Source organism: Desertimonas flava, from assembly GCF_003426815.1.
Lineage (GTDB): Bacteria > Actinomycetota > Acidimicrobiia > Acidimicrobiales > Ilumatobacteraceae > Desertimonas > Desertimonas flava.
Genome location: NZ_QKYK01000001.1, coordinates 397905 through 513247, shown reverse-complemented (window position 1 = coordinate 513247; position 115343 = coordinate 397905). Strand labels below are relative to the sequence as shown.

Annotated in this window: 101 protein-coding genes, 3 tRNA genes, 1 other RNA gene and 4 pseudogenes (1 of these 109 only partly in view); 64 read left to right on the top strand and 45 right to left on the bottom strand. The window is 70.4% G+C overall.

The window, feature by feature from the left end:
* Window positions 1-133 precede the first annotated feature (133 nt).
* Both DN771_RS02470 and DN771_RS02465 read right to left on the bottom strand, forming a co-directional pair.
* Window positions 134-3211, bottom strand: a complete 3078-nt coding sequence (locus DN771_RS02470; protein WP_116995699.1) for an alpha-mannosidase — start codon at window positions 3209-3211, stop codon at window positions 134-136.
* A gap of 47 nt (window positions 3212-3258) precedes the next feature.
* Entirely contained in the window at window positions 3259-4716 is a 1458-nt protein-coding gene (locus DN771_RS02465; protein ID WP_116995698.1) for an AMP-binding protein, read from the bottom strand.
* A 242-nt stretch (window positions 4717-4958) separates the two neighbouring features.
* Between DN771_RS02465 and DN771_RS02460 the strand changes: the two genes are divergently transcribed.
* The 4 genes from DN771_RS02460 to DN771_RS02445 all read left to right on the top strand — a co-directional run bounded on the left by DN771_RS02460 (window position 4959) and on the right by DN771_RS02445 (window position 9157).
* Window positions 4959-5351 carry a YciI family protein gene (locus DN771_RS02460; RefSeq protein ID WP_116995697.1) on the top strand — a complete coding sequence of 131 codons (393 nt, stop codon included), beginning with the start codon at window positions 4959-4961 and terminating at the stop codon, window positions 5349-5351.
* 6 nt (window positions 5352-5357) lie between these two features.
* Window positions 5358-6548: an RNA polymerase sigma factor gene (locus DN771_RS02455; RefSeq protein ID WP_116995696.1), complete on the top strand. Its 1191-nt coding sequence runs from the start codon at window positions 5358-5360 to the stop codon at window positions 6546-6548.
* Window positions 6549-6615: 67 nt separating this feature from the next.
* Window positions 6616-8736, top strand: coding sequence for a 3-hydroxyacyl-CoA dehydrogenase NAD-binding domain-containing protein (locus DN771_RS02450; protein WP_116995790.1), 2121 nt, complete (start codon window positions 6616-6618; stop codon window positions 8734-8736).
* 43 nt (window positions 8737-8779) lie between these two features.
* Window positions 8780-9157, top strand: coding sequence for an iron chaperone (locus DN771_RS02445; RefSeq protein ID WP_116995695.1), 378 nt, complete (start codon window positions 8780-8782; stop codon window positions 9155-9157).
* A gap of 43 nt (window positions 9158-9200) precedes the next feature.
* Here the strand turns inward: DN771_RS02445 and DN771_RS02440 are convergent, their stop codons facing one another.
* Both DN771_RS02440 and DN771_RS02435 read right to left on the bottom strand, forming a co-directional pair.
* Window positions 9201-9887, bottom strand: a complete 687-nt coding sequence (locus DN771_RS02440) for a TIGR00266 family protein (protein WP_116995694.1) — start codon at window positions 9885-9887, stop codon at window positions 9201-9203.
* Between the two features lie 52 nt (window positions 9888-9939).
* Complete coding sequence (locus DN771_RS02435) at window positions 9940-10587, bottom strand: fasciclin domain-containing protein (protein WP_162941450.1); 648 nt, start codon at window positions 10585-10587, stop codon at window positions 9940-9942.
* Between the two features lie 85 nt (window positions 10588-10672).
* On the opposite strand from DN771_RS02435, the gene DN771_RS02430 reads away from it, so the two are divergent.
* The 5 genes from DN771_RS02430 to DN771_RS02410 all read left to right on the top strand — a co-directional run bounded on the left by DN771_RS02430 (window position 10673) and on the right by DN771_RS02410 (window position 15536).
* Complete coding sequence (locus DN771_RS02430; protein WP_116995693.1) at window positions 10673-11842, top strand: aminotransferase class V-fold PLP-dependent enzyme; 1170 nt, start codon at window positions 10673-10675, stop codon at window positions 11840-11842.
* Window positions 11843-11923: 81 nt separating this feature from the next.
* The gene (locus DN771_RS02425; protein WP_116995788.1) at window positions 11924-12268 is read left to right on the top strand and encodes an antibiotic biosynthesis monooxygenase family protein; all 345 of its coding nucleotides are present in this window, start codon (window positions 11924-11926) and stop codon (window positions 12266-12268) included.
* 35 nt (window positions 12269-12303) lie between these two features.
* The gene (locus DN771_RS02420) at window positions 12304-13575 is read left to right on the top strand and encodes an aspartate kinase (protein WP_116995692.1); all 1272 of its coding nucleotides are present in this window, start codon (window positions 12304-12306) and stop codon (window positions 13573-13575) included.
* A 48-nt stretch (window positions 13576-13623) separates the two neighbouring features.
* Window positions 13624-14460, top strand: coding sequence for a class I SAM-dependent methyltransferase (locus DN771_RS02415; RefSeq protein WP_162941449.1), 837 nt, complete (start codon window positions 13624-13626; stop codon window positions 14458-14460).
* A gap of 56 nt (window positions 14461-14516) precedes the next feature.
* A complete protein-coding gene (locus DN771_RS02410) occupies window positions 14517-15536 on the top strand; it encodes an aspartate-semialdehyde dehydrogenase (protein WP_116995690.1) in 1020 nt (339 codons plus the stop codon).
* A gap of 83 nt (window positions 15537-15619) precedes the next feature.
* On the opposite strand, the gene DN771_RS29965 is transcribed toward DN771_RS02410, so the two are convergent.
* Window positions 15620-16708 carry a hypothetical protein gene (locus tag DN771_RS29965; protein WP_193615339.1) on the bottom strand — a complete coding sequence of 363 codons (1089 nt, stop codon included), beginning with the start codon at window positions 16706-16708 and terminating at the stop codon, window positions 15620-15622.
* 127 nt (window positions 16709-16835) lie between these two features.
* Here DN771_RS29965 and DN771_RS02400 point away from each other — a divergent pair, with 127 nt between their 5' ends.
* Both DN771_RS02400 and DN771_RS02395 read left to right on the top strand, forming a co-directional pair.
* Window positions 16836-17516: a response regulator transcription factor gene (locus DN771_RS02400; protein ID WP_116995689.1), complete on the top strand. Its 681-nt coding sequence runs from the start codon at window positions 16836-16838 to the stop codon at window positions 17514-17516.
* 11 nt (window positions 17517-17527) lie between these two features.
* Entirely contained in the window at window positions 17528-18742 is a 1215-nt protein-coding gene (locus DN771_RS02395; protein ID WP_116995688.1) for a sensor histidine kinase, read from the top strand.
* Here DN771_RS02395 and DN771_RS29960 read toward each other — a convergent pair.
* Both DN771_RS29960 and DN771_RS02385 read right to left on the bottom strand, forming a co-directional pair.
* A complete protein-coding gene (locus tag DN771_RS29960; RefSeq protein WP_193615338.1) occupies window positions 18739-20859 on the bottom strand; it encodes a hypothetical protein in 2121 nt (706 codons plus the stop codon). The two genes, DN771_RS02395 and DN771_RS29960, sit on opposite strands and share 4 nt — an antisense overlap.
* A gap of 122 nt (window positions 20860-20981) precedes the next feature.
* A complete protein-coding gene (locus DN771_RS02385) occupies window positions 20982-23594 on the bottom strand; it encodes a flavin-containing monooxygenase (protein ID WP_116995687.1) in 2613 nt (870 codons plus the stop codon).
* Window positions 23595-23830: 236 nt separating this feature from the next.
* Between DN771_RS02385 and DN771_RS02380 the strand changes: the two genes are divergently transcribed.
* Window positions 23831-25219: an HNH endonuclease signature motif containing protein gene (locus DN771_RS02380; protein ID WP_116995686.1), complete on the top strand. Its 1389-nt coding sequence runs from the start codon at window positions 23831-23833 to the stop codon at window positions 25217-25219.
* A gap of 514 nt (window positions 25220-25733) precedes the next feature.
* Here DN771_RS02380 and DN771_RS02375 read toward each other — a convergent pair.
* From DN771_RS02375 to DN771_RS02365, 3 genes are all read right to left on the bottom strand, one after another.
* Window positions 25734-26162 (bottom strand): pyridoxamine 5'-phosphate oxidase family protein, encoded by a 429-nt coding sequence (locus DN771_RS02375; RefSeq protein WP_116995685.1) that lies wholly within the window; start codon window positions 26160-26162, stop codon window positions 25734-25736.
* A 249-nt stretch (window positions 26163-26411) separates the two neighbouring features.
* Window positions 26412-28094 (bottom strand): hypothetical protein, encoded by a 1683-nt coding sequence (locus tag DN771_RS02370; protein WP_162941448.1) that lies wholly within the window; start codon window positions 28092-28094, stop codon window positions 26412-26414.
* A gap of 122 nt (window positions 28095-28216) precedes the next feature.
* Window positions 28217-28990 carry a thrombospondin type 3 repeat-containing protein gene (locus DN771_RS02365; RefSeq protein WP_116995683.1) on the bottom strand — a complete coding sequence of 258 codons (774 nt, stop codon included), beginning with the start codon at window positions 28988-28990 and terminating at the stop codon, window positions 28217-28219.
* Between the two features lie 49 nt (window positions 28991-29039).
* On the opposite strand from DN771_RS02365, the gene DN771_RS02360 reads away from it, so the two are divergent.
* Window positions 29040-29483 carry a hypothetical protein gene (locus tag DN771_RS02360; protein ID WP_116995682.1) on the top strand — a complete coding sequence of 148 codons (444 nt, stop codon included), beginning with the start codon at window positions 29040-29042 and terminating at the stop codon, window positions 29481-29483.
* 108 nt (window positions 29484-29591) lie between these two features.
* On the opposite strand, the gene DN771_RS02355 is transcribed toward DN771_RS02360, so the two are convergent.
* The 3 genes from DN771_RS02355 to DN771_RS02345 form a co-directional block, all read right to left on the bottom strand.
* The gene (locus DN771_RS02355) at window positions 29592-31220 is read right to left on the bottom strand and encodes an alkaline phosphatase D family protein (RefSeq protein ID WP_116995681.1); all 1629 of its coding nucleotides are present in this window, start codon (window positions 31218-31220) and stop codon (window positions 29592-29594) included.
* Between the two features lie 169 nt (window positions 31221-31389).
* Complete coding sequence (locus DN771_RS02350) at window positions 31390-31773, bottom strand: VOC family protein (RefSeq protein ID WP_116995787.1); 384 nt, start codon at window positions 31771-31773, stop codon at window positions 31390-31392.
* A gap of 84 nt (window positions 31774-31857) precedes the next feature.
* The gene (locus DN771_RS02345) at window positions 31858-32805 is read right to left on the bottom strand and encodes an AraC family transcriptional regulator (protein ID WP_116995680.1); all 948 of its coding nucleotides are present in this window, start codon (window positions 32803-32805) and stop codon (window positions 31858-31860) included.
* A gap of 80 nt (window positions 32806-32885) precedes the next feature.
* Here DN771_RS02345 and DN771_RS02340 point away from each other — a divergent pair, with 80 nt between their 5' ends.
* Window positions 32886-33740: an NmrA family NAD(P)-binding protein gene (locus tag DN771_RS02340; protein WP_116995679.1), complete on the top strand. Its 855-nt coding sequence runs from the start codon at window positions 32886-32888 to the stop codon at window positions 33738-33740.
* A 114-nt stretch (window positions 33741-33854) separates the two neighbouring features.
* Here the strand turns inward: DN771_RS02340 and DN771_RS02335 are convergent.
* The 4 genes from DN771_RS02335 to DN771_RS02320 form a co-directional block, all read right to left on the bottom strand.
* Window positions 33855-33932, bottom strand: a tRNA-Pro gene (locus DN771_RS02335).
* 171 nt (window positions 33933-34103) lie between these two features.
* Entirely contained in the window at window positions 34104-34619 is a 516-nt protein-coding gene (locus tag DN771_RS02330; protein ID WP_162941447.1) for a response regulator, read from the bottom strand.
* A gap of 46 nt (window positions 34620-34665) precedes the next feature.
* Window positions 34666-35817 carry an ArsA family ATPase gene (locus tag DN771_RS02325; RefSeq protein WP_116995677.1) on the bottom strand — a complete coding sequence of 384 codons (1152 nt, stop codon included), beginning with the start codon at window positions 35815-35817 and terminating at the stop codon, window positions 34666-34668.
* Window positions 35814-36686 carry an ArsA family ATPase gene (locus DN771_RS02320; protein ID WP_162941446.1) on the bottom strand — a complete coding sequence of 291 codons (873 nt, stop codon included), beginning with the start codon at window positions 36684-36686 and terminating at the stop codon, window positions 35814-35816. The genes DN771_RS02325 and DN771_RS02320 overlap by 4 nt, the downstream gene beginning before the upstream one ends.
* 26 nt (window positions 36687-36712) lie before the next feature.
* On the opposite strand from DN771_RS02320, the gene DN771_RS02315 reads away from it, so the two are divergent.
* The 7 genes from DN771_RS02315 to DN771_RS02285 all read left to right on the top strand — a co-directional run bounded on the left by DN771_RS02315 (window position 36713) and on the right by DN771_RS02285 (window position 43040).
* Window positions 36713-38137, top strand: coding sequence for an NfeD family protein (locus DN771_RS02315; protein ID WP_116995675.1), 1425 nt, complete (start codon window positions 36713-36715; stop codon window positions 38135-38137).
* Window positions 38138-38303: 166 nt separating this feature from the next.
* Complete coding sequence (locus DN771_RS30305) at window positions 38304-38687, top strand: WhiB family transcriptional regulator (RefSeq protein WP_227462246.1); 384 nt, start codon at window positions 38304-38306, stop codon at window positions 38685-38687.
* Between the two features lie 224 nt (window positions 38688-38911).
* Entirely contained in the window at window positions 38912-39976 is a 1065-nt protein-coding gene (locus tag DN771_RS02305; protein ID WP_205528377.1) for a zinc-binding dehydrogenase, read from the top strand.
* Window positions 39973-40989, top strand: a complete 1017-nt coding sequence (locus DN771_RS02300) for a class I SAM-dependent methyltransferase (protein WP_116995673.1) — start codon at window positions 39973-39975, stop codon at window positions 40987-40989. Before DN771_RS02305 ends, DN771_RS02300 begins: the two co-directional genes overlap by 4 nt.
* A 14-nt stretch (window positions 40990-41003) precedes the next feature.
* On the top strand, window positions 41004-42410 hold the full coding sequence (locus tag DN771_RS02295) for an amidohydrolase family protein (protein WP_116995672.1): 1407 nt from the start codon (window positions 41004-41006) through the stop codon (window positions 42408-42410).
* A gap of 1 nt (window position 42411) precedes the next feature.
* Entirely contained in the window at window positions 42412-42564 is a 153-nt protein-coding gene (locus DN771_RS29155) for a hypothetical protein (protein WP_162941445.1), read from the top strand.
* Window positions 42561-43040 (top strand): VOC family protein, encoded by a 480-nt coding sequence (locus tag DN771_RS02285; RefSeq protein ID WP_116995671.1) that lies wholly within the window; start codon window positions 42561-42563, stop codon window positions 43038-43040. Before DN771_RS29155 ends, DN771_RS02285 begins: the two co-directional genes overlap by 4 nt.
* A 71-nt stretch (window positions 43041-43111) precedes the next feature.
* On the opposite strand, the gene DN771_RS02280 is transcribed toward DN771_RS02285, so the two are convergent.
* Window positions 43112-43624 carry a winged helix-turn-helix transcriptional regulator gene (locus DN771_RS02280; RefSeq protein WP_116995670.1) on the bottom strand — a complete coding sequence of 171 codons (513 nt, stop codon included), beginning with the start codon at window positions 43622-43624 and terminating at the stop codon, window positions 43112-43114.
* A gap of 91 nt (window positions 43625-43715) precedes the next feature.
* Here DN771_RS02280 and DN771_RS02275 point away from each other — a divergent pair, with 91 nt between their 5' ends.
* Window positions 43716-44051, top strand: a complete 336-nt coding sequence (locus DN771_RS02275; RefSeq protein WP_116995669.1) for a nuclear transport factor 2-like protein — start codon at window positions 43716-43718, stop codon at window positions 44049-44051.
* 8 nt (window positions 44052-44059) lie between these two features.
* Here the strand turns inward: DN771_RS02275 and DN771_RS02270 are convergent, their stop codons facing one another.
* Window positions 44060-45037 carry a helix-turn-helix transcriptional regulator gene (locus tag DN771_RS02270; protein WP_116995668.1) on the bottom strand — a complete coding sequence of 326 codons (978 nt, stop codon included), beginning with the start codon at window positions 45035-45037 and terminating at the stop codon, window positions 44060-44062.
* A gap of 106 nt (window positions 45038-45143) precedes the next feature.
* Between DN771_RS02270 and DN771_RS02265 the strand changes: the two genes are divergently transcribed.
* Both DN771_RS02265 and DN771_RS02260 read left to right on the top strand, forming a co-directional pair.
* Window positions 45144-45545 carry a RidA family protein gene (locus DN771_RS02265; protein WP_116995785.1) on the top strand — a complete coding sequence of 134 codons (402 nt, stop codon included), beginning with the start codon at window positions 45144-45146 and terminating at the stop codon, window positions 45543-45545.
* A gap of 59 nt (window positions 45546-45604) precedes the next feature.
* A complete protein-coding gene (locus tag DN771_RS02260) occupies window positions 45605-45823 on the top strand; it encodes a hypothetical protein (protein ID WP_116995667.1) in 219 nt (72 codons plus the stop codon).
* A 286-nt stretch (window positions 45824-46109) separates the two neighbouring features.
* Here the strand turns inward: DN771_RS02260 and DN771_RS02255 are convergent, their stop codons facing one another.
* Together DN771_RS02255 and DN771_RS02250 are read right to left on the bottom strand one after the other, a co-directional pair.
* A complete protein-coding gene (locus DN771_RS02255; protein WP_227462245.1) occupies window positions 46110-47666 on the bottom strand; it encodes an acyl-CoA carboxylase subunit beta in 1557 nt (518 codons plus the stop codon).
* Window positions 47667-47808: 142 nt separating this feature from the next.
* Window positions 47809-48633, bottom strand: a complete 825-nt coding sequence (locus tag DN771_RS02250) for an SIMPL domain-containing protein (RefSeq protein WP_162941444.1) — start codon at window positions 48631-48633, stop codon at window positions 47809-47811.
* A 200-nt stretch (window positions 48634-48833) separates the two neighbouring features.
* Between DN771_RS02250 and DN771_RS02245 the strand changes: the two genes are divergently transcribed.
* The 6 genes from DN771_RS02245 (at window position 48834) to DN771_RS02220 (ending at window position 54932) form a co-directional block, all read left to right on the top strand.
* Window positions 48834-49763, top strand: a complete 930-nt coding sequence (locus DN771_RS02245; RefSeq protein ID WP_205528376.1) for a carbohydrate ABC transporter permease — start codon at window positions 48834-48836, stop codon at window positions 49761-49763.
* Window positions 49764-49818: 55 nt separating this feature from the next.
* Window positions 49819-50664 carry a carbohydrate ABC transporter permease gene (locus DN771_RS02240; protein WP_420810917.1) on the top strand — a complete coding sequence of 282 codons (846 nt, stop codon included), beginning with the start codon at window positions 49819-49821 and terminating at the stop codon, window positions 50662-50664.
* A gap of 79 nt (window positions 50665-50743) precedes the next feature.
* Window positions 50744-52093 carry an ABC transporter substrate-binding protein gene (locus DN771_RS02235; protein ID WP_116995663.1) on the top strand — a complete coding sequence of 450 codons (1350 nt, stop codon included), beginning with the start codon at window positions 50744-50746 and terminating at the stop codon, window positions 52091-52093.
* Between the two features lie 31 nt (window positions 52094-52124).
* Window positions 52125-53210, top strand: coding sequence for an ABC transporter ATP-binding protein (locus DN771_RS02230; protein ID WP_116995662.1), 1086 nt, complete (start codon window positions 52125-52127; stop codon window positions 53208-53210).
* 83 nt (window positions 53211-53293) lie between these two features.
* A complete protein-coding gene (locus DN771_RS02225; protein WP_116995661.1) occupies window positions 53294-53764 on the top strand; it encodes an SRPBCC family protein in 471 nt (156 codons plus the stop codon).
* Between the two features lie 46 nt (window positions 53765-53810).
* The gene (locus DN771_RS02220; RefSeq protein ID WP_116995660.1) at window positions 53811-54932 is read left to right on the top strand and encodes an ATP-dependent DNA ligase; all 1122 of its coding nucleotides are present in this window, start codon (window positions 53811-53813) and stop codon (window positions 54930-54932) included.
* Window positions 54933-54938: 6 nt separating this feature from the next.
* On the opposite strand, the gene DN771_RS02215 is transcribed toward DN771_RS02220, so the two are convergent.
* The gene (locus tag DN771_RS02215; protein WP_116995659.1) at window positions 54939-56834 is read right to left on the bottom strand and encodes a CopD family protein; all 1896 of its coding nucleotides are present in this window, start codon (window positions 56832-56834) and stop codon (window positions 54939-54941) included.
* A gap of 122 nt (window positions 56835-56956) precedes the next feature.
* Here DN771_RS02215 and dnaX point away from each other — a divergent pair, with 122 nt between their 5' ends.
* From dnaX to DN771_RS02200, 3 genes are read left to right on the top strand one after another with little or no spacing between them, the layout of a single operon-like run.
* On the top strand, window positions 56957-58852 hold the full coding sequence (dnaX, locus tag DN771_RS02210; protein WP_116995658.1) for a DNA polymerase III subunit gamma/tau: 1896 nt from the start codon (window positions 56957-56959) through the stop codon (window positions 58850-58852).
* Window positions 58849-59454, top strand: a complete 606-nt coding sequence (gene recR, locus DN771_RS02205) for a recombination mediator RecR (protein WP_116995657.1) — start codon at window positions 58849-58851, stop codon at window positions 59452-59454. The genes dnaX and recR overlap by 4 nt, the downstream gene beginning before the upstream one ends.
* Before the next feature lie 59 nt (window positions 59455-59513).
* Window positions 59514-61151 (top strand): DEAD/DEAH box helicase, encoded by a 1638-nt coding sequence (locus DN771_RS02200; protein ID WP_116995656.1) that lies wholly within the window; start codon window positions 59514-59516, stop codon window positions 61149-61151.
* An 82-nt stretch (window positions 61152-61233) separates the two neighbouring features.
* Here DN771_RS02200 and DN771_RS02195 read toward each other — a convergent pair whose 3' ends face one another.
* On the bottom strand, window positions 61234-61998 hold the full coding sequence (locus DN771_RS02195) for a DUF899 family protein (protein ID WP_116995655.1): 765 nt from the start codon (window positions 61996-61998) through the stop codon (window positions 61234-61236).
* Between the two features lie 114 nt (window positions 61999-62112).
* Here DN771_RS02195 and DN771_RS02190 point away from each other — a divergent pair, with 114 nt between their 5' ends.
* On the top strand, window positions 62113-63396 hold the full coding sequence (locus DN771_RS02190; RefSeq protein WP_205528374.1) for an MFS transporter: 1284 nt from the start codon (window positions 62113-62115) through the stop codon (window positions 63394-63396).
* Window positions 63397-63709: 313 nt separating this feature from the next.
* Here the strand turns inward: DN771_RS02190 and DN771_RS02185 are convergent, their stop codons facing one another.
* Window positions 63710-64891, bottom strand: coding sequence for an acetyl-CoA C-acetyltransferase (locus tag DN771_RS02185; RefSeq protein WP_116995654.1), 1182 nt, complete (start codon window positions 64889-64891; stop codon window positions 63710-63712).
* Window positions 64892-65093: 202 nt separating this feature from the next.
* On the opposite strand from DN771_RS02185, the gene DN771_RS02180 reads away from it, so the two are divergent.
* Window positions 65094-65648, top strand: a complete 555-nt coding sequence (locus DN771_RS02180) for a hypothetical protein (protein ID WP_162941443.1) — start codon at window positions 65094-65096, stop codon at window positions 65646-65648.
* Between the two features lie 115 nt (window positions 65649-65763).
* Entirely contained in the window at window positions 65764-67098 is a 1335-nt protein-coding gene (ccrA, locus tag DN771_RS02175; RefSeq protein ID WP_116995652.1) for a crotonyl-CoA carboxylase/reductase, read from the top strand.
* Window positions 67099-67149: 51 nt separating this feature from the next.
* Here the strand turns inward: ccrA and DN771_RS02170 are convergent, their stop codons facing one another.
* Complete coding sequence (locus tag DN771_RS02170; protein ID WP_116995651.1) at window positions 67150-68520, bottom strand: MFS transporter; 1371 nt, start codon at window positions 68518-68520, stop codon at window positions 67150-67152.
* A gap of 16 nt (window positions 68521-68536) precedes the next feature.
* Window positions 68537-69280: a GntR family transcriptional regulator gene (locus DN771_RS02165; RefSeq protein ID WP_116995650.1), complete on the bottom strand. Its 744-nt coding sequence runs from the start codon at window positions 69278-69280 to the stop codon at window positions 68537-68539.
* Between the two features lie 98 nt (window positions 69281-69378).
* Here DN771_RS02165 and mce point away from each other — a divergent pair, with 98 nt between their 5' ends.
* From mce to DN771_RS02145, 4 genes are all read left to right on the top strand, one after another.
* Window positions 69379-69780, top strand: coding sequence for a methylmalonyl-CoA epimerase (mce, locus tag DN771_RS02160; protein WP_116995649.1), 402 nt, complete (start codon window positions 69379-69381; stop codon window positions 69778-69780).
* 70 nt (window positions 69781-69850) lie between these two features.
* Entirely contained in the window at window positions 69851-71878 is a 2028-nt protein-coding gene (locus tag DN771_RS02155; protein ID WP_116995648.1) for an HAD-IA family hydrolase, read from the top strand.
* Between the two features lie 195 nt (window positions 71879-72073).
* Window positions 72074-72967, top strand: a complete 894-nt coding sequence (locus DN771_RS02150) for an SMP-30/gluconolactonase/LRE family protein (protein ID WP_116995647.1) — start codon at window positions 72074-72076, stop codon at window positions 72965-72967.
* A 171-nt stretch (window positions 72968-73138) separates the two neighbouring features.
* On the top strand, window positions 73139-74017 hold the full coding sequence (locus DN771_RS02145; protein WP_116995782.1) for a 5'-3' exonuclease: 879 nt from the start codon (window positions 73139-73141) through the stop codon (window positions 74015-74017).
* 78 nt (window positions 74018-74095) lie between these two features.
* On the opposite strand, the gene DN771_RS02140 is transcribed toward DN771_RS02145, so the two are convergent.
* Together DN771_RS02140 and ffs are read right to left on the bottom strand one after the other, a co-directional pair.
* On the bottom strand, window positions 74096-74911 hold the full coding sequence (locus DN771_RS02140; protein WP_116995646.1) for a methyltransferase domain-containing protein: 816 nt from the start codon (window positions 74909-74911) through the stop codon (window positions 74096-74098).
* 140 nt (window positions 74912-75051) lie between these two features.
* Window positions 75052-75150: signal recognition particle sRNA small type (gene ffs / locus DN771_RS02135), an RNA gene on the bottom strand.
* A gap of 132 nt (window positions 75151-75282) precedes the next feature.
* Here ffs and DN771_RS02130 point away from each other — a divergent pair.
* The 4 genes from DN771_RS02130 to DN771_RS02115 all read left to right on the top strand — a co-directional run bounded on the left by DN771_RS02130 (window position 75283) and on the right by DN771_RS02115 (window position 77104).
* Window positions 75283-75367, top strand: a tRNA-Ser gene (locus DN771_RS02130).
* A 50-nt stretch (window positions 75368-75417) separates the two neighbouring features.
* Window positions 75418-75894: a tRNA adenosine(34) deaminase TadA gene (gene tadA / locus DN771_RS02125; RefSeq protein WP_193615337.1), complete on the top strand. Its 477-nt coding sequence runs from the start codon at window positions 75418-75420 to the stop codon at window positions 75892-75894.
* Window positions 75895-76002: 108 nt separating this feature from the next.
* Window positions 76003-76956: an MMPL family transporter gene (locus DN771_RS02120; protein ID WP_162941442.1), complete on the top strand. Its 954-nt coding sequence runs from the start codon at window positions 76003-76005 to the stop codon at window positions 76954-76956.
* Window positions 76957-77016: 60 nt separating this feature from the next.
* Window positions 77017-77104: transfer RNA gene (locus tag DN771_RS02115), tRNA-Ser, on the top strand.
* A gap of 358 nt (window positions 77105-77462) precedes the next feature.
* Here the strand turns inward: DN771_RS02115 and DN771_RS30810 are convergent.
* From DN771_RS30810 to DN771_RS02095, 3 genes and pseudogenes are all read right to left on the bottom strand, one after another.
* A pseudogene (locus DN771_RS30810) lies at window positions 77463-77615 on the bottom strand (prolyl aminopeptidase); the annotation flags it as partial.
* Between the two features lie 323 nt (window positions 77616-77938).
* Entirely contained in the window at window positions 77939-78193 is a 255-nt protein-coding gene (locus tag DN771_RS02100) for a Txe/YoeB family addiction module toxin (protein WP_116995643.1), read from the bottom strand.
* Window positions 78190-78435, bottom strand: a complete 246-nt coding sequence (locus tag DN771_RS02095) for a type II toxin-antitoxin system Phd/YefM family antitoxin (RefSeq protein WP_116995642.1) — start codon at window positions 78433-78435, stop codon at window positions 78190-78192. The genes DN771_RS02100 and DN771_RS02095 overlap by 4 nt, the downstream gene beginning before the upstream one ends.
* A gap of 101 nt (window positions 78436-78536) precedes the next feature.
* Between DN771_RS02095 and DN771_RS02090 the strand changes: the two genes are divergently transcribed.
* Entirely contained in the window at window positions 78537-79160 is a 624-nt protein-coding gene (locus DN771_RS02090) for a LysR family transcriptional regulator (RefSeq protein WP_116995641.1), read from the top strand.
* Here DN771_RS02090 and DN771_RS29150 read toward each other — a convergent pair.
* Together DN771_RS29150 and DN771_RS02085 are read right to left on the bottom strand one after the other, a co-directional pair.
* Window positions 79084-79260 (bottom strand): hypothetical protein, encoded by a 177-nt coding sequence (locus tag DN771_RS29150; protein ID WP_162941441.1) that lies wholly within the window; start codon window positions 79258-79260, stop codon window positions 79084-79086. The two genes, DN771_RS02090 and DN771_RS29150, sit on opposite strands and share 77 nt — an antisense overlap.
* 157 nt (window positions 79261-79417) lie before the next feature.
* The gene (locus DN771_RS02085) at window positions 79418-80065 is read right to left on the bottom strand and encodes a response regulator (RefSeq protein WP_116995640.1); all 648 of its coding nucleotides are present in this window, start codon (window positions 80063-80065) and stop codon (window positions 79418-79420) included.
* A 54-nt stretch (window positions 80066-80119) separates the two neighbouring features.
* On the opposite strand from DN771_RS02085, the gene DN771_RS02080 reads away from it, so the two are divergent.
* The 7 genes and pseudogenes from DN771_RS02080 (at window position 80120) to DN771_RS02055 (ending at window position 86981) form a co-directional block, all read left to right on the top strand.
* The gene (locus DN771_RS02080; RefSeq protein ID WP_205528373.1) at window positions 80120-81253 is read left to right on the top strand and encodes a GAF domain-containing sensor histidine kinase; all 1134 of its coding nucleotides are present in this window, start codon (window positions 80120-80122) and stop codon (window positions 81251-81253) included.
* A 156-nt stretch (window positions 81254-81409) separates the two neighbouring features.
* Window positions 81410-81775: a carboxymuconolactone decarboxylase family protein gene (locus DN771_RS02075; protein ID WP_116995639.1), complete on the top strand. Its 366-nt coding sequence runs from the start codon at window positions 81410-81412 to the stop codon at window positions 81773-81775.
* A gap of 115 nt (window positions 81776-81890) precedes the next feature.
* A pseudogene (locus DN771_RS29955) lies at window positions 81891-82799 on the top strand (P-type ATPase actuator domain-containing protein); the annotation flags it as partial.
* A 98-nt stretch (window positions 82800-82897) separates the two neighbouring features.
* Window positions 82898-84508 carry an HAD-IC family P-type ATPase gene (locus DN771_RS29950; RefSeq protein ID WP_227462258.1) on the top strand — a complete coding sequence of 537 codons (1611 nt, stop codon included), beginning with the start codon at window positions 82898-82900 and terminating at the stop codon, window positions 84506-84508.
* Window positions 84505-85911 (top strand): multicopper oxidase domain-containing protein, encoded by a 1407-nt coding sequence (locus DN771_RS02065; RefSeq protein WP_116995638.1) that lies wholly within the window; start codon window positions 84505-84507, stop codon window positions 85909-85911. The genes DN771_RS29950 and DN771_RS02065 overlap by 4 nt, the downstream gene beginning before the upstream one ends.
* Window positions 85912-86021: 110 nt before the next feature.
* The gene (locus DN771_RS02060; RefSeq protein ID WP_162941440.1) at window positions 86022-86390 is read left to right on the top strand and encodes a hypothetical protein; all 369 of its coding nucleotides are present in this window, start codon (window positions 86022-86024) and stop codon (window positions 86388-86390) included.
* Between the two features lie 108 nt (window positions 86391-86498).
* Complete coding sequence (locus DN771_RS02055) at window positions 86499-86981, top strand: pyridoxamine 5'-phosphate oxidase family protein (RefSeq protein ID WP_116995636.1); 483 nt, start codon at window positions 86499-86501, stop codon at window positions 86979-86981.
* 81 nt (window positions 86982-87062) lie between these two features.
* On the opposite strand, the gene DN771_RS02050 is transcribed toward DN771_RS02055, so the two are convergent.
* Together DN771_RS02050 and ppsA are read right to left on the bottom strand one after the other, a co-directional pair.
* Window positions 87063-87893, bottom strand: a complete 831-nt coding sequence (locus DN771_RS02050; RefSeq protein WP_116995635.1) for a universal stress protein — start codon at window positions 87891-87893, stop codon at window positions 87063-87065.
* Window positions 87894-88013: 120 nt separating this feature from the next.
* Window positions 88014-90283: pseudogene (ppsA, locus tag DN771_RS02045) on the bottom strand (phosphoenolpyruvate synthase).
* A gap of 195 nt (window positions 90284-90478) precedes the next feature.
* On the opposite strand from ppsA, the pseudogene DN771_RS30805 reads away from it, so the two are divergent.
* Window positions 90479-91349, top strand: a pseudogene (locus tag DN771_RS30805) (universal stress protein).
* 86 nt (window positions 91350-91435) lie between these two features.
* Here DN771_RS30805 and DN771_RS02030 read toward each other — a convergent pair.
* From DN771_RS02030 to DN771_RS02010, 4 genes are all read right to left on the bottom strand, one after another.
* Window positions 91436-91855 (bottom strand): pyridoxamine 5'-phosphate oxidase family protein, encoded by a 420-nt coding sequence (locus DN771_RS02030; RefSeq protein ID WP_162941438.1) that lies wholly within the window; start codon window positions 91853-91855, stop codon window positions 91436-91438.
* 92 nt (window positions 91856-91947) lie between these two features.
* Window positions 91948-93264, bottom strand: coding sequence for a phosphoribosyltransferase family protein (locus DN771_RS02025; RefSeq protein ID WP_116995633.1), 1317 nt, complete (start codon window positions 93262-93264; stop codon window positions 91948-91950).
* Window positions 93265-93324: 60 nt separating this feature from the next.
* Entirely contained in the window at window positions 93325-94131 is an 807-nt protein-coding gene (locus tag DN771_RS29140; protein ID WP_162941369.1) for an AMIN-like domain-containing (lipo)protein, read from the bottom strand.
* 169 nt (window positions 94132-94300) lie between these two features.
* Window positions 94301-95446, bottom strand: coding sequence for a glycosyltransferase family 4 protein (locus DN771_RS02010; protein ID WP_116995631.1), 1146 nt, complete (start codon window positions 95444-95446; stop codon window positions 94301-94303).
* A 243-nt stretch (window positions 95447-95689) separates the two neighbouring features.
* Here DN771_RS02010 and acsA point away from each other — a divergent pair, with 243 nt between their 5' ends.
* From acsA to DN771_RS01985, 5 genes are read left to right on the top strand one after another with little or no spacing between them, the layout of a single operon-like run.
* Window positions 95690-97420 carry an acetate--CoA ligase gene (gene acsA, locus DN771_RS02005; RefSeq protein WP_116995630.1) on the top strand — a complete coding sequence of 577 codons (1731 nt, stop codon included), beginning with the start codon at window positions 95690-95692 and terminating at the stop codon, window positions 97418-97420.
* Between the two features lie 2 nt (window positions 97421-97422).
* The gene (pdhA, locus tag DN771_RS02000) at window positions 97423-98406 is read left to right on the top strand and encodes a pyruvate dehydrogenase (acetyl-transferring) E1 component subunit alpha (protein ID WP_205528366.1); all 984 of its coding nucleotides are present in this window, start codon (window positions 97423-97425) and stop codon (window positions 98404-98406) included.
* A complete protein-coding gene (locus tag DN771_RS01995) occupies window positions 98403-99422 on the top strand; it encodes an alpha-ketoacid dehydrogenase subunit beta (protein ID WP_116995629.1) in 1020 nt (339 codons plus the stop codon). The genes pdhA and DN771_RS01995 overlap by 4 nt, the downstream gene beginning before the upstream one ends.
* Before the next feature lies 1 nt (window position 99423).
* Complete coding sequence (locus tag DN771_RS01990) at window positions 99424-100761, top strand: dihydrolipoamide acetyltransferase family protein (RefSeq protein ID WP_116995777.1); 1338 nt, start codon at window positions 99424-99426, stop codon at window positions 100759-100761.
* Entirely contained in the window at window positions 100758-101000 is a 243-nt protein-coding gene (locus DN771_RS01985) for an acyl carrier protein (RefSeq protein ID WP_116995628.1), read from the top strand. Before DN771_RS01990 ends, DN771_RS01985 begins: the two co-directional genes overlap by 4 nt.
* Before the next feature lie 51 nt (window positions 101001-101051).
* Here the strand turns inward: DN771_RS01985 and DN771_RS01980 are convergent, their stop codons facing one another.
* From DN771_RS01980 to DN771_RS01965, 4 genes are read right to left on the bottom strand one after another with little or no spacing between them, the layout of a single operon-like run.
* Complete coding sequence (locus DN771_RS01980) at window positions 101052-101804, bottom strand: universal stress protein (RefSeq protein WP_116995627.1); 753 nt, start codon at window positions 101802-101804, stop codon at window positions 101052-101054.
* Window positions 101801-104221, bottom strand: coding sequence for a glycoside hydrolase family 65 protein (locus DN771_RS01975; RefSeq protein ID WP_205528365.1), 2421 nt, complete (start codon window positions 104219-104221; stop codon window positions 101801-101803). Before DN771_RS01975 ends, DN771_RS01980 begins: the two co-directional genes overlap by 4 nt.
* The gene (locus DN771_RS01970) at window positions 104218-106356 is read right to left on the bottom strand and encodes an amylo-alpha-1,6-glucosidase (protein ID WP_116995626.1); all 2139 of its coding nucleotides are present in this window, start codon (window positions 106354-106356) and stop codon (window positions 104218-104220) included. The genes DN771_RS01975 and DN771_RS01970 overlap by 4 nt, the downstream gene beginning before the upstream one ends.
* Window positions 106357-106366: 10 nt before the next feature.
* Window positions 106367-106774 carry a pyridoxamine 5'-phosphate oxidase family protein gene (locus DN771_RS01965; RefSeq protein ID WP_116995625.1) on the bottom strand — a complete coding sequence of 136 codons (408 nt, stop codon included), beginning with the start codon at window positions 106772-106774 and terminating at the stop codon, window positions 106367-106369.
* Between the two features lie 545 nt (window positions 106775-107319).
* Between DN771_RS01965 and DN771_RS01960 the strand changes: the two genes are divergently transcribed.
* The 6 genes from DN771_RS01960 to DN771_RS01935 all read left to right on the top strand — a co-directional run bounded on the left by DN771_RS01960 (window position 107320) and on the right by DN771_RS01935 (window position 113937).
* Complete coding sequence (locus DN771_RS01960) at window positions 107320-108099, top strand: ABC transporter ATP-binding protein (protein WP_116995624.1); 780 nt, start codon at window positions 107320-107322, stop codon at window positions 108097-108099.
* The gene (locus tag DN771_RS01955) at window positions 108096-110537 is read left to right on the top strand and encodes an ABC transporter permease (RefSeq protein ID WP_116995623.1); all 2442 of its coding nucleotides are present in this window, start codon (window positions 108096-108098) and stop codon (window positions 110535-110537) included. Before DN771_RS01960 ends, DN771_RS01955 begins: the two co-directional genes overlap by 4 nt.
* Before the next feature lie 167 nt (window positions 110538-110704).
* Entirely contained in the window at window positions 110705-111424 is a 720-nt protein-coding gene (locus DN771_RS01950; RefSeq protein WP_116995774.1) for a glucose 1-dehydrogenase, read from the top strand.
* Between the two features lie 351 nt (window positions 111425-111775).
* A complete protein-coding gene (locus DN771_RS01945; RefSeq protein ID WP_116995622.1) occupies window positions 111776-112195 on the top strand; it encodes a CBS domain-containing protein in 420 nt (139 codons plus the stop codon).
* 149 nt (window positions 112196-112344) lie between these two features.
* Entirely contained in the window at window positions 112345-113253 is a 909-nt protein-coding gene (locus tag DN771_RS01940) for a universal stress protein (RefSeq protein WP_116995621.1), read from the top strand.
* Between the two features lie 21 nt (window positions 113254-113274).
* Window positions 113275-113937: a CBS domain-containing protein gene (locus DN771_RS01935; protein WP_162941437.1), complete on the top strand. Its 663-nt coding sequence runs from the start codon at window positions 113275-113277 to the stop codon at window positions 113935-113937.
* On the opposite strand, the gene DN771_RS01930 is transcribed toward DN771_RS01935, so the two are convergent.
* Both DN771_RS01930 and DN771_RS01925 read right to left on the bottom strand, forming a co-directional pair.
* The gene (locus DN771_RS01930; protein ID WP_116995619.1) at window positions 113913-114557 is read right to left on the bottom strand and encodes a ferric reductase-like transmembrane domain-containing protein; all 645 of its coding nucleotides are present in this window, start codon (window positions 114555-114557) and stop codon (window positions 113913-113915) included. The genes DN771_RS01935 and DN771_RS01930 overlap by 25 nt on opposite strands.
* Window positions 114554-115343, bottom strand: partial view of an FAD:protein FMN transferase gene (locus DN771_RS01925; RefSeq protein ID WP_116995618.1) — the 3' portion only. It continues 158 nt past the right edge of the window; only the last 790 of its 948 coding nucleotides appear in the window; its start codon lies off the right edge, out of view; it ends in the stop codon at window positions 114554-114556. Before DN771_RS01925 ends, DN771_RS01930 begins: the two co-directional genes overlap by 4 nt.

Here is a 115343-nt window from a genome sequence, read left to right as displayed (position 1 = left end):
GCGGTGAGCGGAAAGGCCGTGCGAGGCGCAGGGCCGTCCGCTGGTCGCCGTCCCAACCGGAGGGTAGATACCGGACGCTTCGGTGGGGTATGTACCCTCCCGTTCGTACCTGAGGTGTGCCCGCGGCGAGGGCTCAAACCTCCGGCGCCAGCGTCAAACGGAGCGTCGCCAACTCGAACGGACGCAGCGTGAGGGCGACGATGCCGTCGGACACCTCGAAGTGCCGTTGCGGTTCCTCCAGCAGGTTGCAGGCCGCGGCGTCGACGACGCGTCGCACCGCAGCCACGGTCGTACGGACGCGATTTCCCGTCGCCTCGTGGAGACGCACGACGAGATCACCGCTGCCGTCGTCGGCCACCTTGACGGCGTCGACTTCCACCCCGTCGCCGGTCACGGCCACCACCCCGGTGCCGCCCGTGTCGCCGTCCCGAGGTGCCCGGGCCGAGGCGCCGGCAGCGGGACTCGGGACGACCTCGCGGAGCGGGAGATCGAGGCGTTCCGCTTCGGCGACGACGGCGGCGAGCCCGGGGCCGTGGGGCAGCAGCGCCAGCGTCACCCGGTGCCGGCCCTGGTCGGCGTCGGGATCGGGATAGCGGGCCGCGCGGGCGAGGCTCACGCGGACGCCGCCGGCGAGCAGCCCGTGGCCGTAGCGCCCGTCGTTGAGCACGGCCACCCCGAACGACGGCTCGGACACGTCGACCCAGCGGTGGGCGCACACCTCGAACTTGGCGGCATCCCACGACGTGGATGCGTGCGTGGGGCGGCGGACCGAACCGAACTGCACGCCACACGTCGCCGTGTCGCTGTGCACGTCGAGCGGGAAGGTCATCGACAGCAGGTGCTCGCTGTGGCGCCAGTCGAGATCGAGCTCGACATCGACGCGGGACGAGCCGGCACGCAGGACGTAGCGCACCACGGCCGCGGACGGCCCGAAGGAATAGTGGGCGGCGACGATGCCGACGAGCGGTCCGGAAGCCTCGACCTCGACACGATCCGCCGGGCCGATCGGGACGCCCTGGCCCACCGTCCACTCCTCGACGTCCCACGCGTCGTAGCGCACGGGGTGATCGGCCGCGAGCTCGAGGATGGCCGCCGAGCTGCCCGACGCGAACGCGTCGCGGGCCGACGCGATGTCGATGAGCGAGGTCAGGCGGCCGTCGGGGTCCCACGCCACGGCGACGTGGTCGTTGGCCATCGTGCGGTCGGTCACGACGACGGGTGCGTACCCACTGGCCGGCAACGGTGAGGCGACCACCGGCGCCACCCCGAGCGCCGGTGCCGTGGCGAGGTAGGCCACGCCACCATCGGCAAGGGACTGCACCGGACCGTCTCCGCTCGGCCTGCCCCGAGCCAGAACGATCTCGCAGCGCGGCCCCGTTGCCGAGTTGACGAGCACCGGCGCGTCCGGCGACAGCGTGGCGACCCACCCCGCCGCCTTCTCATCGAGCGCCCGGCCGACACGCTCGAACACCTCCTCGGCATCGTCGTGCACCCAGCCGATCGACGACCCGGGCAGGATGTCGTGAAACTGCTGCGTGAGCACCTCCCGCCACAGCGCGGTCAGCTCGCCGGGATCGACGGCGGCGCCGGCCGCCGCCGCCGTGGCCGCCAGCAGCTCGACCTCGCGCAACAGCTTCTCGCAGCGGCGGTTGCCGAGCTTGGTGCGGAGCTGGCTGGTGAGCGTGCCGCGGTGGGTCTCGAAATAGAGCTCGCCACGCCACACCGGCACGGGCGCCCCGCCGGCCGCCTCGGCCTCGACGTGGGAGAAGAACTCGGCCGCCGAACCGGTCTGGAGACGGGGCATGCCGTCGAGGTCGGCGAGCCGGCGGAGGCGCTCCATCATCAGCGGCGTCGGACCCCCGCCCCCGTCGCCGTGCCCGAACGGGACGAGCGACCAATCACTCCACGCATGCTCGGCGAAGTTCTCGACCGCGTGGGCGAGCTCGCCAGGCGTGAGCTCGGCGTTGTAGGTGTCGACCGGCGGGAAGTGGGTGAGCACCCTGGTGCCGTCGAGCCCTTCCCACCAGAACGTGTGGTGGGGGAAGCGGTTGGTGCGGTTCCACGAGAGCTTCTGCGTGACGAAGCGGCGCATCCCTCCCGCCGCGAACACCTGGGGCAAGCCGGCGGGATAGCCGAACACGTCGGGGATCCACATCTCGGTGCACCGCACGCCGAAGTGCTCCTCGAAGTAGCGCTGACCGTGGACGATCTGCCGGGCGATGCTCTCCCCCGACGGGAGGTTCATGTCGGACTCGACCCACATCCCGCCCACGGGCACCCACTGGCCGCCGGCGACGTGCTGCTTGATGCGTTCGAAGACGCCCGGTTCGGCCTCGCGTACCCACTCGTACTGCTGCGCCTGCGAGCAGGAGAAGACGTACTCGGGGTCGGCGTCCATCTGGGCGACGGCGGACGTGAACGTCCGCACGCATTTGCGCCTGGTCTCGCGAATCGGCCAGAGCCAGGCGCTGTCGATGTGGGCGTGACCGGTGGCCACGATGTGGTGCGTCGACTCGGCCGGCCGCGACGACAACGCCCGGCCGAGCACGGATCGGGCCGGGCGCACGCCGGCCGCACCATCGCGAGCGATCACGTCGAGGGCCTGCTCGATGGTGGCGAGGAGCCGTTGCCGGCGCCGGTCGCCGACCGGCAGCGTGCGCATCACCCCGTCGAGCACGTCGACGTCGAGCAGCAGCGCCTCGGCCTCCCGGTCGACGACGACGAGGTCGGCGCGGTGGAGCACGTACAGCGGCTGGTCGATCGCCGTGGCCAGGCGACCCTGCTGCGACGCCTGGAACTGCGGGAACGTCGGGTTCGACGCCGCCTCCAGCACGATCGACACCGGGTCGCCCGCAGCCACCGACACCGGGATGTTCGTGCGCCGCGGATGGACGCCGACCACCGGCGTCCCGTCGGCGAGGCGGACGAGACCTTCGCACTGGAAGCCGGGCATGTCGAGGTCGAAGCCGAGATCGACGACGGCCACCACCTCGCGGCCGGCCCACGCCGCCGGTACCTGGCCCGACAACCGGAACCACGTGGTCTGCCACGGCAGCCCCCATGGGCTGCCCGCGCGGAACGGTGCGAGGTCGTCGAGGCCCGGTCCGGCCTCGATCGTCAGCGGGGCGACCGACGGGTGGACGAGCGGGAGGATCCGCTCGAACACCTCACGGGTGATCCGTTCCTCGACGAGTTCGCGGCGGTCGTGCATCGGCCTCACCGTAGACCGAGCCCGCCGACCGACGGCCCCGCGCGAGATCAGACGCGTTCGGCGCGCAAGGCCGAACGGCGGACCTTGCCGGCGTCGTCGCGCAATGGGACGTCGACGAACTCGACGGTGCGCGGGAGCTTGTAGGTGACGAGGCGTTCGCCGACGAACGCGAGCAGCTCGGCCGCGGACACCTCGGTCGGGTCGGCCTCGACGATGGCGTGGACGACGTTGCCCTTGTCCTCGTCCGGGAGACCGATCACTGCCACCGAACGCACGGCGGGATGCTCCTGGATGGCCGCTTCCACCTCGGCCGGGTACACGTTCGACCCGCCGCACAGGATCATGTCCTGCATGCGGTCCCCGAGGTACAGGTAGCCGTCCTCGTCGAACCAGCCGTTGTCGCCGAGCGACTCCCAGCCGTCGCCGAGCGTCCGCGGTTCGGCCCCGACGTAGCGGTACGTGGGCGCCGCCGACGTCGAGCGGATCCAGATCTCTCCCTGCTGCCCGGGCGGGAGGAGGTTGCCGACCTCGTCGGTGACCATGAACTCACCGCTCGTCGGCCGCCCGACCGAACCGCGATGCTCGAGCCACTCGGTCCCGGTGATCACGGTAACGCCCTGGGCCTCGGTGCCGGCGTAGAGCTCGAAGATCCGCTCCGGTCCGAGCCAGTCGATCCACGCCTCCTTCAGCCACGCCGGGCACGGCTCGGCGAGATGCCACACGATCCGCAACGACGACAGGTCGTACGAGAGACGGACGTCGTCCGGGAGCCGGAGGATGCGCTTCATCATCGTCGGCACCAGGTACACGACATCGGCGCCGTGCTCGGCGATCGCGGCGAGCGTGGCCTCGGCGTCGAAACGGGGAAGCACGACCACGTGGTTGCCGTAGAGCAGGCCCTGGCAGGACCAGACACCCGGGCCGTTGTGGAACAGCGGACCGGGCATGACCAGGCAGCCGTTGGGCTCGAGCAGCACGATCGACGGCGCGTCCGTGTCGAACATCGACGGGTCGCCGGAGACGATGAGCTTGGGTCGCCCGGTCGAGCCGCCCGACGTCGGCGCCTTCCAGGCCGGCGACACCGCGTCCGGCAGCGGCTCGTCGCTGATCGATGCCGGCGGCTCGTACCCGAACGGGATGCACTCGACATGGGAGAGCTCGCGGCCGAGGGCGTCGGGCTCCACGCCCACGACCGCCTTGGAGCCGGCGAGCGTGACGATGTCGACGAGCTCACGCTGCGGCAGGCGCGCCGACACCTGTTGCGGCGTGGCGCCTATCTTCCAGCAGGCGACGTACGCGACGAACCACTCCACCGAGTTCGGGACGGCCACCGTGACGAAGTCACCCGTCCCGATCCCCCGCGCCTGCAGATCGCGGGCGAACCGGTTGCCGCGTCGCTCCAGCTCGGCGCGCGTCAACGTCGTCGGCCCACACGTCACCACCGGGCGGTCGGGCTCGGCCGCGGCGAGATCGGCCAAGCGCTTCGCGTACGACACCATCGCCATCTGTCTGCATCCCCTGTCGCTCGTGACGCCGTGACCGGCACCGCCCCGAACGTATCCGGCGACAGCGCCCGATCTCCTCCCCGCCGCACCCAACCCGCTCTGAACGGTTGGTGCCTGGCACCAACCGTCAGGTCGCCGCCACCGCTGCGAGATTTCTGCGCCGGGATGTCGAGAAGGGCCGATCGGCTCCGCTCCTACAGTGAGCCACGACGGACGTGGCCGATCGACGAAGGAGGACTTCCATGCCGAAGTACCTGTTGCTGAAGCACTACCGCGGCGGCCCCGACCCGTACCGCCCGGTTCCGCCCATGGACCAGTGGGCACCCGAGGACGTCGACGCCCACATGGCGTTCCTCCGCGGTGTGAGCAAGATGCTCGAGGAATCCGGCGAGTACGTCGGTGCCGAGGCCCTCGCGCCGAGCCGCACGTGGGTGCGCTACGGCGGACCGGATGCGGCACCGGTGATCACCGATGGGCCGCACCCGGAGACCAGCGACCTCGTCGCCGGTTGGTACATGATCGACGTCGACAGCCACGAGCGAGCCGTCGAGATCGCCGCCTACGTCTCGTCCGAGCCGGGGCCGGGCGGGGAGCCGCTGTACGAGTGGATCGACATCCGCGAGATCATGGCCTGAGGCATCGTGACGACGGACTGGGGACCGGGCGACGTCGACGACGCCGTCCGGTCCCTCGCCCCCGGCGTCCTCGCCCGACTCGTCCGGCGGGGTGAGGAGTTCGGCGCGGCCGAGGACGCCGTCCAGGAGGCGGTGATCGCGGCTGTCGAGGCCTGGCGGCAGCAACCGCCCCGGGACCCGGCGGCGTGGCTGACAGCCGTCGCGACGCGGCGATTGATCGACGTGCGCCGAAGCGAATCGGCACGACGCCGGCGCGAGCAGACCGTCGCCGCTCGTCCCGACCCCGGCGAGACCGAGCAGGGCGACGACACGCTGCTGCTGCTGTTCTGCTGCTGCCACCCCGACCTGTCACCGGCCTCCCAGATCGCCTTGACGCTCCGGGCGGTCGGAGGCCTCACCACCCGCGAGATCGCCGACGCCTTCTTCGTGCCCGAGGCGACGATGGCGCAGCGGATCAGCCGCGCCAAGGCCACCCTGCGCGGCCGCCGCTTCAATGAGCCGGGCGACCTGGCCGTGGTGCTGCGGGTCCTCGCCCTGGTGTACCAGGCCGGCCACGGCCGACCCAACGACCTGGCCGCCGAGGCCATCCGTCTCACCCGCCAGCTCACGCTCGCCACACCGGAGCCCGAGGCGCGTGGGCTGCTGGCGCTGTTGTTGCTCCAGCACGCCCGGCTGGAGGCCCGCACGGATGCCGACGGCCGGTTCGTGCCGCTCGACGAGCAGGACCGGTCACGGTGGGACACCGCGGCGATCGCCGAGGCCGTGGCGATCCTGCAGGGGGCACTGGCCGAGGGGCGACACGGCCGCTACCAGATCCTCGCCGCGATCGCCGCCCTCCACTCCGACGCGGCGTCGGCGGACGAGACCGACCGGCCACAGATTCTCGACTGGTACGACGAGCTCGTCGAGCTCACCGACGACCCAGCGGCCCAGGATCCAGCGGCCGTGCTCAACCGGGCGGTCGCCGTCGGCCACGTCGTCGGGCCGTCGGCCGGCCTCGCCGAGACCGATCGGGTGACCGCCGTGCTCGGCGACCAGCAGCAGTGGTTCGCGGTGCGCGCCTACCTCTTCGAACTGGCCGGCGAGTTCCACGCGGCCGGAGACGCCTACGCAGCGGCGGCCGATCGAGCACGTGTTGTCGCCGAACGTGACCATCTCGTCCGCCGGGCTGCCCGGGCCCGGTCCAGTCGCGACTGACCGGGGCGTCGAACCCGGCGCCGTCTGCGTGTCGGCCGGAGGGACGGCCCTTTGCTTGACTGGCGAGATGACCCAGCTGAGCGAGACCGTCCGAATCGACACCGAGCCGACCGAGGTCGGTGACGTTGCCGTCATCGTCGTCGACAACCCGCCGGTGAACGCTCTCAGCTCGCACGTTCGCCAGGGCCTCTACGACGGCCTGAAGAAGGCTGCGGACGACGGGGTGGCGGGCATCGTCATCATCTGCGAGGGTCGCACGTTCATCGCCGGTGCCGACATCACCGAGTTCGGCGGCGGGGCCCAGAAGGCGGCGGGCCTCAACGAAGTCCAGGCGCTGATGGAGGCCTCCCCGGTCCCGGTCGTGGCGGCGATCCACGGCACCGCGCTCGGTGGCGGTCTCGAGGTCGCCCTGTGCGCCCACTACCGGGTGTCGGTCCGCGGGGCGAAGTTCGGGCTCCCCGAGGTGAACCTCGGTCTGCTGCCGGGCGCCGGAGGTACCCAGCGTCTCCCCCGGGTCGTCGGTGTGCCCAAGGCCCTCGACATGATGACGTCGGGCCGCCACATCGGCGTCGACGAGGCACTCGAAGCGGGACTCGTCGACCAGGTGGTCGACAACGTCGTCGACGGCGATCTCGCTGCGCTGCGCAGCGCCGCCGTGGCCTTCGCCGCCAAGGTCGTCGAGGAGGGCCGGCCACTGCTCAAGATCAGCGACCGCGACGACAAGATCCTCGCCCACCGCGGTGACGAGAAGGTGTTCGCCGACTTCCGGGCGTCGATCGCCCGCAAGACCCGCGGGTTCCTCGCTCCGGAGTACAACATCCGCTGCATCGAGGCCGCCGCCAACCTGCCGTTCGACGAGGGCATGAAGGTCGAGGGCAAGCTGTTCCTCGAACTGATGACGGGTCCGCAGTCGGCGGCCCAGCGCTACGCGTTCTTCGCCGAGCGGGCGGCCAACAAGATCCCCGGCATCGACAAGGACACCCCGCTCATCGACGTGAAGCGGGCCGGAGTGCTCGGTGCCGGCACGATGGGCGGAGGCATCGCGATGAACTTCGCCAACGCCGGGATCCCGGTGACGATCGTCGATCGCGATCAGCCGTCACTCGACCGCGGCCTCGGCGTGGTCCGCAAGAACTACGAGCGATCGGCCGCACGCGGCTCGATCCCGGCCGACGCCGTGGAGCAGCGGATGGCGCTGATCACCGGGTCGACCGACAAGGCCGCGTTCGCCGACTGCGACGTCGTGATCGAGGCGGTGTTCGAGGACATGGAACTGAAGAAGTCCGTGTTCCGCGAGCTCGACGAGATCTGCAAGCCGGGCGCGCTGTTGGCCACCAACACGTCGGCGCTCGACGTCAACGAGATCGCAGCCGTCACGTCCCGGCCCGAGAGCGTGATCGGCATGCACTTCTTCTCGCCGGCGAACGTGATGAAGATGCTCGAGAACGTGCGCGGCGACCGGTCGTCCGACACCGTGGTCGCCAGCACGATGGCCATCGGCAAGAAGATCGGCAAAGTCCCGGTGATGGTCGGCGTGTGCCGCGGCTTCGTGGGCAACCGGATGCTCTTCGCCCGGGGGGCCGAGGCCGATCGCATGCTGCTGGAGGGAGCGACGCCGGCGCAGATCGACACGGTCCTGTACGACTTCGGATTCCCGATGGGCCCGTACTCGATGTCCGACCTCGCCGGTCTCGACATCGGCTGGAAGGCCGAGACATCCACCGGCTCGACGATTCGCGAGGTGCTGTGCGAGAGCGGGCGCCGCGGGCAGAAGAACGGCCGGGGCTACTACACGTACGACCCCGAGACGCGCGAGGCGACGCCCGATCCCGAGGTGGTCGAACTGATCAAGCAGTTCGCCGTCGGTCACGGTCACGAGCAGCGAGAGATCAGCGACCAGGAGGTGCTGGAGCGCCTGCTCTACCCGATGATCAACGAGGGTGCCAAGATCCTCGACGAGAAGATCGCCATCCGCGGCAGCGACGTCGACGTGGTGTGGGTGCACGGCTACGGCTGGCCCGTCTATCGCGGCGGGCCGATGTACTGGGCCGACTCGGTCGGACTGCCCGAGGTGGTCGCCAAGGTGCGCGAGTACGGCGAGCGGCTCGGCGGCCGGCACTGGGAGCTCTCGCCGCTGCTGGAGCGCGTGGCGTCCGAAGGCGGCGCGCTCCACCAGTACAGCAACTGACCGGTCGGAGAACCGGTCGCCGGCGCACGCCTAATCTGCAGCCATGCCGTCTCCCAAGCGTGCCGACCTCGACGACTTCTACGCGCAGCTCCCCGAGCGCGCCGCAGAGCACTTCGCCACGTTGCGCGAGCTGTGCCGCAAAGGGCTGCCCAAGGCCGTCGAGGCGCTGCAGTGGAACTCGCCGGCGTTCCTGCAGGACGGCACGCGGCTCGTGATGCTCCAGGCGTTCAAGGAGCACTGCTCGTTGCGTTTCCCGACGCGCCAGTTCGCGTCACAGCGCGAGGCGGTCGAGGCGGCGGGCTACGAAGCCGGCGAGGGCTTCATCAAGCTGCCGTACGACCGCAAGCTGCCGGTGCCCCTGCTGAAGAGGCTGATCAAGGCCCGCCGCGAGGAGTTCGAGGCCACCGGCGCCGGCTGGTAGCCGGCGTCACGGTTGGTGCCAGGCACCAACCGTGACGCTCGGGTCAGTTGCGGGCGCCGAGGCCGTTGGCGACGAGGTAGGAGATCAGACCCTGCGGGTTGCGGCTCTGGATCAGCACTTCGCCTGGCCCGGTGAACTCGAACACGAAACCCTCGCCCGACTTCGCCGACTGGATGAGGCCGCGTTCGGCCGCTCGCCGCAGGTTGTACTGCACGCTCATCTCGGCGGCGACGAAATGACCGCTGTCAACGACGACGCTGTGACCGGGCTCGAGCCGGAACCGGTCGATCGCGCCGTACGCGGACACGACCATCGTGCCCTGCCCGGACGCCTCCATCAGGAAGGCGCCTTCGCCGCCGGCGAACGACTTCATGCCCTGCAGCTTGGTGTCGAGCTGCACGGTCGTCGAGGCGCCGAGGAACGAGCCCTTCGACAGCAGCCACGGCTGGCCGTCGGCGACCTCGATCACCGAGAGGTCACCGGGCAGGTTGGCCGCCAGGTCGACCCAGCCACCCGACGAGCCGGCCGTCAGCGTGGTGACGAAGAACGACTCGCCACCGAGCGCGGCACGCTTCAGCGACTTGAACACGCCGCCCTCGGCCTTGGCCTCGATCTGCACGGTGGGGCTCATGGCCATCATCGCGCCCGACTCGGCGCGGATCGACTCGCCGCCGGCGAGCACGCACCGAGCGACGGAGAAGCTGGGTTGATGTCGAAGTTGCAGGTCCATCGACGCCCTGGCTAGCACGTCCGCCGGGCGCCGACGGCGCGCCTGCCGGCGGTCAGGGAGCGGGGATGCTGGACCCCGGGACGCTCGAACCGGGCACGCTCGAGCCGGGCACGCTCGAGCTCGAGCCGGGAGCGAGGTCGTCGGTCGCCGGCTGCAGCAGGCCGTCGATGACGTGGACCGTGGCGTTGGCCGTCTCGATGTCGGGGCAGGCGATGGTGGCCTGCCCGTTGACCACGACGATGCCGCCGTCGGACGTGAACGTCAGCGGGCCCGACAGGGTCTCGACGGTGCCCGCGGCGGCGAGGTCGGCGGCGCTCAGGCGCTCGCCCTCGACGACGTGGAACTCGATGATCGAGGCGAGCAGCTCGGGATCGTTGATCAGCGAGGCGAACACGGCCTCGGGCACGGCGTCGATCGCCGCGTTGGTGGCGGCGAACACGGTGAAGGGCCCCTCACCCCCGAGCAGCTCGGTGAGGCCGGCGGCGTCGACGGCGGTGTTGAACGTCTCCAGCTCACCCAGCACAGCGGTGGCCTCGACCACCGACACGTCGGCGACGGCACCGGCGTCCACCCAGTCGCAGTTCCCCGACGGCGCGGACGAGGCGTCGGCGACGCCAGTACTGGTACCGACGATCAACGGCGCGGACAGGGCGGCGAGCATGACGGCGACCCGGCGGCGGAGCAGACGATTCCCGTGCATGACGCAACGGTAGTCATCGACCGGTCGGCTGTCAGGGAGACCGGCGGTGACCGCCCGGTGCGGCGCGGCGTGAGACGATTCCGACGTGACCGACCGAGCGACCGCCGAGGAACTGGATCGAGACGACCGCCTGGCCGCGTGGCGGCTCCAGTTCGTCGACCCCGGCGTGGTGTACCTCGACGGCAACTCGCTCGGCATGGCGCCCGTCGCCACGATCGACCGCGTCGGCGAGGTGCTCAACGGCGAATGGGCGGACGGGCTGATCCGATCCTGGGACCACTGGCTCGATCTGCCCTCGCGGGTCGGTGACCGGCTGGCCCCGATCATCGGGGCGCCGGCTGGGACGGTGGTGGTGCACGACTCGACCACCGTCAACCTCTACCAGGCCATCCACGCGGCGCTCGGCCTGGCCGCATCACGACGAGAGGGTGGTTCGCGACCTCCGGTCTTCGCCGTCGACGGCTCCGACTTCCCCACGGACCGTTACGTCGTGGCCGGCATCGCGGCGTCGCTGTCCGGGCGGGTCGTCCCGTCCGTCGACGTGCTCGACGGCGTCGACGTCGCCGTGCGCTCGCTGGTCGACTACCGCACCGCCGAGCTCGCCGACCTGGCCGCCGAGACGGAGCGGGCCAGAGCGTCGGGGACCGTCGTCGTCTGGGACCTTAGCCATGCCGCCGGCGCGGTCGAGGTGGACGTCGCGGCGGCCGGCGTCGATCTGGCCGTCGGCTGCAGCTACAAATACCTCAACGGCGGCCCCGGCGCCCCCGGCTGGACGTACGTCGCGACGGCCGTGAGTGGCGAGATCGCCCAGCCGATCTGGGGATGGTTCGCCCAGCGCGACCAGTTCGAGATGGGCGACGCCTTCCAGCCCGAGCGCGACGCCCGCCGGTTCCTGATGGGGACGCCGGGCATCCTCGGCCTGGCCGCCGCCGAGGTCGGCATCGGGATCGTCGCCGATGCCGGCATCGCCGACATCGCGGCCAAGGGTCGCCTCCTCACCGAGTTCGCCCTCAGCGTGTGCGACGAGCACGGCCTCCAGTCACCGACGCCCCGCGACTCCGGGCGGCGCGGCGCCCACGTCGCCGTTCGCGTCGACGCCGACGACCTCGACGACGTCCACCGGGCGCTCACCGATCGCGACGTGATCGTCGACAAGCGCCGGCCCGATCTGCTGCGCGTCGGCTGCTCGCCGCTGACGACGCGCTTCGTCGACGTGTACCACGGCCTCACGGCCATCGCCGAGGAGCTGCGCTGACCGTCACGACACCGTCACAGCAGGAGTCGGCTTGAGATCAGACGGGGGGATCAGGCCCCGGCGCCACTACGTTGTGTGCGCGTGAGTGTCGTGAAGATCAACGCCATCTCCGTCCCCGAAGGCGGGGGCCCCGAGCTGGAGAAGCGATTCGCCGCCCGCGCCGGCGCGGTCGAGCAGCAGCCCGGATTCGAGGAGTTCCAGCTGCTCCGCCCCGTCGAGGGCGAGGACCGCTACTTCGTGTACACGCGCTGGGATTCCGAGGAGTCGTTCCAGGCCTGGGTCAACAGTCAGGCCTTCGCCCACGGGCACACCGGCGCCTCCAGCGAGGGCGGGCACCCGCACGGAGCTGACGCGCCCAAGCCGGTGTCAACCGGCGCCCATCTGCTCGCCTTCGAGGTCGTGCAGCAGGTCGTCAAGCCGCAGTAGCGCTCCATGCCGCTGCTCGTCCACGAGGCATCGCCATGCCGCTGATCGTTCAGAAGTACGGGGGCACGTCGGTCGCCGACCCCGACCGCATGCGTGCGGTCGCCGAGAACGTCGCCTTCACGCGCCGCCACGGCAACGACGTCGTCGTCGTCGTGTCGGCGATGGGCAAGGCCACCGACAACCTCATCCAGCTCGCCACCCAGGTCTCCGCCACCCGTCCCGGCCGCGAGATGGACATGCTCCTCACCACCGGTGAGCGGGTCTCGGCGGCACTGCTCACCATGGCCCTGCACGACCTCGGCATCGACGCGGTCAGCTTCACGGGGAGCCAGGTGGGCATCATCACCGACACCGCCCACGGCAAGGCCAAGATCGTCGAGGTCAAGGGCGACCGGGTGCGTCAGGCGCTCGCCGACGGCAAGGTGACCGTCATCGCCGGCTTCCAGGGTGTGAGCACCGCCAAGGAGATCACCACGATGGGTCGGGGGGCGTCCGACCTCACGGCGTCGGCCCTCGCCAACGCCCTGTCGGCCGATGCCTGCGAGATCTACACCGACGTCACGGGCGTCTTCTCCGCCGACCCGCGGATCGTGCCGCAGGCCCGCAAGCTCAAGCGCGTGAGCTTCGACGAGATGCTCGAGATGGCCGGCGCCGGCTCGAAGGTGTTGGCTCTGCGGTCGGTCGAGTTCGCCCGCAACCACGGCGTCGCCCTCCACGTGCGGTCGAGCTTCACGTGGGAGCCCGGCACGTGGGTGATGAACCTCGACGAGACCGATGAACCTGGGAGTGCAGCAGTGGAAGATCCGATCATCTCCGGCGTCGTCACCGACACCACCGAATCGAAGGTGACGGTCCTCGGGGTCCCCGACCAGCCCGGCGTCTCGGCGGCGCTCTTCGAGCCGCTGGCGGCGGCCAACGTCAACGTCGACATGATCGTGCAGAACACGTCGACGGACGGCACCACCGACATCAGCTTCACGATGCCGTCGGCCGACATGGCCGTGGCCGAGGAGATCGTCCGCCGCGTCGCCGGCGAGATCGGGGCCACGGGAGTCACCCATGACGACGACATCGCCAAGGTGTCCCTCGTGGGTGCCGGGATGAAGTCGTCACCCGGCATCGCCGCCAAGATGTTCCGCACGCTGGCCGACAAGGGCGTCAACATCGAGATGATCTCCACCTCGACGATCCGCATCTCGGTCGTCATGGCCCGTGACGATCTCGAGCTGGCCGCCCGCTCGCTGCACACCGCCTTCGGGCTCGACAGCGGCGCCGATTACGCCGCCCCACTGCCCGAGCGGCGCTGACCCGGAGCCGACGGCTTCAGGCGGCCCTCCAGACGCCATACTCTCTGGGTGCCGCGCGGCTCACAGTTCATTCCCTGGAGGGTTGCTGGTCGACTGACCGACCAGCAGCGCTCCGCGGACGACGTCGTCCAGACGACGGGCTGGGTGTTCAACAACGAGACCGGGGAGGGCGTCACGCTCGCCGCCTTCGTCGAGTCGGGCGACGAGGAGGCCCCGCGCTACCTCGAGCTGTTCGGCCTCGATCGTGACGACGACGCCCAACGCACGCTGGTCGAGATCGGCTCCGGCATCGGCCGGATGACCTGCGCCTTCACCCGTCGCTACGGCACGGTCTACGCCTGCGACCTCGACGCCGGGTTCCTCGAGCGCTGCCGGGAGGTCGTCTCGCGCTTCGGCCGGATCGACCGTCTGCGCACGGTGCCGGTGCCCGACGGCCGCACCCTCGACCTGCCCGACGACGTGGCCGACGTGGCGTTCAGCTACATCACGCTGCAGCACTGCGACCGACGCGACGCCATCAGCCTCGTCCGGGAGGCGCTGCGCGTCGTTCGACCGGGCGGCATGGTCGCCTTGAACTTCCGCTCGCGCTCGTTCAGCGACATCGTGCTGCTCCCGCTCGGGGCGATGATGCGCCTGCTGTTCAACGTCCCGGCGATCGGCTCGTGGTTGTCGCGACGCCGGTTGCCGACGCGACTCGCGTGGCAGGTCAACCGCATGGACCCGCACCACGTGCTGCAGCCGATCGCCGACGACGTGGTGGACGTGACGATCTGGCGCAACACCAAGCGGACAGCGCCCGTCTGGGGCGCCGGCAGCGCAGAGTTGCGCAACGTGGGCGTCGTCAACCGGGCCCACTGGTGGTTCGTTGCGACCAAATCCTCATAGCTCTGGAGCAAAATCCCCCAGTCCGGGCTGCGCCACCGGCTCGTAGCATTGCATCCATGCGAGTCGGAGTTGTCGGAGCAACGGGTCAAGTCGGCGGCGTCATGCGACGCATCCTCGCCGAGCGAAAGTTCCCGGTGGACGAGATCCGCTACTTCGCGTCGGCCCGCTCTGCCGGCACCACGCTGCCGTGGGGTGACCAGGAGGTCACCGTCGAGGACGCCGCCATGGCCGATCCCAGCGGGCTCGACATCGCCCTCTTCTCTGCCGGGGCCACCGGTTCCCGGGCCCTCGCGCCGCGGTTCGTCGAGGCCGGCGCCATCGTCATCGACAACTCGTCGGCGTTCCGCATGGATCCCGACGTGCCCCTCGTCGTGTCCGAGGTGAACGGCCACCTGGTCCGGTCGGCGCCCAAGGGCATCATCGCCAATCCCAACTGCACCACGATGGCCGCGATGGCGCCGCTGAAGGCCCTGCACGACGTCGCCGGTCTCGTCCGCCTCGTGGCCACCACGTTCCAGGCGGTGTCGGGTGCCGGGCTCGTCGGTGTCGACGAGCTCGACAAGCAGGTCCGCCAGGTGGTCGATCGCGCCGCCGAGCTCACCCACGACGGTGCGGCCGTCGAGTTCCCCGTCGCCGAGAAGTTCGCCCGGCCGATCGCCTTCAACGTCCTCCCGCTGGCCGGCAAGGTGGTCGACGACGGGTCGTTCGAGACCGACGAGGAGCAGAAGCTCCGCAACGAGAGCCGCAAGATCCTCGACCTCCCCGACCTGCCTGTGGTCGGCACGTGCGTCCGTGTCCCGGTGTTCACCGGCCACTCGCTGTCGCTCAACGTCGAGTTCGCCCGGCCGATCTCGGTCGCCGAGGCCACCGAGGCGCTGGCCGCCGCGCCCGGCGTGGTGCTCAGCGACATCCCGACGCCGCTCCAGGCGGCGGGTCAGGACCCGAGCTACGTCGGCCGGATCCGCCAGGACCCCACGGTGCCCGACGGCCGCGGCCTGGCGCTGTTCGTCAGCAACGACAACCTGCGCAAGGGTGCGGCGTTGAACGCCGTGCAGATCGCCGAACTACTCGTCTGACACGGGGGTCCCGGTCTGCCTTCTCGATTGGCGATGAGCGATGAGGCCGGGGACCGGCCCCATCGCTCATCATGGCCGGCCGATCAGCGGGTCGGCGGCAAGGTGAGCGGTGGCGCACACGGGCCGGCCTGACCGACGCTCCGTGCAGCGGCGAAGCCCGCCGGCACCGGAACCGGCGTCGACGTGGACGTCGTGCGGGCGACGAACACCGGGAACGTGGTCGTCGTCGTGGTCGATGTCGTCGTCGTGGTCGATGTCGTCGTCGATGTCGTGGTGGTCGAGGTCGTCGTCTCCGGCACGGTGGTCGTCGGCGGGTCGGTGACCGTGGTGGCCGGCTCGCACGGCGGCAGCGTCGTGGTGGTCGGCTGGGCCGGCGTCACGTCGATCTGCAGGCTGTCGGTCGCCGTCGCCTCCACCCCCGACACCGAACCGATCGCGGCCCACGTGCCGGTGTGCAGCGCTGGTTCCTCGATGACGAAGACCTCGGTGTGCACGACCGACTCACCGGGTCCCGCCTCGTCGTCGAGGTCCGCCAGCAGCACCCCGAGGTGGTCGTCGTCGAGGTCGTGGACGTTGACCGCCTCGTCGCCGATCACGGTCATCGTGTAGCAGTAGCGCAGCGCGGCGCCGGCGGGAACCAGGAGGGCGGTGTCGGTTCCGCAGGTCTCGGTGCCGTCGTCCATCATCACCGTCATCTCGAGGGAGATCTCCGGTTCCTCCACCTCGATCGTCGCCGTGTCGCCCGCGATCACACCGAGATCGGACTCTTCGCCCACGGCTTCCCACACGACGTCGTGAACGGTCGTGGCGTTCCACGTGGCCGAGTGCGTGAAGCGAACGGAGTTGCCGGCGTCGAGCGTGAACACGTCGTCGGGACCCATCACCACCCCGAGCGCGCTGTCGGTCACGGTGTGGAGTGACAGGGTCTCGTCGCCGGTGTTGATGGCCGTGTAACAGACCAGAACCGGCGTCCCGGGAGCGACGAGTACCGAGTCGTCGGTCTCACTGCAGAGGCCCGAGCCGTCGTCCTGCCGAAGGGTCACCTTGATGCTGATCCCGGGACCGGGGTTGGCCATGGTGCTCGCGACCGTCGCCGGCAGGACGCCGGCGGTCAGGACGATCACCGCGGCGAGCGCTGAACGGCGGAGGGAGGTCGGGGCGGAGCTGAACATCTTCCGATCGTCGGCCCTGGCGACGACCGACGGAACCCGGCTGGCCACCGGTCGGAGGTAGGGCCAGCCAACCAGAACACCGTTATTCCGGGGCTCGGAGAGGGTCGTGCCGGTATGGTCCGCGTCGATGGCTCCGGTCCGAGTCGTGATCGCCGAGGACAGCCTCATCGTCCGGGAGGGCGTCGTCCAGCTGCTCCGTTCGAGCGACGACATCGAGCTCCTCGCCGCGTGCGCGTCGCTCGACGAGCTGTACGACGCGGTCGACTCCCACGGTCCCGACGTCGTGGTCACCGACATCCGGATGCCGCCGGATCATCGCGACGAGGGCATCAGGGCGGCCCGGCGCTTCCGACTCACCCACCCCCACATGGGCGTCGTGGTGCTCTCGCACTTCGTCTCGCAGTCCTACGCCCTCGCCTTCTTCGACGACGGCACCCACGGGCGCGGCTACGTCCTCAAGGACAACATCGACGACCAGGACCGACTCGCCATGGCGATCCGCACCGTGGCCGTCGGAGGCTCGTTCATCGACGACATGGTCGTCGAGGCCCTGGTCCGGGCCCGCACCCGCCTCGTCGACTCGCCGATCGAGTCGCTGTCGGCACGCGAGCTCGAGGTACTCAGCGCGATGGCCACCGGCGCCAACAACGAGGCGATCGCTCAACGCCTCGGCATCTCGGCCCACTCGGTCGAGAAGCACACGACCGTGATCTTCGCCAAGCTCAGCCTCGACGCGGCATCCGACGTCAATCGGCGCGTGAAGGCGGTGCTCGTCTTCCTCGCCGGCCACGCGACGGCGGGCGTGTAGGACACGATGCGATGGACGGCTCCAGCGCGCTCGCCGGGCGGCTGCGACGCCTGATCCTCGCCGACGTCTCGATCACCCTCGGCGCCGCGACCCTGTCGTTCGCCATCAACGTGGCGATCGTCCACTCGCCCTACCTCTACCTCCTGGCGTCGCTCGTCGTCGGCACCGCCGGCCTGATGGCCATCGGCCTGCGGCCGCTGCGGTACGGCGACTGCCGGCGCTCCCTGGCCTGGGTCGCCGTCGCCAACTGGGGCATCGCGATCGTCGCCTCGACGATCGCCACGTTCACCTGGCCGCTGATGATGCAGACCGCGCTGCTGCCTGCCGTGCTGGCGATCTCGGTGCTGTCGGGCAGAGAGCTCGGCGCCGCCCTCGCGACGTCGACCGTCGTCGCCATGGGCGTCGTCATCCTCGGGCTGCTCCAGGACGTCACGGGCTTCTCGCCGTCCGTCGACGAGTGGGTCCGCGACCTCGTGCTCATCCTCACCGCGCCGGGCCTCGTGGGGCTCGTGGCGATGCTCGCCTGGCAGAACAGCTCGTCGCTCCAGCAGGCGCTGGCATCGATGTCGGCGTCGCGGGAGGCGCTGGCCAAACAGGCCGAGGAGCTCCGCCGTTCGCGTGCCCGGGTCGTGGCCGCCGGCGACCGCGAGCGGCGACGCATCGAGCGCGATCTCCACGACGGCGCGCAGCAGTGGCTGGTCGGGATCGATCTCGGTCTGGCCCGCGCCGGCCGGCATCCGGCGGTCGGCCACGACCCCGAACTCGCCGCGCTCGTTGCCGACCTCCGCCGCAGCGCTCACCTGGCGCACCAGGAGATCCGCCGCCTGGCCCACGGCGTGTACCCGCCGGCGCTGACCGAGCACGGGCTGGAGGCCGCCCTCGCCGAAGCGGCCGACCGCTGCCCCATCCCCGTGAGGGTTCGGTTCGCCGGCGTCGGGCGGTGCGTGCCGGACGTCGAGTCGGCGCTCTACTTCTCGTGCGTCGAAGCGATGCAGAACGCCGCCAAGCACGCCGCGGCCTCGTCGGTGACACTGTCGTCAGGCGTGGCCGGGCGGGAGGTCTGGGTCGCCGTGGGCGATGACGGCATCGGCTTCGATCCGACCCTGGCCGACCCCGACGGCGGTCTGATGACGCTGCGCGACCGGCTCGGGGCCATCGGCGGGTGTCTCGCCGTGGAGTCGGCGCCCGGCGTCGGCACGGTCGTGGAGGTGCGGGGCCCCGTCTAGTGCGAGCCGTGGGCCTCGTCGCAGAAGTGCTCCTCGCCCTCCTGCACCTGGCCGGCCCCGACGCCCTCGAGGGCGGCGAACGGGCCGCACGGGTTCGGGGTGAGCCAGACGTGGATCATCGGCGCCTCGGGCAGTTTCTCGAGGGGGGCCGTGCACTCGCCCTGGGCATCGGTGAGCCCGGCCACCCGCGGCGCGTCGCCCGCCATGTTGAAGCACAGATCGGAGTGGATGTGCCACTGCATGAGCGCCCCGCCCCAGTCCGGCACCTCGTCCAGGGGTGTGTCGTCGGGCAACATGTACATCGCCGAGACGAGCTGGCGCGAGCCGTCGGGTTGCGGCTCGTACACCAGGCTCTCGGGGAAGTCGGGGTCGAGGTAGACGTCGTCGTTGATCCAGTCCCAGTTGATGAAGTGCTCGTGCCCGGTCGCTCCGTCGCCGATGGAACGGAACCCGGCCGCTTCGGCCACAGCCGGGTCGGACCACTGCGGCAGATCGGTGAGGTTCGACGCGACCAGGTTCTCGGCGAACGCCTGCTGCTCGGGCGTGACGCCCTCGATCCCCGACAGGTCGATGGGCTGCGTCGGGTCCCAGGGCCGGGGCGTGGCGAGCGCCTCGACCGCGTCGTCGCCAGCGACGTCGCCGGCCGTGCCCTGGTCCTCGGCGGCCACCCCGCCCGCCGTGGCCGACCCGCCGCCATCGTCGTGACCGTGCGCGCACTGGTCGGTGCGCACGCCGTCGGCCGAGCCGGTCTGGCCGGCACCGTGACCCTCGAGGGCGGCGAACGGGCCGCATTCGTGGGGGGTGATCCACACGTGCACCATCGGGTTGCCGCCACCGGTGAGCACCGACCCCGCCGGGCAGTCCTCCTGCACGTCGGCCACGCCGGCGACCCGCGGGCTGCCGTCCTCTCCGAGCGTCCAGCAGAGGTTCTCGTGCGTGTGCCACTGCATCAGCGGGCCGCCGTAGTCGACGAGGCGCGGGTCGTCGACGGGCGTGTCGGCGATGATGAACATCGCCGACACCAGCGTCCGCTCGGCGCCGTCGACCCGGAAGACGAGCGACTCGGGCGCCGTCGGGTCGAGCTCGCGGTCGTCGGCGATGTAGTCGTAGTTGATGTAGTGCTCGAACCCGGTGGCGGCGTCGCCGATGGACGAGTAGCCGAGATCGCCCAGGGTGCTGACGTCGGCGAAGGCCGGCAGGTCGCGCAGCGTGGCGTTGACGAGGGCGGCGGCCCGGAGCTGCTGCTCGCGGGTGACGCCGGGGACCCCCGAGAAGTCGAGGCCGACGGCCGGGTCCCACGGCCGAGGCCACGCCGTGGCCTCGACGGCGACCTCGGTGGCCGCGCCGGACGGCGCCTCGACGGCATGATCGTGACCGTCCGCCGCCTCGTCGGCGGGGTGCGGATGATCGTCGACCGCGGCCGTCGCCAGGGCGCTCGCCCCGCCCGCCACCACCGCTGGGTCGGTGGCGGCGACGGCCGCCTCGTCGCCGTGGGCGTGGTCGCCGCCGGCGTGACTGTGGTTGGCGCCCACGAGCATGGCGACCACGGCGATGACACCGACCGACAGGCCGGGAACCCCGATCCGGGCCCGGCTCACCGCCGTACGGCGACCGGCCAGGGCGATCACCGCGGCGAGCACGGCGACGCTGCCGAGGGCGGCGGCCGCGGCGTCCATGAACTGTGGATCCTCACGCTGTTCGAGGCCGGCGACCCAGTTGATGTCCCACAAGCGGGTGGCCGCCCATGCACCGACGGCGACGGCGTTGACGGCCGCGGCGAGCGACGCGGCGAGCTTGCCGCCGCGGACCAGGGCGAGCAGGCCGACGGCGAGCTGGGCCGCGGCGACGGCGACGAAGAGGCGGGCGAGCGACGTGACCTCGCCGTGCTGGCCGGCGGCGGCGGCGTGAATGGCGCCGGCGCCAATCGACGTCAACCCGGCGAGTTGCATCACGCCGACCGCGACGGGGATCGTCCACTCTCCCGCTACGGGCGATTGGTCGGGTCCGCCCGTCCGGTCGGGTGTCGCCAGTGCGACGTCGGCCGTGGCCGCGTCGGCGGACGAGCCGATCCCGTCCGTCGACACCTGGTGGATCTCGTTCTGGTCGCTGTCGGACATCTCGTCGCACTCTCCCCCGGCCGCCCCGGCCGCCCCGGCCTTCGCGGACCATGGAGAGGTTACCCGGCGTCACACCTCATGGCGAGGGCGCTTCCGTCGCCACGAGGCGGGCGACGCCCCCGTCAGGCGAAGAACCCGGCGAGGGCCTCGGCCATCTGACGGCGCGGCTCGGCGCCGGAGATGACGACGTCGACCATCGTCATGGACGTGTGGGTGTGGCCGCGGGCGCGGAGCTCGTCGGTGGGTACGCCCGCCGCGCGCAGCGCCTCGGCGTAGGCCTGGCCCTCGTCCCGCAGCGGGTCGAACTCGGCCGTGACGATGAATGCCGGCGGCAAGGCGTCGAGCCGCTCGGCGAGCAACGGCGACGCCTTGGGGTCGGGCCGCTGGTCGGGATCGGCGTAGTGATCCCAGAACCACTCCATCAGCGCCTTGGTCAGCACGTAGCCGTCGGCGTTCTCGCGGTACGAGCCGGTGTCGAGGCTGCAGTCGGTGACCGGCGTCAGCAGCAGCTGGCCGGCGATCTGCGGCCCACCGGCGTCGCGGGCCAGCTGGCAAGCGACGGCGGCGATGTTGGCCCCCGCACTCCAGCCGGCGACGGCGAGTCGACCGGGGATGCCACCCAGCTCCTCGGCGTGCTCGGCGACCCACTGCACGGCGGCGAAGCCGTCGTCGACCGCGGCCGGGAACCGAGCTTCGGGCGCGTGCCGGTAGTTGACCGACACGATGGCCACCCCGCTGCGCGCGCACAGGTCGCGGCACATCGGGTCGTCGGAGTCGTGGGCGCCGAGCACCCAACCGCCGCCGTGGAAGTACACGACGAGCGGATGCGGACCGGGCGTGGCCGGCCGGTAGAGCCGGTAGTCGAGCTCGCCTCCATCGGCGCCGGGGAAGGTGCCGTCGACGATCTCTCCCACCTCGGGCCCGGGCGGACTCATCGCCGCCGACTGGACCACGAAGGCCCGGGCGTCGTCGACCGACAGCGACTCGAGCGGCGGCAGGCCGAGCTCGTCCATCATCTGCAGCACCATGCGCACGTCGGGCTGCAGGCGCACGACGACACCGTCATTGGTCGCCGAGGTGCCGTCCTCGGCGGTGAGCGTGAAGCCGAGGAGGTCGCGTTCGACCACCTCGTCGCAGATCGCCCGGTAGGCGTCGACACCACCGATGTAGGGCAGGAAGACCTGCGGCTTGCCCGGCACGTTGGCGCCCATGTACCACGAGTTCGCCACTGGGTGCAGCGTGATGGAGGCGCAATCGTTGTTGTGCTGCACCCACCCGTCCTGAGCCACCTTCGTCGGCTCGATCGTTCGCACGCCGCGCTCGCGCAGCTCGGCGATCCGGTCCGAGACCCAGTCGACGTGCTGTTCGATCGACACCGCCATGTTCGACAGCACCGACGGGCTCCCCGGGCCGGTGACCATGAACAGGTTCGGGAAGCCGACCGACATCAACCCGAGGTACGTGAGCGGTCCGTGCTCCCACTCGTCCTTCAGGGTCACGCCGTCGCGCCCTGTGATGTCGACGGCGACGATCGCTCCGGTCATCGCGTCGAAGCCGGTCGCGTAGACGATGGCGTCGAACTCGAACGTCTCGGCGGACGTGCGGAGGCCCGTCTCGGTGATCGTCTCGATGGGGGTCGACCGCAGGTCGACGAGCCGGACGTGCGGCAGGTTGTAGGTGGCGTAGTAGTTGGTGTCGAGACAGGGCCGCTTCGTGCCGAACGGATGGTCCTTGGGGCAGAGCAGCTCGGCCGTCTCGGGGTCCTTGACGATCGAGCGAATGCGCTCGCGGATCATCTCGGAGATGATCTCGTTGGACTCGGCGTTGACACCCTGGTCGGCGAAGACGTTGAGGATGCTGAACAGCTCTCCCTCCTGCCACGCCTGCTCGAAGCGCTCGCGGCGCTGCTCGTCGGTCAGCTGCCAGGCGGCGAGCATCGTCGGTTCGATGGGCACGCCACCGCGCGACCACTTCGCCGCCTCGCGGTACGCGGCACGATCGGCTTCGAGCGGCTGGCGGCGCTCCTCGCGCACCGGACCGTTGTGCGCCGGCACGGAGAAGTTCGGCGTGCGCTGGAACACCGTGAGCTGTGAGGCCTGCTCGGCGATGATCGGGATCGACTGGATGCCTGAGCTGCCGGTGCCGATGACGGCGACCCGTTTGCCGGTGAAGTCGACCCCCTCGTGGGGCCACCGGCTGGTGAAGTAGACCTCGCCGCCGAAGTTCTCGGTGCCCTCGATGTCGAGCTCCTTGGGCACGGAGAGGCAGCCGGTGGCCATCACGTAGTACTGCGAGCGAAGGGTGTCGCCCGAGTCGGTGGTGATCTGCCACTCCTTGGCCTGGTCGTCCCAGGCCGCCGCAGTCACCTTGGTCTCGAAGCGGATCTCGCGGCGCAGGTCGTAGCGGTCGGCGACGAACTGCAGGTAGCGGAGGATCTCGGGTTGGCGGGCGTACTTCTCCGACCACGTCCACTCCGACTCCAGCTCGGGGTCGAAGCTGTACGTGTAGTCGACGGTGGCGATGTCGCACCGGGCACCGGGATAGCGATTCCAGTACCACGTACCGCCGACGTCGTCCGCCGACTCCAGGGCCACCGCCGACAGGCCGAGACCGCGGAGGCGGTGCAGCAGGTACAACCCGGCGAACCCCGCCCCGACCACGACGACGTCGAACACACCGGCCTCGGCACCCGTCGCCGCCGCGGCCTCTTCCCGTGTTTCCGTGACTACCGACATCCCCAATGTCCTCCATCTCGAGCCGCGCCCCTGCGCGCAGGCCACCACCGTGCCACGCCGGAGACCCCCGTGTCGTCGCGGAGCGACGATTCGCTCCGGAGCGAGCGAGTGCCCGCGGCGTTCGGCTGTCCGCGCTGATCGTAACGATCGTGCCGATCTACGCGGACAGACAGATCTTTCTCCGAAATATACGAACAACTGTTGCACCGTAACGCTCACTCGGCTAGCGTTTCGACATGGCAACCACCCGCCCCGACATCGACCGGCTCATCGCCGCCGTCGACGCGCTCGGGACCGCGTTCGGCGACCTCGCGATCGAGACGTTCACGGCCGACTCTCTGCGCCAGGCCAGCATCCAGGCGACACGCGCGGCCAACATGATCGACGGAGTGCGAGCCGACCTCGCCCGCAAGGCGCGCGACCTGCAGCCGGCCGGCGCTCCCGCCGCGGTCACCTCGGGCCGCACGCTCGATCCCCATGGGCAGCGGTCGAACAAGGCCACCGAGCAAGATTCTTCCCGCTCCGAACTGTTCGACTCACTCCCCTCACTGGGCGATGCGACCCGGCGCGGGGACCTGTCAGGCGGCTACGCCGACGCCGTGAACCAAGCAACCACACGGCTGTCCAGCGATGAACGGGCCGCCTTCCTCCACCAACACCGCGACCGCCTCTCAGCCGCCGCACTGACGATGGGCCTGCACGAATACCGGGTCCACGTCCGCGGCCTGGTCGACGACCACGACCGGGCCCGTGAGCTCGAACGCTTCCACCAGCAACGAGCCGACCGCACCGCCAACCTGTGGACCGACCACGCCACCGGCATGACGAAACTGTTCGCCCAGTTCGACCCCGAAACCGGCGCCCGCGTCCGCAAAGCCGTCGACGAAGAGATCGACCGACTCCACCGCGCCGCACGCGACAACCCCAATGATCAGCGGACCCACCAGCAACTCGTCGCCGACGCCATCGCCAACCTCATCCTCGGCGCCCGCAGCAGCGGCCGATCACGCACCGAACTCGTCGTCCTCGTCGACCTACAGACGCTCCTCGACGACATGAAGCCTGGCGCCGACCCCGTCGACACCACAGCCGTCGACACGACCGCCAACCCGCCGGGAGATCCGCTGGTCAACGAGCCGGCGGGTCCCGAAACCCAGCCCGGCCGTTGCTGCGAGACGTCCGACGGCACCCGGCTGCCCGTGGAGACCGTGCGACACCTCGCCTGCCAAGCCGACATCATCCCCGCAGTCCTCAACGGCGACGGCGTCGTCGTCGACCTCGGACGAGCCCACCGACTCGCCAACAACGACCAACGCCGACAACTCCGCATCATGTACCCCACCTGCGCATTCAACGACTGCAACACCACCTTCGACCGCTGCGAAATCCACCACATCACCCCCTTCGGGCCCCCGTCGAACGGCACCACCGACATCGACAAACTCATCCCCACCTGCCAGCGCCACCACCACCTCATCCACGACCACCACCTCCACCTCACCCTCGACCCCAACACCCGCACCCTCACCGTCACCCACCCCGACGGCCACCAACAACACCACCCCCACCTCGACCGACGACGACGAACCACCGCCAACCCCGGCCCCCTCCCCCACACCGCCTGAACCCCGCCACCGCCCGCAACCCCCACGCGACCGCACCCGTCGACCGATCGCCGACACAACGACGCGACGGCGTGACCGCATCACCAACCCCGGCGTGAACCGCGACAACCGTCACCGGCCAGTACGCGATGCCGCCGTACCCCCGCGATCAAGGCCAACCACCGGAACCCCGAGCCCGGCCGCACCCGTCGAAGCGCGCAGACACCACCGACTCAGCGGTGCCCGCCGCAACGGCCAGCAGGCCAGAACCGCCCAACGCCATAACCCCGCCATCAAGGCAACCACCCCCACTTACCACGCGGCCAAACCCGTCGAAGCGCGCAGACACCACCGACTCAGCGGTGCCCGCCGCAACGGCCAGCAGGCCAGAACGGCCCAGCGCCATACCCCACCATCAAGGCCAACCACCGAAACCCAGAGCCCGGCCACTTTCGTCGACCCGCGCCGTCGGAAGCGCTTCAACTCCCGCTCAGCCGATCGTCGCCGACGATGGAGCCGCCGGAGCCGCCCGGCGTCACTGCTCGAGCTTGCCGTAGTCCACCGAGAACCAGCGCTCCGGGGTGATCCGCACCACCACGTCGTCCACGACGGGGCTCTGCTCGACGTACTGGCGACCACCCGCGTCACCGAGGTAGCGCACCGCCATGTCGGTCCGGTCCTCGAGCGTGGCCTCGGCGATCTCGACGGGCCCCTCCACCGTCACGTAGGCGTATGGCAGGCTCTCCCGCTGCGCACAGATCGACGCCCGGCCGGCCGCGTCGAGCAGGCGGCCCTTGATCGAGGTGCGCTCGGTGAGGATCTCGACGACCCCACCCGGCGAGTAGCGGTACCAGACGGGGGCCGCGAGTGGCGGGCCGTCGGCACGCTCGACGGCGATCACGCCCACGTGCAGGTCGGCCAGGAAGGTCTCACGCTCTTCGCGTGACATGTTCAGTTCGCCCATGGGGTCAGTCTCGCACTCTCCCGGCGGGAATCAGGGCGCGCTGAAGCAACGGGATGGCGGTGGCCGCAGCAGAATCCCGTCGAGATCAGGTGTGGTAGGTGGCGATCGGAGCCGACCTACGTTTGGGCGCGGTCAGATGCCGCCGGAGCGAGGCCCAGTTGTCATGGACGACAGTTTCGCGCCGCCGAGCAACGATCCGTCACGCCGGCGGTCGGTCGACCGCGCTGCGAGTCCCGGGTCGTCGGGTCGTCAGGCGATGAGACGGGCCCACTGGGCGGTGCTCGGGTCGTCGCCGAGCCCGGCCGCATGGCCCGCGAGCAGTTCGATCGACGGCCGGAACACCGCTTCGACCTCGGCGCGGACGTCGCCCGCCCAGCGGGCGGCGAACTCGGCGAGCAGCGGACCGTTCGCCGCAACGACCGCTGCGAACGCCGAGTGGGTGGCCATGTCGCGATCCCATCGGGCCAGGCCCGCAGCCTGCTCCGCACTCTCGACGGCCTCGTGGAGATCGCACTCGACACCGGGACTGAACCGACCGTTCCGGAGCTCGACGAGGCCGGCGAACACCTCACGAACCCGCTTGGCCACGGTCCGCACGCGACGCATACCGACGGCGGGAGACTCGTCCGGATAGAGCGCCGAGGCCACCTGGGACGGTGTGGCCCCGGGACGAGCGGCGACGAACGCCACGAACGCGCGCTGCGTCGGCCCGTCGAGGCGCACCTCATGACCGTCGCCGTCGAGGACGATCATGCGCTCGCCGTACAGCCGGACGTAGCCGCGACCACCGCGTGACGGCTCGACCGCCGGTTCGGCGGGCGCGCCACCGGCCGCCAGCTCGTCGGCCGCGAACCGCGCCAGTTCATCGGCCTCGTCGGTCGCTCCGGCGCGTGACGCGGCCGACGCGGCGACGGCGAGCGTTCGCCCCCAGAGACCGGGCGGGATCGATTCGAGGACGGCATCGACGTCGCCGAGACGCCCGGAACGTGCGTCGAGGACGAACTCGGCGTGGCGGACCGAGGCGTCGTCGGGGTCGAGATCCCGCGCTCGCTGGAGGTAGGAGTCCGCAAGGTCGAGATCACCGAGCGCGCCGAACTCGATCGACAGGTCGCACCACAGGGGCAACGCCCACGAGTGCCCGGCGCCGACCGCCGAACGCTCGGCCCGGTCGGCGAGACGGCGGGCGCCGGTCCGATCGCCGCGGCGACACGCGATGAGGGCCCGACCCCATGCCACCGTCGCCAGGCGCAGCGGGTGCAGCGGCGTGCGGGCAAGCACCTCGGCGCTGTCCAGATCGCCGCCCGACGCATCGAGGTCGCCGGCATCGAGGGCGGCGAACGCGCGCAGGAGGCGGAGGCGACCCGCTTCGTTCGTCGTGTCCGACGACGCCAGCAGACCATCGAACTCGGCAAGGGCCTCGTCGTACCGACCGAGCGGGACCAGCACGTCGGTCACCCGGTTGGCGCGCACGGCGCGGGCGTTACCTCCGAGTCTCAGTCGCTCCCAGATCTCGATCGCCTGTCGGGCGTCGCGATCGGCCTGGTGGAGGCGGCTCCTGGTGGGCTTGGCGGCAAGGATCTGCGAGCGCACCTCGTGCGCCTTGGCCAACGCCGCGTCGACCGCCGACAGGGCGCCATCGACCAGCGTGGAGGTCAGGGTCCACGCTGACGTGTCGTCGCCGTCGAGGTTGAACGTGAAGTCGGCGCGCAGCGCGCACGCCCACCTGCGCAGCGCGTGTGCCGCCGGGAGTTGTTCCGCCGCGGCGAGGTCGGCCGCGGCGTCAGCTCCGTGCCCGAGGACCCGGAAGGCGAGCGCCCGGCGCAGCAGCGACTCGGCGTCGAGCGGCGCGACGGCCGTGTCGAGCGCAGCCACGACCCGACCCGGGTCGCCCGGTAGCGCCCACGCCGGTTCTGGTTGCTGCGAGCCCGTCACGACGGCCCTCCCCTGCCGATCCACTGATGGCAGGGATCGTACACGCGGCGGCCGCCGGGCACGGCCACGCCGCAGACTGCGTCCTCAGCCCCGCTGACCGAGTGGGTCTGAGCACGCCGACGTCACGGATGATCGGCGGGATCGAGGGCGTCGGTCCCGGCCTGCTCCTCGGCGAGGTCGGTCGCGCCGTCGCCGTCGGTGTCGGCGTCCGTCGGCGAGGTGCCGAGGAACACCTCCTCGCCGTCGATCAGCCCGTCGTCGTCGGTGTCCGGGTCGTGGGGGTCGGTGCCGATCCTCATCTCCTGATCGGTATCGAGGCCGTCGCCGTCGGGGTCGGTGGGAGACCACGTGGTGGTCGGCCCCGCCGTCGTCGGCGTCACCACGTCGTCGATCGCCGGGGCGTCGGCGGCGGTCGGGGCGGCGAGCACGGCCGGCCCAGTCGCCGAGGCCGACGACTCGACGGCGGTGCACGGTGTGGTGAACGAGCCGTAGCCGACACGGGTGTTGCCGTCGGCGTCTTCCACCCACGCCCACGCCGGGTAGGTGGCACACGAGCCGTACACCCCGACCGTGCGCCCCCACACGGTCTCGAACTCGTTCTGGTACTGCGTGAAGACCCCGTCGTCGTCCTCCACCGAGATCGCCCCGATCGCCGGGCGGTTCGTCGTCACCTCGAGGTACAGCCGCCATCCCCACGCCCCCGGGAAGATCTCCTCCCAGCCGATCAGGTAGGCGACGCCGCTGACGATCTCGAGGCAGTCCACGCACGATGCCAGGTCGTCGAGCGAGCCGTCGCCGCCGGCGGATGCCGTGCCGAGGTCGAACCCAGCGGCCAGAAGCCGATCGAGCACGTCGACGGGCCAGTCGTGGGGGCCGGCCGACAGCCGGCCGACCACGATCGGGCCATCGACCGTCGTGACTGACCCCTGAACGACGGGAGCTCCGGTGCCCGTCGCAGGACCGGCAGGCGACGTCAGGTCAGGTGTCGACGACCACACCGTCGTCGTGGTCGTGGTCGTGCCGGCGGTTGGGGGCGGCCCCGGCGCCACGATCGTCGGCAGTGTGGTGGTCGTCGTCGTTGGAGGCGGCGGCTGCACGATCACCGGACCGCTGGTGCTCGGAACGGTCGTCGGCCGATGGGCACTGTCGGGGATCGTCGTCGTCGTGGTCGGCAGGGCGATCCCGGCCGACGTCATGGCGCCAGCGGCGATCACCACGACGGCGACGACGCAACCGAACGACAGGCCGGCGGCGCCGACGGACCGCCACCCCCCAGAACGAGCCAGGCCCCTTCCGGGCCGGACCGTGTTGCTGCGCTTCATCGCACTCCCCGCCACCGCACTGCGCGTGGCCTTCGCCGGATCCCTCCCGACCGGTGCGATCGGGTGACTTCGATCATCGGAGTTCGATCATCGATCCTCTCGCACGGGCGCACCACCCGGCTGGCCGGGCCTTCCCGCTACGGCTGGCCCTACCCCGATCCCGACGGACGAGCGGTCAGCGTCGCCACCCTCGCCCGACCGCGTAGACGGCGAGGGAGACCAGCGCGCCGAGCCCCGACCACGCGAGGGCCCGGCGGTGGCGCCCCCGCCGCAGCGCAGGGAGATCGCTGGGACGTGGCGGCACGGGATTGCGGGGCACCGGCGGGCGGTCGGAGCCGGCCGTGTCGGTCGCGGCGTGAAGGGTCGGTGGCCACGCGTCGGCGTTCACCGCGAGCACGGCGCCGACAGCACGGTCGACGATCGGGTCGTCGGCGTACGGGTCGACGTGCCACCACGTCATCGTCGCTCGTTCGGGGGTGAGCGTGAGCACGCCGTAGCCATGGTGCACGAGGTCGGCGTGACGGACGTGGGGAAGCTGTTGCACGGCTCGGCGCACGACCCGTCCGAGCCCGCGTGCGCGAGGCACGACCGTCTGTTCCATCGTCGGTGACGAGACGGCGGGAACGGTGAACTCGACAGCGGTCGCATCATCGCCGTCGGGATCCATCGGGCCCTCGAACGCCCACGAGGCATGGACGTCGCCGGACAGGAGCAACGCCGATCGGCCCGCCTCGTGGCGTGTCCGCAACCGACGCGCCAGGTTGTCGCGCTCGGCCGGATAGCCGTCCCACTGGTCGTCGTGCATCACCTTGCCGTCGAGGTAGGCGTAGCCCGGCGGCAGCCTGGAGTTGACGCCGGAGGGGGCGGGAAGTGGCAGCACGATCTCGTTGACCACCACGGAGCTGACCGGGATCGCCCACTGCACCGAGCGGGACGCCAACCGGTCGTTCAACCACCGACGCTGCTCGTCACCGAGCAGCGAGCGCGCCGGGTCGTGCAGCTCACGCGTCCCCGGCTCGCCGGCTTGCCGGTCGCGGCCGGCGACGCGGGTGTCCAAGAGCAGCAGTTCGGCGAGGTCGTCGACGACGACCGATCCCCAGGTCGGGCTCGGTCGCTCCGGGTCGAACCAGCGGGAGGGCAGCCACCGGGCCCGAGCCGTCAGCGCGGCGCGCACACGGGCGTCCCACGGCCCGTGCTTCGCCGGATCGTGGCCCGGCGCGCCCCCGGTCGCTGCGAGGTCTGCGAGGTCGCCATCGTCCCAGACGGCGACGACCGGGTGACGCTGATGAAGGGCCATGCAGTCGGGATCGGAGCGCACGGTCGCGTAACGCCGGTCGTACTCCTCCAGGCTGACCGCTGTGGTCGCTTCGTCAGCGTGGCCGCGCGGCGCGTCGGTGTCGTAGACGTAGTCACCGAGATGGACGACGAGGTCGACGTCGTCGTCGGCGATGGCCCGGTACACCCCGAGCGGCGTGTCGGCGTACTTCGCGCAGCAGGCAGCAGCCAGGCGGAACTGTCCGACGGGGCCGTCGGGCAGCGTGCGCGTCCGGCCGACCGGCGACCGGACCCCGCCGGTCGCGAATGCGTAGAAGTACGTCGTCGCAGCCTTCAGGCCACCGACGTCCACCACGACGGTGCCGACGTCGTCGCGGGGATCCACGTCACCGGACGCGACCACGTCGGCATCTCCCATGCCCACGTCGGTCGCGACCGTCCACGACACGGGGCCACTGACAGCGGTCCGCGTCCACAGCAACACGCCGTCCGCGGTCGGGTCGAACGAGGCGACACCGTGATCGAACATCACGCCAGCCTGGCAGCTGCCGGACCGAGGTCAACCAAGGTGCTGATGTCGCGGCGCCGGCAGCGACCATGGTGCCCGTGCTCGTGGACGTGCCGACGCGGCGCCACACGGCGGGTCGACTCCCACCTCCGCCCGCGCCACCCCCACGGTCAACCTCCCCGGGCTCCAGCTAGGCGACGCAGAACTCGTTGCCTTCGGGATCGCGCATCACGACGTGGCCGAGGTGCGCTCCGTAGCGCTCCTCGCGAACCTCCACGGCCCCCGCAGACGACAGGTCGCTGACCGTGGCCCGGATGAGGCGTTCGCGCTCGACCATGTCCCACGGCGGCTCGCCGGCGACACGGATGTCGATGTGCACGCGATTCTTCGCCGTCTTTCCCTCCGGCACGCGGAGGAACCCGATCGCCGGCTGACGCTGATCGGGATCGATGATCGACGCCGCATCGTCGTCGTCGTAGCCGGGTTCGCTGACGTACCCGAGGGCATCCGCCCAGAAGCTGGCCAGTCGCTGCGGGTCGCTCGCGTCATACCCGAGTGTCCAGTGCACGCCCATGGAGCGACGGTACCTCTCCCATCGCTCGGCGTCGCCGATGCGGCGCGAGCCGGTGCGGCGTTGCGGCCACACTTGGCGTCGCCGTCAGGCCGAGCGGGCAGGCCTCCGACGGGCCTGCGACGGCGACACCCCTCGGACTCGCCGGTACGCGTTGCTGAACGAGAACGCGTCGGAGTATCCGACGGCCGCGGCGACCTCTGCGAGACCGAGGTGCGGCTCAGCGCGCATGAGATCGGTGGCCAGCGCCATCCTCCATCGCACCAGGTGGGCGAGCGGCGCCACACCGACGCGGGCACGGAAGCGGCGGGCGAACGCGGAACGCGAGACGGCGGCGAGCGCGGCGAGTTCGGCAACCGTCCACGACCGCGCCGGTTCGGCGTGCATCGCCCGGAGTGCGGGGCCGGCGACCGGGTCGTCGAGCGAGGCCGCCCAGGAGGGGATCTCGGCCGGTGCGGCGCGTAGCCAGGTCCTGATGGAGGCCAAGGCGAGCAGTTCCATCAGGCGATCGACGGCGACCTGCTGGCCAGGTCGGTTGGACTCGGTCTCGACCGCGACGATGTCGAGGATCGCCGACACATCGGCGTGCGACGGCACGATGAGCATCGCCGGCAGGTCCGCAGCCAGCAGGTCGTAGGTCGCACCCGTGGTGGCGAAGGCGGCGACGAGGACCGAGACGGAACCGTCGCGGCTGCCGAAGGTGCGCCCACCGATCAGGCAACGTTCGCTGAGGTCGGCACCGGTCGAGGGGTCGTAGCACGCGTCCCTGCCGGCGATCACCACGTCGACGTCGCTGTCGGGACGGTCGCCGAGCCGGAGCGTGGCGCCACCGCAGGACACCACGACGTCTCCCGATCCCAGATGCACGGGCGGGCTCCCGGCACGAGTCGCCCACATCTCGCCCTGCGTCACGGCGGCGAGCATGCACGTGTCGTCGGAGTCGACGGCGATTCCCCAGGGCGGCTCGACCAGTGACCGTCCGACCATCGAGTCGACGACGCGGAGGTCGCGCAGCGCGAGATCGGTTGCATCCACAGCGCCACCGTAGACGATCGCGTATGAATCAGCGCTTCGTAGCCATGGAAACGATCACCTGATCCCGTCAACGTGAGCTGATGACAACGTTTGAACCACTCCGCGCAACCGCCCGACCGTCCGACGACGGCCCCATCCTGATCATCGGGGCGACAGGCAAAACCGGGCGGCGCGTGCTGGCGGCACTCACCGATGCCGGGGCCGACGTGCGGCCGACGAGCCGGTCGTCACCCACATACTTCGACTGGACCGAGCCCGACTCGTGGGCGCCGGCGCTCGCCGGTGCCCGCTCCGCCTACGTCGTGCCGCCCGACGTCCCGTCGGACATCGAGCGCTTCGTCGCCGAGGCAGAGGCGGCGGGACTCGAACGCCTCGTGCTCTTGTCGGCGCGGCAGCCCGAGCAGGGCGGCGACGGTGTGCTCCTGGAGGTCGAAGCGGCGGTACGCCAGGGCGCCCTCCCCACCACGGTGCTGCGCCCGTCGTGGTTCTCCCAGAACTTCACCGAGGGCTTGTTCGTCGACGAGCTCGCCGAGGGCGTGCTCCGGTTGCCCGTCGGTGACGGTCGCGAGCCGTTCGTCGACACGGCGGACATCGCGGCGGTCGCCGTCAGCGCACTCATCGGCGACGGCCCGCACGACGCCACCTACGACCTGTCGGGCCCCGAACTGCTCACGTTCGACGACGCCGTGGCGCGTCTGGCCCGAGTGACCGGCCGCGAGCTCCGTTTCGAGCCGGTCGAAGTCGACGTGTGGGCCGATGCCGCGTCGGCGTACCTGCCGGCGCCTGTCGTCGAGCTGCTCATGAACCTGTTCACGGCGATCCGCGAGGGTGCCAACGAGTACCTCTCACCGGGTGTGCAACAGGTCCTCGGGCGACCGGCCCGATCCTTCGACGACGCCTTGTCGGGCGCCGGGCTCAGCGAAACGACGGCGTGAATTCCCGCGCACGACAACGGCGACCCGACACACCGATGACCAACACCCGAACCCAGAACCTTCACAGTCCGACCCCGGAGGATCGGACCGTCGCCGATGTCCCGAGACATCAGATGGTCGGGGTGAGAGGATTTGAACCTCCGGCCTCCACGTCCCGAACGTGGCGCGCTAACCAAGCTGCGCTACACCCCGTAGCGGCTGCACACGCTACCGGCCGCGGGTCGGTTCCGATCACTCCGTTCGGCGATTCGGCGACGGACGTCCATCCGAGTGTGGGACGCCCACCTGTGGGGCATTCCACACTCGGGCGCGCTTCAACACTCGGGTGGGTCGGGGGGTGACGGTCGAGCGTGGACGCCGGCGTCAGGTGGCGGCGGGGACGGCGTCGGCACCCTCGGCGGTGTCGACGGTCTCGGCACCCTCGTCGGCGGGGGCGGCTGCGGCCTCGGAGGTGTCGACGGCGGTGCCGGTGGCCTCGTCGATGCCCTCGGTGTAGGTGCCGCCGGTGGCGACGGTGCGCACGGCCCGGCGCAGGCGCAGCGGGTCGAGCGGCTTCACCATCCAGCCCTCGGCGCCACTGCGGCGGGCGAGGTGGATGTCGGCCTCGCGGTCGAGCAGCATCAGCACCGGGATCGCCGGCGCCCGCCCCGCCGAGGCGTCGAGGCGGAGGGCCATCGTCACGGCCATGCCACCCATCGAGCCGATCTGCAGGTCGAAGATGCCGATGTCGAACGAGTGGTCCTGCTTCATCGCCTTGGTGACCTGCCGGGCGACCTCGCGACCGTCCGAGCACACCGTGAACGACGTGTTCTCGTCACCGAGCACGGCGACGACGTCGTCGACCAGCCACTTGGCATCCGTTGCGAGCAGAACGTGCACGGCTCGCAGAGTATCCGACGGGCCGCCCGTCACCCCAGGGCGCCGCTCAGAACAGCGCCTTGCGGACGTGGTCGATGCCGTCGCGGTCGTGGACGTCGCCCGACAGCAGCGGCACCTCCACCAGCACCCCGTCGTCGAAGAGCTTGGCGAACTCGGCCACCTGGGACAGCTCGGCCTCACGCAACGCCCGTAGCTCGGCGAGGTTCCTCCACAGCCCGGCTGCTGGGTCATCGACGGCCTCGAGCCGATCGGCCTCGGCGGCGGCGTCGGCCGCCGAGCCGTCACCGAACGCGGGATGGATGCGATTGACGACACCGGCGATGCCCTCGATCCCCTGATCGGCGAGCTGGTCGACGAACCACGTCGACTCGATGACCGCCTCGTGGCGGGGGGACGTGACCACGACGAACCGGGTGACGTCGGACCGGAGCAGGCCGATCACCTCGTCGGCGCGACGGCGAAAGCCCTGTTCCATGCCGGCGAATCCCTGGAAGAAGGCCACGGCGTCGGCAAGGACGTCGGACCCCACCACCTTGCCGATGGCGCGCAGGAACGGTTGCGTGGCGACGCCGACGATCCGCATGCCGCGCTGGGCCGGCAGCATCATCAGCCGGAACAGGCGGTGGTCGAGGAACCGGGCCAGGACGCCCGGCGCCTCGAGGAAGTCGAGGGCGTTCCTGGTCGGCGGGGTGTCGACCACGACCAGGTCGAAGCGCTCGTCATGGTGCAGCAGGTGCAGCGTCTCGGCCGCCATGTACTCCTGGGTGCCGCTGAGCGAGACCGCCATGTTGCGGAAGAACGGGTTGGCCAGGATCCGCTCGGCCTGTTCCGGCGACTCGGCATTGCGGCGCACGACGTCGACGAACGCCGCCTCGGTGTCGAGCATCATCGCCCACAGCTCGCCACCGTCGCTGCTGGAGTCGCCGCCGGAGTCGCTGTCGGTTGCGAGACCGGCCTCGTCCAGGGAGACGCGCGTCGGCTCGGGCCCGAGGCCGTCGGCGAGCCCGAGGGCGTCGGCCAGTCGCCGGGCCGGGTCGATCGTGACGACCACGGCCCGCCGGCCCCGCCGGGCCCCCTCCACGCCGATCGCCGCGGCTGCCGTCGTCTTGCCCACGCCACCAGGACCGCAGCACACCACCACGCCGGCGCCGTCGACCACGGGTCCGAGGCCGGCGTCCCGGCGCTCCCGGCCGCTCATCGAACGCTTCCCGGGGTCACCGCGGCCGCCAGCTTGGTGACCACGTCGGGACCGAGCTCGGACGCCGCGGCCAGCGGGACGTGCAGCTGCGGCAGGGGCAGGGCCTCGGCCAGCCGGGTGATCGCCGCCGTCTGCATCTCCCGTCGCTGGCGCCGGAACTCGGCGGCCTGCACGAGCGCCGCCCAGTCGTCGCCGAAGCGGTCCCCGTCACCCGGTGCGTGGACGGCGGGCCCGACGTCGACGGCGTTGACGATCACCGGCCCGAGCGTCACGCCGACCCGGTCCTCGAGGGCAAAGGCTGTCTCGATCGTCTCGTTCACCGGCGTCGTCTCGGGCAACGTGACAAGAACCACATTGCATCGGGCCGGGTCGTGGAGCAGCTCCAGCACGTCGTCGGCCTGCGACCGCACCGGCCCGCCGCGAACGGCGTCATGCATGCCCGCCGGCGACGTGAGCATCGTGACGGCGTGCCCGGCAGCCGGGCCGTCGACGACGATGAGATCCCACTCGCCGGTGCGCGCGAGCTGCTTGATCTTGCCCAGGACCACGATGTCGTCGATCCCCGGCGCCGCCGTCGACACCACGTCGATCACGCCGGAGGCGGTGAGACGCTTGGCGATCCGCCCGAATCCGTGGTCACGCAGATAGTCCTCGAGGGCGGCCGGAGCCGACAGCTCGAGCAGCGGGATGTCACCGACGAGGCGGGACAGGACCGGCTTGCCGTCGAGCTCGACGGCGAGGACGCGGTGACCTGCGGCGGCGGCCGCTGACGCCAGAACTGCCGTTACCGTTGTCTTGCCGACTCCGCCCTTGCCCGCCACCACCAGCACCCGGGCAGCCGAGAGCACCGGCACCAGACTCCCGTTCACCGGGTTCACGCACTCCGGAGGCATCTTTGCGCAGACTAGCGATCGGCTTCGTCACGGCCGCGGCGGCGGTGTCGTTCGCCGGCAGCCTGATCGGCAGCCCCGCCAGCGCGTCGACGGCGAGCACCGGCACCGACGAGGTCCCGGCTGCCACCGAACCGGCCGCCGACGGGGGTTCCGCCGACGACAGCCGGATCACCGCCCCGCCGGTCCACGTGCTCCAGGTGAGCGGCCTCTTCGACGAGATCGTCGTCGACTCGATCACCAACGCCATCGACGACGCCGAGTCCGAGGGCGCCCAGGCGCTGATCCTCCAGGTCAACACGCGCGGATCGGTCGTCGGCGACGACACGATGGAACAGCTGATGGAGGACATCGACGCGGCGCCGATCCCGATCGGCCTGTGGGTGGGTCCGTCCAGCGCCAAGCTCTACGGGCGTCCGGCGCAGCTCCTCGCCGTGGCCGACGTGAGCGGCATGGCCCCCGGCGCCCGTGTCGGGTACACAGGCACACCGCTGCACCCCGAGGGCGTCACGGTCGAGTTCGGCGACGCCTCCGACCGCCTCCGCCGCGGGTCGATGGGACTGAGCGACGCCCGGGAGTTCGGCGTCTTCAACCAGCGCATCACCGACGAGGGCATCCCCACCCTCAAGTCGATGCTCTACGCCCTCGACGGCTACGAGGAGAACGGTGTCGTCCTCCACACGGTCGAGAACAGCGTGGCCGACGACGGCACCCCGCAGCAGGAACCGGTGGCCACGGTCATCATGACCAAGCTCTCGCTCACCGACCAGATCTTCCACACCGTCGCCAGTCCGTCGATCTCCTACCTCCTGCTGCTCGTGGGCCTGGCGCTGCTGATCTTCGAGTTCTTCACCGCGGGTGTGGGCATCGCCGGCGTGGTCGGCGCAGGGTCGCTCGTCCTCGCCTGCACCGGCCTCGCCGCCCTGCCCATCCGCGGCTGGGCGCTCGCCATGATCGTCCTGTCGATGATCGCCTTCGCCGTCGACGTGCAGGTCGGCATCCCGCGGTTCTGGACCGGGGTCGGCATCGTCGGCACCATCATCGGCAGCTTCTGGCTCTTCGAGTCGCTGCCCGGCGCCACGCTCCGGCCGTCGTGGATCACGCTGCTCACCGGCGTCGGCGGCATCACGATCACGTTCGTCACCGGCATGCCGTCGATGGTCCGCACCCGCTTCGCCACGCCGACCATCGGGCGTGAGTGGATGATCGGTGAGATCGGCCACGCCGACGGCGCCATCGACCCCGACGGCATCGTCACCGTGGGCAACGGCCAGTGGCGGGCCCGCACCAACCGGGCCACACCGATCGCCGCCGGCGACCAGGTGCGCGTCGCCGCCATCGACGGCGTCACACTGGAGGTCGAGCCACTCGAAGGAGCGGCCAAGGACTACCGCGAGCGCCGCTCGGCCAAGCACTCCACCGCCGAATAGACCAGCGAATCGGGCCAGCCGGAGGGCAGGCCGTCTGCTCGTCGCGAGCGAGGAGCTCCCCGCGGCCCGGGCGGTTCATGAGCGCCATGTTCCCAGGTGGTAAACCCTGCGTGAACACGGTCGCGGACCCTTGTGGAGGCCGCCGGGCGTTCCTACCGTTTGCTCCGTGGCGACCAACCTGCGCACCAATCCCCCGGCCGGGACGCACCTCGACCCCCTGACCCGACGCACCGTGTCGGTCACGTCGGTGTCCAGCACCACAGGCGTCCGTCGCACCGCCGACCGGCGCGATCGGCGCCGTGACGCCGAACCCGGTGCGTGGCGCCGACAGGCCATGTGCCAGGGCGACGCGGCCACCGACTTCTATCCGCCGTTCGGCGGCGAACGCAAGCGCGACCGGGTGGCTCGCGAGCAGCGGGCCAAGGCGATCTGCGCGACCTGCTCGGTGAGCAGCCAGTGCCTCGAGCAGGCCGTGGCCACCGGCGAGCGCTACGGCGTGTGGGGTGGACTCAACTTCGAGGAACGCCTCTCCTTCCGCCGCTCGGCCTAGTGGTCTAGTCCCGCGCCCGCGGGGCGGCGCCCCGATTGACGTCGCCGACGTCGTCCCGCTACCGTCGCTGTCGGCGCGAGTGGGCAACAAACTCTCGCTACTCACGAGTCGGCCCGACCCCACGCACGATGCGGGGCGAGGTCGGATCGGGGTTCGCCGTTGCATGCCGATTGGCGTGCAACGCCGGTCGGTGACCGACATCCGAACCGACCAGCGGAGCCTCGATGACCTCCACGTCCCCATCCGATTCGATGCGCGCCGTGCGCCACCACGCCCACGGCGGGACCGACGTCCTGCAGCTCGACGAGATCGCCGTTCCGACACCGCGTGCCGGTGAGGTGCTGATCCGTGTCGAGGCGTGTGCGCTCAACCACCTCGACGTGCTGCAGCGGCGCGGGCCGGCCCTGATCCCCGGCTTCGCTCTCCCGCACACGGCAGGCATGGACGTGGCCGGCATCGTCGAAGCGCTCGGCCCCGACACGTCCGGCGGCGCCGTGGCGACCGGGTCCCGCGTGGTCGTCAACCCCGCCGTGCCGTGCGGCGACTGCGCCCCGTGCCGCGCCGGCTTCGACGGACGCTGCCCGTCCACCGGCGTCATCGGCGCCACGTTGCCCGGTGGGTACGCCGAGTACGTCGTCGCCCCGCTGGCCAACGTCCACATCGTTCCCGACGACGCCGACCTGGTGGAGGCGGCGACCGTGCCGACGATCTGGATGACCGCCCACCACGCCCTCCACGTCACCGGCCGCGCCGCCCCCGGCGAGACGGCGTTGATCCACGCCGGCGCCAGCGGTGTGAGCACGGCAGCCATCCAGCTCGCCCGCGCCGCCGGCCTGCGGGTGATCTCGACGGTCAGCTCGCCGGAGAAGGTCGCCTACGTCGACAAGCTCGGGGCCGACGTGGTGATCGACACGTCGAGTGCCGACGTGGTCGGCACCGTCAAGGACGTCACCGCCGGACGCGGCGTCGACCTCGTGATTGATCACGTCGGACCCGCCACGTTCCCGGCCGGCCTGTTCAGCCTGGCCCCGCGCGGCCGGCTCGTCTTCCTCGGCAACACGACCGGCAACCAGGTGCAGTTCGACCTCGCCTACGCCTACCACTTCGGCCTTCAGCTGCTCGGCTCCGACCCCTACGACATGGCCGAGTTCGGCCCGATGCTCGACCTGTACTGGGCATCAGGCTTCGTGACGCCGATCGACCGCGAGTACCCCCTCGCCGACGCCGCGGCCGCCCACGAGCACCTCGAGTCCCGCCGGGCGATGGGCAAGGTGGTGCTGCGACCATGAGCTCGCCGGCGCCGGTGTGGGATGCGATCAACGGCTTCGCCGCGTACTGGGCATTGCACACCGCCGTCGAGCTCGGACTCTTCGACGCCCTCGCCGACCAGCAGCTCCCGACGGGGCAGCTGGCCGCGGCCACCGGTGTCGCCGACGCGGCCGATCTCGACGCCCTGGCCGCGCTCCTCGCGGCCCTCGACCTGCTCGACACCCACGGCGGGACGTGGGCACTCACCGACACGTCCCGGCGCTTCCTCGTCTCCACCTCGCCGGCGGCGATGACCGACCTCGTTCGCCTGTCGCCGGGCTCACCTGCCGCGTGGCCACGACTCGCCGGCACGCTGCGTGCCGGTGGTCCCGACGCGGCGACGTTGGCGGACACCGGTGACCTGATGCCCGACCTCGTGCGGGCCACGGCGGCGACCCAGCGCGCCGTCGCCGCCGGAGTCGGCGCCGAGCTGACCTGGCCCGACGGCGCCGTGATCGTCGACCTCGGCTGTGGGTCTGGCGCCTGGCTCTCGGCGCTGCTCGACGCCGCCGGTCCGCGCGCCAGAGGGATCGGCGTGGACGTGCCCCACGTGATCGACTCGGTGGCCTCCCGGCTGACGGCGACGACGCCCGGCATCGAGCTGCACGCCGGCGACTACCTCACGGCGCCGCTCCCGGTCGACCGGGCCGACGTCGTGGTCCTCGCCCACGTGCTGCGCGCCGAACCCGAAGCCCGCGCCGCGGCGCTGACGGCCCGGGCGATCGAATTGCTGGCACCGGGCGGGACACTGCTCGTCGCCGACTACTTCGTGCCCGGCGCCGGCCACACCGCCGACGTCTATCGGGCGGCCCGCCACGACCTCACGCTCGCCCTCACGATGCGCGCCGGCACGGCCGGGCGCGGCGTCACCGAAGCGCAGCTGGCCGCCTGGTGCGCCGACCACGACGCCGTCACCACGGCGGTGATCGAGCCCGTCCCCCGCCAGCGAGTCCACCTCATCCAACGAACCACCACCGCTCGGCAACGAGCATGAACCGGAGACCCTCAATGACCGACACGTCCCTCGCCCCAGGCGTCGCCGACACGATCATCACCGACACCATCGCCGTGACGATGGACGACGACCGGCGAGTCATCACCGACGCTGCGATCGCCATCGCCGGCGGCCGGATCGCCGCCATCGGCAAGGCCGCCGACATCACCCGCGACTGGCGCAGTGACGACGTGGTCGACGGTCGGCGCTTCGTCGTCACCCCGGGACTCGTCAACACGCACATCCACATCACCGGCGAGCCGCTGACCCGCGGCTTCGTCCCCGACGACACCCCGTTCCTCGAGAACGTGTTCGAGTGGCTGACGCCGATCCACACGTACTACACGCCCGAGGACGAACACATCTCGGCCCAGATGGCGGCCCTCGAGATGCTCAAGTCGGGCACCACGGCCTTCCTCGAGGCCGGCACCATCCGCTTCATCGACCCGGTGGTCGACGCGCTCGGCGAGATCGGCATCCGCGCCAGGGTCGGCCCGTGGGCGTGGGACCTCGTGCCCCACTACGACGCCCTCAAGATGGACACCGCGGCTGCGATCGCCACGCTCGAGGACGCGATGAGCCGCTACGGCTCGGTGCACGACGGGCGCATCCAGGCCTGGCCGATCGTCATCGGCCACACGTGCTGCAGCGACGAGCTGTGGACCGCCGCCAAACAGCTGTCGGTGGACCACGGCACCGGCTTCAGCTTCCACATGTCACCGGCCCAGATGGACGTCGACGGATTCATGGAGAGCTTCGGTCAGCGGCCGATGGTGCACCTGAACGAGATCGGCGTGCTCGGCCCCAACGTGATCCTCACGCACGCGGTGTACGTCGACGACGAGGAGGTGCAGATCCTCGCCGACACCGGGACGAGCGTGTCGCACTGCCCGACCACGGCGCTCAAGGTGTCGTACGGCGTCACCCAGATCGGCAAGTTCCCGGAGATGGCAGCAGCGGGCGTGAACGTGGCGATCGGCACCGACGGCAACAACGCGTCGAACTACCACGACCTGATGCGGGCCACGTATCTGGTCGCCGGGCTGTACAAGGACGCCCGGCGCGACGCGACGATGTTCCCCGCCGAGGAGGCCTTCGCCATGGCGACGCGCAACGGCGCCAAGGGTCTCCAGGCGTTCGACGAGTTCGGCTCACTCGAGGTCGGCAAGCAGGCCGACCTCGTGCTGCACGACACCAACCGTCCGGAGTGGCGTCCATTGCACAATGTGGCCAATCAGCTCGTATGGTCAGCGGATGGACGCGGTGTCCACACGGTGTTCGTCGGTGGCCGGCGAGTCGTCGAGGACTACCGCTGCACGACGATCGACGAGGACGACCTGCTCCGCAGGGCGCAGGTCGCCGGAGAAGGCATCCGCCAGCGCTCCGGTCTCCCGGACCGGGCCAAGTGGCCGACGATCTGACATGAGCACTCCCACGAACCCATCCGGACCGAACGACACCATCCCGATCGACACCATCCCGATCGACACCATCCCGATCGACACCATCTCGACCGACACCATCCCGACCGACACCAATCGACTCACCAACCGACCTGACGAGGACCTGACATGACCGAGAACGCCAACAAGCTCACCCAGCCCCGCTGGACCCACATCGCCCTGCCGGTGTCGGATCTCGAGCGGTCGATCGAGTTCTACACCACCATCACGCCGCTCGTCGTCGTCGCCCGCAACACCGACGTCAACGGCAAGGGCGCCTGGCTGTCCAACGAGGGCCAGGTCGAGAATCCGTTCGTGCTCGTCATCGCCGAGTTCATCCCCGAGGTCGGCGAGCGCTTCGGCGTGAAGCCGGGCGAGCCGGCCACCACGCTGGCGCCGTTCGCCCACATCGGCATCGAGATGCCCAACCGCGAGGACGTCGACGCCATCGCCGACCGGGCCCGCGAGCTCGGCGCCCTGCAATGGGAGCCCATGGACATGGCCGAGCACATCGGCTACATCTGCGCCGTGCGGGACCCCGACGGCAACGTCATCGAGTTCTCCCACAACCAGAAGGTGTACTCCACCATCCGCGAGCTCTGGGGCTGACCCCCACCCCTGACGATCTGGGGCTCGATCGTGCCATTCCCGCATCTGGGCGCGGATCGTGACGCTGGCCGTCACGATCCGCGCCCAGTTCTGTGTCTGGAGAGGGTGTCGGCGTAGCGCCGGCGGAACGGTTCGCTCGCTGCTGGCCCCGCGGTGAACACGAAGTCGGGACCATCGACGCGACGACCGGTCCGGGCGTCGACCAGTACCGGTTCGGCCTCGTCACCCGTCGCCGCGTCGACCAGGATCATGCTCCGCTCACTCGGGTCGAGCCGGCTGTTGCCCCATGCCGCCAGGGCCACGATGACGGGCCGGAGCGACTGGCCGAGCGGCGTGAGCACGTACTCGTGGCGCGGCGGGTTGGACTGGTACTGGCGGCGATCCAGCACGCCGCCGTCGACGAGGCGCTTGAGACGGCCGGTGAGCAAGCTGGAGGAGATCCCGAGGTTCTCCTGGAACTCGTCGAACCGGCGATATCCGTCGAACGCGTCGTGGAGGATCAGCAGGGTCCACCACTCGCCGACCAGCCCCAGCGTCGACGACAGCGGACATTCGCGATCTTGGAGGCGGATCCTGCTCGACATCGTTGCTTCTCCAGGAGTGACTGCTAATCTCGAAGCGACTGACTTCGAATTCAGCAGTCACTGTACAGCACAGGTTCGAGAGGAGCCGCAGATGAGCGGTGCGACACTTCCATCCGTCATCGAGACGTACCAGAGGGCCCACGACCGCCACGACGCCGATGCGGCCATCACCGCGTTCGGCGCCGATGCCACCGTCGTCGACGAGGGCGCCACATACACCGGAGCAGAGCGGATCCGATGGTGGCTCGAGCGCACCGCCAGTGAGTACACCTACACCCGAACGCTCACAGGCGTCGACGACCTCGGCGGTGGCGTCGTCGTCGTGCACAACCACTTGTCGGGCGACTTCCCCGGCGGCGAGGTCGACCTGCGCTACCGGTTCGAGCTGCGCGGCGACCTCATCCACCGCCTGGAGATCGCACCGTGACCCACCGCTCAGATCGACGCCGGTCCGTAACGGGCCGCGATCGTCGCGGCACGGTCGCGGAGTGCTTCGCGTAACGACACCGGCTCCAGCACCTCGGCGTCGGTGGCGAGCTGCCACAGCGCCCACACGGCGTGTCGCGTGTCCTGGAACGCCATCTCGAGACGCAGCCATCCGTCGGTGTCGGTCGTCTCGGTGAGGATGGCCAACGCAGTGCCCACGAGTTCGTCTCGACGCGCCGGATCGACGCGGGCGAGCACGGCCACCTGGTCGCCGCCGGTGCGGAACCGCCGGCTGCGTTCCTTCCAGATCTCGTCCAGATCGACCCGCTCGGGGCGTTGCGCCGGCTCGTCGAGCTCCTCAGCGGCCAGCACTCGCGACAGCCGGTACGTGCGGTCCTCACCCGAGACCGTCGCCAGCAGGTAGCCGTGGCCGCGCACCGTGACGAGCCCGATCGGGTCGACGGTTCGCCACGTCGGCGCACGGTCGGCAGCGGCGTAGTGGAGACGCAGTTTGTGACCGGCGAGCACCGCGCTCCGGATCTCGCCGACGATCGTGGCGGGAGCCTCGTCGGCGACGACTCGACGGGCGAGCAGATCGGTGTCGGGATCGACGAGGAGGCGTTGGCTGGCGCCGGCCGCCCTGGCGCGATGCGTGTCGGGCAAGGCGTCGACCACCTTGAGCATCGCCGATGTGAGGGCCGAGCCGAGGCCGAAGCTCTGCGCACCGCGGCGCGAGCCGGCTACCAACAGGGCCAGCGCCTCGTCGTCGTTCAATCCGGTCAGCTCGGTGCGCAGGCCGGGCAGCAGGGCAAAGCCGCCGCGACGTCCGCGCTCGGAGTACACGGGAACGCCCGCCGCCGACAGCGCCTCGATGTCGCGCAGGACGGTGCGGGTGGACACCTCCAGCTCGGCGGCGAGCGTGGTCGCCGACAACCGTCCGCGCTGCCGCAACAGCAGGACGATCGAGACCAACCGATCGGCGCGCATGTCGTCAACGATGCCAGAGATATGCGACACAAGATGTCGTGTATTGGTTGAGACGCTCACGTGTGTCGACGTCACCGATGGCGCCGACGAAGCGAATGGAGACGATGTGACAGTGGAACGAACGGCGGTCAATCCGTGGGCGTGGTCGGTCGAGCTGGGCTACAACCAGGGCGAGATCGTGTCCGGGCCGACCCGGACGCTGTACTGCTCGGGGCAGGCGGCGATGAGCGGCGACGGCCGGCCGATGCACGGCGGCGACCTCGCGGCGCAGCTGGCGCTGAGCATCGACAACCTCGAGGCGGTTCTCGGCGAGGCGGGAATGTGCTTGGCGAACCTCGTGCGTCTCAACGTGTACACCACCGACGTCGACGGGCTCATCCCGCACTACGGCGTGCTGGCCGCCCGGCTGGGCGCGGCCGGGGTGGCTCCGACCACCACGATGCTGGGTGTCGGTCGCCTCGCGGTGCCCGACCTGCTGGTCGAGTTGGAGGGCACAGCTGTCGCCTGACACCGCCGGTCGAAACGCGACCGTGACCGATCGGGGCTCCTGCGACAGCATGGAGGTCCATGCCTCCGCCGAACGGGTTCGAGTACCAGCGGCGCGGTGACGGCACGATCGTCATCACCCACCACGGACGTCACGCGACGACGCTGCGTGGCCGGCGGGCGGCCGAGTTCCTCGACGATGTCGATGCCGACCCGCAGGAGGTGATGGCCCGCTGGACGGGCAACTACCGCCGCGGCAACGAGCGCATGTCCCGGGATCACCCCCGCAACCACCGCTGACACGGCGCGAGCCGATCAACGCGAGCGCGAGGAGGGCAGTGGGGATAGAGCCGGCGCGAGCCGGTCAACGCGAGCGCGAGGAGGGCAGTGGGGATAGAGCCGGCGCGAGCCGATCAACGCGAGCGCGAGGAGGGCAGTGGGGATGGAACGCCCCGAGAGGGCCGAGAGTCGAGATGACGCCACAGCAACTCTTCAGCGCCCCCGGCGCCCGGGCTTTGCCGGGCGCCGGGGGCCACAGATCAACTCGCCGCAGGCGAGCGAGCGAAGCGAAGCGAGCCGAGGACGACTACAACGGCATGTTGCCGTGCTTGCGGCGGGGCAGTTCCTCGCGCTTGGTGCGCAGGAGGCGCAGGCCGGCGACGATCTTCTGCCGGGTCTCGGCGGGGTCGATCACGTCGTCGACGATGCCGCGTTCGGCCGCCGCGTAGGGGTTGGCGTAGCGCTCGGTGTACTCGCCGATCAGCTCGGCCCGCCGGGTGGCCGGGTCGGCCGCCTGCTGCAGCTCGCGGCGGTAGACGATCTCCACGGCACCCTGCGGGCCCATGACGGCCAGCTCGGCGGTCGGCCAGGCGAAGGCCAGGTCGGCGCCGATCGACTTCGAGTTCATCACCACGTACGCGCCGCCGTAGGCCTTGCGGGTGATGACCTGGATGCGCGGCACGGTCGCTTCGCAGTAGGCGTAGAGCAGCTTGGCGCCGTGCCGGATGATGCCGCCGTACTCCTGGTCGACACCGGGCAGGAAGCCGGGCACGTCGACGAACGTGACGAGCGGGATGTTGAAGGCGTCGCACGAGCGGACGAACCGGGCGGCCTTCTCGGAGGACTCGATGTCGAGCACGCCGGCGAGCACCATCGGCTGGTTACCGACGATGCCGACCGTGCGCCCGTCGATGCGGGCGAAGCCGCAGAGGATCGAGCGCGCCCAGTGCGGGAAGTACTCGAAGAACTCGCCGTCGTCGACCACGGCCGAGATCACCTTGTGCATGTCGTAGGGCATGTTCGGGCTGGCCGGCAGCAGGTCGGTGAGCTCGGGGCAGAGCCGGTCGGGGTCGTCGCCCGAGTCCAGCTCCGGCGGCTCCTCCATGTTGTTCTGAGGCAGGAAGCCGAGCAGGAAGCGCACATCGTCGAGGCAGGCCTTCTCGTCGGCCGACACGAACGTGGCCACGCCCGACTTCGAGGCGTGGCTCATCGCGCCGCCCAACTCCTCGAGCGTGACGTCCTCGCCGGTCACCGTCTTCACCACGTCGGGGCCGGTGATGAACATGTGCGACGTCTCGCGCACCATGAAGATGAAGTCGGTCATCGCCGGCGAGTACACGGCGCCGCCGGCGCACGGGCCGAGGATCACCGAGATCTGCGGCACGACGCCCGACGACAGGACGTTGCGGTAGAAGATGCCGCCGTAGCTGGCGAGCGACACGACACCCTCTTGGATGCGGGCGCCGGCGCCATCGTTGAGACCCACGACCGGGGCTCCGACCTTGAGGGCGAGGTCCATCAGCTTGTGGATCTTCTCGGCGAACACCTCGCCGAGGGCACCGCCGTACACCGTGAAGTCCTGGGAGAAGACGAAGACCTTACGTCCGTCCACGGTGCCCCAGCCGGTGATCACACCGTCGGTGTAGGGCCGCTCCTCGAGCCCCGCCGCATGAGCACGGTGGCGGGCGAGCAGGTCGAGCTCATTGAAAGATCCAGGATCAAGGAGATAGTCGATCCGCTCGCGGGCGAGCATCTTGCCCTTGCTGTGCTGGCGCTCGACGGCACGGGGCGAGCCGGCGTGGTACGCCTCCTCGCGGCGGCGGCGCAGGTCGTCGATCTTGTCCTGCATCGGGTTCGCGGTCATCGCCGATCGAAACTACTCGCCGGACCCTTCCGGAACGCAGGCCGCAGACGCCACCCGGCGGCGTCCACGACCTGCGTCACCGCTTCCTGTGCTGCTGTGGTTGCATTCGTGCAACCACAGACGGCTGAGAATCGTGGCTTGGTCAGGCGATGGTGAACGTGACGGTGACCTGGACCTGGAGGTCCAGGGTGCCGGGCGAGATCGGCACGCCGGCGGCGGCGTCCTCCATCGCCCCGACCCGGCCGAAGTTGACCGGGATGCCGAGCGGCGTGTCGACGATCGACTCCACCGAGCCGAGATTCACGCCGGCCGCCGCGGCGTACTGCCCGGCGATCGTCTGGGCGTTGGCGAAGGCCTCGACCCGGGCCTCCTCGAGCACGGTCTCGGGATCGGCGAACGAGAACGTCACACCGCCGACGGTGAAGCCGGGACCGGCGGCCTGTTGGGCGGTGTCGATGGCGGAGCCGACGGCGTCGATGTCGCGGACCGTGACGTCGACGTTGATGGACGCCTGGTAGCCGGTGACGGTGGCGCCGTCGTCGCCGAACGTCGACCACAGGCTGAGCCCGGAGGTCTGGATGTCCTCCTCGGCGATGCCTGCAGCGACGAGGGCCGCGGTGAGATCGGTGACGCCGCTGGACACCTGCTCCATCGCCGCCTCGCCGGTCTCGGCGGTCACCTGCACCCCGAGGTTGACCACCGCGGTGTCCGGATCGACGGTGACCGATCCGGTGCCCGACACGGTGATCGTGCCGGAAGCCGGGGCCCCCGGTTCGACCGGCAGCACCGTCGTGTCGGCCGGCGGGACGACCGGTGCGGCGGTGTCGGCGGCGGTGCCGGCGGTGGTGTCGGCGGGGGGATCGACGGGCGTTGAGGCCGAGGCCGTGGCGGCGCCGGTGAGGCCGACGACGCCCGCCGAGGCGGCGACGGCGAGAGCGGCAACGGTCTTCTTCGACAGGCGGTGCATGGGGATTCCTTGCTGTTGTTGGTGGATCGCTGTGGTGGATCGGTACTGAATTGAGCTTGGACGGCGGGCGTGGAGTGTCGGAACGGAAAGGACCATAGGACGCTCGCCGAACCGCGATGGTTCCCGTTCACTCGGGGTTCGCAGAGCATTCCGATGCGGTCGGTCCGGGGGTCATTTTTGCCGGAGTAAGGTCGCCCGCCGTGACGGCTCCGGACCGGACGCTGCCGTTCTCTGGGAGTCGGCGGCAGCTTCGCAACCACCCGTGGCGGGACTACGCGCTGTTCTTCGTGCTGGTCGGGCCCAACCTCGCGCTGCTCATCCTGTTCGTCCACCGGCCACTGATCGACAACATCCGCCTGTCCTTCTACGACTGGAACTTCGCCAGCCCGTCGCGGGTCTGGCGGGGGTTCGGCAACTATCGCGAGTGGTGGCACCGGGACGACAGCTGGGAGGTCGTGCGCAACACGGTCACGTTCACCGTGTTCGCCGTGGCCGGCTCGATGGTGCTCGGCCTCGCCCTGGCGATGCTCCTCGACCAGCAGCTGCGCGGCCGCAACCTCGCCCGTGCCGTGATCTTCGCCCCGTTCGTCCTGTCGGGCGCGGCCGTCGGCCTCGCCGCCCAGTTCGTGTTCGATCCCCGCTTCGGCTTCGTCCAGGACCTGCTGCGTCGCGTCGGTGTCACCTCACCGAACTTCTACCAGGACCCGGAATGGGCACTGTTCATGGTGACGGTGACCTACATCTGGAAGAACCTCGGGTACACGTTCGTCATCTATCTGGCGGCGCTGCAGGGGGTCCGCCGCGACCTGATGGAGGCGGCGCAGATCGACGGCGCCAGTCCGTGGCGCACGTTCCGGCGCGTCCTGCTGCCGCAGCTGCGGCCCACCACGTTCTTCCTGTCGATCACCGTGATCCTCAACTCGCTCCAGGTGTTCGACCTCATCAACGTGATGACGCGCGGCGGGCCGTTGCAGAACGGCACGACGACGATGGTGTACCAGGTGTACGTCGAGTCGTTCCGCAACCTGCGCCCGGGATACGGCTCGGCGGTGGCGACGATCATGTTCGCCGCCCTGCTCATCATCACCGTGATCCAGGTGAGGGTCATGGATCGGGCGGATGCCCGATGAGCAGCACGGATCGGGCGGATGCCCGATGAAGCAGCACGGATCGGGCGGACGCCCGATGAGGGAGATGGATGCCGTCCAGCAGCGCCGCATGGCGAGGGCGTTCGGGTACGTCGCCATGGCGCTGGTGATCCTGCTCATCTCGTTGCCGCTCGTGTGGGTGTTCTTCACGGCGTTCAAGGAGAAGGGCGACATCTACAGCCGTCCCACCACGTGGTGGCCGCCGCGGTGGAACCCGAGCAACTTCTCCGAGGGCACCAGCCGTGTGCCGTTCTGGCGGGCCCTGCGCAACTCGGCGATCATCACCTTCTCCGTTGCCGGCGCCAAGTTCGTGCTCGGCACGCTCGCCGCTTTCGGCCTGGTGTTCCTGCGCTTCCCAGGCAAGACGTTCGTCTTCCTCACGATCATCGCCGCGCTGATGGTGCCCAACCAGATCACGCTGATCTCCAACTACGTGCTCGTGTCGGAGTGGAACTGGCGCAACACGTTCCCCGGCATCATCGTGCCGCTCGCCGGCGTCGCCTTCGGCACGTTCCTCATGCGCAACCACTTCCTGTCCTTGCCGACGGAGGTGATCGAGGCCGCCCGCATGGACGGCGCCGGCCCGTTCCGCCTGCTGTTCCGCGTGGTCCTGCCGATGTCGGGACCGACGATGGTGGCGTTCGGCGTCATCGCCGTGGTCGACGCGTGGAACGAGTACGTCTGGCCCTACGTGATGAGCGACGGCGACGAGGTGGCGCCGATCCCCATCACGCTCACCTACCTCCAGAACAACGACGGCGTCACCAACTGGGGTCCGGTCATGGCGGTGGTGCTGCTCGCCATGATCCCGATGCTCGTCATCTTCCTCGTCCTGCAGCGAAACATGATCAAGGGCCTCACGTCCGGAGCGGTCAAGGGGTGACCGCCATCCACGTCGCCAAGGGCTGATTGCCGCGTTCTCCCATCCGTTCCCGTTCAACCAATTCAGGAGATTCATCACCATGTCCAGGATCAATCGCCGCAACTTCCTCGGCTACTCCGGCGCACTCGCCGCCGGTGCCGCGCTGTGGACGCCGGGCAGTTCCGTGCTCGCCGGCGGCCGCGCCGCGTCGACCGGCGCCGCGCCGCGCCGACGCACGTCATCGGCGACCGGGGAGATCAGCTTCTGGTCGAACCACCCGGGTGGCTCGATCGACGTCGAGAAGGAACTGATCTCACGCTTCGAGGCCGAGAACCCCGACGTCAAGGTCAACCTCGTCGACGGTGGCGCCAACTACGAGGAGGTGGCGCAGAAGTTCAACGCCGCGCTGTCCGGCGGCGACCTGCCCGACGTCGTCGTCCTGTCCGACGTGTGGTGGTTCAACTTCGCCCTGCTGGGCGCGATCACCCCGCTCGACGACCTCTTCGCCGAGGCCTCGGTGGACACGTCCGACTACGTGGACGCCCTGCTCGCCGACTACCTCTTCAACGAGCAGCACTTCGCCCTGCCGTACGCCCGCTCGACGCCGCTCTTCTACTACAACCAGGATCTGTGGGCGGAGGTCGGCCTCGAGGACCGCGGGCCGGCCACCTGGGACGAGTGGGACGAGTGGGCGCCGGAGATCCAGGCCGTGGTCGGCGACGGCAACTACGCCCACGGTTGGGGCAACGGGGCGAGCTACCTCGGTTGGACGTTCCAGGGTCCGAACTGGACCAAGGGGGGCAGCTACTCGGAGGAGTGGACGCTCAACTTCACGAGCGAGGAGACCATCGCCGCGGCCCAGTGGCTGAGCGACATGATCAACTCCGCCAAGGTGGCGACCGTCGCCAACGAGCTCGCCAACGAGTTCAGCACCGGGTTCTACGGCTCGGTCATCGCCTCGACCGGTGACCTCAAGGGCATCACCGACAACGCGATCTTCGAGTTCAACACGGCGCCCCTTCCGCAGGGCCCCAACGGCGAGATCGGCTGCTGCACGGGCGGTGCCGGTCTGGCCATCCCCTCGGGGATCGACGACGATCGCAAGCTCAACGCCCTGCGCTTCATCGACTTCGTCACCAACCCGGCCAACACGGCGTACTTCACGCAGAACACGGGCTACATGCCGGTGCGGAAGTCGGCGGTCGAGGATCCCGCCGAGGTCGAGTTCCTCGATGCCAACCCGCGGGCGAGGACGGCGATCGACCAGCTCGCCAACACGCAGTCCCAGGACTACGCCCGGGTGTTCATCCCCGGCGCCGATCAGATCATCGGCGCCAAGTTCGAGGAGATCGGCCTCCAGGGGGCGGATGTGGCGACGACGCTCGAGGACATCCAGAGCCAGCTGCAGACGATCCTCGACCGCGACATCACGCCGAAGCTCCCGTCCTGAGCTCGGCCGACGATCCCACCGTCTCTCACACATGGCGACCGTCGTCTACACCGGAGTCACCCACCGCTATCCCGGCACTGAGCGCCCCGCCGTCGATGATCTGAACCTCGACATCGGCGACGGGGAGTTCCTCGTCCTGGTCGGCCCGTCGGGCTGCGGGAAGTCGACCAGCTTGCGAATGCTCGCCGGTCTCGAGGCGGTGGAGAAGGGCCGGATCCTGATCGACGGCACCGACGTCACGCGCGCCTCTCCGAGGGCGCGTGACGTCGCCATGGTGTTCCAGAGCTACGCGCTCTATCCGAACATGACAGTGGCCGAGAACATGGGCTTCGCCCTGCGCAACGCACGGGTGTCGAAGGCCGAGACCAGGGAGCGGGTCCTCGAGGCGGCGCGCATGCTCGAGCTCGAGGACCTGCTCGGTCGCAAGCCGGGCAAGCTCTCTGGTGGGCAACGCCAGCGCGTGGCGATGGGCCGGGCGATCGTGCGCCGACCCAAGGTGTTCTGCATGGACGAGCCATTGTCCAACCTCGACGCCAAGCTCCGCGTCAGCACCCGTTCGCAGATCTCCAGTCTCCAGCGCCGCCTGGGCGTGACCACCGTGTACGTCACCCATGACCAGGTGGAGGCGATGACGATGGGCGACCGCGTCGCCGTGCTGAAGGACGGCGTGCTCCAGCAGGTGGACGATCCCGAGACACTCTACGACAACCCCGTCAACACGTTCGTCGCCGAGTTCATCGGCGCCCCGGCGATGAACCTGTTGACCGTCGGGGTGGCGAACGGCGCGGCCGCGTTCGACGGCGTGCGCCTCGACGTGCCGACGTCGAACGACAGCGAGTCCGTCGTCATCGGCATCCGCCCCGAGTCGTGGGACGTCGTGGGCGACGACGAACCGTCCGCCATCGAGGTGCCGGTCGAGCTCGTCGAGGTGGTCGGCGCCGAGTCGTTCGTCTATGCCACGCCGCCGGGCGAGGGCGGCGCGTGGCGGACACGCGCCGAACAGTTGGTGGTCCGCGTCGACCGGCGGGTCCGCATGCAGCCGGGCGAGCGTCTTCGTCTCGTGCCCCGTCCGAACGAGGTGCTGTTCTTCTCGGCGGTCACCGGCGAACGGCTCTGAGCTGACGTGGCTCTCAGGCAGACAACCATGACGCCCTCGTTCCGTGATCGAAGACGGGACGCGGCACGGAAGGCCAACCGACGATGAGCGCATCCGACCAGAGCACCCAGCCCGACCAGGACACCCATGACCGAATTCGGCTCAGCCGCATCGTGCCGGCGCCGATCGACACCGTCTGGGCCGCCTTCACGACCCTCCCCGACATCGAATCGTGGTGGTGGTCGACGCTCGACGCCACGCACGAGCTCGACCCGCGCCCGGGCGGCCGCTACCGATTCGCCGTTCCCTCCGCCGGGTTCGCCGTCCGGGGCACGGTGCTCGAGCTGGACGATCGCCGCCACGTCGCGTGGTCGTGGATCTGGCAGGACGGCGACTCGGACGGCCCGCTCGAGCGTGTCGACATCGGGTTCACGACCGTCGGCGAAGGGACCCAGGTCGACATCGAGCACCAGGGCCCGTGGACCGACCCCGAGACGGGCCCGAACTACACCATCGGCTGGATGTCCACGTTGGACGTCCTCGTGCGCCTCCACGCCGGCGAGTCCACCACGTGACGGTGCCGTCGCCGGTCGTGGTCGCGCTCGATACGGTGGCCGGTCGATGAGCTTTCCCGTGGATCTGCCCGTCAAGCCGATGCTGGCCAAGCTGGCGACGGCGATACCCACCGGTGAGGCTCCCGGCGGCGCCGGCTGGCTCTACGAGCCGAAGTGGGACGGGTTCCGCTGCATCGTCGCCCGCGACGGTGACGCGATCGAGCTGGCGAGCCGCAAGGAGCGGCCCTTCACCCGCTACTTCCCCGAACTGCTCGACCCCCTGCGGGACGCGCTGCCGCCCAAGGCCATCGTCGACGGCGAGATCGTCATCCCCGACTCTGACGGCCACGGCCTCGACTTCGACGCCCTGCTCCAGCGCATCCACCCCGCCGAGTCACGCGTTCGTCGCCTCGCCGCCGAGACGCCCGCCGTGTTCGTGGCGTTCGACCTGCTCGCCCTCGGCGACGAGTCGTGGCTCGAGCGGCCGCTCAACGACCGCCGGGCCGAGCTGCAGCGGATCCTCGCGACCAACGCCGCCGTGTTCATGACCCCGGCGAGCAGCGACCCCGACGTCGCCGCCCAGTGGTTCTCCCGGTTCGAGGGCGCCGGCCTCGACGGCATCGTCGCCAAGCCGGCCGGCGAGGCCTACCAGCCCGACAAGCGGGCGCTCGTGAAGGTCAAGCACCAGCGCACCGCCGAGTGCGTGCTCGCCGGCTTCCGGGTGCACAAGGACCGTCAGGGGGTCGGGTCGATGCTCCTCGGCCTCTACGACGACGACGGCCGACTCCACCACGTCGGCGTCGCCGCGTCGTTCACCGCCAAGTACCGCCGCGAGCTGCTCGAGGAACTGACACCGTTGACCGAGGGGGCCAACGACGACCATCCCTGGGGCGAGTGGGCGTCGATGCAGCAGCCGCTCGCCAACGCCCTCGATCCCGACGCGGCGCCGCCGCAGCGCATGCCCGGTGCCACCAGCCGGTGGAACGCCGGCAAGGACCTGTCGTGGGTGCCGGTGCGCGCCGAGCGGGTCGTCGAGGTGACGTTCGGCCAGCTCGAGAACGGCCGGTTCCGCCACGGTGTGTCGTTCGTGCGGTGGCGGCCCGATCGCGAGCCGTCGAGCTGCCGCTACGACCAGCTCGACGTCGCCGACCCAGTGTCCTTCTACGAACTCGTCGGCGCCGCGGGATAGCCAGGCTCAGCCGGCGGTGGTGACCACGGTCTCGGCTGCCGGCGGATCGGTGAGTACGAACCCGCCCGGCTCGGTGGTGGTGGCGGCGGGGAGCGGCGCCGGAGTGGCCGTGGGGACCGAGCCATCGGGGTTGGCGATGGAGATCCGGAACTCGCCGCCCGGGAACGTGCCGGCCGACGTGGCCGCACTGACGGTCATCGTCCAGATGCCGGCGACACCGAGCGGGATGCCGTTGCCGTCGGACGTGCCCGCGGCGCCGCGGCCGGTCAGCTCGGGGATCGCCTGCGTGACCCCGAACACCTCGGCCGGCGCGTCGCTCGGCGGCGTGAACGTGATCGACAGCCCGGTGAGCCCCGTCTCGGGCTCGTTCACCCGCACCACGAGGCGGTTCTGACCCACGACACCAGGCTCGAGGTAGATGTCGAGGTCGAGGCCGGTCGCCTCGTCGAACACCTCCTCGTGGATGGCGAAGTTGCCGCCGCCCCCGCCGTCGGGTACCTTGCCCGGCGTCATCGTGAGCAGCCAGCCGGTCAGCAGGATCACGACCAGCCCGATCGCCGCCTCGGTGCCGAACGCCCGCCGCATGCGGTCGGCCGTGCGCACGGACAGCTCGCTCGCCCGCGCCAGCTTGGCGTTGGCGACCTGCCGGGCGGTCATGCCGACGAACAGCATCGCCGCCACCGCCACCGTCTTCAGCAGGAGCACACGCCCGTGGCCGGTGCTGAACAGCTCGCCGCCGACCTGGCGGTAGAGCTGAACGAGTCCGCTGACGACGGTGACCACGATGGCCGGATTGGAGACCCGGCCGAACCCGTGCACCGCGTGGACGAGGTCCTCCTCGCCGGGTCCGGCGAGCACGACGCGGGCCAGCAGGACGACGCCGCCGAACCACACCGAGATGGCGAGGACGTGGGCGATCGACGCCAGCACACCGAGGGCCGCCATCGATCCGCCGGTGCGGGAGAGGCCCAGCGTGATCACGGCCAGGGCCGGGATCCCGAGGGCGAGCATGTTGGTGGTCGGATCGATGACGCGCTCGGGGCGCGCCACCACCCAGAACGAGGCGGCGACGAAGACGATGCGCATCACGGCCGCCCGTCCGCCCCAGCCGGCGTCGAACAGATCGAACCACGCGCCGGGGTTGAGCCCGTTGCCGAACGACTCGCCTTTCACCGCGGCGCTGAGGGCGATGACGTAGATGAGCGTGCCGGCAGCTCCGACGATCCACGCCGTGCGGAGGAAGCGCAGGGCCAGGACGTACTCGGGCCCCTCGGGCCAGGCGGCGACGATGAGGACGAGTGACCCGAACAGCACGGAGATGCCGATGATCGACAGGATCCGGCCCAGCCAGATGCCACCGTTGGACACCGACGCGGCGGAGCGCACGCTGCTCGAACTGCTCCCGGTGTCGGCGGCTGCGGTGTCGGTGGCCGCTCCGGCGTCGGCCGCCTGATCTGCGCCTGCGGCTGCGGCGCCGGCGGCCACCTCGAACGAGAGGCGGCCCTGGCCGTCGGATTCGTTGTCCGCCGTGAACACCTCCCACGTGAGGTTGCACTCACCCTCGGGAAGCACACCGGCCAGCGCCACCGTGATGGTCTTGGCGTCGGGTCCGAGCGTGGTGGAGCCGGGCAGCACCGGATTGTTGTCACAGACCAGGCTGACCTGCGGCTGGCCGGTGACCTCGTTGGCCATGACCAGGACGATCTGGGTGAGCTGCGGCGGCACGGTGGCCCCGTTCTCCGGGCTCGACTCGGCGAGTTCGTTGGCGGCGTGGACCACCGACGAGCCCGACGCCGTGATCAGCAGCCCGACGAAGGCGCCCAGCAGGGCGGCCAGCACGGCGAACGGCGCGAGGGCGCGACGGGTGGAGCACCGTTCGGGTGGAGGGGCTGATGTGGACACCAGCGACCTACGGTAGTCAGCGGAGCGCCTGGTGAGGGGCCACGCGCAGGTCCCGGACGTTCCGGCCCGGCGGCTGCGCCGTGGCCGGAAACCCTGTAGCAGGGTGTCGGTAGGCTCGCCGCGTGGCCTCGCAATCGCTGTACCGCCGCTATCGGCCCCGCCGCTTCGGTGACATCAAGGGCCAGGAACACGTGGTCCGCGCCTTGCGCGACGCCGTCGCCCAGGGCCGCGAGGGTCAGGCGTATCTGTTCTCCGGGCCGCGTGGGACCGGCAAGACCACCTCGGCCCGCATCCTCGCCAAGGTGCTCAACTGCGAGCGGCCGGTCGACGGTGAGCCGTGTTGCGAGTGCGACTCCTGCGTCGATGTCGAGCGGGGGACCAGCTACGACGTGCACGAGCTCGACGCGGCGAGCAACAACAAGGTCGAGGACATCGAGCGCATCATCAGCAGCGTCAACCTCGGGTCGCCGGGCCGCCACAAGGTGTACATCCTCGACGAGGTGCACATGCTCAGCCCGGCGGCGTCGGCGAAACTGCTGAAGACGCTGGAAGAGCCACCGAGCCACGTCGTGTTCGTGCTGGCCACGACCAACCCCGAGAAGGTCATCGACACGATCCGCAGCCGGACCCAGCACATCCGGTTCCACCTGCTCTCGCCCGACACCCTGGCCGAGCACGTGCGCTGGGTCGCGTCCGACGCCGGCCTCGACATCGACGACGATGCCGTCGCCGCGGCCGTCAGCCAGGGTGCCGGGTCGGCCCGCGACACGTTGTCGGCGCTCGAACTGATCGCCAACTCGGGCGGGCAGGTCGGCGACCTGCTGAGCTTCGACGAGTTCGTCGAGGCGCTGATCGAGCGCGACACCGGCCAGGCCCTCACGGCGATGGCTCACCTCGTCAATGCCGGCCACGACCCGCGCACCGTGGCCGAGGAGATGGTGAAGCACCTCCGCAACGGGTTCCTCGCCCTGATGGCGCCCGATCTCGTGCAACTCCCCGCCGACGCCGTCGATGCCCTCGCCGCCCAGGCTCAGCGTCTCGGCGCCCCGGCGCTCGTGTCGGCCATCGAGAAGCTCGGCCAGATCCTCGTCGAGCTGCGACATGCTCCCGACCCCCGAGTCCTGGTCGAGGTCGTCCTCGTGCAGCTCACCCGTCCGAGCGACGCCGGTTCGGGGGCCGCTGGTGCCGGGGGTGCCGACATCGCCGCGCTCGCCGCCCGCGTCGCCAAGCTCGAAGCGGCACAGGCCGCGGTCCCAGCGGCGCGCCCGGCGCCTGTCGACCCGGCCACCGGTCGGGCCACGCTCGGCGGTCGGGCCAAGCGCGCCGCAGCGACCGCCGCTTCCGCCGAACCGGCCCCGGCGGGCGCTGAGTCCGAGCCGGCCGCCGAACCCACCACCCACGGGGTGGCCGCGCAGGACGCCGGCGCACCCGCGTCTGCCGTACCGCCCACGCCCGCTGCCGCGACACCGGATCGTGTCTCGCCCGTCGCGCCCGTTGCGGCTGCTGCGCCGTCACAACCGGCCGCTCCTCCCCCGACCTCGGCTGCGGCTCCCGCCCAGGTCTCGCTCACCGACATCCGATCCGAGTGGGACGACCGGGTCCGCCCGGCGCTCCGCGGCCTCGCCAAGCCGCTGTTCGCCGCCGTGGAGTTCGTCGGCCACGCCGACGGCATCGTCACGTTCGCCGCGCCCAACCCCACCCACCAGCAGAAGTGCGCCGCCGAGGCCGCAGCCGTGCAGAAGGCGTGGCGCGAGACCACCGGGCGTGACGTCACGATCGCCTGGGGGGGCCACGGGGCCGACTCGCCGGCGTCGTCGCCGGCCCGGCCCGCTGGTCGGCCGAGCGCCGCGGCGCCCGACGACGCCCCCGTGCCAGAGCCATCGCCCGAACCCGACTTCGACGCGTTCGACGAGATCGACGAGTCGCGCCCGGCCATCACCGGCAACGAATCGGCGTTCGACCGCATCGCCGAGGCCTTCCCCGGTGCGCAGCGCATCGAGCCGCAAGGACGAGAATGAGCAATTACTCCCCTCCCGTCCAGACGCTCATCGACGAGCTCGGGCGCCTGCCGGGCATCGGTCCCCGATCCGCCCAGCGCATCGCCTTCCATCTCCTCAAGATCCCCACCGACGACGTCCTGCGCCTGTCCACGGCCATTCGCGAGGCCAAGGAGAAGGTGCGCTTCTGCACCCGCTGCTTCAACGTCACCGACCAGGAGCTGTGCGGGTTCTGCCGGGACGACCGCCGCGACAGCCGGGTCGTCTGCGTCGTCGAGGAGTCCCGCGACATCGTCGCCGTCGAGCGCACGGGCGAGTTCAAGGGCCGGTACCACGTCCTCCTCGGCGCGATGAGCCCGCTCGAGGGCATCGGGCCCGAGCAGCTGAAGATCCGCGAGCTCCTCGCCCGCATCGAGCCCGAGGGCATCGACGAGATCATCCTGTGCACGAACCCCAACACCGAGGGCGAGGTGACCGCGATGTACCTCGCCCGTCAGCTCAAGCCCCTCGGCCTCAAGGTCACCCGGCCGGCCAGCGGGCTGCCCGTCGGCGGCGACCTCGAGTACGCCGACGAGCTCACGCTGGGCCGGGCGCTCGAAGGGCGGCGGGAACTCAGCGAGTAGCGAGCGAGCGGCGCCGATTCCCGCCAGACTCGCAGTCCCCCCCTTCCCATCCCCCCTGCATGACCCGAGCCATCCGTCTTCGCCCGTGGCAGAAGGCCGCCTTCGACGCCTTCACCGCCTCCGAATCCCCCGACTTCCTCGCCGTCGCCACCCCGGGCGCCGGCAAGACGACGTTCGCCCTCACCACGGCGCGCTATGCGCTCGGGCGCACGCCGGGCCGGCTCGTCGTCGTCGCTCCGACGGCCCACCTGAAGGTGCAGTGGGCGGCAGCCGCCCACCGGATGGCGTTGCACCTCGACCCGGCATGGTCGCCGTCGAGCGGCCGCCTCGCGCCAGACCTCCACGGGATCGTCACGACGTATCAGCAGGTCGCATCGTCGGCCGAGGTGTTGCGTGGGCTGGCGAACGACGCCTTCGTGATCCTCGACGAGATCCACCACGCCGCCGACGACCGGGCGTGGGGCGACTCCATCCGCATCGCCTTCGGCAACGCCCGCAGTCGCCTCGCCCTGTCGGGTACGCCCTTCCGATCGGACACGTCGGCGATCCCCTTCGTCAACTACGTGCTCGACGAGGCACGCGCGGACTACACGTACGGCTACGCCGACGCCCTTCGAGACGGCCGCGTGGTCCGGCCGGTGTACTTCCCGCGAACCGGCGGCCACATGGAATGGATCGCGCCGGACGGCAGCGAGATGTCGGCGAGCTTCGACGACGCCCTCGACGCCAACCGCGCGGCCCAGCGGCTCCGCACGGCGCTGTCGCTCGAGGGGCAATGGCTGCCGACGGTGCTCAAGAGCGCCCACGAGCGCCTGACCGCGCTGCGGGCGGCCGACCCGGACACCGGTGGACTCGTGATCGCCACCGACCAGGACCACGCCAGGGGCATCGCCCAGCTGATGCGGTGGCGTCTCGGGGTCGACCCGGTCGTGGTCACCAGCGACGACCCGATGGCGTCGGCCCGCATCGCCCGCTTCGCGGCGAGCAGCGACCCGTGGCTGATCGCCGTCAGGATGGTCAGTGAAGGTGTCGACATCCCCCGTCTCGGTGTCGGCGTGTACGCCACGACGACCACCACCGAGCTCTTCTTCCGGCAGGCGGTCGGCCGTCTCGTGCGTTGGCGGCGGGGCGCCAAACGACATCAGGCGTTCCTGTTCCTTCCCGACGATCCCCGGCTGCGCGCCCGGGCGTTCCAGATCGCCGACGAACGCCGGCACAGCCTGCGGCGCAAGGACGAGGACGATCCGGCGCCGGAGGTCGATCCCACCGCCCTCGACGAGCAGAAGCCCGACGAGCCCGAGCAGCTCAGCCTCTTCGCCGTGATCTCGGCGGTGGCGACCGACCACGACGAGCCCGACGCCCCGTGGGACGACGACCTGTCGTCGATGTCCGACGGCGAGGGCGGCGAGGACGAGCCCGGCGTGGTGATCGAGTTCGGCGACCCGCCGCCACTCGCCTCCGCGCCGGGCGGAAGCAACGGCGGCGATCCGACGATGACACGCGTCGAGTACAAGCGCCGGCTGCGCGACTTCAACGCCGAGGCGGCCCGCGAGCTGGCGATGATCACCGGCTGGCAGCACTCGAAGGTGAACGCCGAGCTGAATCGGCTGGCCGGCGTGGAGAAGGTGGCCCAGGCCACCGTGGAGCAGCTCGAGCGTCGGCTCCGCCACGCCGAGTCGTGGCTCCGCCGCGCCTGACCCAACGCTGCCCTATGTTCCTGTACTGGTCTTGGCCCGTCCGCGGGACAGATCCAGTACACGAACGCGGGGCGTGGTGGCCTCAGCGCCCGTCGGAGCCGGCAGGCGCGTCGGTGACCTGCCACTGCACGGTGGGACGACCGTCGACCCGCCATTGCTGTCCGCCGACGTCGGCGATCGAGCCGTCGCTGACGTCGAGCGTGGGCCAGCCCGGCGGCGAGTCCTGCCACGCCTCCTGGCGGCCGTAGGCGGTGCGATCGAGCAGCGCGTACGACCACAGAGCCAGCTCCGTGCCCCTGCCCGTGGTCCAGTACGTCTCGAAGACGTTGTCGTCGTCGTCCCGCAGAAAGAAGGCGAAGAACCCGAACCCACGTCCCGCGACCACGCTGGACTCGCGAGCCGACCACCAGGGTGTGCGGTAGCCGAGGAACTCGGCATACGGGGCACTCTCGGCGTAGGTGCCCTCGCAGAAGATCGCCAGCGTCACGTCACGCTGGTGCAGGTACGCCAAGGGGGTCTGGATGTGCGACGCGATCACGGTGCACCCCTCGCACTGCCCTTCCCACGCCTTGCCGTCGTGCCACATGTGGAAGTAGCCGGCGAGCATGCGCCGCCCGTCGAACGCTTCTACGAACGGCACCTCACCGGCGGCCCCGACGACGGTCGCGTCGGGTGCAACGGGGGTCATCGGCAGGCGGCGTCGGAGCGCGGCGATCGCGTCGCTCTCCCTCGTGTGCGCCTTCTCACGAGTCAGCAGCCGATCGAGCTCGGCCTGCCACTCGGTGCGGGACGCCACGGACGGTTGCGGCGCCGGGGCGAGGGGTGTCGTCGGTAGGTGACGCGGCATGGGTGCCTCCTCAAGTGGTCAGTCGTCGCGAAGACGCCGCCCGACCCGCGAACTCATCGCCCACGGGGAAACTCGTTCGATGCCGCCGAACCGACCACGTAGCGTCGTCTGACCGTGAGTCGTGTGCTGGACGCCGTCGCTCCGCCGCGCATGGGCCGGAGCTTCCGCTGGCTGCTGGCGTCGTCGTGGGTGACGAACATCGGCGACGGCCTGGCGCTGGCGGCCGGTCCCCTGCTGGTGGCCGACCAGACCGACAGCGCCTTCCTCGTCGCCCTGGCCGCCCTCCTGCAGCGCCTGCCGTGGCTCCTCTTCGGCCTGTGGGCGGGGGCCATTGCCGACCGGCACGACCGCCGTCTCCTCGTGCGGCTCGCCAACGCCGTCCGCGCCGGAGTGCTGGTGATGCTGGCGCTCGCCATCGTCGGCGACGTCGTGTCGATCGCCGTCGTGCTGCCGGTGATGTTCCTCCTGGGGACGGCCGAGACGTTCGCCGACACGGCCACGAGCACGCTCGTGCCGATGCTCGTGCCACGCGACGACCTCGTCGTGGCCAACTCGCGCATCCAGGCCGGACTGGTGACCGCCAACCAGCTCGTCGGCCCTCCCCTCGGCGCCGTGCTCTACGCCGCCGGGACGGCCGTTCCGTTCGTGAGCCAGTCGGTGCTCGTGCTCCTCGGCGTCGTGCTCGTCGGCCGCATCGCCGCCACCCCACGGGTCCGCGAGGGATCGGGTCACCTGCGGCGGGATGTGGCCGAAGGGTTCCGCTGGCTGCTCGCCCATCCGCCGATCCGCACGCTCACGCTGGTGATCGTCACGTTCAACGTCACGTGGGGCGCGGCCTGGTCGGTGCTCGTGCTGTACGCCCGCGACCACCTCGGGATGGGCGAGGTCGGCTACGGCCTGTTGACGACCGCGATGGCGATCGGCGGCGTGATCGCCACGCTGGGCTTCGACGCGCTGCATCGGCGGGTCCCGATGGCGCTGCTGATGCGCGTGTGCCTCACCCTCGAGGTGCTCACGCATCTGGCGTTCGCGGTGACGACCTCGGGCGCGGTCGCGCTGGTCATCATGTTCGTGTTCGGCTCGTACGCGTTCGTGTGGGGGGCGGTGTCACAGGCGATCCGGCAACGAGCGGTGCCGATCGAGCTGCAGGGTCGTATCGCCAGCGTGTACATGGTCGGCGTGTTCCTCGGCATCGTGATCGGCCAGGCGATCGGTGGCTGGATCGCCGAGGTCTGGGGCCTCACCGCCCCCTTCTGGTTCGCCTTCGCCGGCTCCGGCCTCACCCTGGCCCTCGTCTGGTCCCGCCTCACCAACATCGCCCACCTCGACGCCCACGCGGCGCCGAGCGCCTCTACCGCGCCCGACGTGGCCACCGAGCCAACCGCCGATCGAGCGTGACCGAGGCCCGAAGGGCCCGATCAACGCGCGGACGACGCTGCCGCCAGCCATCACCCCTGAGCCACGCGATCAACGCGCGGATCGGAGAGCCGACGCGCAGCGACCAACGAGCGGAGCGAGGCGGGCAGTGGGGATGGAAGACCCCGAGAGGGCCGAGAGTTGCAGTGACGCCAGAGAGCTCTTCAGCCGCCCCGCTGCCCCGGCTTTGCGGGGCGGCGGGGGCGTGCAAGAACCTCGGCCGCTGCAGCGAGCGAGGAACGAGCGAGCGAAAGCGGACGAACCCCTCGGCCGCAGCGTCTGCGAGCGAAGCGAGCTAGACGCTGCGGACGATGAGAGCGTCGCCCTGACCACCGCCGCCGCACAGGGCGACGGCGCCGGTGCCGCCACCGCGACGCTTGAGCTCGTGCAGCACGGTGAGGGCGAGACGGTTGCCGCTCATGCCGATCGGGTGGCCGAGGGCGATGGCGCCGCCGTTGACGTTGACGATCTCGTTCGTGACACCGAGGTCGGCCATCGACGCGATGCCGACGGCGGCGAAGGCCTCGTTGATCTCGATCAGGTCGAGATCGCCGACGGAGAGACCGGCGCGTCCGAGGGCGGCGTTGATGGCCTGGCTCGGCTGGTGGAGCAGCGACACGGAGTCGGGGCCGGCCACCATGCCGTATGACACGAACTCGCCGAGCGGCGTGACGCCGCGGCGCTCGGCCTCGGCGCGGGACATCACCACGACGGCGCTGGCACCGTCGGAGAGCTGGCTGGCGTTGCCGGCGGTGATCGTGCCGTCCTTGTCGAATGCCGGACGGAGGCCGGCGAGGCTCTCGGCGGTGGTGCCGGGCCGCACGCCCTCGTCGGTCTCGATGACGATCGGATCGCCCTTGCGCTGGGCGATCGACACCGGCGCGATCTCGTCGGCGAGGCGGCCTTCCTTGATGGCGGCCGCCGCACGCTCGTGCGACAGTGCGGCGGCCTCGTCCTGGGCCCCGCGGCTGATGTTGCCGGCGGCGTAGCGCTCAGTGCCGAGGCCCATCAGCACGTTGTCGAACGCACACCACAGTCCATCGGCGATGATCGCGTCGCGCAGCTCGGTGTTGCCATATCGGAACCCGCCGCGGGCGCCGTCGGCGATGTAGGGAGCGTTCGTCATCGACTCCATGCCACCGGCCACGACGATGTCGGCCTCGCCGGCGGCGATCATCTGGTTGGCGAGGTAAATCGAGTTGAGGCCGGACAGGCAGACCTTGTTGACGTTGACCGCGGGGACGCTGAGCGGGATGCCGGCCTTGGCAGCAGCCTGGCGCGACGGCACCTGGCCCTGGCCGGCCATCAACACCTGCCCGACGATCACGTGGTCGACCTCGGTGGGAGCGACTCCGGCTCGCTCGAGGGCGGCGGCGATGGCGTGACCGCCGAGCTCGGCGGCCGACTGCGAGGCGAGCGCGCCGGACATCTTTCCGATCGGGGTACGGGCGCCAGCGACGATGTATGAACCAGCCATGGCTCAAACCGTATCGGGTGGCCCGTCGCCGACCCCCAGCCAGCTACCCGCCGGTAACCCGCCACCAACCCTTCTGGTGGAGCCGAAAGCCTCGACGACGACCTTCTCGCTCCACCAGAACCACCGCAACGTTCTGGTGGAGCCGAAAGGCCCAACCACGGCGTTCTGGCGCCAGCAGAAGACGGTGCGTACGGTGCCGGTGATGAGCATGCGCACGGTCCGAGCCGCCGTCCCCGCCGTGGCGGCGGCCGTGGTGCTGCTCGCGGCCTGCGATGAGCAGTCCGGCGCGCCGCCCTCGACCACCACCGCCAGCACCGTCGCGACCCCGACCACGGCGACCGCGGCATCCACGGCAACCACGGTGGCGGGGATGGCGACCACCACGGCGCCGATGGCCGAGGCGTCGTCGACCACGACCGCCGAGCTCGGCCCCGAGGGACTCGCCGACTGCGAGGTGGTGCTCGGCGCGATCGCCGAGGTGGTGCAGCATCCCGACACGGCCGAAGCGGTCAATGCCGACCCCGCACTCGCCGACGAGCCCGCCTCCCGGGAGGCCTTCGACGCCGTGGCCGTGCGATTCGGGGCGCTGGAGCTGCGCGATCCAACGGTGGCCGCGGCCGCGGCCCTGGTTGGCGAGCGTGCGCTCGACGTGGCCCTCGCCGAAGGCACCGCCACGGGATTGGTCGAGCCCTACGCCGAGTCGTTCGTCGCCCTCAGCGACCTCTGCGCCGCCGCTGCCGATCTGCCGGCGGACTGACCGGCCGACTCGCCGCCGACCGACCGGCCGACTCACCGCCGCCTCCCGGGCCGAGCGATCGAGGGACTGACCGGCCGCCTCGTTGAGCGTGATTACCCGCGGGTAACATCCGGCGATGCAGCAGATTCTCGAAGCCGTCGAGGCCGGCGCATCCGGCGACGACATCGCCAACCTGCCTCTGCCCGACCACTACCGCGCGGCCTACGTCCAGCGGTCGGACGTGGAGATGTTCGCCGGCATGCCGTCGGCCGAGAAGGACCCCACCAAGAGCCTCCACATCGGTGACGTCCCGACGCCGGAGCTGGCACCCGACGAGGTGTTCGTCGCCGTGATGGCCTCGAGCATCAACTTCAACACCGTGTGGACGTCGATCTTCGAACCACTGCCCACGTTCGGCTTCCTCGACCGGCTCGGCAAGGAGAGCGAGTGGGGTGCCCGCCATGCGCGCGACTTCCACGTCGTCGGCTCCGACGCCGCCGGCGTCGTCGTTCGCGTCGGCTCGGCGGTGCGCAACTGGAAGCCCGGCGACCGGGTCACGGTGCACTGCAACTCGGTCGACGACCAGGATCCGTCGGCCCACGACGATTCGATGCTCGCCGCCAACCAGCGCATCTGGGGCTTCGAGACCAACTACGGCGGCCTCGCCGATCTGGCTCTGGTCAAGGCCAACCAGCTGATGCCCAAGCCCACCCACCTCACGTGGGAGGAGGCCGCCGTCAACGCACTGTGCCACTCGACGAGCTACCGCATGTTGGTCGGCCGGCACGGCGCCCAGATGAAGCAGGGTGATTCGGTGCTGATCTGGGGCGCCACCGGCGGCATCGGGGGCTACGCCGTCCAGCTCGTCCAGAACGGCGGCGGCACGCCGATCGGTGTCGTGTCGTCGCCCGACAAGGTCGAGCTGCTCAACCGCATCGGCGTCGAGGCGGTCATCGACCGCAAGGCCGAGGGTTACCGGTTTTGGAGCGACGAGCACACCCAGGACGAGGGTGAGTGGCGGCGGTTCGGCAAGCGCGTGCGCGAGCTCAACGGCGGCGAGGACCCCGACATCGTGTTCGAGCACCCGGGCCGCCAGACGATGGGCGCCTCGATCTTCGCCTGCAAGCGCGGCGGCACGGTCGTCACGTGCGCGGCGACGTCGGGCTACATGGTCGAGTTCGACAACCGCCACTTCTGGATGAAGCTCAAGCGGCTGATCTCCAGCCACTTCGCCAACTACGCCGAGGCCTACGCCGCCAACCGCCTCATCGACCAGGGTCGCATCCAGCCGGTCATGTCGGCCGTGCATCCCCTGACCGCCGTCGGCGAGGCCGCCCGATCGGTACACCGCAACGAGCACGAGGGCAAGATCGGCGTGCTGTGCCTCGCTCCCCGCGAAGGCCTCGGCATCGACGATCCCGAGAAGCGCGCCCGCATCGGCGAGGACAAGATCACCGCGTTCCGCGGCTGATCGGGCACCGCGCAGACACCGACCCAACGCAACGTCGATCGGCGGCGCCGGTCAGGCGGCGTGGTCCCAGCGCCGGCGCGTCGCCGGGACGGGGACGACCTCGCCGCGCTCCTGGGCGACGAGCACCTGCGAGCGGAGCCGCCGGTACCAACGCACCGCCTGAACGGCGCCGAACGCCTGCACCACGAGCGCCGCGGCGAACGCCAGGCGGAAGGCGCCGGGATCTTCAGCACCGGCGAGGTCGAGCACCTGGCCGACGGCGACCGTCGCCATGATGCTGGCCGAGAAGCCACCGACGTTGACGACCCCCGACGACGTGCCGACGAGGTGCACCGGGTTGTAGTCACGGGCGAGCGAGAAGCCGATGCCCGAGGCCGGCCCGCCGACGGCGGTGACGGCGACGGCCACGGCGAGCAGCCACTGGGGCGGCCGACCGCCGAAGCCGAGCAGGAGGGCGGACCACCCGGCGACGGTGATGGCGGCGATCCCCAGGGCGAACGGAACGCGCGCGGCCCGGTAGCGCCCGAACACGGCGCCGACGGTGACGCTGGCGGCGGCGCCCGCGGCGACGCTGAGCGTGAGCATGGCGCTCGCCTGGCTGCGGCTGAAGCCCTGGGCGACGAGGTACGGCACGCCCCACAGCACGCCGAACATCGTCGTGAACGTCATCGTCGAGAAGTGGACCCAGAAGCCGGCGCGGGTGCCGGGCGTCGACCACGCGGCGCGCACGTTGGAGGCGACTCGGACGAGCGATGCCCGGACGTCGACCGGCGACCGTTCCCGACGCGGCAGGACGACGTCGGCGCCGGACGAGGCGTCGGGAACGAAGCGGAAGACGGCTGCCGCGGCGAGCACCGAGGTCAGGGCGGCGACGGCGAACGTCGGGGTCCAGCCGACCGAATGGAGCGCGGCGTCGAGGGGGATCGTCGCCGCCACCGCACCGAGCGAGCCGATCGTGCCCGTCACGGCGACGATGAGCGTGAAGCGGCGGGCCGAGAAGTGCTGGGAGGCGAATCGCAGCACGCTGACGAACGTCAGCGCGTCGCCCGCGCCGAGCAGGGCCCGGGCGCCGAGGGCGCCGGCATAGGACGGAGCGACGGCGAACCACAGCTGAGCGAGCGCCGACGTGGAAGCGGCCACGAGGAGCAACCGACGCGGTCCGAAGCGATCGACCAGGACACCCGTCGGGATCTGCATCCCCGCGTACACGCCGAGTTGCAGGAGGACGAACACACTGAGCGCGCCGGCGGAGATGCCGAAGCGGTCGGCGGCGTCGAGACCGGCGACGCCGAGCGACGAGCGATGGAAGACGGCGGTGGCGTACACGGCGATCGCCGCGGCGAGGCCGCGGACGCGTGTGGACGCGGCCGCTGATCGGGCGACGGAAGCGACCGCGGACGGGGACGAGAGGGCGAACGTCATCGGTGGGCTCGCAGGCTCAGCGGCGGCGGCTGAGGAGACGGCCGGCGTCGTCGAGGTGGGCGTCGACTGCTGCGTCGACCGCGCGAACGGACCGGGAGGCGATCGCCTGGGTGATCTGCTCGTGCTCATCGGCGGATCGGCGCATCCGGGCCGGGTCGACGTCACCGTCGGCGAGGAGGTTGACGACGCCCATGCGGAGCTGGCGATCGCGCAACGAGCGGTACAGCGTGGTGAGGATCTCGTTGCCGGCGGCGGCGACGATCTCGAGATGGAACGCTCGGTCCGCTTCGACGTAGGCGACGGTGTCACGACGCTTGGCGGCGTCCCGCATGTCGTCGATGTGGGCCTGCAGTGCGGCGACCAATTGGGTGGGCGAGCCGTCGGTGACCGCCCGGCGGGCGGCGAACGTCTCGACCAGCCGCCGGGTCTCGAGCACGTCGGCCATCTCCTCGGCGGTGACGGGCAGGACGAGCGCACCCCGCTTGGGGAGCAGGCGCACCATGCCGTCGGCCTGCAGGCGGAGCAGGGCTTCGCGGACCGGGGTGCGCGACACGCCGACGGCGTCGGCGATCTGGCCCTCGGTGATCAGGTCGTTGCCGGCGATGCGGCGGCACAGCACCTCGCCCCGGACGTAGGCGTACGCCCGGTCGGCAGCGCTGGCCTCGGAGACCGCGGCGGGACCGCCGGCGACCGCGTTCGTCTGCCCGGTGACGAGGTCGGCGAGCGACTCGGGGTCGAGCGTGGCGGCGGTCGTATCCATGTTGTATCTATGCTAGGCCGCGCTTGACCTGGTGGCCTGGCGGCGTTCGTCACACACCCTGCTGTCCGGCTGGCGGGGCGTTCTGCGAGAATGCTCGGATGCTGCTGACCGAGATCGACCATGTCGCCATTGCGGTGCGCGACCTGGAGGCTGCCATCGACTACTACCAGCGCGCCTTCGGTGCCACGGTCGACCATCGGGAAGTCGTCGAGTCCGACGGCGTCGAGGAAGCCCTGCTCAAGGTGGCCGAGAGCTACGTGCAGCTGCTCACGCCGACGCGTGACGACTCGCCCGTCGCCAAGGCCATCGAGAAGCGCGGCGAGGGCCTCCATCACGTCGGCTACCGCGTGGCCGACTGCGGGGCCGCCCTCGAGTCGATGAAGGCGGCGGGCGCCATCGCCATCGACGCCGCCCCCCGGCCGGGCAGCCGTGGCACGACCGTGGCGTTCATCCATCCCAAGGGCAGCTTCGGCACGCTCATCGAGCTCGTCCAGGAGTGACGCGGACACGCCGAGGGCGCGGCGTGACGCCACCGATCTCCTCTCTCCAACTCTCCTCTCTTCAACCCTGATGACCTCCCTCCCGGCCGCCGTCCTCTGGGACCTCGACGGCACGCTCATCGACACCGAGCCGTACTGGATCGCGTGCGAGTACGAGCTGGTCGCCCAGTTCGGCGGCACGTGGACCGACGACGACGCCCACTCGATCGTCGGGTTCGACCTGCTCGACGCGGCCGAGATCATCCGCGACCGCGGTGGCGTACGCCTCGAGCCGCAGGAGATCGTGGAGCGCCTCCTCGCCGGCGTGCGGGAACGGATCCGGGCCCACATGCCGTGGCGCCCGGGAGCCGCCGAACTGCTGGCTGCCCTCAACCGGACGGGCGTGCCCACGGCGCTCGTGACGATGTCGTGGCGGGCGATCACCGAAGAGGTCCTCCGGCAGCTGCCCGCCGGCTCGTTCCAGGCCGTCATCACCGGCGACATGGTCGAGAACGGCAAGCCGCACCCCGAGCCCTATCAGCGGGCGGCCCAAGAGCTCGGGGTCGATCCGCTGTCCTGCGTGGCCATCGAGGACTCCCCCACCGGGGTCCGCTCCGCCGAGGCCGCCGGGTGCGTCGTCGTCGGCGTGCCCAACGTCGTCGCCATCCCGGCCGCCCCGGGACGGACGCTGCTCGACTCGCTCGTCGGCGTCACGCCCGAGCAGCTGGGCGACATCGTCGAGAGCACGCCACCTCCGCTCCAGGATCCCACCCGCCCACCGCGGCCGCCGCGGCCGATCGCCCCGTCACGCGACGGCCGCCCGCCCCGCGTTGCTCGTGAACGGTCGCGGGAGCGCGAGCAGGACGCCGCCGCCGGCAGCAGCCGGGGTGTCGACGTCCGGGCCTGGATGCGCGGCAACGGGTTCTTCGCCGACCGCATGCGTGTCCTGATCGCCGCCGCCGTCGCCCTCGTGCTCGTCCTCGCCGGCGTCTGGTGGTTCCTCCTTCGGGGCGACGACGACAAGATCAGCTACGAGCCCGGACCGTTCAACGTCCACACCTGGGTATTCCCCAGCCAGCTCGACCGGACGATCCCGGGCATCAACACGCGCGCCAGCGCTTTCCACCAGGTGTCTCCATTCTGGTTCGAGACGACGGGCGCGACGTCGATCGGCGAGATCGACGACCCCGGCTACGACCCCGAGGAGGGCCGCCAGTTCATCGCCAACGCCAAGGCCGCCGGCGTGCCTCTCGTTGCGTCGATCCTCGACAGCAGCGGCAAGGGGACGATGGCGGCCATCCTCGCCGACGCCACCCAGCGCCAAGCGCACATCGACACGATCGTCACGTTCGCCACGAGCAACGGTTTCGAGGGCATCGATCTCGATTACGAGAACTTCGCCTTCACCGACGGGTCGGACACGTGGGAGACGACCCGGCCGAACTGGGTGACGTTCATCCAGGAGCTGAGCGAGCGGTTCGACGCAGAGGGGCTGATCCTCACCGTGAGCGTGCCGCCGAACTTCGGCGATGCAGCCGTCGATGGCGACCACGACTACTGGGTGTACGACTACGAGAGCATCGCCCCGTATGTCGACGCGATCCGCGTGATGGCCTACGACTATTCCATCCTCAGCGGCGAACCCGGTCCGATCGCCCCGATCGACTGGGTCGAGCGGGTCATCGATGGCGCCACCGAGCTGGTCGGCAGCCCGGAGAAGCTGGTGCTCGGGATCCCGCTGTACGCGTACAACTGGGTCACGGCAACCACCGGCACGTGCCCCGAGAACGCCGAAGGCCCGATCAGCCAGACGAGCTGGCGCGTCGCCGAACTGCTGACGCAGCGCAACCCGACACCGCCCGTCTTCGACCCGACCACGGGCGAGACATCGTTCACCTACCAGCTCGAGCAGACCGACGGCACCACCACGTGCACCCAGACCCGGCACGTGCAGTACCTCGACGACCAAGGCATCAGGCTGCGCATGCAGATGTCGGTCGACAAGGGCATGCTCGGCGTCGCCCTGTTCGCCTACGGCTACGAGCCGAACTCGATCTGGCAGCAGATCGACACCATCAACGCCGCGCTGACGCCTCCGTCCACCACCACGCCCGGCTGACCCGCGCCGCCGTTGGTGAACACAACCCGCAGATGCTGCGGGTTCCGCTCACCGGCCCGACGCAAGCCCCGCCGAATGTGAACACGACCCGCAGGTGCTACGGGTGGTGAACACAACCCGCAGCGGCGGAGCTCGGGCCCGCTGCCGGACGGGTGACGGTGGCATGATCGGGCGGAACCGTTCCGAGGGGGATTCATGGACCGCGAGATCACGACGATCGTGCCCGACCTGCACTTCAGCGAGTGTCCGCGCTGGCACGACGGGAGGCTGTGGTTCTCCGACTTCTACCAGCACCGCGTGCTGTCGGTCCTCGCCGACGGCAGCGACCTGCGCACCGAGGCCGAGGTGCCCGGGCAGCCGTCGGGCCTCGGCTGGATGCCGGACGGCACGTTGCTCATCGTGTCGATGACCGACCGCAAGCTGCTGCAGCGCGCCGACGACGGCACGCTGTCGGTCCACGCCGACCTGGCGCCGTTCGTGAGCGGCCACCCCAACGACATGGTGGTGGACGAGTCGGGCCGGGCGTACCTCGGCAACTTCGGGTTCGACCTGATGGCCGGCGAGTCGCCGGCCCCGGCCAACCTGGTCCGCGTCGACCCCGACGGCACGGCGAGCGTGGCGGCGGCGGGGCTGTTGTTCCCCAACGGTTCGGTGATCACCGACGACGGCGAGCTGATCGTCAACGAGACGCTCGGCAACCGCGTGAGCGTCTTCACCATCGCCGACGACGGCTCACTCGGCGAGCGGCGCGACTGGGCGACGTTCGGCGAGCAGCCGCCGGTCGGGGCGGACGTCGACACCGTGCTGGGCAGCCTCGCCGTCGGGCCGGACGGCGGATGCCTCGACGCCGACGGCGCGATGTGGATCGCCGACGCCCTCGGCAGCCACGTGATCCGGGTGCTCGGCGGCGAGATCGTCGACGAGATCACGACCCCGATGCCTGCCTACGCGTGCATGCTCGGCGGTGACGACGGGCGCACGCTGTTCATCTGCACGGCGCCCGACTTCTTCGAGCACGCCCGCCGCGAGGCCCGCGAGGGCGCCATCGTGGCCACCACCGTCGACGTCCCCCACGCCGGCCGCCCCTAGTAGTTCCGCGACCCGACCCATCCGAGTGTTGAACCGCGCCCGAGTGCCGGGCGTCCCGACGGTGGGCGCCCCACACTCGGGTGCCCGGTCACGCGCCGCCCGACGCCCGCCGGACCCCGGCGGACGTCTGCGGGGCGGTCGCCGGCCGGAGCCAGCAGTACGGTGGCCGCCGTGAAGGTCCACCTCGTCGACGGCACGTACGAACTGTTCCGCCAGAACTTCGGGCGATCGGGCCGGGAGGACTCCCGAGAGAACGCGGCGACGATCGGCGTCCTGGCATCCACGCTGTCACTGATCGCCGACGGGGCGACGCACGTCGGCGTGGCGAGCGACCACGTGATCGAGAGCTTCCGCAACGACCTCTGGCCGGGCTACAAGACGAGCGAGGGCATGCCGCCCGAACTGCTCCGCCAGCTGCCCGTCTTCGAGGACGCATTGACGGCGATGGGCGTCACGGTGTGGGCGATGGTCGAGTACGAGGCCGACGACGCCCTCGGTGTGGCGGCGGCCGTCGCCGATGCCGACGAGCGGGTGGAACAGGTGCTGATCGTGACGCCCGACAAAGACCTCGGGCAGTGCGTGCGTGACGATCGCGTCGTTCAGTTCGACCGCCGCAAGCGCGAGATCATCGACGAAGCGGGCGTCGTGACCAAGTTCGGCGTCGGGCCGGCGTCGATCCCCGACTACCTCGGCCTCGTCGGCGACACCGCCGACGGGTTCCCCGGGCTCGCCGGATGGGGTGCGAAGAGCGCGTCGGCGGTCCTCGCCCGCTACGGCAAGCTCGAGCACATCCCCTTGCAGGCCGGCCAGTGGGACGTGCCTGGTCTCCGCGGCGCCGAGAAGCTGGCCACGACGTTGCGCGAGAACCTCGAGCTCGCCGTGCTCTTCCGCCACATCGCCACCGTCGTGAGCGATCCGGCACTGATCGACGTCGGCACGGTCGACTCGTGGCGCTGGACGGGCCCCACCGCCGAGTTCGCCGACGTCGCCCGCCGTCTCGAAGCGCCCGAGCTCATCGACCGCGCCACCCGTCTCGCCGCCAAGATCTGATTCTCAGCCGTCTCCGGTCGCGAAATCGCGACGATCGAAGCACACGAATCGGCGGGCTGCGTCGCCAGCTGCGCGCGGTCAGGCACCCGGAGCGCGGGCGAGGACCTCGACGTGGACGACGACGAACACGCCGGCCGGCTCGGCCGCCCACGCCTCGAACGCCGCCGCCAACTCGGCCAGCTCGGCCTCGTCGCTCAACCCGTACTCCACCGCCTGCTCCCCGTAGGACGAGGCACGGATGCGGTCGGCCCACAGCAGCCCCCACCACGTGCGGTCCTCCGTGGTGGCGAACGTCCACGTCGAGCTCGACGTCTGCACGTCCTCGAAACCGGCAGCGTGGACCCAGGTGGGGAGCCAGCGGCCGGCATCGGCCTGGGCGCCGTTGCGCTGCGTGATCTGGTGGTACAGCTGCATCCAGCGGTCGAGTCGCGGATCCGACGGCGCCCAGCAGAAGGCGCCGTAGTCGCTGTCGCGGACGGCGATCAGCCCGCCGGGCCGCAGGACGCGCCGTGCCTCGCGCAGCGCGGCGATCGGGTCGCTCAGGTGTTGCAGCACCTGATGGGCGTGAACCACGTCGAAATCACCGTCGGCCGCGTCGAGGTCGTAGGCATTGGCCACGTCGAACTCGACGTTGCCGGCGCCAGCGGCCGCGGCAGCGGACTGCGCCTCCGCCACGACAGTGTCGGCGACATCGACACCGCGCACCGGGCCGGGAGCCACCCGGGATGCCAGGTCGAGCGTGATGGTGCCCGGCCCGCAGCCGAGGTCGAGCAGCCGATCGCCCGGATGGAGGTGCGGGAGCAGGTAGGCGGCGGAGTTCTCTGCGGTGCGCCAACGGTGGCTGCGGAGCACCGCCTCGTGATGACCGTGGCTGTAGACGTCGACATCGGGCATGACTCCACAGTCGCGCCAGACGGCACGTCTTGTCCAGCGGGATTCGTGTCCCAGTTATTGAGACAGCGAAGCTTCGCGACACCACAGGCGAACACGGCGAACCCTTCCGGACGCGGCACGGCTCCGACGGGCACTGAAGTGACGGCCAGGCGATCTGCGGCACACAGGTGGTATCGCTGAAGGCTGCTACCTCCCGGTCCTGACCTGGTTCGCGAGCACCCGTTGCACAGGACCCGACCGTCACCTCACTACCCGCCGGAGCCGGCACGAGGACGACGCCGATCGTCGAAACGCGACGATCAACGTGGTGGCGTCACGATAGCCGCCCGCTACCCTTCGTCCACCCGAGGTCGCAAGCCCCGGGCAACCCAGGAGGGGTGCGAGAGCGGCCGAATCGGCACGCTTGGAAAGCGTGTGTGGGGAAACTCACCGTGGGTTCGAATCCCACTCCCTCCGCTGATGGCCGCCGGCACGAACGTCGCCGCTGCGCCCAACGACCACCGTCTATGACCACACCGCCGACGACCGACCCGGCCGGCTGGCACGTCGAGATGCACGCGGCGATCGCCGAGGCCGCGGCCGCCGTCGCCCATGGCGATGTCCCCGTCGGTGCCGTGGTGGTGCGCGACGGCGCGATCATCGCCGCCCGCCACAACGAACGCGAGCTCACCGGCGACCCCACCGCCCACGCCGAGCTGCTCGCCGTCCGCGATGCGGCCGCGGTGATCGGGCACTGGCGACTCGACGACTGCACGCTCGTCGTCACGCTCGAGCCCTGCCCGATGTGCGCCGGCGCCCTCGTCAACGCCCGGCTCGGTCGCCTCGTGTACGGCGCGACCGATCCCAAAGCCGGCGCCGCCGGCAGCCTGATGAACCTGGTGACCGACCCTCGTCTGAACCACCGGATCCCCGTGGAGTCGGGCCTCGAGGCGGAGCGCTGCGGCCAGCTGCTCAAGCAGTTCTTCGCCGAGCGGCGCCGCTGACACACAGCCGCCGGCGCGTTCTCAGCGAGTTCCCGGCTGATCCTGCCGAAAGGTTCAACCGCCGTCGTCATCGTCGTGATCACCCCTCGACCACGAACGGAGATCATGATGAGAACACGCAGAGCCGCCGTCGTCGCCGCCAGCCTCGGGCTGCTCGGTGGAGGCGCCGCCTGGACGATGAGTCCAGCGCTCGCCGCCTCGCCGGCGACCATCGACGACACGGTGCCCGACGACGAGTCGACCACTGGCGGGGACGAGACGACCACCGCCACCGAGGCCGAGCCGTCGAGCGACGAGACATCTGACGACGCGACGGCCGATGACCAGACCGGCGCGGACGGCGACCTCGGCGACGACCAGATGTCGACGACGGGCGACTCCTGGATCGACGATCTGCTCGCCGATCTCGTCGCCGACGGAACACTGACCCAGAGCCAGGCTGATGCGGTGGCCGCCGCCTTCGAGGACGCCATGCCTGTACTCGGCGGTCGTGGCGACGTGGCCCGCCCCGGCCGCGTCGGTGGGATCGCGATCGGCCTCGACGTGGCGGCCGACGCGCTCGGCATCTCCACCGAGGAACTGGTGACTGCGCTCGGCGAGGACCAGAGCATCGCCGACGTCGCCGTGTCGCAAGGCGTCGAGGTTCAGACGGTGATCGACGCTCTCGTCGAGACCGCGTCGGAGCGCATCGACGAAGCGGTGGCTGCGGGTGAGCTCACCGAAGAGCAAGGCGCTGAGCGTTTGGCCATCGCGATCGAGCGTGTCAATGAGCTGGTGAACCGGCCCGGCGGTCTCCCCCGTCCCGGCCGACCCGGCCGTCCCGGGACGAACTGGCCTGGTGGTTTCCCAGGCGACGAGTTCCCCGGATTCCCCGGCGGCGGCTTCCCCGGACAGCCGAATGACGACGGAGCATTCCCGTCGCTGGGCGGACCGGGACACGAGTACGGACACGACGAGTGGGACGGCGGCGACGGTCCCGCCCCGACCGACGGACCCTCATCGACGGACAGCTCGGCGGCCGACGCCGGCGACTCCACGGACCTCGACACGGCCGACGCCTGATCGGCGCCACCCCAGCGGAGTGGTTCGGGATCGGCCGATGGGCCGATAGCCTCCCGCAGCGGAAGGATACCCAAGCGGACGAAGGGACACGCCTCGAAAGCGTGCGAGGGTCAAACCTCCGTGGGTTCGAATCCCACTCCTTCCGCCAATCGAGCCACCAGGGCGTTTGTGCCCGGTTCGATTCAAACCCTGTACGGCGAGTGCTACGTCGTTCAGTGCAGCTCCTCCGACGCCAACCGGAACACTTGGGACCAAGGACCCTTCCGGCTCCACGGACAAATTCGGACAATCGCGCGAACGGCGGGCGGACAGCGGGGAGAGGCACCGAACACTACGGCGGCCGACGCTCACAGCACTCCCCGCTGCGCCGCCGCAGCCTCTCGTGGTGGCGAGGAGATCGAATTCCTCGGCGACACGACGTAGCGAGCCCGATCAGTCCGGGTGACTACGGGTCATGGCCGCCACCAGTGATCGCGTGGCGCTGCTCGAACTCCTCGAAATCCAAAGCGAGCACCGAGGCCGGCGCCGGAGCCCGGGCCGCCGTGTACATGCAGCATCGGCTTGCCGGCGTTGCTGCCGACCGTCTCCCAGTAGACGTGGTTGCCGTCACCGACATCGATCATCCCCGACTCGTGAGGCTCGCGCGGCGCAACAGACATGACCCGAATGTGGCCCGGCCGTGCCGCCGTCCGCTCCTTCGGCTTTACGAGCGAGCACCTTCAGCCGAAGCGGGTTCTCGGCCAGCCATCGCGGCGCGAAGCAGCCGTTGTCGTTGCTCGAGGATCTCGGGCCGGCCGCCCGAGAGCGACGGCGAGGTCGTGTGCGAGGTGATCGTGAACACCACGCTGTGAGCGTTCAAGTCGCAGTGACTGCCCACGACGTCGGCGAGGCCCACTGTTGCGGCGATCTGCTCGGACTGCTCGATCTGCTCCAAGTGATCGACGATCGGCCGGTTCAGTCGGCACCACTATCGCGAGGTCTGTCAGTAGTGGTAGCGAGCCTGGAGGATCACGATGTCGTCACCGTCGACGAGATACACGAGCCGATGCTCCTCGTCGATTCGTCGAGACCACGCACCGGCGAGGGCGTGACGAAGCTGTTCTGGTTTGCCGATGCCAGCGAAGGGATCGCGGGTGACGTCGTCGAGGAGGCGGTTGATGCGCTTGAGCGTGGCACGATCGGTGCTCTGCCAGTGCCGATAGTCGTCCCACCCGTTGGGGGTGAAGACGAGCCTCACCGGTCGAGTTCGTGCTCCTCGGAGCTGCCGGCGCGTGCTTGGTCGAGGCTCTCGAGCAAGCGGCGGACGTTGGCTGGCGACCGCAGCAAGTAGGCAGTTTCCTCGAGGGCGCGATAGTCGTCGATGGAAAGCAGCACGGCGTCGCCTCGCTTTGAGGTGATTTCGATCGGGGTGCGGTCCTCGTTGACCTTCTCGAGCAGCGGGAACAGGTTCTTGCGGGCTTCGCTCGCGGTGATCGCCATGGCGTCCTCCCGGAAGTGGTACCGGATAGTGTACCACTGTGTGTTGGCGGGTGGCAGCCGCAACGGACGCAGCCAGCCGTGTCTGAGAATCGCGTTCCACAATCCTTCGGCTCGGGCTGACGCCCTCTCGGGTCAGCCAGACCATCCGCACCCTTGAACGCCGAGTCGGTGGTCGCTTGTTCGAGCGCACCAGCCGCGCCGTATCGCTGACGGCGCTCGGGGCGCAGATGCGCCAGAGCATGCTCCCCGCGTACCAGCAGATGGAACAGGCGTTCAACAATGCCCGTGCCGCTGCGACTGGGCTCACCGGCACCGTGCGGATCGGCATGTACTCGCCGGCCAACGGCGGTCCGTACCCTTTGGAGATCATCGCCGGTTCAAGCAGGAGCACTCGAACTACGACGTCGAGCTCGTGGAGACCGGATTCGAGCACAGCCAGTTCGACTGCTGCGGCGCGACCGCGTCGACATGCTCGCCGTGCGCCTTCCCATCTCCGAGCCCGGCGTCGTCGTCGGGCCGGCGCGTGGCCCGGGCGCGCGCTCGACCACGACCGGCCAGGGAACCGACGTCGTGCCACTCGGAGGTTGCTCGCCGGAGGCACGCAGCCGAGCGTCAAGGCGGACCCATCCGCCCGGCTGCGCGACCGCCTCACTCGATCGCCCGGCGGAAGGCGAGAGCGACCATGGCCCCGAACGAGCGCGAACCTCGTGCGATGTGCAGGATGAATCGGGGGATCGGCGAGGGTCCGCTCGTGGCCGGCGGGGCGACCGCATCGGAGCCGACCGGGTCGACGTCGCCACGCCAGATGTACCTCCCGCCTCCCATCCCGCCTCCTTGCCCGATCGAAACGCGCTGTCTCTCTGACCGGAAGTCGCAACGGGCCATGCGATGACGCGATCGCTCCGAAACTCTCCCTCAGACCGTCCGCGTGTCAACGTCGGCGTCCGCGGCCAGGGGACCGCGGCCGAGGCCGATCGAGCGATCAGATCTCCGGGTGGTGACGCTGACTGAGACGGGCGGCGTAGACGGCCGCCTCGGTCCGGCGGTGCATACCGAGCTTCATGAGGAGGTTGGACACGTAGTTCTTGATCGTCTTCTCCGCCAGGTACATCTCGGCGGCGATCTGCCGGTTGGTGAGGCCGTCGGCGAGGAGGGCGAGGATCTTCTGCTCCTGCGCACTCAACGACGCCAACCGCTGATCCTGAGGCGGTGGATTGCGCAACCGATCGATGACGCGGGCGGTGGCGAGCGGGTCGAGCAACGACTCCCCTCGAGCGACTCGTCGCACCCCCTCGACGAGGTCGCCGCCGCGCACCTCCTTCAGCAGATACCCGGCTGCACCGGCCATGATGGCGTCCACGAGCGCTTCGTCGTCGTTGAACGACGTCAGCATCACGCAACGCAGCTCAGGGTGATCGGAGCGGATCTGGCGGCACACCTCGATGCCATTGCCGTCGGGCAGCCGAACGTCGAGGACAGCGACGTCGGGCTTGGCGACCGGGACCCGGAGCAGCGCCTCCTCGGCCGTCGATGCCTCTCCGACGACGGTGATGTCGCCGGACGCCTCCAACAGGTCGCGGACCCCGCGTCGAACCACCTCGTGATCGTCGAGGAGGAAGACCCGGATCATCGGCGACTACAGCTCCTTGCGGCGGGACACGTCTGACGAATCTATCATCGACTCGTGGCCCACTACGAGTACGCGGGCGTCAAGCAGTTGAGGAGGCTGCTCGACGCCGTGATGGCCGTCGGATCAGAACTCAGCCTGCCGACGATCCTCCGGCGGATCATCGAGACCGCCACGGAACTGGTGGACGCCCGGTACGGAGCCTTGGGGGTACTCGACGAGTCGAGGACCCGCTTGTCGGAGTTCATCACCGTCGGGATCGACGACGACACGATCCGACGGATCGGGGATCTGCCAGAGGGCCACGGCATCCTGGGCCTGCTGATCGTCGACCCGAAGCCCTTGCGGCTGCCCGACCTCTCTGCGCATCCCGACAGCTTCGGATTCCCGCCCAACCATCCACCGATGACGTCGTTCCTCGGTGTGCCGATCTTGCTGCGCAACGAGGTGTTCGGCAACCTGTACCTCACCGACAAGGCCGATGGTGATGTCTTCACCGACGTCGACGAGGAGTTGGTGGTCGGTCTCGCAGCGGCGGCTGGGCTGGCAATCGAGAACGCCCGCCTCTACCAGCTCGAGCAGATGCGATCGTTGTTCGACGAACGCGAGCGAATCGCTCGAGACCTCCACGACGACGTCATCCAACGAGTCTTCGCAGCCGGACTGTCGTTGCAGTCCGCCGCACAGATGTCGAGGCAGCCCGAGCTCACCCAACGGCTCGCTCAGGTGATCGACGACTTGGACAGGACGATCCGCCAGGTTCGCAATGCCATCTTCCGTCTCGGTCAGCCCGCCGACGAGACGGTGAGTGTTCGGGCCGACATCATCACCGTCTGCACCGACGCCACGAGTGCGTTGGGATTCGACCCGCTCTGCCAGATCGCCGGGCCGGTCGACACATCGGTCTCGGCGTCCGTCTCCGATCATCTCGTCTTGACGTTGCGCGAGGCACTGTCGAACGTCGCCCGTCACGCCAAGGCGACAAAGGTGGAGGTGCACGTCGCGGTCGAGGGTGGCACGGTCCGGCTGGACGTGATCGACGACGGCATCGGAATCGACGACGGATCGATCGGCAAGGGCAACGGGTTGCGCAACCTACAGGGTCGCGCTGCCGCGGTGGGGGGCAACCTGTCGGTCTCCACATCGACCTCCGGTGGCACGCATCTCATCTGGCAGGCGCCGTTGAACTGAGCCGCTCGACCGACGGACGGTCGTGCGTCGATCCGGGGCGGCGAAGAACCCGGACTCCGACGGGTCGGCGTGGTGACCATCGGCCCTAGCGAGCACATGACGGCCGGCAGACAGTGAAGGCATGGCAACGTCCCATGTCGAGTCGGAGGCTCGCTGATGTCCCCCACCGGGCCGGCGCCGAGCTCCGCCCACCTGATCGACGAGCTCAAGGGACCGACGCGCTCACTCCGCGGAGCGATCCCGAACACGTGGAACGCATTCGGGAGCATGCACGAGGCGGCCGTCGCCGACGGCGCGCTCGCCAGTTCGACCAAGGAGCTCATCGCCTTGGCGATCGCCGTCGTCAAGCAGTGCGACGGCTGCATCGCTTACCACGCCAAGGCGGCGGCCCGCCGCGGCGCGACCGCCGACGAAGTCGCCGAGGCGCTCGGCGTCGCGCTGCTCATGGACGGCGGCACCGCATCCGTGTACGGGCCACGCGCCTGGGCCGCCTTCCAGGAGTTCGCCGGACCACCGACCTGACGCACGCGCGCGACACGACGGCCCGGATGCGGCGCGTCACAAGGGCCCTCACCCGAGGCTGCGCCGATGACCTTGGGCCCTGTCGTCGGAGCAGCGCGCGTGGTGTGCTCGAGGTGTGACGCCCACGCCGGCCGACCACCCGTTCTGGGTGCCTCCTGAAGACGACGTGCTCGCTGCTGCCGGCACCACGCCGCTCGGTCTGACGACCGAACAAGCGCGCTCTCGTTCGGTCGGTCGACGCGAGGACAGTGCCGCGGCGAACCAGTGGCGACTGCTGTGGCGCCAGTTCAACAACCCGATCATCCTGCTGCTCCTCGTCGCCGCGATCTTGTCGATCGTGCTGGGCGACCTGGTCGACGGGCTGATCATCGTCATCATCACTCTCACCAGCGCCCTGCTCGGCTACCGCCAAGAGAGCGGCGCCGTGCGGACCGTCGACGATCTGCTCGGCGCCGTGCGGGTGCAGGTCGAGGTGCGACGGGACGGTGCCGTTGTGCCCGTCTTGATCGACGATGTTGTCGTCGGTGACGTGGTCGAGCTCCACGCGGGCGACGTCGTCCCCGGCGACGGTCGCATTCTCTCCGCCGATTCGCTGATGGTCGACGAGTCGGCCCTCACCGGCGAGAGCTTTCCCGTCGAGAAGCAACCGGGCCGGCTGCCCGACGACGCCCCGCTGGGCACACGCACCAACAGCGCATGGCGCGGCACCCACGTGGCCAGCGGGACCGGCGTGCTGGTGATCGCCAGCGTCGGGAGCGATACCGAGCTGGGGCGCGTCGGCACGCACCTCGGCGCCGGACACGTTCCGACCGCGTTCGAGCTCGGCTTGCGGCGATTCGGCTTCTTGCTGATGCGGGCGACCGCGCTGCTGGTCGCCGGCATCTTCGTCGCCAACGTCGTGCTCGATCGTCCCCTCATCGAGTCGCTCCTGTTCTCTCTGGCCCTGGCCGTCGGGCTGACACCGCAGCTGCTGCCTGCCATCGTCACCGTCACGCTGGCGCACGGGGCCCGCGTGATGGCGGCGCGGCGCGTCATCGTCAAGCGGCTCGACGCGATCGAGGACATCGGAGCGATCGACGTGCTCTCTGCACCGACAAGACGGGAACCCTCACGTCCGGCTCGATACGGCTCGACGCCGCGGTCGACCCTTCGGGCCGGCCTTCCGACGCTGTGCGCCATCTCGCCTGGATCAACGCGGCGGCACAGCGCTCGTTCCGCAACCCGATCGACGAGGCCATCACGGCAACCGCCGACGGCTCGGAGCCCGCCGTCCACATGATCGACGAGCTCCCGTACGACTTCAGCCGGCGACGCCTGACGGTGCTCGTCCGGGTCGGGGGAACGACGATGGTCGTGACGAAGGGCGCCGTCGAGGAGGTGCTCGGATGCTGCGATCTCGACCAGCAGGCACGGACGGCAGCCCACGAACAGTTCACCGCCCTGTCGGCCCGCGGCGTGCGCGTCCTGGCCGTGGCGACTCGTCACGTGGCCGAACCGCCACCTGCCGTGCTGGAGCCCGTCCACGAGTCAGGGCTCGTTCTCGCCGGGTTCCTCTGCTTCAGCGACCCACCCAAGCCTGACGCCGGGGCAGCGCTGGCCGAGCTGGCGGCCCTCGGCGTCTCGACCAAACTCGTCACCGGCGACAACCGGTACGCTGCCGCGCACGCCGCCGCCGCGGTGGGCCTCGACACCGCCGAGATCGTGACCGGAGCCGCCATGGCGAGGCTCATGGACGACGAGCTGACTGCCGTCGCCGTACGGGCCGCCGTGTTCGCCGAGGTCGAGCCCCTCCAGAAGGAACGAATCGTTCGAGCGCTACGCGCCGGCGGCCACACTGTCGGCTATCTCGGCGACGGGATCAACGACGCACCTGCACTCCGGCTGGCAGACGTCGGCATCTCGGTGGACAGCGCAGTCGACATCGCCAAGCACACGGCCAGTGTCGTGCTGCTCGACAAGGACCTCGGTGTGCTCGGCGAGGGTATCCGTCAGGGTCGCCGGGTGTTCGCCAACACGCTCAAGTACGTGCAGGTCACGATCTCGGCAAATTTCGGCAACATGGTCTCGATGGCGGTCGCTGCCGTGGTCCTGCCGTTCCTCCCGCTCCTGCCGCGGCAGATCCTCCTGCTCAACTTCCTCTCCGACATCCCCGGCACCACGATCGCGGCCGACAACGTCGATCGCGAGGCGGTGTCGGACCCCCACGGCTGGGACGTCGCACGGCTTCGCCGCTTCATGATCACGTTCGGTCTGATCAGCTCGGCGTTCGACATCGCCACGTTCGTCGTTCTGCGCGTCGGGTTCGACGCCGGTGCCGAGCTGTTCCGGACGGGTTGGTTCCTCGAGTCGACGGCAACCGAGCTTGTCGTCATGCTCGTGCTTCGGACCAGGAGACCCTGGTATCGCAGCCGTCCCGGCACAGCACTGCTGGCGTCGTCACTCGCCGTGGCCGCGATCACCGTGGCGATCCCGTTCAGCCCGCTCGCCGACAGCCTCGGGCTGACGGCCCCGACCCCGTCCCTCGTGGCCGCCCTCGCCGCGATCACCGTCCTCTACGTCGCCGCGACCGAGCTCGCCAAGCGATTCTTCGACAGCGCCCGGGACCGATCGTCGGTGCCGGTCCGCAAACGGCTCGATGGGCCTCCTGCGGGAACAAAAGGTCGTCTGCCGGGAGGCGACGGGACCTTCGACTCTCACCGATCGGCACCGATCGGAGTCATCGATGAACCATGAAGATCGGGAGACCCTTCCACCCGGCGAGGACTCTTCACCAGGCCGCGGTGCTGCTGCTCGGCGTCGTCGCAGTCGCCTGCGTCGATGACGCCCCGACCGTTCGCGGCGGCAGCGCGTTGAGACCAGCGGCCGTTGCCGGTGTCGCTCCGGGCGACACCATCGAGTTCCGCGCCTCCGAGTTCGGCTTCGCTCCCAAGGATCTGGTCGCTGTCCCGGGACAGTACCGAGGAGTCCTGATCAACGACGGTGCAGTCGAGCACGACATCACGTTCGAGGGGCATGACCCGATCGTCGCCGGTCCGGGGCAGACCGTCGAGTTCGAGTTCGCGGTTCCCGATGGCGGAATCCGCTACTGGTGCTCCATCCCCGGGCACGAGGATGCCGGGATGGCCGGCAAGATCGCTGCGGGCACCGGAGGCGAGACGAACGACCCGGCCGGCAGCGAGAACGGACACTCCGGTCCGGCGGAGCCCACAGGCGTGGCGGAGGCCGACCCGGAGGTTCCGGCGTACGCCCTTCGAGATCCCCACCCACCGGCGCGGGGCGAAGGGCCTGGCGTCACGCTCATCGCTGGAGGTGCCGCCGACGGCGGAGACCTGATCGAGTGGGAACTCGTCATCGAGGAGCAGCTGATGACCGTCGCCGAAGGGTTCGAACAGCTCGTATGGACCTTCGGCGGTGAGGTGCCGGGGCCCGTGCTCCGGACGCGGGTCGGCGACACCGTGCGCGTTCATCTGATCAACCCGCTCGACTCGGAGGTGTCGCACTCGATCGACTTCCACGCGTCACAGGTGTCGATGGAAGACGAGATGGACTCCATCGCTCCCGGTGAGGAGCTGATCTACGAGTTCACCACCGACTACGCCGGTGTCTTCATGTACCACTGCGGGACTCCCCCGGTCCTCCACCACATCGCCAACGGGATGTACGGGATGGTGATCGTCGAGCCGACCGAGGGCCTGCCACCCGCCGACGACGAGCTCTTCTTCGTCCAGTCCGAGTGGTATCTCGGACCGCAAGGCGAGGTGACCTCGTACGCGGCCGCCGACCAAGCCGCTCCCGCGCCCGATTTCCAGGCGTTCAACGGCGTCGCCTCGCAGTACCTCGATCATCCCATCTCCATCGCCACCGGAGAGGACGTGCGGATGTTCGTCCTCGACGCGGGGCCGTCGATCGCAACGTCGATCCACGTCGTCGGGGCGATCTTCCACCGAGTCGTCAAGGAGGGCGTCGCCCTCGAACCCGGCAATGAGGGCACCTGGGGTGCACAAGCCGTCGACCTCGCTCCAGCCCAGGGAGCGGTGATCGATTTCCGAGCGCCCGAGGCCGGCACCTTCGCGCTCGTCAATCACGCCTTCAACTTCCCGGGACGTGGCGCACTCGCGCTGCTCTCGGCGGGCTGACGGCACTCCGATCGGGAACTTCGGCCATCCGCACCGTGCGGATGCGCCGCGGCGGGCCAAGGGACCTTTGGCCCTACATCTCGCGGCGCGACGGTGCCTCAGATGGGGTCGTGACAGATGCTGTGGAGTCCGCAGAGGGATGGGCGCAGGTGGCGTACGTCAGCGTCGCTCACGACGGCCCTCGGATCGAGCAGGAAACCTGCGACGGCGCCGAGTCCGTGGCCCGCATCGTCGAGTCCTGGCAGGCACAGCAGTCACCCACCGTCGAACGGATCATCATCGAGCCGCATCCGCCGGAGCTGATCGTCGAGCTGTTACGAGCGATCGCCGACGCCATCGAACGTGAGCAGCCAATGCCACTGTCCCACCCGCTCCCGCCGCTGCGATTGGAGATGACGGCGGGGTCGACGACCGCGACGCCTCCCGGCCGCGTCGAACTCCGGCTGCTGATGCGAGAGCTCGCCCATCCCGGCGATTGACCGATCGCCGATCACGGAGTCGGTGGCGGGCGTCAAGGGCCGAATGGCCTGCCGGGTCGGGGTCGAGGACCCTGGGCAGGACCGGGACGACTGCGCTTCGATCGACGTGTGAGACCGATACCGACCCAACTTCGCGACGGGTTCGTCGTCACGATGTACGAACTCGAGGAGGAGACGTGCCGTCGGCTGGCCTGCGGTACGAGCTTCGGCCGCGTCGTGTTCGACGACGACGACGGGCCTGTGGCGTTTCCGGTGAACGCCCTGTTCACTCAGGATCGAGTGCTCTTCCGGACGGCGCCGGACTCGGTGCTGGACCGTTCGGCCGGGCGAGGCCAGTACGTGTCGTACGAGATGGATGAGATCGACCCGGTCAGTGAGTCGGGATGGAGCGTGCTCGTCCGTGGCCACGCCGGGCCGCTCGTCGACCCGGCAACGCTGGCCTCGGTCGCCGACACCGACGTGCGGCCGTGGGCACCTGAGGGTCGCGATCGATGGATCGAGATCGCAGTCGAGCGAATCTCCGGCCGGATCATCCGCCGTCATCGCCTCGAGACCGACCAGCCCCCCGACCCGTACATGCCGCCGGACTGACGCCACCGAGATCGATGCATTCGTCGTGTCCGCCGAACCTTGCGAGGACGACGCCGGCACCGCATCGAGCAGGGGTTCCGGTCAGACCGCGGGGCGATGACCGGCCGGAACGATGAGAACGGGCCTGGCACTGTGGTGCACCACGCTCATCGTCACGCTCCCGAGACTCACTCGCGCCATGCCGCCACGGCCATGGGATGCCATCACGAGGGCGTCGACCGGCCATCGGCGCGGCAGGTCGGCCAACTCCGCGGCGACGTCATCGGCGTGAAGAATCTCCCACTCCGCGTGAGGGACACGGCGCGCGAGTCCGTGGACGTAGTTGCTCTCCCGCCCATCGGAGGGCGGGGCGAAGAGATCGGGGCGCCGGGCCACCTCAACGATCCACGGGGTCGGACCGAACTGGCGGGCCCAGTCGATCGCCGGCTCGAGCGCCCGTTCGGCGACGTCGGAGCCATCGACGCACACCACGAGCCGTCCTTCGCGCGCGGGATGGTCGGGCGGACGGAAGTGGCGGCCGACGACGAGTACAGGCCGGCGCGATTCGCGTAACACCTCCTCGGTCGTGCTCCCGAGAAGGGCGACACCGATCCCGCCCCGGCCGTGGGACGCGATGCAGACGAGCGCCGCGTCGCGGTCGGCATCCTCCACGATCGTGCGGGCGGCGGCACCAGGGATCCTCACGACCGCTCCCGCCGTCGCGATGTCGATCTGCATGTCGACACCGGAGCCCACGGCCCGGGTCACGCGTTCGATGCGGTCGGTGACATCGCGCCGCTCGGCGTCATCGAAAGCGATGCCGAGCACCGTGACCGGTATGGCGGCCCGCCGGGCAAGGCCGCTGGCGGCCAGAAGGGCCTTCATCGACAGATCCGACCCGTCGGTCGAAACCACGATTCGCGGGTAGCTCATGAGTTCGACGGTCGGAACCTGCAGACCCGGACTCCACAGGACGAGGTCCTGACTGAGCGGACGCTTGAATGCTGACGCCGCCGGCGACAGTACGTCGGGCTGGGGCGACTCGTTGGCGGCTCAGCCACGGCGAGCCGCTTCGAGCAGCAGCCGGTGCTCGGCCGCACCGAGGGCGTGGCGGGCCGACTCGACGGCGTCGGGGTTGACCGACACGGACGTGATGCCGGCGCGCACCAGGTGCTCGGCGAACGCCGGGCGATTCGAGGGCGCCTGGCCGCACAACGATGACGTCAGACCGAGCCGGCGGCACTCCCCGATGATCTGGCCGATCGCCGCGAGCACGGCGGGGTCCTCCTCGTCGAAGAGCTCGCGGCAGACCTCGGAGTCGCGGTCGACACCCAGGACCAACTGTGTGAGGTCGTTGGAACCGATCGAGACGCCATCGATACCCATCGCGGCGTACTCACCCAGCCGGTAGACGACCGAGGGCACCTCGGCCATGATCCATCGCAGGAGACCGCGCTGGCGTCCGAGCGGGCTCGCGTCGATGAGCTCGAGGCAGGCTTCGAGCTCCCATCCGGTGCGCACGAACGGGATCATGACGTGAAGGTTCGGGGTCTCCTCGCGTACACGAGCCAGCAGCTCGAGCTCCAGCGAGAACAGATCCGGCTCGCGCACATACCGGTAGCAGCCGCGATAGCCGATCATCGGATTGTGCTCGGGTGGCTCGTAGTCGGCGCCACCCGACAGGGCACGGAACTCGTTGGTGCGGAAGTCCATCGTCCGGTAGACCACCGGTCGCGGGGCGAACGCCCTGGTGATCGTCGACAGCGCCGTCGCCATCGCACTCAGGAACTCTTCACGTCCACCGGCGGCCAGCACCGCACGCGGGTGGCGGCCCTGAAGCGCCTCGGTGACGAGGAACTCGGCTCGCAGCAACCCGACCCCGTCCACGGCGAGCGCGGCGACTTGCTCGATGTGATCGGTGAGCGCGACGTTGACGTAGAGGCGGGTGCCGAGATCGGTCGCGCCGCCCGCCGTGGGGGCCGGGGATGCAGTCGTCACCACGACAGGTGAGCTCCGCCTCCCGGGCGTGACCGTGCCTGCCGAACCGTCGACCGTGACGACCTGGCCGGTGGCGAGCGTGGTCGTCGCATGGCGCGTGCCGACGACGCAGGGGATGCCGAGTTCACGGCTGACGATCGCCGCATGGCAGGTGATGCCACCCTGATCGGTGACGACGGCTGCCGCGCGCCGCATCGTCGGCAGCCAGTCCGGGTTCGTCATCGGAGCCACGAGGACTTCGCCGCGTTGCAGGAGCGAACCCTCGCTGGGCTCGCGGAGGAGCCGGACCGGCCCGTCGGCAACTCCCGGCGAGGCTCCGAGGCCGCGAGCGACGACGTCCGTGGCGGCCGCCGTGGACTCGGCTAGGCCGGATGATCCGGCAGCGGGCGATGCCAGCGTGGTGATCGGACGGGTCTGGACGAGCATGACGGGTCCCTCCGCGGCGATGCACCACTCGACGTCCTGAGGCACCCCGTAGTGGTCCTCCACACTCCGGGCCAGCCGGGCGATCTCGACGACCTGGGCGTCCTCGAGCACCTTCTCACCGGCTTCCTGCGGTGACAGCTCGACGCGTTCGTCACCGTGGTCCTCGGCAGCAACGATCTTGTGGGTCTTGGTGCCGATCCGCCTGTCCACCAGTGCGAGGGTCTGCTTGTCGACGATGTACGTGTCGGGCTCGACCCGTCCACCGACGACGACCTCGCCCTGACCGAACGCCGCGTCGATCACGATCCGACCGCGGTCGGACGTGACGGGGTCGGCGGTGAACGCCACGCCTGACCGCTCGGCCGGAACATCGCCTGGACGACGACCGCCATCTGAGGTTCCCCGGCGAGTCCGCGAGCGCTGCGGTAGCCGAGAACCCGCTCCCCGAACAGCGATGCCCACGCAGCGACGACGGCTTCGGCGAGTGCCGCTGTACCTCGCACGTTGGTGATCGTGCGGTTCATGCCCGCGAACGACGTGTCGGCAGAGTCCTCGGCAGTCGCCGAGGACCGGACCGCTACCGGTGGGTCCTCGACACCGAGGCGGCGGCCCAACTCGGCGTACGCGGCGTCGAGGCTGCTGCGTATGGACGCGGGCAACCCGGCTTTGCCGACCAGTTGGCGCGCTTCGGTCGCCGCCGCGGCGCTGGGCTCGACAACCGGCGCGGCGAGCTGCTCGCGTACACCTCCCTCGTCCATCGACGCGACGTAGGCCTGAGCCGTGACGACGAATCCGGGCGGCACCGGGAACCCGGCGTTGGTCAGTTCACCCAGATTGGCGCCCTTGCCACCGGCGACGGCCACATCGGTCTTGCCGAGGTCCTCGAGCCACACGATCATGCTCACCGCCCTACCTCCGATCTCACGCTCATCGCCGCGCGACGACGCTGCCCTCCAGGTAGCACCGCCGGCCCCGGCGGACGGAAGGGGCGAAGGTCCCGACCTCGCGATCGTGGCGGTACCGGCGGACCCGCCCGCACTCCATGACGGACCTCCAGGGCCGTTGGTCTCTGGTGATCGGGTCGTGACAACTCGATGATCGAGGTGATGGACGAGACCTACACCGTCGGATACGACGGATCGGATGTTTCCCGGACGGCGGCCATGTGGGCGGCCGCCGAGGCCGATCGGACAGGCGCCCGAGTCAGCGTCGTGACGTGTTACTCGGCACCGGTCGCGGTGGATGCCTGGATGCCGACGGTTGCCTACGACGACGCGGCAACACGCTCGATCATCGGCGACGATCTGGCCGTCGTCGTCGAGACGATGCGCAGCCGGTACCCGGCCGTCAGATTCGACGAGCGCGTGGACACCGGCTCGCCACGAACGCAATTGGTCGCCGCGGCCGAGAACAGCACGCTGCTGGTCGTCGGGGGCACTGGCGCCGGGAAGCCCAGTCGTGGCTGCTCGGCTCGGTCGCCCACGCAGCTGCCCGGACGAGCCCGTGCCCCGTCGTCATCGTGCGCAGCCCGGAGCCCACGCCGCCGTCGAACCGGATCGTCGTCGGGACCGATGGGTCGGCCGCGGCTGACGAAGCGCTGACATGGGCCGTCGACGAAGCGGATCGCCGAGACGCCGAGCTCGTCGTCGTCCACGCTACCCGTACGGCACCGAGCTCAGCTCGATGACCGGCCACGACCTGACACGAGTCGACGCCGCGTTGGTTCTCGACCGCGCCCTCGAACGTTGTCGAGATCGCGGGCGAGGAGCGGTTCGTGGCGAGCTCGTCGAAGGCCCGCCCGCCCGCTCGCTCCTGGAACACGCAGACCATGCCGACCTCGTCGTCGTCGGCTCGCGAGGCCGCGGCGGGTTCCGGTCGCTCCTGTTCGGTTCGGTCGCCCATCGCGTCGCCGAGCACGCCGCGTGCCCGGTGGTCGTCGTCCGTGCGAAGCCCGACTCCCCGTGACACGGCCGCAGGCGGGACGGTCGGCCCCGGCCGTGGGCATCGACCGGCCGGGACGTCGAGCTCGCCGGTGCTCGAGCGGGCCGCGGTCAGCAGCTTGTGCTGACCGGCATGCCGGTCCGGCGGCCCGAGATCACGTCAGCGGGCAACCGGACGTAGTGGTCAGCGGTCGGCGATGACCACCGCTCGATGCCGAGGTCGTCGATGCGGGCGAGCTCGTTCGGATCGGTCACCTCCTGGGCACGCCCGATGACGAGGACGCTCCAACCCGTTCGCAGATCCCGGTCTGCGTGATCGACCTCGAAGCAGATGACCTGGCCCTCGCCGACCGCGTCGAGCTTGCTGCCTGCCGACGTGCGGAACACCACCGATGATCCGTCCACGACATAGGCCACGGGCAGTATTGCCGGCAGCGCGTCCGCGCTGATACCGACGCGGCCCAGCCATGCCGACGACAGCAGCTCGAAGCAATCGTGCTTGTTCAACGTTTCGAAGTCGGCGCTCTCCACGGCCGGCACACTGCCGGGTGCTCGCACCCGGCCGGTAGGGCCGAAAGTCCCGTTGGTCGGCCGCTCGCCCGCGAGTGACGGTGCCGAGCCGGTCAATCGTGATGCCGGAAGTGGAGGCAGAACCAGTTGCGTGCGGCCTCGGCGACGGCCTCCAGCGCGCCCGGTTCCTCGAACAGGTGGGTCGCCCCGGGGATCACGACGAGCTCGTTGGCGCACTGCAGCTCCGCCTGAGCACGGCGGTTGAGCTCCAGCACCACGTCGTCACGACCGCCCACGACCAGCAGGGTGGGCGCACGCACGCACGACAGGCGAGGCCGAGCCAGGTCGGGACGCCCACCGCGCGCGACGACCGCAGCGATCTCGGCGTGCGGGTCAGCGGCAGCCCACAGCGCGGCGGCCGCACCGGTACTGGCGCCGAAGTAGCCGATCGGAAGGGCGATCGACTCGGGCCGCCCGCGCAGCCAAGCGGTGACTCCAGTGAGGCGGCGGGCGAGCAGATCGACGTCGAACACGGCGGCGCGACGTTGCTCCTCGGCGGGTGTGAGCAGATCGAACAGCAACGTGCCGAGAGCGGCCCGGTTGAGGGCGGCGGCGACGGAGGCGTTGCGAGGACTGTGTCGACTGCTCCCGCTGCCGTGGGCGAACACGACGATCCCGATCGGGTGCTCGGGCACTGTGAGGTGGCCGCCGAGCCGAACCTCGTCCACGTCCACGGTGACCTCTTCATCGACTAGGAGCGCATCGGAGGGAGCGCCCGCGCTCGCCCCGTTCGGAGGGCGGCTGCGCTTCAGGCAGGCGATCGCCTCGTCGTCGGCGACCTGTGCGAAGTCGGCGTAGAACTGGCCCACGGAGCGGAACGGCTCCGGCGTCGCCAGGCACACATAGCCGTCGGCCGCCCCGCCCATCGCCTCGATCCAGCCGGGTGGGGCGACGGGGACGGCCAGGACCACCTGCGCGGCGCCTCGGGCCCGAGCCACCTGACAGGCGGCGCGGGCGGTCGAGCCGGTGGCGATGCCGTCATCGACCACCACGGCGACTCGGCCGGCGAGGTCGATCCGGGGACGGTCTGCCCGGAAGCGGCGAGCACGCCGGTCGAGCTCGACCCGTTCCTTCTCCTCCACCGCCGCCACATCACGCTCGGTCAGGCCGAATTGACGGACCAGGACGCCATCGACGACGCGCACACCGTCCTCGCCGATCGCGCCCATGCCCAACTCGGGCTGGAACGGAACTCCGAGCTTGCGCACCACGATCACGTCCAGCGGAGCGTCGAGTGCGTCAGCCACCTCAGCGGCCACCGGCACGCCGCCGCGGGGCAGCCCGAGCACCACCAGGGGCTGCCCCCGCAGGGGCTCCAGTCGGCGGGCCAGCCGGCGACCCGCCTGCCTACGATCAGCGAACAACTCCATCGGAAACCTCGTGCCTCCCTTGAGGATCCGTCCACATCGCCGGGATCGGCCGGACACCACTCACCGTGGACCCATCGGACCCATCGGACCCGGACCCATCGGACCCATCGGACCCGGACCCATCGGACCCATCGGACCCATCGGGCCCATCGGACACGATGGTGTCAGCGACGGATCGGCTGTGGCCGACCAGCACGGCATCGGCCACATCCGCGTGGGTGGGATCTCACCGCCCACGGTGGGCACCGGCGCGCCCGTCGCGGGCGGCGTGGGGACAGATGCCGGCGGCGTCCCGGGCACGTCCCGGGCGATGTCGACGACGATGCGAACCGGATCGCCGAGCGTGAAGACCCGGAAGTCGCGCTCGCGGTCGAGACCGATCGCCCAAGCTGTCATGCCCTCGAAGTTCTCGAGCATCTGCAGCTCACGGATGATGGTGACGTTCGTCGGGACGAACTCCGTCGGGCCTTGGTACCCAGCGCCCTCCGGGGACGTCATCCATGCGCCGACCGACAGGACCAGCGTCGCGTCGCCTGCCACCTCGACCGGCTCGCCGCGCGGTGAGTCGAGGATCGGGTCCGCCTCGTACCGCACCTGATAGCCGGGTAGGTCACCGCTGCCCTCGAGCTCGAGGACGACTCGCTCGAAGCACTCGTGTCCACCGGTGCGAACGTCTGCTCCGACCAGCGTCGACAGGCGACCGGGAAAGCCATCGACGACCGGAGCCGTGTCCCCCAGGTCACCGCAGGCCGTCGTCGCGGGAGTCGCCGGGGCCGGTGTGTCGGTGCTGGCTGCGACGGCAAGACCGCCGGCGACGACGCCAGCGCCCGCGAGGACCCCAGCGGCTAGCCATCGGCGCGGTCCCACACCTGCCTGTCTTCTCGATGCAACGTGCGGATGCGGTTGGGCAATCATGATCGCGCCTCCTCTCCTCCACTGTCCTCGCCCGGGTCGGACGCGGGAAGGGGCAAAGGTCCCGGCTCACCCGCGGAGCAGCGGCATCTCCCTGACGACGCCGTGCCGGCACGCGCCACGGTCATCCGGCGACGAAGGCCGGCGTTGGTTTGCCGCCGCGGCGGCGGATGGCGATGACCTCGTGGTACAGACGGAGGTGATCATCGACCATCCGATCGGTGGAGAAGTGCTTCTCGACCCGAGCGCGGCACGCGAACCGGCTGATGCCGTCGATGCGATTCAGCGCCACGGTCATCTCGGCCACGTCGGCACACAGATAACCGGTGTGGCCGTGGCTGACGATCTCCGGTGCCGCTCCCGACGCGAACGTGAGGACGGGCGTGCCACAGGCGAGCGCTTCGATCATCACCAGGCCGAACGGCTCGGGCCAACGGATCGGATTGACCAGGGCTTCGGCCCCGGCCAGCAGGTCGAGCTTGCGTTGACCGCCGACCTCACCGACGTACACCGCGTCGTCGCCGAGCAGTGGGGCGACGCGTTCGGCGAAGAAGCGGTGCTCGTTCGGTTCCCACATCTTCGCCGCGATCACGAGCCGTTTGCCGGCGCGACGGGCGGCGACGATCGCCCGGTGGGCCCCCTTGTCGGGGTGCATGCGCCCGAGGAACATCACGTACCCGCCGTCGCCGCGCCCGAACGGGAAGCTGGCGGGATCGATCCCGTGGTGAATGACCGCCGAGATGTCGACATCGGGCGCGGTCCTCCGCTGGGCGTGTGAGATCGCCACGACGTGGACACCAGCGGCCGCGACCGCGGCGTACTGGCGGCGGATCTCAGGGGTGAACTCGCCATGGGCGGTGGTGACGATCGGGATCTCGATGCCATGATCGCTCGCCCAGACCGGGCCCGACAACGTGTGATCGTGGACGATGTCGACGTCGCCGAGGGCCCGGTAGGCGGCCTCGACGTGGGCGATCTCGGCAGACTCCGGCGCGGTGGTGCCCAGTGCAGCGGGATACAACGATCGTGTCGGCACCGGGCACGTCGAGTCGCCGGTGCCGAACAGCGACACCTCGCAACCGGCGCGCTGCAGGCCGCGGGCCAGCTGGTCGATGACCGCCTCGGTGCCGCCGTACACCGACGGAGGTACAGGCACCCACGGCGGCGCGATCAACCCGACTCGGAGGTGGTGGGCGAGCGCGCGGGCTTCGTGCTGACCGGCTTGGTCGTACCGCCGTCGCAACGGACTCTCCAAGTGACGGTGCTGCATGAGCCCATCAGACCTCCGGCACCGACCCTGCACTAGGGGCGAAGGTCCCCCAGAGGGTCCGAGGCGCGTTGGGGACGGGCTCTCACACCGGCTGCAGATGCTGCGCGCCCCGGCCCGAAGGGACCTTTGTCCGCTGGTGCCACTGCGGCCGGCGGCGCCGGAGGCACTGGAGTCCACGGAGCGCGCCGCCGGAAGGGCCCAACGGCCCTGGCGAGTCGGTGCCGCCGTCACCACGCTGAGATCATGTCCGGTCCGACCGTGATCGCGAGTCCTCGAGACGAGAGGTTCTGGGCCGACGCCCGCGCCGAGCTCGAGGGGCTGCCGCACGGCGGTGGTCTCAACATCGCCCATGAAGCGGTCGACCGGCACCGCGCCGATGCCGACGCGACCGCCATCGTCGCGATCGACCGCCAAGGGAGACGCACGACCTTGACGTATGCCGAGCTGCGGCGCGCGACGAACCGCTTCGCCAACCTCCTCGAATCACTCGGCGCGCGTGCCTCGGACACCATGTTCGTGCTGCTGCCGCGGCGCCCGGAGCTGCACGTCTGCGTGCTCGGCGCGATGAAGGCTCGCCTCGTGGTCAGTCCGCTGTTCCCGGCGTTCGGACCCGAGCCGATCCGCCAACGAATGGCGCTCGGCCACGGACGCGTGCTCGTCACCACCGCCAGCTTGTACGAACGGCGCGTCGCGCCGATCCGGGCGTCGCTGACCCATCTCGAGCGTGTCCTCGTGATCCGCGAGCACGACGAGGAGCTCCCGGCCGGGACCATCGATCTGTCCGCGGCGCTGAGCCGCTCGAGCGACCGCTACGAGATCGCTGCCACCCGACCGTCTGACCCGGCATTGCTCCACTTCACGAGCGGGACCACGGGGACACCGAAGGGCGCGCTGCACGTGCACGAGGCGGTGGTCGCCCACCATTCGACCGCGACGACCGTGTTCGGGCTCCAGAGTGGCGACGTCTTCTGGTGCACCGCGGATCCCGGATGGGTCACCGGCATGTCGTACGGCGTGTTGGCGCCGCTGACCGTCGGCGCGACCCTCGTCGTGGACGAGGCCGATCTCGACGCCGATCGGTGGTACGGGATCCTCGAGCGTGAGCACGTGAACGTCCTGTACACCGCACCCACAGCCCTGCGCATGCTTCGCAAGGCCGGAGGAGACGTCGCGTCGAGCCACGATCTCGGTGCGCTGCGAACCATCGCCAGCGTCGGCGAGCCCCTCGATCCGGCGACCCTGGCGTGGGCGACGTCGACGTTCCGAGTACCGGTCCTCGACACGTGGTGGCAGACCGAGACGGGCGGCATCATGATCGCCAATCGAGCCGGCGTGGAGGTCCGGCCGGGGTCGATGGGCACACCGTTGCCCGGCATCGAGGTGGCGGTGCTCGACTCCGACGATCGTGGGGTCCCGCGCCAGCACGACGGGCACCCGGTCGCCGCGGCCGTCGGAGAGACCGGCCAACTCGCCCTGCGCGCCGGCTGGCCGTCCATGTTCCGGGCCTACCTCGGCGAACCCGAGCGCTATGCACGCTGCTTCGCGGACGGCTGGTACCTGACCGGTGACCTCGCCCGCCTCGATGCCGACGGGTATGTCTGGTTCGTCGGCCGTTGCGACGACGTCATCAAGTCGGCCGGACACCTGATCGGCCCCAACGAGGTCGAGAGTGTCCTGCTCCAGCACGCCGACGTGGCCGAGGCCGGCGTCATTGGCGTGCCCGATCCCGTCGCCGGCGAGATCGTCAAGGCGTTCGTGGTGCTGAGAGCTGGCGCGCCCGGCGGCGAGCGCACCACACGATCGATCCTCGCCCACGCCCGTCGTCAGCTCGGAGCGGCGATCGCCCCCCGTGAGATCGTCATCACGACCACGATCCCCAAGACCAAGAGCGGCAAGATCCTGCGCAGGCTGCTGCGTGCGCGTGAGCTGGGCCTCCCCGAGGGCGACCTGTCGACGCTGGAACCGGAGGTCTGATGATGCCGAGTGCCACGGACACGATGCGATCGCAGCGCCTCGGGTTGCTGCGGACGATGCTGCGGATCCGGCAGTTCGAGGAGCGCTGCGTCGAGCTCTACTCGGCGGAGCAGATCAGGGGCTTCGTGCACCTGTACATCGGTGAGGAGGCTGTCGCCGCCGGTGTGATCGACGCCCTCGACGATGCCGACGCGATCGTGTCGACGTACCGCGAGCACGGGCACGCGATCGCCCGCGGCGTGCCGATGCGCTCGTTGATGGCCGAGATGATGGGGCGCGTCGAGGGCTGCAGCCGCGGGAGGGGTGGATCGATGCACCTCTTCGACGCCGCACGGCGGTTCTTCGGCGGCAACGCCGTCGTGGGTGGAGGTCTTCCACTGGCCGTCGGGGTGGCGCTCGCCGACCACATGCAAGGGCGGGACAACGTGACGGCGTGCTTCTTCGGAGACGGAGCGATGGCCGAGGGCGAGTTCCACGAGTCGGCCAACCTCGCCGCGCTCTGGCACCTCCCTGTGCTCTTCTGCTGCGAGAACAACCTCTACGCGATGGGGACGGCGCTCGCCCGCTCGCACGCCCAGACCGACCTCGCGCTGCGGGCTGCCTCGTACGGTCTCACGTCATGGGCCGTCGACGGCATGGATGCACTCGCGGTGCGCGAGTCCGCCGGGCGAGCCGTCGAGTCGGTGCGCGCCGGTGGCGGCCCGCACTTCCTCGAGCTGAGGACCTACCGCTTCCGGGCCCATTCCATGTACGACCCCGAGCGCTACCGCGACAAGACCGAGGTGGCTGCCTGGCGCGAGCGCGACCCGATCACCACCCTCGACGCCGCCTTGCGCAGTGCGGGCGAGCTCGATGACGCCGGCCGGACCTCGCTCGACGACGAGATCGCCGCGGAGATCGACGACGCAGTCGCCTTCGGCGAGGCCGGCACCTTCGAGGACGTGGCCGACCTCACACGCTTCGTCACTGCGGAGGCGACGCCATGACGCAGGCCGACACTGTCCGCCCCTCCGGGGATGCCGTGGCCCAGCAGGCCGCGACCACCACGTACCGGGGGGCGATGCGCGAGGCGATGCGCGAGGCGCTCAACGCCGATCCTCGCGTGTTCCTGATGGGCGAGGACGTGGGTCGCTACGGCGGATGCTTCGCCGTGACCCTCGGCCTCCTCGAAGAGTTCGGTGAGGAACGCATCCGCGACACTCCCTTGTCGGAAGCCGGCTTCGTCGGCGCCGGCGTGGGCGCCGCTCTGGCCGGCCTGCGGCCGATCGTCGAGGTCATGACGGTCAACTTCAGCCTCCTCGCTCTCGATCAGATCGTCAACAACGCGGCCACGTTGCGCCACATGTCGGGCGGCCAGCTCGGGGTGCCCCTCGTCATCCGCATGACCACGGGCGCCGGGCGCCAGCTGGGAGCCCAGCACTCACACAGCTTCGAAGCCTGGTACGCGCACGTCCCCGGGCTTCGGGTGCTCGCCCCCGCCACGGTGGCCGACGCTCGCTTCATGCTGCAGCCGGCGCTCGACGATCCCGATCCCGTCGTCATCTTCGAGCACGGCTCGCTCTACAACACCCGGGGAACGATCGCCGACGGCCCCGTCGACATCCGGCGCGCAGTGATGCGTCGCGACGGTGACGACGTGACCATCGTGACGTACGGCGGATCGCTGCCCAAAGCGTTGAGCGCGGCCGACGAGCTGGCCGCCGGCGGGGTCAGCGCCGCGGTGATCGACCTGCGCTCGCTGCGGCCGCTCGACACCGAGGCGTTGGCAGCGGCCGCTGCTCGCACCCACCGGGTCGTCGTGGTCGACGAGGGTTGGCGCTCCGTCGGCCTGTCGGGCGAGATCGCCACGCAGATCGCCGAGGACGCGTTCTACGACCTCGACGCACCGGTGGCTCGCGTCTGCAGCGCCGAGGTGCCGATGCCGTACGCCAAGCACCTCGAGGATGCGGCGCTTCCGAACACGGCCCGGATCGTCGACGCCGTCCACCGCCTCGGAGGCTGACGTGGGCGAGTTCCGGATGCCGTCGCTGGGCGCCGATATGGACGAGGGCACCGTACTGGAGTGGCGGGTCCGGCCAGGCGACCACGTCGAACGCGGCGACGTGATCGCCGTGGTCGACACCGACAAGTCGGCCATCGACGTCGAGATCTTCCAAGCCGGAGTCGTCGACGAACTTCTCGTCGCTGTCGGTGAGTGCGTACCGGTCGGCACCGTGCTGGCAAGGATCGCCGACTCCGAGCCGATGAACGCCGGCGAACCGGCCACACCCAGCGATGCGGGACGTCGGACGACCGTGCCCGCACCAGTGCCGCACGAGACCCGGACGAGCGAGACCGCCCCACCGCCCGCACACCCCGCTGCGCAGGGGCAGGTGCGTTCACCGCTCCTGCGACGGCTGGCCACCGCCAAGCACCTCGACCCCTCCACGATGCGCGGCTCGGGGCCAGGCGGCCGCGTCACCCGCCACGACATCGAGATGTCCGCACCCGACCGTGCAGCCGCTGGCCCATTCACCCGATCGTCGCCGTACGCACGGCGTCTCGCTCGGGACCTCGGCGTCCAGCTCGCCGGTGTGCGCGGCACCGGCCCGGGTGGCGCTGTCGTGGCGCGCGACGTCCCTGCGCTCGCCGCCCGTCCGGCCGCGGCGGTTCCGGGACCCGTCGGCGCGGACCATCGAGCCTCGATGCGCCGTCGGATCGCCGAGCTGATGACGAGATCGAGCCGCGAGATCCCCCAGTACCACCTGAGCTCGACGATCGATCTGGATGACGCGATGCGCTGGCTCCGCTCACAGAACGAGCGAGCGCCCGTCACCGACCGCCTCCTTCCGGCGGCGCTGCTCCTGCACGCGACCGCCGTCGCCCTGACCGAGGTGACCGGATTCAACGGGTTCTACTCCGACGGCGCCTTCCGTCCCAGCCCACGGGTCCACCTCGGCGTCGCCATCGCCCTGCGTGGCGGCGGCCTGCTCGCCCCCGCCATCCACGACGCTCACCTCCTCGACGTCCACGAGACGATGGCAGCTCTCCGCAACCTGACGGCCGGCGCCCGCGCCGGTCGGCTGCGCGCCTCCGAGCTCAGCGAGCCGACCGTCACGGTGACCGACCTCGGCGACCGCAGCGCCGACGTCGTCCAGGGGATCATCTACCCGCCCCAAGTGGCGCTGATCGGCTTCGGGCAGATCGCCGACCGCCCGGTCGCCGTCGACGGTGCCACCGTGGTGCACCCGGTCGTCACAGCCACGATCACCGCCGATCACCGGGTGACCGACGGCCATGCCGCCAGCCGCCTGCTCCAGGCGATCGACCGGCACCTTCACGAATTGGGAGGAACGCCATGAACCGGCACGAGGCAGAGCAACTCGTACGGGAGGCTCTCGACAACATCGCTCCCGAGCTCGACGCCGCACAGCTGTCGGTCGACGACGATTTCCGCACCGACCTCGACCTCGACTCGATGGACTTCCTCAACCTCGTGGTGGCGATCAGCCAGCGGAGCGGTCGAGACATCCCCGAGCGCGACTACCCGCAGATCGTCACGTTCGGCGGATTCGTCGACTATCTGGCCGGCGACGGCTGAGCACGCGACGGTGCGATCCGGCGGCGATCCAGCTCATCCGCGTCGACGGACTCACTCCACCGGCAGGAGCAGGACGGGAACCGCCGACGTCGCGAGGACATGGCGGACCACCTCGGCGTGGCCGGGTGTGACGTTCTGGGACCAGCTGAGCACGATGAGGTCGATGTCATCGTCCCGGCAGACGTCGGTGACGCGAAGCCCAACCGGACCGGTCCGCAACAGGATGCGATCCGCTCGGGGGCAGAACCGCGCGATGAACTCGTCACCCCAGATCGCGAGGTCGCGGGCCGGGTCGTCGAGCGCGCCGGGCACGCTGGTGGCGGTGAAGACGTGCAAGACGACGAGCTCGACCTCGCTGTCGATCAGCTCGGCGAGACCGGTGGCGACCGGTACGGCCGATTCGACGGTTCCTTCGAGCGGGGCCAGCAGCCTGCGGATCGGATCACCGGTCGTGCCTGGCGCATCGGGTGGCACGACGACGACCGGCTTGCGGACCGATTCGACGAGCTCGAGCACGGTGTGACCGGCCGGTTGGCGGCCCGCCGAAGTGCCCCGGGCGCCGACCACGGCAGCGACCACTCGAGGCTGGTGGAACGCAGTGAGGAGCGTCGGCGCGACGGGGCCATCGAGAACTTCGAGGATGACCCCGTTCTGTTCGGCGAGGGCCAGCGCCTGGCGGCCGTCGTGTTCGCGGACGTGCACGGCCTCGGCGTCGGCTCCCAGGAGATCCGCGACCCGCAGGGCGGTGGCCAGCACGGGTTGCGCCGCCGGCGACTCGTCGATCGCGGCCAGCACGGTCTTCATGCCATCTCCTCGTTGCCGGGTCGGCCGGTGTCGAGCGGGACCATCGTTCGGCCCGTCGCGCACGGGTGCGATCGTCCGGCGATGTCGACGACCAGCGGCCCGGTGCTCGAGATCTCGATCGCATCGCGGGAGGCATCCACGGCGACCCCGTGGCCGTGGAAACGGAACGAGAGCCGCAGCGACGACCACGGCGCCGGGAGACGGGGGTCGATGTCGAGGCGATCGTGGTGGGGCCGAAGGCCGAGAAACCCGTACGCGAGGGCCTGCCACACGCCACCCATCGTGGCGAGGTGGAGGCCGCTTGCGGTCGTCCGGGTGATGTCGTCGAGATCGAGCCGGGCGGCCAGCCGGAACAGTTGCAGGGCCTCGTCGGGTCGACCGGCCCTGGCGAGCAGCGTGGCGTGGATGGCGGGTGACAGCGAGCTGCCGTGGGTCGATCGCGGCTCGTAGAACGCGAGGTTGCCGGCGAGGGACCCGGGACGCACCTCGTCGGGAACGAGATGGTGCAGCATGAGCACATCGGGCTGCTTGGTCAGTTGGGAGCGGGCCACCCTGGCGGCGCCGAGCAGCAGATCGGCCGGGAACGGTGGTGGCGCGACGTTTGCCGCGAGGAGCGGCTCGAGGGCCCAGTAGCCGGCGAACTGCTCGTACAGGCCGCGGGCTTCGTCCCAGCCGTCGACGAGGCGGTCGGCCACGTCGAGCCACTGCGCCGCCTCGGCCGCGAGCGCCTGGTCCGCTGGATCGATCACCGCAGCGGCCAGGCGAAGGTTCCAGCGCGCCATGACGTTGGTGAAGCTGTTGTCGTCGACACCTTCGTGGTACTCGTCCGGGCCGATCACACCGTGGATGTGGCCTCGTCCGGATGTGTCGAGCTCGATTCGGCTCGCCCAGTACCGCGCCGTGTCGACGACGAGATCACGTCCCAGCCCGCTGAGCATCGACGCTTCGCCGGTCCAGTTGACGTACTCGGCAAGGCCCCAGGCCACGTCGGCGACGATGTGTTCCTCGAGGTCGCCGGTGCGGATCAGGACATCGGTGCCCGACGGGTCGGTGGCATGCCGTGGCGTGACGTCGAAGCCGTCGCGGGCCGATTCCCACGGAAACCGTGCGCCGGCTCGGTTGTTCGCCGCCGCGTTGGCTCGGGCGCGGGCGAGACGGTTGACGCGGTACTCGACGATGGCTCGTGCGCCGGTCGGCTGGATCGCCGCCAGCACCGGAAGCACGAACACGTCGGCGTCCCACAACACGTGGCCGCTGTAGGCGGCTCCGGTCAGGCCACGGGGGCCGACGGCCGCCTCGCCGTCGTCGGGGGCCGCGCTCAGGAGGTGGAACACCGCGAAGCGGGCGGCGAGCTGTGCGTCGGGATCGCCGACGATCGTCACCCCCGCGTTGGCCCATCGACGAGCCCATGCGGCCCGGTGATCGGCCAGCAACCGGTCGAAGCCGACGTCGGTGAGTTCGCTCAGTCGGCGGACCGCGGCACGACCGGTGACGGCGCCCGCCGGATCGGCGATCCACGTGGCCAGCCGCTCCACGCAGCACCGCCGAGCACTGTCCGACCAGTGGTCACGGGCCGCGATGGCCAGGCTCCCACCGCCGGGCGACTCCGCCTCGTCGTCCCACGTCCGCAGCGGGTCGCCGGCCGGGCTGGCTGGACGCTCGAGATGGCCGACAGGTGCCTCGGCTCGGAGTGCCAGCGCGTGCGGTGCCGCGATCGAGACGAATCGCAGGGTCCGCACCCCGGCGGCCGCGCTGCGAACCACGACTCCCGTGCGCATGTCGAGGATCCGTCGATCGGGCCCGACATCGTTGAGCGGCACGGCTGTCCAGTCGGGGCCGCGGACGAGCTCGGGCACGGCATCGCCGGTGTAGACGCCGCTCGCGACGAACAGCGGCGTGGCGCCGGGACCGTCCTCCTCCCGCGCGGCGCGAGTGCCGACATGGCCATTGGCGAGGGCCCCCAGTGACTCGGCGACGCGGGTTCGTGCCGGGTCCGCCGGCAGCTCGATGGTCCACTCGGGATCTTCGTCGATCCATGGCACGCGTCGCTCTCGCCGCCTGGCGAGTTGCCCGTCGAGCACCCGGGTCACCTCGGCGATGTCCGGCCGCTGGCGGTCGTCGGCCGCCGTCGGGGTGACGGCGAGCACCAAGGCGCCGGTGATTCCCCGAGCCGCCAGTGCGTCCACGCCCGCTTCGAGGGTGACCGCGCCGGACGTGGTCGGGGGCCCGGCGGTTGCGACGACGACCACGTCCGCCCCCGCATTCCTCAGCGCATCGATCCGGTGGCGGATCTCCGCCACGGATCGCACGTCGCGGCTGTGTTCCACGAGCTCCCAGTCGACAAGGATGCCGGCAACGGTCACCTCGTCGGCCGGGCGGTGCGGCGCGTCGGCCGAGTCGGCGCTGGTGACGCTCACGATGGGCGTGGCCGGGTGGCGATCTCGAGGCCCGTGCTCCCCTCGATCTCGACACGTTCGCCGGTCACGTGGATCGAGACCTCGTGGTCTGCGACGGCGATCCCGCGGGCGTGCAGCTCGGCCATCGACGCCGGGAGGGTCGGGGCAAGCCAGAGACGGCCGTGGTTCACCTCGGGGTCGAAGCGCAGCAGGCTCCGCAAGACGAGCAGCGGGGCGGCCGACGCCCAGGCCTGCGGGTTGCAGGACGTCGGATAGCGGACGGGAATGCCGACCTCCGACCGGTCGAGGCCGGAGAACAGCTCGGGGAGACGCCCCGCATGCGCTGCGCTCGCGTCGATCAAGCCCTCGATCAGGCGATGGGCGCTGTCGACGTGGCCGTAGCGCATCAGCCCGGCAGCGGCGATGGCGCTGTCGTGGGGCCAGACCGAGCCGTTGTGGTAGGAAACGGGGTTGTAGGCATCCATCGTCGTCGCCAGCGTGCGCACTCCCCAGCCGCTGAACATGGCCGGCGACAGCAGGTGCTCGGCCACAGCGGCGGCGTGGCCGGGGTCGACGATGCCGGTCCACAGGCAGTGGCCCATGTTGCTCGTCAGCGCGTCGATCGGACGGTGGTCGGCGTCGAGGCCGAGCGCGTACCAGCCTCGTTCGGGCAACCAGAAGTCCTCGTTGAACCGGGTCCGGAGCCGGTCGGCGCGGCGCGTCCAGTGAGCGGCCCCGGCGGTGTCACCACCGAGAGCGGCGAGCTCGGCACGGGCGCGAAACGCGGCATACACATAGCCCTGGACTTCGCACAGCGCGATCGGCGGGTCCGCGAGGCGGCCGTCGGCTGTTCGGACAGCGTCCCACGAGTCCTTCCAGCCCTGGTTGGCGAGACCGTCGTCGGTGGCGCGCCGGTACTCGACGTACCCGTCCGAGTCGCGATCGCCGTAGTGATCGATCCAGTCGAGCGCGGCATCGACGTGTGGGAGCAGCGAACCGATCGTCTCGTGGTCGCACCCCCATCGGGCGAGCTCGCCGACGAGCATGACGAACAACGGGGTGGCGTCGACGCTGCCGTAGTAGGCGTTGCCGCGGTGGAGCGACAGGTCGGACGCCTCGGTCAGCCGGACCTCGTGGAGGATGCGGCCCGGCTCCTCCTCGGTCGTCGGGTCGACCGCATGGCCTTGGAAGGCGGCCAACGTCTCGGCGACACCGATGGCGAGCTCTCGATCGATCGGCAGGCTCATCCAGGCCGTCAGCAACGAGTCGCGGCCGAACAGGGCCATGAACCACGGGGCGCCGGCGGCGATCACCGGGCGGCGCCGGGAGGCGTCGAAGATCCGCAGCGAACCGAGGTCGTCGATGCCACGCCTCACGGCGGCGTCGAGCTGGGGCCAGTCGCTGTCGACGACCGGAGCGGCCGCCCGCCACCGGGACAGACGGGCGACCGGACCGGTGACGTCGTCGACGTGGCCGCACGGGAAGCGCAGCGTCGGGCCGGTCCCGTTGACCATGGCCGTCACCTCGATGCAGACCCGCCACTCCGAGCGAGGGGCGACCCGCACGTCCCACGTGATGCGGGGGCCTTCGACGGTCGCCTCCTGGTCGAACCGGACCGCCGTCACGTGCACCGATGACGGATCATCGCGTCGTAGACAGAGCAGGTTCGGGGAGTCCCCGTCGGGGAACGCCGGACGCGACCTCACGCGGCCCTCTTTCACCTCGAAGAGGTTGGCGAAGTCGGTACCGGCCTCGAGACAGATGCGAACCGCCGCCGACTGCATCCCGACGTTCCGCACGACGATCGACTCGCGCATGCCGTTGCCGACGTGCCGCGTGCGCAGCACCAGCAGGCCGCTGTCGGCCTGACCGGCCGGCGGCGGGGTCCGGGTGACGAACACCGCGTGGAACGGATCGGGGCGGTCGACACCGAGCGGCTCGAGCGTCGCGCCCTCGACGGTGAGCACCCACTGCGACAGGATTCGGGTGTCGAAGACGAACAGCCCACCGGCGTGGGCGTCGCTCAGGTCGCCGTTGCGGCCGGACAGGCAGAAGGTCTGCCCTTCGACCAACGTGGCGGACTCGTCGATCGACCACAGCGTTGCCAGCGGCCCCTCGAACGTCCACGGCGTCGTAGGGGGTGTCGCATTCACCATGACACCGCCGTCAGCAGTCGACTGCGGTGATGCGCCGCCCGGTGACCTTGTCGGGCACGATCGCGACCCAGGACACCGCCGGGCCGGCCGCCCACGCCACGGTCCTCGCCGGTGCGATTCGTTCGATGGCGGCGACGTCGTCGACGAGCTCGGCGCTGCCCACGACCATGACACTCCAGCCGCCGCCGTCCTCGAGGCCGTCGACCTCGTACGCGACGTAGGGCCACGTCAGCGCGGCACGCAGCTTCGTGCGGTCGTTGGTGGGAAACACGACCCGTCCAGTGGTGCGATCGTAGACGTGGCTGATCGGGAAGATCTCCGGGCGCCCGTCGATGACCACGCCGAGGCGGCCGATCGGTCCTTTCTCCAGCAGGTCGGCACACTCGCTCGGCGAGAGCTCAACGAGCCAGGTCTGCATCGAAGCTCCCCCTGATCGCGGCGGCGCCGAGTCTCGCGTCGTCCATGCCCGCGATCCTGATCGGTTCGCGCTCGGATCGCCAGGGTCGAAGGTCCTCCCAGGCCCGCCCTGGTGATCACCGCGGACCTTGGTGTCGCTCGCCGATCGGGAGGTCACGCCGCGGAGCGCGTCCCGCTGTCAGTCCTGGCTGTCGCCGCACTCTCTCGCCGTGGGGACACCTCACGTGCGGACGGGAGGGTAAATACCCCACCGAAGCGTCCGGTATTTACCCTCCGGTTGGGACGGCGACCAGCGCACGGGCCTCCGCCTCGCACGCCCTTTCCGCTCACCCCTGGCACCGCAGGTGACGGCCTCCGTCCGGCCCGGGCCGGCCAGGTAGAGCGTCGGGCGGGTGGCGTGGCGCGGTGGTCCACGCCGGAACGGCTCTCCTCGCAACTTCCAGGGAGAGTTCCGCCTGCCGGCACGACAGTGGACCTTCGGCACTACCGGTCGCCTGCCGCCGTCGCGCACGATCGATCCGTCGCCCGACCAGCGAAGGAGGTGCCATGGACCGGGTGGTGGCAGCAGACACGGTTCCCGGTCCACACGCTCGTGTCGACGACATCAGCGAATGCCCACCTGTGATCGAGCTCCACGACGTGGCCAAGCGCTACCGCATCGGCGACCTGACGGTGACCGCTGTCGAGCAGGTGGATCTGCGGATCGGCGAATCGGAATTCGTCGTGATGCTCGGCCCGTCGGGATCGGGCAAGACGACGCTGCTCAACCTGATGGGTGCACTCGACGTGCCGACCGAGGGCACTGTGCGCGTGAACGGGGCGGACGTCGGCCGAGCGTCGAAGGCGGCACGGTCGGCGCTGCGCCGCCGCGGCATGAGCTTCATCTTCCAGACCTTCAACCTGTTCCCGGCCCTCACCGCGGCCGAGAACGTTCACTTCGGCGCCGATGTCGCCGGACGGCCCGATCCGGCGGGTGTGGCCCAGTCGATGCTCGAACGCGTCGGGCTCGCCGACCGCGGTGACCACTTCCCCAGCCAGCTCTCCGGCGGCGAGCAACAGCGGGTCGCCATCGCCCGCGCGTTGGCGACTGGGAACCCGATCATCCTGGCCGACGAACCCACCGGAGAGCTCGACTTCCGCACGGGTGTCCAGATCCTCCAGCTGCTCGAGGCTCAGGCCGACGCCGGCAAGACGGTCGTCGTGGTGACCCACAACCGCGAGATCGCCCGGTCGGCCGACCGGGTCGTCGAGCTGTCCAGCGGACGCATCGTCGCCGACGGCCCCCCCAGCGGCGGCCGCAGGCCGATCGCCGAGCTTCGCTGGTGAGCAGCGGGCGTCGAGCGATGGGAACGTGGGCGCTGCGGCTGCGGTGGAGCTGGCGGGACCTGCGCCACCGGTGGCCACAGGTCGTCGCGATCGCCGTGATCCTCGCCATCGGCACGGGCATCTTCGCCGCGCTCACCAGCACAGCCAGCTGGAGGCGGGCGTCGAACGACGCCTCGTTCGAAGCCGCGCGGCTGCACGATCTCGAGGTCCGTCTCGCCGCCGGTACCGTCACCGACGAAGGGTCGCTCCTGGCCCTGATCGCCCAGATCCCGGACACGGCCGACGTCGCCGTGGCCGAAGAGCGCCTCGTCTGGCCCACCCAGCTCGAAGTCGACGCGGCCGGCGTGCCGGTCCTCGTCCCCGCCGACGTCGTCGGCGCCGACCCTGGCGCGCTCGTCGACCAGACCATGCTCCGCGACGGCAGCGCACCGCCTGATGCCGACACCGGCCTGCTGGAGCTGAAGTTCGCCCGCGCTCGGCACCTGCCGTCGTCGGGCACCGTCACCGTGGCCGGCAACCGTCCCCTCGACTACAGCGGCCGCGCCCTGTCACCCGAGTACTTCTGGCTGGCATCCGAGACCGGCGCAGTGATCGGGCAGGGGAACCAGGCCACCGTCTTCGTCGCCCTCGCGCGAGCCCAACAACTCATCGACCGTCCCGGCCAGGTCAACGACCTCGTCGTGTCGCTGCGGCCCGGAGCCGACACCGCCACCGTGCGATCCCAACTGGAGTCCGCGCTCACCGCCCACGAGCTCGGCGGGACCGTGACGACGAGGGACGACGAGCCGGCCTACCGGCTCCTCTACGACGACATCGACACCGACCAGCAGATCTGGAACGTCATCTCGGCGCTCGTCCTCGGCGGTGCCTCGTTCGCCGCGTTCAACCTGGTCAGCCGCATCGTCGACGCGCAGCGCCGCGAGTTCGGCATCGGCATGGCACTCGGCGTCCCGCGTCGTCAGCTCGCCGTGCGACCCCTGCTCGTCGGCGCCCAGATCGCGCTCGCCGGCGTCGTCGCCGGCGTCGGCGTCGGACTCCTGTTCGCCGAAGCGATGCGAACGCTGCTCGACTCCGTCGTTCCACTGCCGGTCTGGAACACCCCGTTCCAACCCGGCCGTTTCCTCGCCGCCAGCGCTATCGGCTTCGCCCTGCCATTCACCGCGACCGTGATCCCCGTCTGGCGTGCCACCCGCACCCAGCCCGTCGACGCGATCCGCATCGGACACGCCGCGTCGGGCCGCCGCGGGTGGTCGAGGCTCGGTTCGCAGATGCGATGGCCCCGCCGCACGCTCCACCAGTACCCGCTGCGAAACCTCCTCCGTGCGCCCCGCCGCACCGCCCTCACCGCCCTCGCCATCGGCGCCGCGCTCACCGTGCTCATCGGGGTGTTCGGCATGCTCGACAGCTTCGGGCGGACGGTGGACCGTGCCGACGCCGAACTCGTGCGGCAGGCCCCTGACCGAACCGACGTGCAACTCGACGCGTTCGAGCCGATCACCGGCCCGACGCTGTCGGCCATCGGCGACTCCCCCGTCGTCGGCACCGTCGCCCCCCAACTCGTCGTGCCCGCACAGGTGGGGACGCAGGACGACCGACCGCTCGACCTCCTCGTGACGATCCTCGACATGGCGACGGCTCCTTGGACCCCGACCGTCGTCGACGGCGAGCCCCCCAGCCTGTCGACGGGTGTCCTGCTGTCGGCCAAGGTGATGCACGACCTCGACCTGTCACCCGGCGATCGGATCGTCCTGCACCACCCGCACCGCTCCGGTGCCGGGTACGAGATGGTCGACACCGAGGTCCGCGTCGCCGGGAGTCACGCCCTCCCCCTTCGTCCGATCGCCTACCTCGACGCCACCCAGGCCGAACTGTTCAACCTGACCGGCATCGCCAACGCCGCCCAAGTTCTTCCCGCAGCCGGAACGAGTCCCGACGCGCTGCAACGAGCGTTGTTCGGCGTCAACGGCGTTGCCGCGGCGACCTCGGTCGGCGATGCCGGCGCGGCATGGGACGACGCCCTCGCCCAGTACACCGGCGTGCTTCGCCTGGTGCAGGCCGCAACGCTCGTCCTCGCCCTCCTGATCGCCTACAACTCGGCGAGCATCAGCGTCGACGAACGAGCTCGCGAGCACGCGACGATGTTCGCGTTCGGTGTGCGCCCGGGTGCCGTGCTGTCGATGAACGTCGTCGAGAGCGCTGTCGTCGGCGTCCTCGGCGCGATCGCCGGATTCGCCGGCGGCTACGTCGTGATGTCGTGGATCTTCGGCTCGCTCCTGCCCCGCACCATCCCCGACGTCGCCATCGACAGGTACCTCGCCCCCGGCAACGCATTGACCCTGCTCGTCATCGGCGTCGCCGTCGTCGCGCTCGCGCCCCTGCCCAACGCCCGCCGGCTGCAACGCACCGACCTCACCGCCACGTTGCGCGTTGTCGAGTAGGCCGACCGCAACGAGGCCGGTCTGGGTTCGTCTCCTCGGCCATCGTCTGGCCCCGTTGCCCGGGGCGGTGCCGAAGGGGACCTTCGGCCCTTGCCCGACCCCACGTCACGCCGTGCTCAATGGACGTGGGCCGCCATGCGGCCGCGTGAGGTGTGGAGGTCCCCGAGATGGGCACATTGGATGGCACAACCGCACTCGTGACCGGAGCGGGTGCGGGGATCGGACGAGCGGCCGCCCTCGCTCTGGCACGCGCCGGAGCCGCGGTGGTGGTGGCCGACATCGACGCGGTGCACGGGATCGCGGTCGTCGGCGACATCGAGCACGAACGAGGCCGAGCGCTGTTCGTGGCGGTCGACGTCGCCGACGATGCCCAGGTCGAGCACGCGGTACTGCGGGCCGTCGGTGAGTTCGGCGGACTCGACATCGCCTTCAACAACGCTGGGATCGAGGGCGATCCGGCCCCGACACACGAGTGCACGCCGGAGAACTGGCGGCGGACGATCGCGGTGAACCTCACGGGCGTCTGGTCGTGCATGCGCCACGAGATCCCGGCGATGCGCCGACGCGGCGGAGGGTCGATCATCAACTGCTCATCGGTTGCGGGATTGGTCGGGTTCGCGTCGATCCCGGCCTACACCGCGTCCAAGCACGGCGTCGTCGGGCTAACTCGTGCCGCAGCGTTGGAGTACGCCACCGAAGGGATCCGCGTGAACGCGATCTGTCCGGGAGTGATCGACACCGAGATGGTGGACCGCTTCAGCGGCCACGACGCGGCGGCCAAGGCGGCCATGACCGACCTCGAGCCGGTCGGGCGGTTCGGACGACCCGACGAGATCGCCGACGCCGTGGTGTGGCTGGCGTCGCGGCAGTCGAGTTTCGTGACCTGACAAGCCATCGCCATCGACGGTGGCTTCGTCGCTCGTTGAACCCCGACGATCGCGGCCGGCGTCGGGACCGACGCGGCGATCCGTGTGGGCCGCACAGCGGAGCACCTCGTCCACGCGCCACGTTCACGCGTGCTCGACGTAGAGCGATCGCCTCGAGGGTGTCACGAAGCGCTTCCGTGGCGGCGTCGAAGCGATCCGCGACCTCGACCTCACCATCAGACTTGGCGAGTTCCTCGTGCTGGCCGGGCCGTCGGGCTGTGACCCGTGTCCTCCTCTGCCCAGGCACGTTGCGGCGCGGCCAAAGGACTTTCGGCTCTGTCGCCGCGGGGGCGGAGAGGCCACGATCCGATCATGAGCCCGCGACCGGACGCTCAGGTGCGCAGCCTCGAGTGGGCCGAGCCGATCGTCGTCGACGGCAGCAGCTCGTTGCGAGCAGCCGCGGCTGCGCTCGACGGGTGCCAGGTCGGCGCGCTGCTGGTCACAGGCGGGCGACGCAACATCGGCATCGTCTCCGAGCGTGACGTCGTCGCCGCGTTGCGCGATGGCGCCGACCCGGACCGGCTCCGTGTCGACCGAATCGCGTCCCGCCCGGTCGTGACGACCGCGCCTGACGAGCGCCTGATCGATGTGGCGCGGCGACTGATCACGGACCACTGCCGCCATGTCGTGATCGTCGACGGCGACGAAGTGGTCGGCATCTTGTCGATGCGCGATCTGCTCGCTGTGCTGATCGAGATCGTCGGCGACACCACCAACGGTGAGGGGGGCTGACGGGGACCCGACCCGTGACACATTCCGCCACACGGCGGACAGCGTGCCGCCAATTCGAGCTCACCGTCGTCATCGTCACGCCACGAGCTCGATGCCGGAAGGGTCGTAGGTCCCTGGTCGTTTCGCGGGCGCCGACCGATGATCGAAGCATGACCGAGATCTACACCGTCGGATACGACGGGTCACCCCAGTCGCAACAGGCCGTGTTCTGGGCGGCCGCCGAGGCCGAGCTCACCGGCGCAACCGTCGATGTCGTCGGCTGCTACACGCTGCCGATCGTGGTCGGCCCGTGGACACCCACCGTCCCGTACGACGAACACACGGTCCGTTCGGCGACAGCCGACGACATCGCCGTGGCCATCGACCTCGCAAAGCAGCGCCACAGGTCGGTCACGTTCACACCGCACCTGGCCTACGGATCACCCCGGACGGAGCTCGTCACCGCAGCCGCCGGCAGCGCCCTTCTCGTGGTCGGCAGCACCGGCGCCGGCGCAGCTGGGTCCTGGCTGCTCGGATCGGTCGCCCACGCCGTGGCGCGAACCAGCACCTGCCCCGTCGTCATCGTGCCTCGCTCCGATCCGCCGCCCCGGCGCGACACGATCGTCGTCGCCACCGATGGATCCGACGTCGCCAACGACGCGCTCATGTGGGCGACCGACGAGGCGGACCGGCGAAATGCCGAGCTCATCGTGGTCCACGCTTGGGACTACCCGTACGGCAACGAGCTCAGCTCGCCCACGGTGCACGACCTCATGCGCGTCGACGCCACGCTCGTCTTGGACGATGCGGTACGCCGCTGCCAGGAGCGCGGGCGCAGCCCCGTCCGGGCCGAGATCCGCCAGAGCTCCCCGTCCAAGGCGATCCTCGAATTGGCCGAGACCGCCGACCTCGTCGTCGTCGGATCGCGCGGACGAGGCGGCTTCCGCTCGCTGCTCTTCGGCTCGGTGGCCCACACGGTCGTCGAGCACGCCACCTGCCCCGTCGTCGTCGTCCGGCCCGTCAAGTCCGACAGCTCGCACAGCAAGCACGCGGCCGGACTGGCCCACACAGGAGGTTGACCAATGCTCGTACGAGATGCCATGACACCCGACCCCATCACTGCCGCCGTCGACACCTCCCTTCCGGAGCTGATCGACCTCATGGTGGAGTACGACGTGTCCGGCCTCCCCGTCCTGGACCTCGGGGGCCGCCTGGTGGGCGTCGTCACCGAAGCCGACCTCGTGGCCCACCAGGCATACCCCAACAGCACACGTCCCCGCCTCACCGCGCTCGGCGACCTGCTCCGGGGACATCGCAACCGGTGGTGGCAGAAGGCAGCCGGCCTGACCGCCGGCGACATCATGACGTCGCCTGCACACACCTCGTCGATGGACGAGCCGTTGCACACGGCGGCGGCGAGGATGCTCACCCTCGGCGTCAAGCGGCTCCCCGTCGTCGACCGTGACGGGGAACTCGTCGGCATCATCAGCCGTCGCGACCTCCTCCGCCTCTTCCACCGTACCGATGCCGCCCTCACCAGCGACGTCCAGGCCCTGCTCACCGACCCGCTACGGACCCCCGACGAGCACGGGGTCACCCTCACCTGCGTGGCCAACGGCGTCGCCTATCTCGCCGGCTGGACACACACGCCCGCCGATGCCGACGCCATCGAGACAGCCGTTCGCCATGTTCCGGGAATCATCGACGTCCGTGCGGGGATCGGACACCGCGACGACCCTCACGGCGCCGAGCAGTCGACATGAGCGTCGGATCGGCTCCGTCGTGCCGCCGCCAGATGCCCGTCGGCAGCGGCGAGTGAGTCTCGCGGCGCGCGCCCGTCCCGGGATGCGCCGCGGCGGGCGCCTCGGTGGTTGAGGCGATAGACCGTCGCCCACGCGACGGCCACGACGGCCGCGACCGCGCACGCTTGATAGAGCCGGTTCGCACGGTCGGAACCCGCGAGCGCGGCGTGGAGGCTGACCATCCAGAACGTGACGTAGCTCGCGAGGTGGATGGCGTGCCAGATGCGGCGCGGCAAGCGGCGCATTGCCAACGAAGTCACCTGCACCACGATGAGCAGCCACATGGCGACCACGCCGAGTGCGGTGGCGACAGGCCGCCACTCCGATGCGAGTGGGATGACCACGTCGGCGAGATCGAAGTGGGTGTAGCTGTCGGCGACCAGCGCGGCGATGTGCAGTCCGACGAACCCGAGGGTGAGTGCGGCGAGCCAGCGGTGGAGGTCGAGCAGCCACGCTGGGCGGCGCCGGCTCGGGAAGGCACGCGTGGAGAGGATGACGCCCCAGATGACCGACGCGCTGAGCATGAACCAGGCGACGATGCCGGCCGCCCTCGCCGTGTACCACCAGACCTGCTCATTCATCGACCGGACCGCCTCCCGGACCCACCTCGACCGGACCGACGCTCGGCGAGGTCGGCGCTCGTCACGAGCGAACGCGCACTGGTCACGCCGACCCCGGAAAGCCGATGAGTGTCGAGATAGTCGGCAACGCCACCGACGCCCGCCAGAATCGCCGCAGTGGCGTGGATCTCGGCCAGCCAACCCGTCGCCGCGACCACCGTGACCGACGCCAGACCCGTCGTCGAGACGGCCCCGCTCGACGGGTCGACGAGATGATGCAGCATCGTCGATCCCGAGCGCCAGCGTCGGGACCTCGTGCTCGACGTGGCGACCCCGCCGCCGGCGTCGACACTGATCCGGGCGATCTCGCGGTCGGGATCGTCGGGGTCCTCGATCGTGACGAGCCAGCCGTCGGAACGAGGCGATCGCCCGCCGAAGGCCATGTCCCCGCCGACGGCGACCAGCACTCCGGTCGCTCCCGCGGCGAGCAGCTCACCGACCACGATGTCGGCGGCGAGTCCTTTCCCGATACCGCCGGGGTCGATCACGCTGTCTGATGGAATCGTGACTGCCGATCTGGCCTCGTCGACGACGACATCGGCCAGACCGCCGATTCGCAGTTCGACGTCAGGCAGTGGGGTGAGCCGGCGGGGGTCGTCGATGCTGCTCCGGTAGCCGGCACGAGCGAGAACCGGAAGGACGGTCGGATCGAATCGGCCACCAGTGAGGTCCCAAGCCGACACCATCGCGTGCACCAACGTGAGGGTGTCGGCGTGGACGGTGACCGGTTGCCCGCCGGCGAGGTTG

What these genes read in the sequence shown, in the direction of transcription:
- DN771_RS02150 (WP_116995647.1), top strand. Translation starts at nt 72,074, where the DNA reads ATGGACCGCGAGATCACGACGATCGTGCCCGACCTGCACTTCAGCGAG.
- DN771_RS01945 (WP_116995622.1), top strand. Translation starts at nt 111,776, where the DNA reads ATGAGCCCGCGACCGGACGCTCAGGTGCGCAGCCTCGAGTGGGCCGAG.
- DN771_RS02085 (WP_116995640.1), bottom strand. Translation starts at nt 80,065, where the DNA reads ATGATCCGGGTCTTCCTCCTCGACGATCACGAGGTGGTTCGACGCGGG.
- DN771_RS01980 (WP_116995627.1), bottom strand. Translation starts at nt 101,804, where the DNA reads ATGAAGACCGTGCTGGCCGCGATCGACGAGTCGCCGGCGGCGCAACCC.
- DN771_RS02200 (WP_116995656.1), top strand. Translation starts at nt 59,514, where the DNA reads ATGACCCGAGCCATCCGTCTTCGCCCGTGGCAGAAGGCCGCCTTCGAC.
- DN771_RS02400 (WP_116995689.1), top strand. Translation starts at nt 16,836, where the DNA reads ATGGCTCCGGTCCGAGTCGTGATCGCCGAGGACAGCCTCATCGTCCGG.
- DN771_RS01970 (WP_116995626.1), bottom strand. Translation starts at nt 106,356, where the DNA reads ATGGTGAATGCGACACCCCCTACGACGCCGTGGACGTTCGAGGGGCCG.
- DN771_RS01950 (WP_116995774.1), top strand. Translation starts at nt 110,705, where the DNA reads ATGGGCACATTGGATGGCACAACCGCACTCGTGACCGGAGCGGGTGCG.
- DN771_RS02305 (WP_205528377.1), top strand. Translation starts at nt 38,912, where the DNA reads ATGACCTCCACGTCCCCATCCGATTCGATGCGCGCCGTGCGCCACCAC.
- DN771_RS01985 (WP_116995628.1), top strand. Translation starts at nt 100,758, where the DNA reads ATGAACCGGCACGAGGCAGAGCAACTCGTACGGGAGGCTCTCGACAAC.
- DN771_RS01935 (WP_162941437.1), top strand. Translation starts at nt 113,275, where the DNA reads ATGACACCCGACCCCATCACTGCCGCCGTCGACACCTCCCTTCCGGAG.
- DN771_RS01965 (WP_116995625.1), bottom strand. Translation starts at nt 106,774, where the DNA reads ATGCAGACCTGGCTCGTTGAGCTCTCGCCGAGCGAGTGTGCCGACCTG.
- DN771_RS02385 (WP_116995687.1), bottom strand. Translation starts at nt 23,594, where the DNA reads ATGTCGGTAGTCACGGAAACACGGGAAGAGGCCGCGGCGGCGACGGGT.
- DN771_RS02395 (WP_116995688.1), top strand. Translation starts at nt 17,528, where the DNA reads ATGGACGGCTCCAGCGCGCTCGCCGGGCGGCTGCGACGCCTGATCCTC.
- DN771_RS02025 (WP_116995633.1), bottom strand. Translation starts at nt 93,264, where the DNA reads ATGGAGTTGTTCGCTGATCGTAGGCAGGCGGGTCGCCGGCTGGCCCGC.
- DN771_RS02165 (WP_116995650.1), bottom strand. Translation starts at nt 69,280, where the DNA reads ATGGATACGACCGCCGCCACGCTCGACCCCGAGTCGCTCGCCGACCTC.
- DN771_RS02465 (WP_116995698.1), bottom strand. Translation starts at nt 4,716, where the DNA reads ATGGCGATGGTGTCGTACGCGAAGCGCTTGGCCGATCTCGCCGCGGCC.
- DN771_RS02120 (WP_162941442.1), top strand. Translation starts at nt 76,003, where the DNA reads ATGAGAACACGCAGAGCCGCCGTCGTCGCCGCCAGCCTCGGGCTGCTC.
- DN771_RS02380 (WP_116995686.1), top strand. Translation starts at nt 23,831, where the DNA reads ATGGCAACCACCCGCCCCGACATCGACCGGCTCATCGCCGCCGTCGAC.
- pdhA (WP_205528366.1), top strand. Translation starts at nt 97,423, where the DNA reads ATGCCGAGTGCCACGGACACGATGCGATCGCAGCGCCTCGGGTTGCTG.
- DN771_RS02420 (WP_116995692.1), top strand. Translation starts at nt 12,304, where the DNA reads ATGCCGCTGATCGTTCAGAAGTACGGGGGCACGTCGGTCGCCGACCCC.
- tadA (WP_193615337.1), top strand. Translation starts at nt 75,418, where the DNA reads ATGACCACACCGCCGACGACCGACCCGGCCGGCTGGCACGTCGAGATG.
- ccrA (WP_116995652.1), top strand. Translation starts at nt 65,764, where the DNA reads ATGCAGCAGATTCTCGAAGCCGTCGAGGCCGGCGCATCCGGCGACGAC.
- DN771_RS02285 (WP_116995671.1), top strand. Translation starts at nt 42,561, where the DNA reads ATGACCGAGAACGCCAACAAGCTCACCCAGCCCCGCTGGACCCACATC.
- DN771_RS01995 (WP_116995629.1), top strand. Translation starts at nt 98,403, where the DNA reads ATGACGCAGGCCGACACTGTCCGCCCCTCCGGGGATGCCGTGGCCCAG.
- DN771_RS02275 (WP_116995669.1), top strand. Translation starts at nt 43,716, where the DNA reads ATGAGCGGTGCGACACTTCCATCCGTCATCGAGACGTACCAGAGGGCC.
- DN771_RS02280 (WP_116995670.1), bottom strand. Translation starts at nt 43,624, where the DNA reads ATGTCGAGCAGGATCCGCCTCCAAGATCGCGAATGTCCGCTGTCGTCG.
- acsA (WP_116995630.1), top strand. Translation starts at nt 95,690, where the DNA reads ATGTCCGGTCCGACCGTGATCGCGAGTCCTCGAGACGAGAGGTTCTGG.
- DN771_RS02140 (WP_116995646.1), bottom strand. Translation starts at nt 74,911, where the DNA reads ATGCCCGATGTCGACGTCTACAGCCACGGTCATCACGAGGCGGTGCTC.
- DN771_RS02155 (WP_116995648.1), top strand. Translation starts at nt 69,851, where the DNA reads ATGACCTCCCTCCCGGCCGCCGTCCTCTGGGACCTCGACGGCACGCTC.
- DN771_RS02340 (WP_116995679.1), top strand. Translation starts at nt 32,886, where the DNA reads ATGACAACGTTTGAACCACTCCGCGCAACCGCCCGACCGTCCGACGAC.
- DN771_RS02235 (WP_116995663.1), top strand. Translation starts at nt 50,744, where the DNA reads ATGTCCAGGATCAATCGCCGCAACTTCCTCGGCTACTCCGGCGCACTC.
- DN771_RS02445 (WP_116995695.1), top strand. Translation starts at nt 8,780, where the DNA reads ATGCCGTCTCCCAAGCGTGCCGACCTCGACGACTTCTACGCGCAGCTC.
- DN771_RS02195 (WP_116995655.1), bottom strand. Translation starts at nt 61,998, where the DNA reads ATGCCGCGTCACCTACCGACGACACCCCTCGCCCCGGCGCCGCAACCG.
- DN771_RS02065 (WP_116995638.1), top strand. Translation starts at nt 84,505, where the DNA reads ATGAAGATCGGGAGACCCTTCCACCCGGCGAGGACTCTTCACCAGGCC.
- DN771_RS02325 (WP_116995677.1), bottom strand. Translation starts at nt 35,817, where the DNA reads ATGAGCGGCCGGGAGCGCCGGGACGCCGGCCTCGGACCCGTGGTCGAC.
- DN771_RS02225 (WP_116995661.1), top strand. Translation starts at nt 53,294, where the DNA reads ATGAGCGCATCCGACCAGAGCACCCAGCCCGACCAGGACACCCATGAC.
- DN771_RS02460 (WP_116995697.1), top strand. Translation starts at nt 4,959, where the DNA reads ATGCCGAAGTACCTGTTGCTGAAGCACTACCGCGGCGGCCCCGACCCG.
- DN771_RS02050 (WP_116995635.1), bottom strand. Translation starts at nt 87,893, where the DNA reads ATGAGCTACCCGCGAATCGTGGTTTCGACCGACGGGTCGGATCTGTCG.
- DN771_RS02270 (WP_116995668.1), bottom strand. Translation starts at nt 45,037, where the DNA reads ATGCGCGCCGATCGGTTGGTCTCGATCGTCCTGCTGTTGCGGCAGCGC.
- DN771_RS02295 (WP_116995672.1), top strand. Translation starts at nt 41,004, where the DNA reads ATGACCGACACGTCCCTCGCCCCAGGCGTCGCCGACACGATCATCACC.
- DN771_RS02450 (WP_116995790.1), top strand. Translation starts at nt 6,616, where the DNA reads ATGACCCAGCTGAGCGAGACCGTCCGAATCGACACCGAGCCGACCGAG.
- DN771_RS01940 (WP_116995621.1), top strand. Translation starts at nt 112,345, where the DNA reads ATGACCGAGATCTACACCGTCGGATACGACGGGTCACCCCAGTCGCAA.
- DN771_RS02350 (WP_116995787.1), bottom strand. Translation starts at nt 31,773, where the DNA reads ATGGGCGTGCACTGGACACTCGGGTATGACGCGAGCGACCCGCAGCGA.
- DN771_RS02240 (WP_420810917.1), top strand. Translation starts at nt 49,819, where the DNA reads ATGAGGGAGATGGATGCCGTCCAGCAGCGCCGCATGGCGAGGGCGTTC.
- DN771_RS02470 (WP_116995699.1), bottom strand. Translation starts at nt 3,211, where the DNA reads ATGCACGACCGCCGCGAACTCGTCGAGGAACGGATCACCCGTGAGGTG.
- DN771_RS29155 (WP_162941445.1), top strand. Translation starts at nt 42,412, where the DNA reads ATGAGCACTCCCACGAACCCATCCGGACCGAACGACACCATCCCGATC.
- mce (WP_116995649.1), top strand. Translation starts at nt 69,379, where the DNA reads ATGCTGCTGACCGAGATCGACCATGTCGCCATTGCGGTGCGCGACCTG.
- DN771_RS29965 (WP_193615339.1), bottom strand. Translation starts at nt 16,708, where the DNA reads ATGTTCAGCTCCGCCCCGACCTCCCTCCGCCGTTCAGCGCTCGCCGCG.
- DN771_RS02180 (WP_162941443.1), top strand. Translation starts at nt 65,094, where the DNA reads ATGAGCATGCGCACGGTCCGAGCCGCCGTCCCCGCCGTGGCGGCGGCC.
- DN771_RS02010 (WP_116995631.1), bottom strand. Translation starts at nt 95,446, where the DNA reads ATGCAGCACCGTCACTTGGAGAGTCCGTTGCGACGGCGGTACGACCAA.
- DN771_RS01960 (WP_116995624.1), top strand. Translation starts at nt 107,320, where the DNA reads ATGGACCGGGTGGTGGCAGCAGACACGGTTCCCGGTCCACACGCTCGT.
- DN771_RS29960 (WP_193615338.1), bottom strand. Translation starts at nt 20,859, where the DNA reads ATGTCCGACAGCGACCAGAACGAGATCCACCAGGTGTCGACGGACGGG.
- DN771_RS02075 (WP_116995639.1), top strand. Translation starts at nt 81,410, where the DNA reads ATGTCCCCCACCGGGCCGGCGCCGAGCTCCGCCCACCTGATCGACGAG.
- DN771_RS02220 (WP_116995660.1), top strand. Translation starts at nt 53,811, where the DNA reads ATGAGCTTTCCCGTGGATCTGCCCGTCAAGCCGATGCTGGCCAAGCTG.
- DN771_RS29150 (WP_162941441.1), bottom strand. Translation starts at nt 79,260, where the DNA reads ATGGGAGGCGGGAGGTACATCTGGCGTGGCGACGTCGACCCGGTCGGC.
- DN771_RS02230 (WP_116995662.1), top strand. Translation starts at nt 52,125, where the DNA reads ATGGCGACCGTCGTCTACACCGGAGTCACCCACCGCTATCCCGGCACT.
- DN771_RS02375 (WP_116995685.1), bottom strand. Translation starts at nt 26,162, where the DNA reads ATGGGCGAACTGAACATGTCACGCGAAGAGCGTGAGACCTTCCTGGCC.
- recR (WP_116995657.1), top strand. Translation starts at nt 58,849, where the DNA reads ATGAGCAATTACTCCCCTCCCGTCCAGACGCTCATCGACGAGCTCGGG.
- DN771_RS02440 (WP_116995694.1), bottom strand. Translation starts at nt 9,887, where the DNA reads ATGGACCTGCAACTTCGACATCAACCCAGCTTCTCCGTCGCTCGGTGC.
- DN771_RS02170 (WP_116995651.1), bottom strand. Translation starts at nt 68,520, where the DNA reads ATGACGTTCGCCCTCTCGTCCCCGTCCGCGGTCGCTTCCGTCGCCCGA.
- DN771_RS02300 (WP_116995673.1), top strand. Translation starts at nt 39,973, where the DNA reads ATGAGCTCGCCGGCGCCGGTGTGGGATGCGATCAACGGCTTCGCCGCG.
- DN771_RS02095 (WP_116995642.1), bottom strand. Translation starts at nt 78,435, where the DNA reads ATGGCGATCACCGCGAGCGAAGCCCGCAAGAACCTGTTCCCGCTGCTC.
- DN771_RS02410 (WP_116995690.1), top strand. Translation starts at nt 14,517, where the DNA reads ATGCGAGTCGGAGTTGTCGGAGCAACGGGTCAAGTCGGCGGCGTCATG.
- DN771_RS02185 (WP_116995654.1), bottom strand. Translation starts at nt 64,891, where the DNA reads ATGGCTGGTTCATACATCGTCGCTGGCGCCCGTACCCCGATCGGAAAG.
- DN771_RS01930 (WP_116995619.1), bottom strand. Translation starts at nt 114,557, where the DNA reads ATGAATGAGCAGGTCTGGTGGTACACGGCGAGGGCGGCCGGCATCGTC.
- DN771_RS02250 (WP_162941444.1), bottom strand. Translation starts at nt 48,633, where the DNA reads ATGCACCGCCTGTCGAAGAAGACCGTTGCCGCTCTCGCCGTCGCCGCC.
- DN771_RS02255 (WP_227462245.1), bottom strand. Translation starts at nt 47,666, where the DNA reads ATGACCGCGAACCCGATGCAGGACAAGATCGACGACCTGCGCCGCCGC.
- DN771_RS02435 (WP_162941450.1), bottom strand. Translation starts at nt 10,587, where the DNA reads ATGCACGGGAATCGTCTGCTCCGCCGCCGGGTCGCCGTCATGCTCGCC.
- DN771_RS02355 (WP_116995681.1), bottom strand. Translation starts at nt 31,220, where the DNA reads ATGTTCGATCACGGTGTCGCCTCGTTCGACCCGACCGCGGACGGCGTG.
- DN771_RS02260 (WP_116995667.1), top strand. Translation starts at nt 45,605, where the DNA reads ATGCCTCCGCCGAACGGGTTCGAGTACCAGCGGCGCGGTGACGGCACG.